Origin of the sequence: Micromonospora sp. NPDC002717, assembly GCF_040295705.1 — a bacterium.
Classification (GTDB): domain Bacteria; phylum Actinomycetota; class Actinomycetes; order Mycobacteriales; family Micromonosporaceae; genus Micromonospora.
The window spans coordinates 57,672-173,014 of sequence record NZ_JBEOVW010000006.1; the positions used below are offsets into that span (position 1 = coordinate 57,672).

The following is a 115,343-nucleotide window of genomic DNA, read 5'->3' on the forward strand; positions in this document are numbered from 1 at the left end:
GTACCGCTTCCCGGTGAGCGGCGGCCAGGTCAGCAAGCGGATCGTGGGTGGGCTGCTCGGCCAGTACGCCGTGTGGACCCGCCGCGCCGTGGAACTGTTCGAGCGGGCCCGTGAGGCGGCACGGACCGGACAGCTCGACGAGGAGCTGCTCACGACGGCCGCGAGGTTGACCGACGCCAACGCGGCCGTCTTCGACGTCGCCAACGGCTTCGCCGGCTGCGTCGCCGGAATCCACGAGGTGCTGCGGCGCCAGGGCCTGCTGGACAACGTACGGCTGCTCGACGAGCAGGAGCGGCTCTCGCCCGGGCAGGCGGCGGAGCTCGACCGGGTGATCCGGGCGTACCCCGACCTGCAGGACGACGCGTTCGTCGCCGCGCAGCTGGACCGCTGGCTCGACACATAGCAGGAGGAGCCATGAACGTCCCCCACGCCGTCCTGGCCGCCGCGCTGGCGGTGGCGTCGGTCCCGCTGGCGGTGACACCGTCCACGGTGCACGCGCCGGCGCGCACCGCCGCGGAGCCCCAGGAGTTCTTCGACGATTTCAGCTACGCCGGTCCCGCGGATCCGGCGTTCGCCGGGTTCGGTTGGACGGTGCGCACCGGCGGTGGCGGGCCCGGGGTGTCGGGTGCCACCTGGAGCGCCGACAACGTCTCCATGGCGGGATCCGGCGCCGACCGGGTGATGCGGCTCGCCGCCACCAGCCAGGGCACCGGCCAGACGACCACCCAGGCGTCGGTCTCCCAGGGGCAACGGTTCTTCGAGGGCACCCACGCGACCCGGATCCGGTTCACCGACGCACCGGAGAGCGGGCCGGACGGCGATCAGGTGGTCCAGACCTTCTACACCATCTCGCAGCTCAACCACCCCCTCGACCCGAACTACAGCGAACTGGACTACGAATACGTCCCCAACGGGGGCCTCGGGTCGGCCGGCACCACGTTGCAGATGGTGACCTGGGAGACGTATCAGGACAGCCCCTGGGATCCCCGCGCGCTGGAAACCGTCCTGTCCCGCAGCCACGACGGATGGCACATGCTCAAACTCGACGTGACCGGCGGCGAGGTGCGGTACTACGTCGACGGCGTGCTGGTCGCCAGTCACGGCGGTGACCACGTCCCCGAGGCGTTCATGTTCCTGAAGTACGCCGTGTGGTTCGCCAACGGTGGCCTGGTCTCCTCGTCGACGTCCCGCAGGTACGTCCTCGACGTCGACTGGGTCTACCACGCCCGGGACGCCTCCCTCACCACCACCGAGGTGGAGTCCGCCATCGCCGGGTTCCGCGCGGGCGGCATCCCGCGCCGGGACACCCTGGTGCCGCGGACCGTGGTCGCCGCCGACGCACACGTGCGCAGCGGCACGTACAGCGACACGAAATTCGGGTCGACGACCCGGCTGGAGGTCAAGGACGCCCCCAACGCCGCAGACCCGAACGTGGATCGGCTGACCTACCTGAAGGCCAACCTTCCCGACACACAGGCCAGTTCCGCCCGGCTCTGGCTGCACGTCAGTTCGGTCCACCCGGGGACCGGTCCGGTCCCGATCGCCGTCCGCGTGCTCACCGCCGACAGCTGGTCGGAGTCGACGATCACGTGGAACAACCGGCCTACCGCGGGAGCGACCCTGCTGGGCACCCTGCAGGTGACGACACCCGGGTGGTACGCGATCGATGTCACCAGTGCCGTGAACAGCAATCTCAACGACGGCCAGATCACCTTCCGACTCGCCGACGAATCGGTCGCCGACCGGCTGGTGGTCATCGATTCCCGCGAGTACGGCGCGGGCACCGAGCCGTACCTCCTCATCTCCTGAACCCCCGAGAGGAGCACCCCCGTGTCCCTGATCCGAAGCACGTCCTGGCGCTCGCGGCTGACGCTGTCTGCCGCCGTGCTGGCCGCTCTGCTGCTGCCGCCCGGGCAGCCCGCCTCCGCCGCCGCGCCCTCGGTCACCATCGATTCGCACACCAGCGGTGACGTGGTGCCGGCCGGGACCATCCGCCTGTCGGGCGGCTACACCGACGCGTACGAACTGACCGTCGTGCTCGACGGCCGCAGCACTCCCCGCGTACACACCGTGGACCCGGACGGCGACGACACCGGCACCTGGTACTACGACCTGGACACGACCGGCGTGGACGGTGAGATCGAGGTCGCGGTGCGCGCCAAGCGAACCGACAACCGTTACGGTGTCTGGTCCCCGTTCGTCACCCTGCGGGTGGACAACCCGGCTGCCAACGTCCCGGTCGTGACGGTGACCAGTCCCGATGACGGCGGTACGGTGCGGCAGCCGACACCGGTCCGCGTCTCGGTCGCCGCGCACAACACCGTGCGTGAGGTGTCGGTACGCGTCAACGGCGGAGCCTGGCTGCGGGCGCTCGGGGAGAAGGGCACCTACACCCATCTGTGGGATCCCCGCGAACTCGGTGACGCCATGGTGAGCATCGAGGCCAGAGCAATCGACGCGCACGGCAACACCGGGTACAGCCCGACCGTCTACGTCGCGGTCGGCGCGGGCGCTGCCGAGCCGGTACGGGTCGGCTCGCAGGACCGGGCGATGTGGATCTGGGAGCGGGCGTCGTACGGTCTGATCCTCAACCCCGGATCCCGCCGACTGCTCGCGACGACGGCGCGCGACGCCGACACCTTCGGCTCGCGGCCGATCACCACGCTCTATGTCGGCGTGGACCGGTACGGCGACCTGGACATGCTCTACGACAAGCGTGCCGAGGTGCGGGACTTCGTGAGCTGGGCACACGCGCAGGGCTTCACGGTGTACGCCACGATCGCCGGCGGCACCCAACCGCCGTTCCTCGGCGGGCTGGAGCGCTACCACCCCCGCGCGGTCCGGGAGATGGAGAAGATCCTCAACTACAACCTCGCCTCACGGCCGGCGGAGCGGTTCGACGGGGTCAACGTGGACATCGAACCCTACATCTATCCCGGGTTCGCGGCCGAGAAGCCGGCGCTGCAACTGCAGTGGCTCGAGATTCTGGAGAAGCTGATCCAGCGCAGGAACGCGGCGGGTTCGCCACTGGCTTTCGGCCCGGCGATCCCGCGCTGGCTGGACGTCAACGCGTGCTGCACCGGCATCACCTGGAAGGGGGCCACCAAACCGCTCAGCGAACACATCCAGGACATGAGCGACTACATCTCGATCATGGACTACCGGGACACCGCGGAGGGGTCGGTCGGCATCATCGCCCAGGCCCAGTCCGAGATCGCGTACGCCGAGGCGATCGGCAAGCCGAACTCGGTGGTGATCGGGGTGGAAACGCTGGACATCGCCTGGAGCGGCGACCCGGAGACCATCACCTTCCGCGAGGAGGGGCGCGCCGTCGCCGAGCGCGAACTGCGGAAGGTGTACGACGCCTTCGCCGGCAGTCCGGCATTCGGCGGCATCGCGATGCACCACTACGACTCCATCCGCTGGCTCCCGTCGGTGTGGGGACCCAACGCCGTGTACGCGCCGCTGCCGGCCGACACCGGCCCGCCCGGCGTGGTGAGCTCGCCGCCGACGGCGAACGCCTTCGACCACCAGAGCATCGATCTCGTCTACGGCCGGGCCTTCGACGACACCGAGGTGGAGCACTACAACATCTACCGGTCCACCGATCCGGGCTTCACGCCCGACCCGGAGAACCTCGCCGGGCAGTCGCGCGGCCTGACCTTCACCGACTCCGGCCTGCTGCCGGACACCACCCACCACTACCGGGTCGCCGCCGTGGACGTACACGGCAACGTCGGGCCGGCCTCGCCGGCTGTCTCCGCCACCACCGCCGGCACCCACCTGCGGCCACTGATCGTCTCCGAGCTGACGGTGACCGCCGCGGGCGGTCCGGCGACCGTGCGGCTCCGGGTGACCGATCTGGTCACCGGGGCGCCGGTGGCGGCGGCCGTACACGGCCGGTTCACCAAGATGGCGGGCCGGTACCTGACGATGAACGCGAACTCGGACGGCCAGGCGTCGGGCGTCTCGGAGACGATCGGCTTCCGGGCCGGTGAGGTGGGCTTCCAACCACTGCGGATCACCGCACCCGGCTACTACTGGGCATCTGCTCACGACCGGGCCCGGAACGTGGAGACCAGGTGGCAGACCACGACGCCGGTGGTCGCCGACGCCTTCGTACGCGCCGGTGCGTACGCGGACACCGCCTACGGCTCAGCGAGCGAGTTGGAGATCGCCGACGTCCCCGACACGCAGAGTCCGGACGGCGACCGGATGGCCTACCTGAAGGCCGGACTCGGCGGCTATCCGGGCACGGCGACTGTCTCCGCCCGGCTGTACTTCCATGTCAGTTCGGTGTCGCCGGGCGTTGGCGCCGTACCGGTGACGGTGCGGGCGCTGGCCGACGACGCATGGTCGGAGAGCGGCGTGAGTTGGAACAGCCGCCCGTCCAGCGCGGGCGGAAGCGTGCTCGGGACCGTCCGGGTGGATCGCCCCGGCTGGTACTCGGTTGACGTCACCGGCGCGGTCAACACCAACCTGGCCGACGGAGCCCTGACGCTTCGACTCTCCGACGACACGACCGCTGGGCGACTTGTCGCTATCGACAGTCGGGAGAGCGACCGGCAGCCGTACCTGATCATCTACTGACACCGGTGGCTCTGGCGCCCATCCTTCCGAGACATCGATGGGCGTCAGAGCCCGGCCATCGCCGTCCTGCTGGCGAGGAAGCAGGACCGCCATCGCTGATGCCGGGCACGATGGTTACCACTCGCCGAATACGTGAGTCAGACGTCCTCTAATTTTGTGCCACCGCGCGGCAGTCGTGCACCTACGCTTCTGGCCAGTCAGCCACGATGACCAAAGGGACTGAGTCCGGCGACCGGTAGTCGTCACCAGGAAAGTACTCGATGTGCAGATGCCGGTGGACTGCCCGGTCATCGGCGGTCTCGGCTTGCTCAGCCACACCATCGAGCGCGTCCCAGATGATGCCGAGATACTCACGCCCGCCGGAGAAATGCAGCGTGGTCCCGCCTTGCAGACCGACAAGCAGCGGGCCTGCGGTCGCCTCCTGACCGACGACCCCGCCGGCGACCGCCACCTCAACGGGCTCAGAATGTTGGCGTAGCAGCCGGCTGAGGGCGCGGAGCGCAGCCGGCGGACCGGCAAGCTCCAGCTCGTCGTCGCTGACGGAGAGACGGCAGCGTCGGTGATCATCCATCGGCGCATTGTCCCTCACTGTGCGCCCTCTTGCGTCGCCCAGCGTGAAGGCCTCCGCGAGCGCCTTGAGGATCATGTCGGGCATCAGGTGAGACGCGAGTGGGCGGGTTCAAGGGGTGTGCGCAAGGAGCTCGGCGAGCTTCTCGGATGGTGTCATGTTGCCGAGGGTCTTGCGGGGCGGGTGTTGAGGCTACGGGCGAAGTCGGTGTGTCAATTCCCTGGAATCGTGGAGGGCGTCGTTATGCGGCCCGGGCCTCCGGTGCGTGGGTGTCTGATCGCTCGTAGTCGATGGGTGACCGCCAGTCGCAGACGGAGTGCCGGCGGCGCTGGTTGTAGAAGTCGGTGATCTAGGTCGCGATCTTCAGTCGGGCCTCGGTGCGGGTACGGAAATGACGACGGTGTACGTATTCGACCTTGATGGTGGAGAAGGTGGCCTCGGCGACGGCGTTGTCGAAGCACGACCCGACCCGCCCCATCGACTGGCGCACCTTCCATCGGGCGCAGGCCGGGGCGAAGTCGGCCGAGGCGTACTCGCTGCCGCGGTCGCTGTGGGCCTTGGCGTCCTCTCAGAGCCGGTCGACGTAGTCGCACATTGCATCTGTTCACTTCTGCAAGTGACCCACCGTAATCGCCGTTAACCTTGACTTCATGGCACCGGAGCACGAAGAGGGTCGAGGGTCCGCGTCACCAGATCAACGGCTCGCATCTCTCCCTTCCTCACCCCGAAGGCCAGGAGACCGCTTCGTCTCACCGTGCCGGAAGGGAATCGGGGTGCCGAGGCGTCGGGTTCATCGCTTCCACTGCCGCGACCAGGGGAGCCAGCTCGGGGTTCTTGGCGGCTTCGTCGAGCGCCTCTCTGAGGGCGGTGTCGTTGGTCGGCCGGGCCTCTTGCAGGAGCTTCAGGCCCGCGTCGCTGACATCGGTGTAGATGCCGCGGCGGTCGGTCGGGCACAGGTAGCGGGAGAGCAGGCCACGGTCCTCCAGGCGGGTGACCAGGCGGGTGGTGGCGCTCTGGCTGAGCACCACCGCGTCGGCAACCTGCTTCATCTGCAGGTGGCCGCCTTCGCCGTCGTGCTGGCGGCTGAGCACGTCGAGCAGCGAGTACTCCCGCACGCTCAGGTCGTGCTCGGACTGCAGGGCGCGCTCGATGTGCGCCTCGATCCTGCCGTACAGGAGGTATAGGGCTGCCCATCCGTTGGCGAGGGCGGTCAGCGCGGGATCCGTGGCGGTCATGGGTCCGGGTCTCCTTCCGGATACGACTGGAGTCCAGGATACGCCCTTCTGAAAATATCAGCCAGAGCCTGCATAAGGCTTTTGCAAGCATCTGTGGGACGGCCGGTGCGGGGTCGGGCGGACCGTCGGCGAGGGTGCGCCCTCCGCCGCCCGACCGCCGAGTCGTTCCGTCTGGTTCCTCATGGAGCCGCCCTGCATTCGCGAGCGTTTCGCCGAGGTGGCAGGGCACACAGAGAAGGGCTGCGTCATGACCGTTTCCACCACTCCGATGAACCTCACCCGGCCGCCCATGTCGGGATCTCGGTCTCGGACCTGGACGCCTCGATCGCGTTCTACACGGCTCTCACCGGGCGGGAGCCCGTCGCGGAGGGGACCATGAGCAGTGTGCCGTTCGGCAAGGCGCAGGGGCTGCCTGCCGCGAAGCTGCGGTACGCCACGATCAACCTGGACGGCCTCGGCATCGACCTCATCCAGTTCCAGGAACCGGTCGGTGAACGCACGAACGGCAAGGCGAACCGCCCCGGCTCCATGCATCTGTGCCTCAGGGTCGACGACTTCGACGCCGTGTACCAGCGGATGAAGGAGGCCGGCTACGACTTCCTCGGCGACGACTACACGTTCATCGCGGGCGAGGTCACCCCTGACGCGGCGCTCGGCACCAGGGTCGCCTACTTCAACGACCCGGACGGCACGAACCTGGAGATCATCCAGCCCAAGGGCGGCTTCGCCAGCTAGCGGTCCAGGGCCTTGCCGCCGGCCCGCCCGGCGGCGTCGGCCGTCACCCATCCGGGGCGCCGACGGCAGGCGAGGCCGGGCCGATCGCGTTCCGGCCCCGCCTTTCGCGTGGGCGGGCACGCTCCCGGCGTTCCGGTTCTTCGGTCCGCCCGGCCGAGCATCCTTGTTCGCGAACTCCGGCGCCGCCAGCGCCCACGGGTCGCCAGGGGCGACCGGGTGCTCGTCGCGGCGGCATCGACGGCGACGCACCACTTCGAGGCGGTGCCCCGCGGGGCGTTCGGCACCTGCCGCAGGTCAGCCATGGGGGTGCCCGGTGTCGGCGAGGAGTGGGCGGCCGCTGCGACGCGGACCGCATCCCACACGCCGTCCCGCCGATGCGGCTCGGGTGCGACCCGGGCCGCTTCTCGCCGGGGCCGGAGCAACGGGCGGCACCTGCGCGCCGCTGAATCCCGAGCGCCACCGGAATCCAAGGCTCAGGCGGAATGCCCGCCCTTGCATTTAGGCGCGTGTGCAACTATTGTTGGCGCGTGTAAGGCGCACTAGCAACCGCACGGAAGGTGGCGCCATGCCTCTCGCACTTCTCGCTCTGGCCATCGGGGCCTTCGGGATCGGTACCACCGAGTTCGTGATCATGGGTCTGCTGCCCGAGATCGCCGGTGACTACGGTGTGTCCATCCCCACCGCCGGCCTGCTGGTCACTGGCTACGCGATCGGCGTTGTCATCGGCGCCCCGCTGATGACGGTGCTCGGCACCAGGATCAGCCGCAAGACGATGCTGATCCTGCTGATGGGCCTGTTCGTGGTCGGCAATCTGCTCTCCGCGCTGGCGCCGAGCTTCGGCGTGATGCTCACCGGCCGCATCGTGGCCTCACTGGCCCACGGCGCGTTCTTCGGCATCGGCTCGGTGGTCGCCGCCGACCTGGTCGCCCCCGACAAGAAGGCGGGTGCAATCGCGACCATGTTCACCGGCCTGACCATCGCGAACATCGTCGGCGTGCCGCTGGGCACGTTCATCGGGCAGGCAGTGGGCTGGCGTACCACGTTCGCCGTCGTCGCCGCGCTCGGCGTGGTCGGCCTGCTCGGCATCGCCAGGCTCGTGCCCGCCATGCCCCGGCCCGAGGGCGCGCGCCTACGCGGGGAGCTGATCGCGTTCCGTAATCCGCAGGTACTGCTCGCGATGGCGATGACGGTGCTCGGCTTCGGCGGTGTCTTCGCCGCGATCACCTACGTCGCGCCGATGATGACCCACGTCGCCGGCTACTCCGACGGCGCGGTCACCTGGTTGCTCATGCTCTTCGGCGTCGGCATGTTCGTCGGCAACCTGCTCGGCGGCCGCTACGCCGACCGCAAGCTGATGCCGATGCTGTACACCACCCTCGGCGGGCTCGCCGTGGTGCTCGCGCTGTTCACCGTGTTCGCGCACAACAAGATCCTCGCCGCGATCGCCATCCTGCTCGTCGGGGCGCTCGGCTTCGCCACCGTGCCGCCGCTGCAGAAGCGTGTCCTCGACCAGGCCCACGGCGCGCCGACGCTGGCCTCGGCGGTCAACATCGGCGCCTTCAACCTGGGCAACGCGCTCGCCGCGTGGCTGGGCGGTCTCGTCATCGCCGCCGGCCTCGGCTACACCGCTCCGAACTGGGTCGGTGCCGTCCTCGCGGCCGCCGCGCTGGTCCTCGCCTTCCGGTCCGCCGCCCTGGAGCGCCGCACCCCCGCGCGTGAGGCCGCGGCCGCCGTCCCCGCCCCCACCCTCGTCCACCGCTGACCTCCCGTTCCTCCACACCGCCTCACCTCAGGAGACGCATCATGAACGCCACCGCCGCCGTCACTCCGCTGACCACCGCCGACGCCGATACCCTGATCACGGCCGCCCGCGCCGCCGCCGAGGCGGCCGGGGTCCCGGTCAGCGTCACCGTTCTCGACGCGGGCGGGCACCTGCTCGCCTTCCACCGCGACGACCGCGCCGTGCTGATCTCCGGCGAGACCAGCACCCGCAAGGCCTACACCGCCCTCCAGCTCAACGCGCCGACCGCCGACCTGGTCGACCTCGTCAAGCCCGACGGGCCGTTCCACTCCCTGCCGACCGCGCTCGACCGGCCGCTGCTGTTCATCGCCGGCGGCATCCCCGTGCAACGCGACGGCCGCCTGATCGGCGCGATCGGCGTCGGCGGCGGCGCCCCCGAGCAGGACCACGCCTTCGCCACCACCGCACGAGAGGAACTCACCCGATGACCGGCACCCCGCAGGAGGTCTTCGCCGACCACAGCAGCCGCCTCGGCACCGGGGACCTCGACCTGATCGCCGGGAACTACACCGAGGACGCCGTCCTGATCACCCCCGAAGGGTCGTTTCACGGACACGACGGGGTGCGGCAGGCCATCGGCCGGCTGCTGGCCGACCTCCCAGACGCCGCCTGGCAGCTGACCCCGCAGTTCGCGGGCGAGGTGCTGTTCCTGCAGTGGAGCGCCACCACCGACGCCCACCGGGTCGCCGACGGCACCGACACCTTCGTCTTCCGCGACGGCCTCATCAGCGCCCAGACCGTCCGCTACACCCTCACCGACCGCGACGCGTAAGGAACCGAACCACCCATGACCATCCCCACCATGACGCTGAACAACGGCGTCGAGATCCCCCAGCTCGGCTTTGGCGTCTTCCAGGTCCCCGACGACCAGACCGCCGCCGCCGTCACCGCCGCGATTCAGGCCGGCTACCGCTCCATCGACACCGCCGCGATCTACGGGAACGAGGCCGGCGTCGGCCGGGCCCTGGCCGCCTCCGGGCTGCCGCGCGAGGAGCGGTTCGTCACCACCAAGCTGTGGAACGCCGACCACGGCTACGACGCCACCCTGCGCGCCTTCGACGCAAGCCTCGCCAAGCTCGGCCTCGACTACGTGGACCTCTACCTGATCCACTGGCCCACCCCCGCCCGCGACCTCTACCTGGACTCCTGGCGCGCCCTCGAACGCCTCGCCGCCGAGGGGCGCATCCGCGCCGCTGGCGTCTCCAACTTCCAGCCCGCCCACCTCAAGCGGCTGCTGGACGGCAGCGCGCTCACCCCGGCGGTCAACCAGATCGAGCTGCACCCCGGCCTGCAGCAGGCCGACCTGCGCGTCTTCCACGCCCAGCACGGCATCGCCACCGAGGCGTGGAGCCCGCTCGCCCAGGGTGCCGTCCTGGACGACCCGGCGATCACCGCGATCGCCACGCGGACCGGCAAGTCCCCGGCCCAGGTGGTGCTGCGCTGGCACCTGCAGCTGGGCAACATCGTCATCCCCAAGTCGGTCACCCCGTCCCGCATCCGCCAGAACCTCGACGTGTTCGACTTCCATCTCACCGACGAGGAGATGGCCTCGATCGCCGCCACCGACCGCGGACTGCGCACCGGCCCACACCCGGACGAGCTCAACTGAGCCACGCGTCCGAGCCGGTACGCCGTCACCGGTAAGGCTCCCGAGGCCGTACGGCTCGGCCCGTACGGCCCATCGCTTCCGCTCCGTTCCGGGCAGACCGCCCGGAACGGAGCGCCGTCTCCCGCCCCTGGAAGTAACCACCGACCCCGACAGCGGGCTGTCCCGACGACTCGACCCCGACGCCGCAGCGCGTCCTCCGATGCTCGATCCACCTGGGTTGTCGAGCCGGGAGGCAACGCTACTTCGAGCCGAGCAAATCCCTGACTTGTCTACTGGAGGCAGATGCACGGGTCTGCAGCCCGTAGCGTCAGGGCGCCGGTCGGCACTGGCTCGCATACCCCTTGCCGCCCTCGGGGTGGCACTTCAAGAGCGTGCCGCCACTGGCCGGTCTTCGTCGCCGAAGGCATGACGGCAATCAAGACTCCGCCCTGCGCCCCGCGGGCGAACTGCTTCATCGAGCGCTGGGCCGCAGCCTCGGCGAGGAGTGCACCTACCACCTGCTCATCTACAACGAGGGGCACGCGCTGGCCGTAGTCGGTGAGTACGTGGACCACTTCGACAACCACCGACCACTTCAAGGACGACAGCAGCGACCACCCCACCATGACCCGGCCGTCGTCATCCCCATGAACATGCCCGTACGGCGCCGACGACGACTCTCCGGCGTGGTCCACGAGCACCACCTGACGCTGCATGGCAAGAGGTTTCATCCCCTGTTCAAACCGGGTTACCTCGCCAAACGATCTTTGTTCTCGCTGCTCACTCGCAATGTCTCTGCATCCAAGATGAAGAACGAGGAGCACGAGACATGCCGAACAGCCCCACCCGGCGCCACCTTCTGCAGGGCATAGGATTGCTGGGAGCCAGCGCGGCCGTGGGGGCGGCCCTGCCCCCAGCCGGCGCACACGCGGCCGATGCCGGGACGCCGGGGTCGGGCGGACGGCCCGATCCGTACGCACCCCGGTTCACCCTCGCGGTGATCCCCGACACGCAGTACCTGTTCGACGCCGACCGGGGCGACCCGGCCCCACTCGGGGCGACGTTCCGGTACCTGGTGACGGCACGCGCCGAAGAGAACATCGTCTTCACCGCACACCTCGGCGACGTGGTGGAGAACGCCGCTGCCGCGGAACTGGCCCAGGCGGGCGAGGTGTTCGAAATCCTCGACCGGCACCGGATGCCGTACAGCGTGCTGGCCGGAAACCACGACATCGACTCCCGCACCGACGACCAGCGCGGTGCCAGCCCTTACCTGGATGTGTTCGGACCCGCCCGGTTCCGCAAGATGTCCACCTTCCGGGGCGCCACACCGGACGGCTACAACACCTTCCACGTCTTCACGGCCGGCGGTCGGGAGTGGTTGCTGCTCGCCCTCGACTGGCGCCCATCGGCGGGCACGCTCGCCTGGGCCCGGGAGGTGCTCCGCACGCACCCGCGACTGCCCGCCATCCTCACCACCCACGACCTCGCATACGCCGACGGCACGGGCGAAGCACGGCTGTCCGGACACGGCCAGCGGCTGTGGGATTCGCTGATCAAGGAACACGACCAGATCTTCCTGACCCTGAACGGCCACTTCTGGCCATCGGGCCGCACGATGCTGCGCAACGCCGCCGGGCACGACGTCCACGTGCACATCAGCAACTACCAGGACCGCTACTACGGCGGCGGCGCCATGGCGCGCCTCTACCACTTCGACCTGGCGCGCAACACCATCGATGTCGAAACCCTATCGCCGTGGATCCTCGACAAGGACCCGACCCGGCGTAACGCCCTGGAGCAGCAGGAGGTGGAGCTGACCGATTCGACCAACCGGTTCAGCGTGGCAATCGACTTCGCCGAGCGGTTCGCCGGCTTCGCGCCGGTCCCGCCCCGGACAGCGAGGCCGGCCAGCCAGATGGTCGTCCCCGGCACCGTCGCCTACTGGCGTTTCGACCTGGGCAGCCCCGACGGGACTCCCGTTCCCGACGGCGCACCGATCCCCGACCTGTCCGGCCGCGGCAACCACCTGACCCGGGTCACCCTCCCGGGCAGCGACGCGTCGGCGCTGCGCAGCAGCAACGAGCACCACCCCGACCAGCCCGCGCACGCCAGCCTCTTCCTCAACGGGGGGAAGCAACCAGCGCGGGGGGCATACCTGCGCACCGCCGACGGCGCACCGATCAACGCCCTGACCTTCCGGTCCGGCTACACCATCGAGGCGTTCGTCAAACTACCGACGGACGTACGGGCCACGAAGCACGCCTGGATGAGCGTGCTGTCCAGGATGGGAAGCGGCCGGGACGCGGGCAAGTCCGGCGGCGATCCCGCCGAGCCGCTCGCCACACTCAGCCTCTCCGACGGCATGGCTCTGCAGTGGGCGGTCTTCCCGCTCAACCAGGAGGGCATCTCGACCAACTGGGGCCACGAGATGCGCGCCGGAGAGTGGTTCCACGTCGCCGTCGTCAACGACGGCCGGACCACGACGATGTACGTGGACGGCGCGAAGCTGCTGCGCAACCCCTCCACCCCGGCGACCGGGCTGGCCAGCAGCAACGAGCCGTGGCTGGTGGGGGCGTACCACTACGACCGCGTCGTGGAGCAGGGCTTCTACGGCTGGCTCGGCGACATCCGGATCGTGGACCGGCCGCTGCCGGTCGGCCAGTTCATGCGCGCCTGACCGCAGGCCGCCCGACGGGCGTCAACAAGAGGCCCTTCCTACCCTGGCGGCATCTAGGGGTCGTCGCAACACGTGGTCTGTTGATCAGGACGCGAGGAGTTTATGCAGGCGCTCGGCTGGGGTTCCCAGCCGAGCGTTTGCGTGGGCGGCGGTTGAGTTGGTCGGCGACGGTGGCCAGGTACTCGGGGTCGTGGGCGGACAGGTAGGTCCTTTGGGGAAGTACTGTCGCCGCCGACATGCCTCGGCGGACGCCGTCGGCGTAGCTGCCACCACAGTCCCGGCACACGATCTGGACGCCGGGATGCTGGCGCAACCAGGCGGCGAGGGTGGCGGCGGTGCCGTCGGACCAGGATGTCGATCGGCCGTCGGGCGTGCATGTCGAGAAGCACGGTGGCGTATCGGTGCCCGCTGCGGCTGACCGGTTTCCGCCATGGCCCGACCACCCGCCGCCTACGGGATGCGCCACCGGCGGCACCCGTGTCCCGCCCCGGTGTCAGTCCAGCCAGTACCAGCCGTCGCCAAGCGACCAGCGCATCCGGCAGGGGTCCGCGAAGCAGTCGAAGCTCGTGTCACCCGGCGTCCCGGTGAGGTACGCGTAGCCGGCCGCGCCGTCTGGCGTGCCGACCCAGACCGGCAGGAGGATGCCCGTCGGCCCGCTGCCCTCGGTGCCGATCCGCACCGCCCGTCCCATGGACGACACCAGGGGCAGCAGTTGGGTGACGTCGTGGCGGTTGCCGCCTGCCCGACTGATCCTCAGGACCGACGAATCACACGATCAACGTGCAAGGACGAGGCACTACGTAGCCAGGTTCTCCAGCGTCTCGAGGAGCACCTGGGACTCGGCGTCCCGCAGAATCGCCTCGCCCAGTACTGCCGCCGCCTGTGCGTACGAAGGGTCCTCCAGCACACGTCGAACCGTCCGGGCGATCTTTTTGGGCGGTGCCGTTCTGGGCAGCCGAAGGCCGGCGCCGCGCTCGGTCACCCGCACGGCGTTGTCCGCTTGATCGCGGCCGTGCGGCAGCACTACCAGTGGCACTCCCGCCGTGAGGGACTTGATGATCGTGCCGTGTCCGCCGTGCGTGACCACGAGGGCTGCGTGTGGCAGCACGGCTCGGTGCGGTGCCGATCGCACCACGGTCACGTTTGCTGGGGCCCGCACGATGGCCGGATCGAGTCCGGGGCCCGTGGTGACCAGGCCGCGTACGGGCTGGTCCGCGAGTGCGTCCACGATCCGTTGCAGGGTTCCGCCCTGATCCTGGAACGTGGATGACAGTGCGACCAGCACCAGGGGGTCGTCCGGAGGGGGTGACCACGTGATGCCGTCGGTTGCGGCCTCGGCCCAGGACGGGTCGTCGAGCACTGGCCCGACGTACCGCACGTTGGGCGGCAGGTCGGCCGGGAAGTCGAACGCCGGGCTGGTCATGAGGAGTTGATGCCGGGCGCGGCCGGGTTGGTCCAGGGCCGTGTTCCAACTCCGTCATCCCCAGGTCCCGGCGCAGGGCGTTGATCCGGGGCAGCACGTAGCGGTCCATTGTGCGCACGCTGACTGCGGCGATCAGCCGGTTCCGCGCCCGGCCCAGTCGTCCCGTGGCTGGCCGGAGGCCCATCCCCATCGGAGGCGCGCCGTCGGCGGGGAACGGGTAGATGTTGGGCAGCAGCACATCGAACGGCAGGTCCACTGACTCGGCGGCAGCCATGGCGCCGAACGCGAACACCGAGGTCAGTACCAGATCGGGGCGCTCATCAGCAATGGCGCCGAGCAGGTCGCGGGCGTATCCGGCGGCCGGGCCGGCGACCAGGTGGTCTGCCATGGCGCGTACCTGGGCGATCGGCCCCAGCTCCCAGTCCTTGTACGGGTTGTTGGCTGGGTCGCGGTCCCGCCGGTTGAGCCCCTCCGTCCATGGCACGAATACCGCGGCTGTGCGAGCGACCTCGGCGGCCATGGAGTCCTCGCCAAGCACGGTAACCCGGTGTCCCCGTTCGACCAGTCGGCGGGCGACGCCGAGTTCAGGCGGCACCGTGCCGCCGCCGTCGGTCAAAGCGAACAAATAGGTGTGCAATTCGCGGCGTACGCCTCGCATGCCGATTTCCTTCCCTTCACTCGGCGCTTTGTGATGTGCTGGTTGATCGGTGGTGTTCGGCCGGCTCCGGCCGGGGTCAGGGTCGGGTGTCGAGCCACTCCTGGAAGGTGGGGCCGGCGAGCTTGGCGTGCGGGCTGGGCAGGAACCCGCCGTTGGCGGCGATCTCGGCATCGGGCATGCCGGAGCCGTCGACGCCGACGACCTTGATGCCTCGGCGGGCACCGAGGAGTTGGGCCGCCTCTGACATGGTCTCCTTGCGGGGTCCGGCAACATCGGGGATCGGTCTTCCTGGGGCGGGTGCGTCGGGGTCGAGGGCAAGGTCGACCAGTGTCTCGGCCACGGTGCGGCAGGCCACGAGCTGGGTGGGCAGGGCCGGGATGTAGGCGACGTCGCTCCGCTGCCAGTCAAGGAGCTGACCGACGAACTCGTGGAACTGTGCGGCCCGCAGGATGCGGACGGGGAGCGGGCCGGACAGGAGGAGTTCCTCGTGTACCTTCTTGGCGGCGACGAAACCGGCGGTGGCCTTGTCGACGCCGATGATGGACGCCATGGCGATCTGGGCGACCCCCGCCTTCTGGCCCGCCTCATGCAGATTGCGGGCCGACGTGCGGAAGAAATCCGTCGCCGCCTCCTGGTCGGAGGAGTGCCACGAGGTGACGTCGATGATGGCCTCGACCCCGGTGAGGGCCTCGGCGAGGCCCTCACCGGTGATGATGTCCACGCCGGTGGCTCGGGACATCGGCACGACCTGGTGTCCTCTCTCAGCCAGGACGTCGACGACGTGGCGGCCCAGCCGCCCGGTCGCTCCCGCCACCGCGAACTTGGTGATGCTCGGTGAAGTAGGTGGCTTCGTGCCGTGGCCACGGCGGTGATGCGCTCCTCTGATTCCCCGATCCTGCGGAGGTTGTCGGTCTCCCGGATGGTGAAGTACGTGCTGCCGAGGATCTGCCCGGCGCGCAGCTGTAGCAGGCTGATGGTCGTCGGGGGAGTCGAACCGTTCTTGAGACCTTTGCAGGCCTGCGCCAACCTCCGCCATCTCGGGGACGAACGGGAGAGGGTTGGGCATGCGCGACCGGAGGTTGGTCGCCGTAGGTGTGGACATGCTGGGAATTCCTTACTCGTGGTGTTGCGTCGTTACGTGCAAGAGATCCCGGCGACCCGCTTTTTGTGACAGCGGGACCTATGTGACATGGCCCACGGGTCGTCGGTGTCACAAAGCGGCGGGGACCGGGATCGCATGGATATGGCACGGTCGCGAACGAACAGGCAGGAACCAGCGATGAGCGAACGAAGTGAGCAACCGACGGCCACAGCTCGTGGCAGTCGCATGGACGCGGCCACCGAGGCGTTCGTCGCTCACCGTAACCTTCTGTTCACTCTCGCCTACGAGATGCTCGGCTCCGCCGTCGACGCCGAGGACGTCGTGCAGGAGACCTGGCTGCTGTGGGTGGGCGTCGACCTCGGCACGGTGCTGGACCAGCGCGCGTCTCGATGGCGATGCTGCTGGTGTTGGAGACGCTCACGCCGACCGAGCGGGGCGGTGTTCGTGCTGCGCGAGGTGTTCGATGTGGACTACGACGAGATTGCCGAAGCCGTTGACAAGACTCCGGCCGCAGTACGCCAGATCGCCCACCGGGCACGGGCACACGTCGCCGCGCGCCGGCCCCGCGGCACCGGCTCCCCTGCCGAGCACCGAGCCGCGCTCCAGGCTTTCCAACGAGCGGTCGAAACCGGCGACCTGCAGAGCCTGCTCGACATCCTGGCGCCGGACGTCGTCGCCCTGAGCGACGGCGGCGGTGTCAAGCATGCCCTGCTGCGGCCCATCGTGGGGGCTGACAACGTTGCTCGCTTGCTGGCCCTCGGCTGGTGGAAACGCGACGCAGAGAGGTCGGTCGAGCTGGTGCAGATCAATGGTGGCCCGGGACTGCTCGTCCGAGTCAACGGCGAAATCGACGGCGTGGTAGCGGTGCGAGTGGAGAACGCCTACGTCACCGGCGCCTACCACGTACGCAATCCGGAAAAGCTGTCGCGCATGGAGCGGGAGACCGCCGTGACCCGCTGAGCCATTTCCAACCTTCCACGTCACAAGCAGCGCTTCCTACCCCCGACGGCTACGGGTGGCAGCCGCCCGCAGGCGTAGGTGTCAGGGCTCGGCTGCGAGCGCGTCCTGGCGCGGCTTGAGCCTGACGTCGACCCGAGAGCGGGTCAGATTCCGGCTCAAGCCGCCGTGCAGGAGCCGAATGTTGCGGGATCGTCAATCGGCCCGGGTGCGGAGGCTCCGCGTCAGGGTGGGGATCATCACCGCCGCAGGGACGAGGTGTAGCCCGAGGAGGGCGGTGATGGTGGCGGTGTCTGCCCCGGAAAGGAGGGGCGGGACCAACGAGATCGCGGTCAGCGCCACTGCCGTCCACACGAATCGCTCGGTGGGGCGAGCGCTCCAACGAAGAAGAGCGACGGCGATGACGATGCCCACGATCGAGAAGAAGCCGGTCACCACGGCGAACCCGGACAGCGGGATCGACTCGCCACCATCGGGCACCTCGAAGTCGACGCCAACGGCCTGGGCGAGCGCAGCGGCGAGGGTGGTGGCCACCATTGCTGCGAGCGTGGCAATGAAGCCGGTGACGGCGAGTCCGCGGAGCCGGTGGGTGTGGCTGGTCTGGCCCGACGCCGGGCCTGCGACGACCCCGGTGTCATTTCTGCTGTTCATGTCGTTCCTCCGTCATTCGGTAACTGGCGTACGGGGTGTGTTGACCGGCATGTGACGGCCGTGGCCCTGCGGGTGACGATGCGCACCCTCGCCGTGCGACGGCCGGGGTTCCGCAGGGCGCGGACGCCGGTGCCGCGGAGCCAGAACCCGGCGTCGCGTCCGAGGACCGGCCCGGGCTCGCCGTCGCGCAACTCCAGCTGCACCCGCCCCCGGGTGACGATGGCGAACGCGTCGCACCACTCCGCCGAGACCACCGTGGCACGCGCGCCACCGCGCAGCGCGAGCGTCCACACCGGGACTACTCCGTGCCGTCCGCCGGCAGGCGCTCCGGCAGCCCGAGCCGCAGGAACTGGTCGTCGTGGAAGATGACGATCTCGGTGATCGCCCCGCCGGTGACGCGCAGGACATCGATCGTCAGCGGCAGGTACGCGCGCTCCCGTTTCCGCCAGTGGTAGAAGGCGACGGCGGGCTGCCGGTTCACGGCGGTGGGGACGGCGCGCAGACCCGTCATGCCCTCGAAGCCGTCGTCGACCCAGTTGTTCACCACCGCGTCGCGGCCGACGTACAGGCCCGGCGTGGGCGGCATCGAGCACCGGACGTCGTCGCGCAGCATTGAGGCGAGCGCCGGGATGTCCGTGGCGACGCTGGCGTCGGTGAAGCGGCGCACCAGCTCGCGGGTCCCGGCGTCCTCCTCGCCGCCGGTCCAGTCCTGCCGCTCGGCAGGCAGATGCTCCCGCATGCCGGCGCGGGCCCGCTGCAACGCGCTGTTCACGGAGTTGACGGAGTCCCCGAGCAGCTCCGCGACGTCCTTCGCCGGCCAGCCGAGCACGTCCCGCAGGATCAGCACGGCCCGCGGGCGCGGCGCGAGGTGCTGGACCGCGACCAGGTACGCCAGCTCGATCGTCTCCCGCGCGACGGCAACCGTCTCCGGCTCGTCCGCGTCGCCCGCGGGCAGTTCGTCGAGCAGCCGGTCCGGGTAGGGCTGCAGCCACAGCACCTCGCCGCCGGTCGCCGGCTCCGGGCGGCACTTGGCGAGCAGGTCCAGGCAGGCGTTGGTGGCGATCCGGTACAGCCAGGCCCGGAACGTCGACCGCCCCTCGAAGGTCTCCCGCCGCCGCCAGGCACGGAGGAAGGTCTCCTGCACGGTGTCCTCGGCGTCCTCGAACGACCCGAGCATCCGGTAGCAGTGCACGTGCAGCTCCCGCCGGTGCCGCTCCGTCAGCCCCGAGAACGCCGGTTCGTCGACCTCGCCCAGACCGCTTCCGCCCAGCTCCTCCAGCCGCGTGTCCGCACTCATCACGTCATCCTTCCGCCTTGTCGTGTTCCGTCGTAGGTGTGACGGGTGCGGGCGCGACAACTCATCACTCGGGTCGGCCGGCATGGCTGACCCGGTGACGGATCCGGTGGCGGAGCACGACGCGCGGTACGGCGAGGAGGACCCGGGGCCCGCCGGAATGGGCGCGGGTGCGCGACCGCCTCGCTCGTGCCGGGGGCGCCTGGTTCACCACGACGCGGCGGACATGGACGCACGGGCACGGCACGAGGTCCACCGAAAGGATGGCCTTGATCGTGGCGCCGAGACCCGGCTCACCTGGGGAGATGCGCGCCCGAAGGGATTCGAAACCTGGTGCTTCCTACCAGCCAGCGTCGGAGGGCTCGCTGCTTCACCGCTGCTTTTCCCGTCCACCTGGACGCGGCCCGCCACCGCCTCGGCACGCCGATCGACCGGGGAACTTCCATCGGGACTTCAAGGCCCGCCGCCGCAAGCCTGGCGTGCGGGAGATCTCGGTGCACACCACCCCACGTACCTGACGGCCGGGACGACCACCCCTTCTCCCGGTAGTGCACGGTGATTGCCAAGCGTCAGTCCCTCGACGTCAGGCATCCACGGAGCAACCAGCAGAGCGAGCCCCACCCACCTCGCACCGGCCGCCAACCATCCAGAGTTTCAGGTCTGCCTTGCCGCCCGGTGCTGGTTGGCCAGGTCGGTGGCGAGCCCGTCAAGCCAGGGTCGAGCGTCGGACTGGGTGATGTCGAACCGGTTCCGAAGACGAAACGCCGCGACGAATGTCTCAGCGACAAGTTCGTCTGCGGCCGGCACACCGAAGCGTCGCGCCAGGTGGCGATGGATGCGCCGCGCGTGCCGGTCGATGATCGTCGAGAAGATTTCGGGATCCTCCTCGGACCAAGCGATGATTTCGGCGTCTGTCAATGCACTGTCGCCGACGTTCTTCCTCCGTCGTCGCAGGAGTCGCATGGTGGGCCTCTCACAGAAGAGCGTCATCCGTTGTCCGCATCCAGTGGCTGGACAGTTCAGGTATGGGGTGCGGCCGGCCGCTGGGACGGATGTCAGGTCCTTTGGCCGACTCGGTCGACGATGGCGAGGGCCAACACCGCCGATCCGCCTGCCGGCCCACCCACTCCGAGGAAGGTGTAGGTCTCGGGGTGGAAGACGAGCACGATCTCGCCCGAGCCGTGCGTCGATGGCCAGGTGATTCCGATGCCCGGTCGGCCCGCGGCGTCCTTGACGGGCTTCACGGCTTGCAGGTCCGGCATCGTCGCCGCGGCCTCGTAGAGCGCGGCCAGGGTCCGGGGGCGTAGGTAGCTGTCGGTGAGGTAGTAGAGGACCTCCTTGCCGACCGCATTGGCGTCGCCCGGTTCCCCCTTGGCACTCTCGGCCAGGAAGGCCCGCATCGCGGCGGCGTCGGTGGGCAGGTCGGCGCGGTAGGCGGGTGCTGGGGTGCACCGCTCCGTCTCGCCCGGTACCACCCGGCCGCCCTTCAGCACCACCGCCCGCCCATTCCGGCAGCCGGGAACGACTGTCTCCGTGCGGCTGCCGGCGGCAGAGGTCTCGATAACCAGACCGTCCCGCGTTCCGTCCACCGACGTCCAGCTCTCCCGCAGATCACGCCCCTGCTGCAGGCGTGTGTAGACGAACTGGCCCGGCCGGGGATCGACGTCGCGCACCCGCAGCGCGGCGGCCGCCGCGTTCTGCAGGATCTGGGTGGCATCGGCCCGTGCGGGTGGCGTGCTGCCACCGAGCTGGTCCGGTACGAGCACCAGTGCGGAAGCGATCGCCCCCGCCAGACCCGCCGCCGCCACCCCGCTGAGCACTAGCCGCCAGGCCGGTCGCCTCGAGCGGGAAGGCGTCGGGCGCGCGGTGGACACCGTGGGCAAGGGCTCAGCAGCCGTCGCCGCCATGGCGGTCTCCAGCCGGCTGCGGGCCAGCTCCAACCGCTCGGCTGCCGGCAGCCCGGTCTCACCGCCGAGCTGCTGAAGCAGTCGCATCTCATCCATTGCTCAGTACCTCCTCGATCGTGCTGGCCGGTGCGCCGCCCAACCGTTCACGGAGCAGCTTGCGGGCCCGGTTGAGTCGTGATCGCACGGTGCCGACCGGAATCGACAGTGCGGCGGCGACCTCGTCGTACCTGAGTTCCTCCCAGGCGATCAGCAGCAACACGTCGCGATCTCCGTCGGAGAGCCTGGCCAGCGCTTCGAGGAGGGGCCGGCGGAGTGATTGCGCCGTCACCGCGGTGGCGACCCGGTTGGCGTGCGATGCCTCGCTCGTCGCGGGGACGTACGCCTGCCGCAGCCGGTACTCGCGCTCCTCGTTTCGCCGGTGCTGGCCAACGATCTTGGTGGCGATCCCGTACAGCCACGGCCGCGCGTTCGGATAGGTGGTGTCGAAGCGGTCGCGGTGGCGGAACGCCGCGAGGAACGTCTCCGCGACCAGGTCGTCCGCAGCCGGCACACCGAGGCGCCGTGCCAGGTAACGGTGGATGTGCGGCGCGTGTCGGTCGAAGATCGTCGAGAAGGTCTCCGGGTCCTGCACGGAGCGCTCGATGATCGCTGCGTCCGTCACCGCGCCGACATCGGCGTCCAACGTTGGTCTGAGTTCTTTCACGCAAGGCCTCTCGCGGAGCAGGGAAGCATCACCTGTTATCCGCACCTCGCGGCAAGAAGGTTCATGGGTGGCGGCCAACGATCACCCTGACCGTCCTGGTGCGGCACACGGCACGCGAACCTCCACATCCTCGGGGATCAAGGTGCCGTCCAGGATCGCGTACGCCAGCTTGAACGCCGCCGCGTCGGCCTTGAACTGCGCAGTCATCGATGCCGTGCCTCTGGGCGAAGACCCGGTGGTGATCGTCCGCGTACCGAGCGTCTCCGGCGGCTCCGGTTGGTGGGGGTCGTACGGCGTCCGGCTTGGCAGATACTGGATCTCCATCTACGATCAGTGCAATTGCACACCTTACTGATGGCGTGCGTGCCCGCAGTAGGTGGTGATCGTGTTCGGTGCCGTAGGGGCGACAGAGGTTCAGCCGGCCGCGGCGGCGAAAGGAGGGTGTCGATGACCGTCACCGCGACCTACACGATCCCTGGCATGCGCATCCGGGACCACGTCAGCGAGGTGCCGCTGGACTGGTCCGACCCGACGCGCGGCGGCATCCAGGTCTTCGCCCGTGAGATCGTCGATCCCACACGGGCCGGGGAGGACCTGCCGTGCCTGGTCTACCTGCAGGGCGGGCCCGGCGGGAAGGGCCCCCGTCTGCTCACCCGGTCCGGCTGGCTTGGCCTGGCACTGCGCGATCACCGCGTGGTCCTGGTCGACCAGCGTGGCACCGGCCGCAGCACCCGCGTCGATGGCCGCCGGATGGGCGCGTTCGCGACGGCGGAGGAGGCCGCCAGCTTCCTCGCGTGCTTCCGGGCTGACTCGATCGTGGCCGACCACGAGCACCTGCGGAAGTCCGTCTTCGGCGGCGAGCGCTGGTCCACCCTCGGGCAGTCGTACGGCGGCTTCGTCACGCTGACGTACCTGTCGAAGGCGCCGGAGGGCTTGAGTGCCTGCTGCGTCACCGGTGGCCTGCCTGGTCTCGACCCGTCGGCGGCGGAGGTCTACCGGCGGACCTACCCGCGGGTGGAGGCGAAGAACAGGGAGTTCTACCGGCGCTACCCGCACCAGGCCGCGCAAGTGGGTCGGATCGCCGATCGGCTGGCTGAAGGCGACGTGTTGCTGCCCGACGGCGATCTGCTAACGGTCCGACGGTTGCAGTCGCTCGGCGTCGACCTCGGCATGAAGCCCGGACACGAGCGCATGCACTGGCTGCTCGATGAGGCGTTCTCCGGGGACGAGCTGTCGGCGACGTTCCTGCACCAGGTGCTGGCCAGGACGGCATACAGTGACAACCCGCTCTTCGCGGCCCTGCACGAGAGCATCTACGGACATGGCGCCGCTGCCACCGGCTGGGCGGCCCAGGCGGAGCGGGAGAGGCATCCGCAGTTCGCCGAGGAGGCCAGGCCGCTGCTGTTCACCGGCGAGATGATCTACCCCTGGATGTTCCAGGAGATCGCCGAGCTGCGTCCGTTCCGCGGCGCCGTGGAAGCGTTGGCGGTCCGGGATGAGTGGCCGCCGCTCTATGACCTCGACCGGCTTGCCGCCAACGAGATTCCGGTGGTGGCCGCTGTCTACTACGACGACATGTACGTGGACGCGGGTCTGCAGATGGACACGGCGTCCCGGGTGGGCAACGTCCGGACCTGGATCACCAACGAGTACGAACACGACGGCGTACGCGAGGACGACCGGGTCTTCGCCCGGCTGACCGAGATGCTCCGCGAGGCGGGCGCAGGAGTCAGAGGTATCGATGGAGCTGACAGGAACCCGTCCGCTCCCCGGCAGGAGGGAATTTCCGTTGCGTGATGGCAGGCCGCCGAAGCTTTCCGACGTCGCGGCGTTCACGGAGTACATGACGACGGGCTGGGACGTGCCCGACCGCACCCCGTCGGTCGTGCCCGGCGCCGCCGAGGCGGCCGCCGCCCACCGGGCCCGCCTGGCCGAGGCCCTCCCGGGCCGCACCGTCGTGCTGGCGGCGGGGGAGGCGCCCGTACGCAGCAACGACACGAGCTACGACTTCCGTCCGGACAGTGACTTCTTCTGGACGACCGGCTGCTCGGTCGAGAACGCCGTCGTGGTGCTGCGCGGCGGCGACGCCACTCTCTACCTGCCGCCGCCGGCCCAGCCCGGTGACTCCGGGTTCTTCGCCGACGCCCGCTATGGCGAGTTGTGGGTGGGCGCGGCGCCAGGGTTGGCCGACTGGGCGCGGGCGCTGGACGTCGAGGTTCGGCCGCGCGCGGAACTCACCGAGGACGTGACCCGGGACGAGGAGGTCGCGCGAACCCTCGCCGAGTTGCGCATGTACAAGGACGAGTGGGAGATCGGGCAGCTCCGGGAGGCGGTGGACCGCACCGTCGAGGGCTTCGCCGCGGTCGTCCGCGAGATCCCCACCGCGATTGCCGGGCCCGGGGAGCGGTGGCTGCAGGGCACCTTCGACCGGTACGCCCGGGCGTACGGCAACGGCCCCGGCTACACCACGATCGTCGGTAGCGGCCGGCACGCGCCCACCCTGCACTGGGTGCGCTGCGACGGCCCGGTGCTGCCGGACGAGGTGCTCCTGCTCGACATGGGGGTCGAGGTCAACAGCTACTACACCGCCGATGTCACCCGGACGTTTCCCGCCTCCGGGCGGTTCTCGCCGGCGCAGCGGCAGGTGCACGACCTGGTGGAACAGGCCCACAGAGCCGGGTTGGCGGCGGTTGGTCCGGGCCGCCGGTTCACCGAGTTCCATCACGCGGCGATGGAGGTGATCGCGCGGGGCCTGGCGGACTGGGGACTGTTGCCGGTCTCCGTGGACGAGGCGCTGTCCGACACCGGGCAACACCACCGGCGCTATCTGGTGTGCGGAGTCGGCCATCACCTGGGGCTGGACGTGCACGACTGCGGCCGAGCTGCGGAGGACGCCTATCAGGGTGCGGTCATGGCGCCCGGCATGGTGCTGACGGTCGAGCCCGGACTGTACTTCCATCCGCACGACCTGACCGTGCCTCCGGAGCTGCGCGGGATCGGTGTGCGTATCGAGGACGACCTGCTGGTCACGCCCGACGGTCAGGAGGTGTTGTCCAGCGCGCTGCCGCTGGAGGCCGACGGTCTGGAGAAGTGGATGGCCGTCAACTTGATGATGTGACATTGCACTGGATGCTTTCCCCATACGATCGATGAGGAGCCAGCAGTGACCACCCCCGCAAGGCCCTGGCGCGGCGTACACGTCGCGACGGCGCTGCCCTTCCACGACGACCTCTCCATCGACTACGACGCGTTCGCCGAGCACGTCGGGTTCCTCGCCGCTGGAGGCTGTGACGGCGTGACGCCCAACGGCTCGCTCGGTGAGTACCAGACGCTGACCCCGCAGGAGCGGGAGCGCGTCGTCGAGACGGCCGTACAGGCCGCCCCCGCCGGATTCGGCGTCATGCCCGGCGTCGCCGCCTACGGCGCGCTCGAGGCCCGCCGCTGGGCCGAGCAGGCCGCCGAGGCCGGAGCCACCTCCGTCCTGCTGCTGCCGCCCAACGCCTACCGCGCCGACCGCCGGGCAGTGGTCGAGCACTACCGCGAGGTCGCGCGTGCCGGACTGCCTGTCGTCGCCTACAACAACCCGATCGACACCAAGGTCGACCTGGCGCCTGCGCTGCTTGCCGAACTGTTCCAGGAGGGCTTGATCGTCGGCGTGAAGGAGTTCACCGGCGACGTGCGCAGGGCGTACGAGATCACCGAACTGGCCCCCGGCCTGGACGTTCTGGTCGGCGCCGACGACGTGCTGCTCGAACTGGGTGTCGCCGGAGCCGTCGGCTGGATCGCCGGCTACCCGAACGCGATCCCGGAGAGCACCGTGGAGCTCTACCGGCTGGTCACCTCAGGCGACCCCGCCGACATCGCCAAGGCCCTGCCGATCTACCGGGACCTGCACGCGCTGCTGCGCTGGGACTCCAGGACCGAGTTCGTCCAGTCGATCAAGCTGTCGATGGACGTCGCCGGCCGCAAGGGCGGCGCCTGCCGTCCGCCACGCCTGCCGCTGCCGTCCGAACTGGCAGTCAGGATCACCGCCGACACCGAAGCGGTGCTCGCCAAGGGCTACCGATGAGATCCCGCCGCACGTTCCACGTCGTCGACTCGCACACCGAGGGGATGCCCACCCGGGTCGTTGTCGGCGGCATGGGCACCATCCCCGGGGCGACCATGGCCGAGCGCAGGCTGTGGTTCATGGAGAACAGCGACGACGTCCGCACGTTGCTGATGTACGAACCGCGCGGCCACGCCGCGATGAGCGGCGCGATCCTGCAGCCGCCGACCCGTCCCGACGCCGACTACGGCGTGCTCTTCATCGAGGTATCCGGACTGCTGCCGATGTGCGGCCACGGCACGATCGGCGTCGCGACGGTCCTCGTCGAGACCGGGATGGTGCCCCTCGTCGAGCCGGTGACCACGGTCAGGCTCGACACTCCCGCCGGCCTGGTCGTCGCCTCCGTGACGGTGCGCGACGGCGCGGCGGAGTCGGTCACCATCCAGAACGTCCCGTCTTTCGCGTACGCGATCGATCGGAAGATCGAGGTGCCGGGCGTCGGCGCGGTCGAGTACGACATGGCCTTCGGCGGGAACTTCTACGCGATCGTCGACCTGGCGGACCTCGGGCTGCCCTTCGACCGCGCCCGCGCCGGGGACCTGCTCGCCGCGGGTCTGGCGATCATGGATGCCGTGAACGAGCAGGACCGGCCGGCGCACCCCGAGCGTGACGACATCAGCGGCTGCCACCACGTCTACCTGAAGGCCCCCGGCTCCACCGCCAAGCTGTCGCGGCACGCCATGGCCATCCACCCCGGCTGGTTCGACCGGTCTCCGTGCGGCACCGGCACGAGCGCCCGGATGGCGCAGTTGTGGGCGCGGGGCGAGCTGGGCATCGGCGAGGACTTCGTCAACGAGTCGTTCATCGGCACCCGCTTCACCGGGCGGCTGCTCGGCGAGACCACGGTCGGGTCGCTCCCTGCCGTGCTGCCGTCGATCACGGGCAGGGCATGGGTCACCGCGACGGCACAGCTCCACCTCGACCCCACCGACCCGTTCCCCGCGGGATTCCTGCTGTGAGCCCGGTGCCGGTCCCGGACCTTCCTGACATCGGTCGCAGAGAGAACCTCCGCGACCGGATCAGGGAGGCCCTGCGTGCGGCGATCATCTCCGGCAAGCTGGAGCCTGGCGTGGTGTACTCGGCTCCGGCGCTCGGCGCGCAGCTCGGCGTGTCGCCCACACCGGTGCGGGAGGCCATGCTCGACCTGGTCAAGAGTGGCCTGGCCGTTCCTCATCCGAACAAGGGCTTCCGCATCACCGAGGTGTCCGAGGAGGACCTCGACAACCTGGCCGCCGTGCGGCTGCTCATCGAGCCGCCGACCGTGCGGAATGTCGTGGCGGTGATCCCGAAGGCGGACTTCCCCGAGCTGAGGGCACTCGCGCAGGCCATCGTCGACGCGGCGGAGCGCGGCGACCTGGTCGGCTACATCGAGGCCGACCACGTCTTCCACCTGACCCTGCTCGGCTACAGCCGCAACCGGTTCCTGGTGGATGTCGTGTCCGACCTGCGCTCGCGGACCCGGTTGCTCGGCCTGACCCCACTGTTGGAGAGCGGCAGACTGGGCCGCTCGGCGGCGGAGCACCACGAGCTCCTGGACTTCATCGAAGCCCGCGATCCGTCCGGGGCCGAACTGCTGATGCACCGCCACATCGGCCACGTTCGCGGTCTGTGGGCAGACAGCGCCAAGGACGCCCCATGAGGCGAAGCGGGGCGGCATGACCGAGCGCAGCGAGCGGACCCTCGGGCACCGCGCGGTCGAGCCGCGTGGTGCCGTCCACCGTGGGGAAACGACGGCGTGAGCGCGGACCTGGTGGTCGTCGGGGCAGGCGTGGTGGGCGCTGCCAGCGCGTACTTCGCGGCACTGGCGGGCCTGCGGGTGGTCGTCGTCGAGCGCGGTGCGATCGCCGGCGGCACCTCCAGCGCCGGCGAGGGGAACGTGCTGGTGTCCGACAAACAGGCCGGTCCCGAGTTGGACCTGGCACTGTACTCGCAGCGGGTCTGGCGCGAGGATCTCGCCGAGCACGGCGATCTGTGGGAGTTCGAAGCCAAGGGCGGGCTGGTCGTAGCGGCATCGGAGCAGAGCCGTGCCGCACTGCGTGAGCTCACCGTCCACCAGCGCCGCTGCGGTGTCGCGGTTCGCGACGTCCCGCCAGCCGAGTTGCGCGACTACGAGCCGCATCTGTCGCCGCGGCTCGTCGGTGGCGCCTACTACCCACAGGATGCCCAGGTCCAGCCGATGCTGGTGGCGGCCCACCTGCTCCGGCTGGCCCGCGAGCGCGGCACGCGCGTGCGTACGCACACCGAGGTGACGGGGTTCCTCCGCGACGGCCCGCGGGTGACGGGCGTACGCACCTCGGGAGGAGACATCCCGGCCAGCGCGGTGCTCAACGCCGCCGGCACGTGGGCCGGCGACCTCGCCGGCCTCGCCGGAGTGCGTGTCCCCGTGCTGCCCCGACGGGGCTTCGTCCTGGTCACCCAGCCGATGCCGCCCCGGACGATCCGCCACAAGGTGTACGCCGCCGAGTACGTCGGTGACGTGGGCAGCTCCGACGCGGCACTGCAAACCTCGCCCGTGGTCGAGGGCACCGTCGCCGGCACGATCCTCATCGGCGCGTCGCGTGAGCGCGTCGGACTCGACCGGACCATGTCCGTCACCGCTGTCGGCACGCTCGCGGCCAAGGCCATCGCGTTGTTCCCGATGCTCCGGCAGATCCGGGTGATGCGCACCTACCTCGGTTTCCGTCCCTACTGCCCGGACCATCTACCCGTCATCGGTCCGGACACCCGCGCACCCGGCCTCTGGCACGCCTGCGGCCACGAGGGTGCAGGCATCGGTCTCTCCGTCGGCACCGGCAAGTTGATCGCCCAGGCGCTCGTGGGGGAGCGGACCGACCTGGATCTCACCCCGTTCGCACCGGACCGCTTCGCGCAGGACGAGGAGGCGTTTCGATGACGCACCGGATGACATTCCGCGGTGCCGCCGTGCCGGCCGAGCCCGGCCAGAGCGTCGCCGCCGCGCTGATCTCCGCCGGAGTCACGAGCTGGCGCACCACCGGCAGGGGCGGCACGCCGCGAGGACTGTTCTGCGGCATCGGCATCTGCTTCGACTGTCTCATCACGGTCGACGGCGTTCCCGACCAGCGCGCCTGTCTCGTCGCCGCCGCCGACGGCATGCGCCTCGGCGATGACGCCGGGCCGGACACACCAGACGCCGGCGACCGGGGGGACAGCGATGCCGCACGTGCCTGACGTCGCCGTGGTCGGCGCGGGACCAGCCGGCCTCGCCGCCGCCGTAGAAGCCGCCGAGGCCGGGCTCGAGGTCACCCTCATCGACACCGCCGCGCAACCCGGTGGGCAGTACTGGCGGCACTACGACGAGGCCCACGCCCGTCCCGACGATCGCGTCGGCCACCACGGCTGGCCGGTCTTCACCCGGCTGCGGGACCGCCTGAACGCCCTCCGCGCAGCTGGCCAGGTCCGCTACCTCCCCGGCCACCAGGTCTGGCTCGTCACCCGCGACGCTGGCGGGACCTTCACGCTCCGGATGACGGCTGCCACGTCCACCGTCACCCCGTTGGACGGCGCGGACCTCACGCTCGTCGCGCGAACGCTGATCCTGTGCCCAGGAGGATACGACCGGCAACTACCCGTGCCCGGCTGGGACCTGCCCGGCGTGATGACCGTGGGGGGAGCGCAGGCCCTGCTCAAGGGGCATCGAACGGCGGCGGGGCGGCGTGCGGTCATCGCCGGCACCGGCCCGTTCCTGCTCCCCGTGGCCACCGGCCTCGCGCGTGCCGGAGTGACCGTCGCAGCCGTCATCGAGGCCAACGCAACGCTGGGCTGGCTACGCGATCCGCTCGGCGCGATGTCCGCGCCGGCCAAGGGCGTCGAGGCGCTCCGGTACGCGATGCTGATGGCCCGACACCGCATCCCGTACCGGCCGAGGACCGTGATCCGTGAGGTGCTCGGGAAGGACCGGGCGGAGGCGGTCCGGGTCGCCCGGGTGGACCGCGACGGCCGCCCGACCGGGCCGGACGAGGAGATCGCCGCCGACCTCGTCGCACTCGGTTGGGGCTTCACCCCCTCGCTCGAACTGCCGCTCATGCTCGATGCCGAAACGGCGAAGGACACCGACGGATCGCTCGTCGTGGCCGTCGACGACCGTCAGCGCAGCAGCGTCGAAGGACTGTACGTCGCTGGTGAGGCGACCGGTGTGGGCGGCGCGGCGCTGGCCGTCCACGAAGGGCGGCTGGCCGCGCTCGCCCTCGCCGACGCGCGCGGCTGCCCGACCGACCGGGCGCTGATGAGGCGGTTGCGACGGGCCGTCCGGCGGGGCCGCAGGTTCGCCGCCGCCATGCACCGCACCTATCCGGTGCCAGGCGCGTGGCCCGAGTGGCTGTCGGAGACGACGCTGGTCTGCCGCTGCGAGGAGGTCTCATACCGCGACCTGCGCCGGGCGCACGACCACCTCGGCGCGGAGGACGCGCGCACGCTGAAGATGCTGGCCCGGCCTGGGATGGGCTGGTGCCAGGGACGGGTGTGCGGCCATGCCACCGCAGGGATCGCGGCCTGGCTGACCGGGCGTGAGACCACGACGGACGACCTGCGCCCGCTGGCCACCCGCAGCCTCGCTGTGCCGGTGCCCCTGGGAGAGCTCGCTGCCCTGGCTGAGGACACGACGCCCGTCGAGAAGGAAGAAGGAGGACGAGACGGTGAATGACGTGTTGAGCGTCGACCCGCGTACCGGCAGGCCGCGCGAGCGCGTGGCGGCCGAGTCGACGGCGCACGATGTGGACCAGGCGGTGCGCACGGCCGCAGCCGCCGGTGCGGCACTGCGGGACCGCGCCGCGCGTACGGACCTGCTTCGCGCAGCCGCCGCGCTCCTGGAGGCGAACGGCGAGGAGATCATCGCGACCGCCGACGCGGAGTCGGCGCTCGGCCCGGTACGGCTCAGCGGCGAACTCGCCCGCACGTGCTACCAGCTGCGCATGTTCGCGGACGTGGTCTCGGCCGGCACCTACCTGGGCGTGATCATCGACCACGCCGACCCGTCGGCGCAGCCCGTACCTCGCCCCGATCTGCGTCGCTACAAGGTGCCGCTGGGCGTGGTCGGGGTCTTCGCGGCGAGCAACTTCCCCCTGGCGTTCAGCGTGCCAGGCGGCGACACCGCGAGCGCTTTGGCCGCGGGGTGCCCGGTGGTGGTCAAGGCACACCCGGACCATCCCGCCACATCCGCCCTCTGCGCCCGGATTCTTCGGTCGGCGGCGGCCGAGGTCGGACTGCCCGAGGACGTTCTCCGCCTGGTCCACGGTTTCGACGCCGGCCTGGAACTCGTACGCCATCCACTCACCGCGGCCGTGGGGTTCACCGGCTCGGTGCGTGGCGGCCGCGCCTTGTTCGACATCGCATCCTCCCGGCCACGGCCGATCCCGTTCCACGGTGAGTTGGGCAGCCTGAACCCGGTGGTGGTGACCGAACGCGCAGCCGAGACCAGGGCGGAGGAGATCGGAGCGGGGCTGGCGGCCTCGTACACGCAGGGCATGGGCCAGTTCTGCGTCAAGCCGGGTCTCGTCCTTCTGCCCGAGGGACCAGCGGGTGACGCCGTCGTCCAGACGGTCGTCGCGGCGGCAGTCCCGTCCGGGCCACTGCTCGACCCGCGCATGCGGGAGGCGTTCCTCGCCGGGGTACGCGCCCGCGCGGCGCTACCAGGGGTGGCGGAACCGCTCGGGGCGGGCGAGGCTGGCGATGACGCGGTGCCGCTGGCCGTACGGCCGGGCGTACTGACCGTCGCGGCGTCGCGGCTCGACGGAGGGGCGTACCGGGAGTTGCTCGAGGAGTGCTTCGGACCGGTCACCGTGCTGGTCCGCTACGGCTCGACGGCCGAACGGGACACGGTGCTCAACGCCTTGCCGGGCAACCTCACGGCGACGGTGCACCTGGCCGCCGACGAGCGGGACGACGCGGCGGCGGACCTGGTCGCCGGGTTGAGCGAGATCGCGGGACGGGTCGTGGTCGACGGCTGGCCCACTGGGGTGACGGTCGCCCCCGCCATGCACCACGGCGGACCGTACCCCGCCTCCACGAGCGGCTCGACCTCGGTGGGAAGCACCTCGATCGAGCGCTGGCTGCGCCCGGTCTGCTACCAGAACGTCCCGGATCCGATGCTTCCACCGGAATTGCGCGAGGCCAACCCGCTCCGCGTCCCCCGGACGGTCGACGGCGTCAGTACGACCTGAACCGGGTCGGGCGCGGGTGGTGCCCCGGCCGGTGGCCGGAGTGGGCCGCGCCCTGATCGTCCCGCCGATCGGGAGCCTGAGGGTGAGTCTGCGTCACCCGCAGCCGAGTATTCCGCGGCAGCCGGAACACCGGCAGCGCACGCGACATCGTCCGCTCATCGGCCCGGGTGTTCGAGCGATGTCACATCCCTGTGGTGGAGTGCTTGCCATGGGCGTGCTGTATGACTACTTCCGGGCAAAGGATGACGCTGCGGCTGTCAGGCTGATGGAGGAGCTCGGTGGCGGGCCGGTCGTTGTCAGCAGCGCCGGCGCGACTGTCGATGCGATTGACCTCAAGGGCATCGAGTATTGCTGGTGCTGCCTGTGACTCACGCAAGCGTGTCGCTCGCCCGATGCCGTCCGGCGCCGAACGAGTCGAACACGCAGCCGTGAATCATGGGAGATTCCTCGCTGACATCGGCTCACGCCGCGGTCGTCGCGTCGGCCGTGCCCGGGCATAGTGGGGCGGCGTGCCGATGACGTGCATTGGCCGAGGTGAGCGTGTGCGTCTGCTTGTTGGGACGAGGGTGGGTGCTGCACGAGGTGCGGCTTGATGTCGCTCCGGTGGCGTTGCCGCAAGCGTTGCAAGCGGTCTGTCGGGCTGAGTTCGGCCGCGGTGTGCTATTCGTACTCCTGCCCGCACCGGGCCAGTTCTGCGAGATCGGCCCAGCCGAGGAAGCCGATGGTGTGCTCGCCCGGCTCCGGATCGTTCACCAACGGCACGACGGGGCCAGGAACTGGTTTCCGTAGGCCGTCGTCTTCGTGCCAGCCGCCCAGTGCTCCGGCCATCCCGCATTCCAGGTACGCCTGCGGATCAAAGTTGTACCAGCGGATGTCCGTGGCTCGCGCACATCCTGCCGTACGGGGGGCGTCAATGCCGAACCGGGCGTACTCGTCCAGCGGTCCCTGATCGGCGAAGTCGGCCAGGTCCGCGATCTGAGACAGCACGATGGCTTCCCAGTCGGCATACGACGTCGGCTCGTCCGTGTAGCGAAACGAGGCGCAGCGCCACGAGGCCTGCAGCGGCGCCGGCTCGACCATGCCCGCCGCCACGACCATCGCGGCAACCGTATCCAGGTCCAGCGAGACCCGATCCGACAGTGGCCGGGCAACCCGCCACCACGAACGCAGGAACACGTCCAAACTACGCGCGGTCGCGTTCATACCTTCGCCTTCCCGGACAAGGCGTCGGTACAGGTCGCGGTTTGTGCGGCAGGCCGGCCCGGGTGGCCCGTCGACCCAGTAGGTCTGCTTGTGCACCACACCAGACTCCAGCGCCAGGACCTTGGCCAGCGCCTCAACCCGGTCAGCGAAGGTGCCCATCCGGACCCGGTTGCCGTTGTCGTCCTGCCGCCAGAGCTCCCACACCGCCACAGCATCACCGTAGTCGTGGCCTCTCTCCGGCGAACAGCCACATCCGCTCGTGTCGACCGTGCGCGCTGTGTCTCAGTGCGCGATGGCCTCAGGGAGTGTCTGCGACATGAGCAAACCATCTAAGAGCGTGTCTCAGGTGGCGGTCGGCTGACCTTGGTGGTAGATCACTTCTACTGTGGACGAGCGGTTGATCTCTGAGTGGGTGCCTGACGAGCTGTGGAGCCTGGCCAGACCGTTGGTTCCGCCGCCGCCTCGACGTCCGCAGGGCGGAGGTACACCGCCGATCGATGCGCGGGCGGTGTTCGCCGCGATCGTGTACGTGTTGACCACTGGCTGCGCGTGGCGGCACCTGCCACCCGGGTTCGGAGTCTCCAAGGCCACCGCGCACCGCCGGTTCGTCGCCTGGACCCGGGCCGGGCTGTGGCGCAGGCTGCACGTCGCCGCCCTGGACCAGCTCGGCGCGAAGGGTTTGATCGACTGGTCGCGCGCCACCGCCGACGCGGCGTCGGTGCGGGCGAAAAGGGGGGCGACCTGACCGGCCCCAGCCCGGTCGACCGAGGCAAACCCGGCAGCAAGATCCACGCCCTGTCCGACCGCGACGGGCTGCCCCTGTCCGTCGGCGTGTCCGCCGCGAACACCCACGACAGCCGCTGCCTGGAATCCCTGATCCAGGCCGTCCCCGCCGTCCGCTCCCGACGCGGACCCCGCCGACGCCGCCCCGACAAGCTGCACGCCGACAAGGGCTACGACTACCCCCACCTGCGTCGCATGCTCCGCGCCCGCGGCATCCGACCCCGCATCGCCCGCCGCGGCATCGAGTGACCGAACCGCCTCGGCCGACACCGCTGGGTGATCGAGAGAACGTTCGCCTGGTTCACCGGCTACCGCCGACTGACCATCCGCTACGAACGCTCGGCCAGCCTCTACTGCGCGTTTGTCACCCTCGCCGCCGCACTCACCTGCCACAAGCGCTACCTCAAACTCACCACCTGAGACACGCTCTAAGGAACAGAAATGTCTGTCGACGTGACACGGGCAATAGAAGGTTCTGAAAGCCACCTACGGCTGGTACTGGGCGGCGGATGTGCTGACCGCGGCCGACGCCCGGGTGCAGCTGGCGCATCCGTTGGGAGTGGAGGGGTTCGCCATGAGCATGCACCGGATCTGCGCATCGCTTTGCCTCATGAACTGGACCGACAGCTCCAAGCACGACAATGCCGCCAGAAAGCTGACTGCACGGTGGTTCAGGCTACGAGCAGGCGGAGACCGAGCTCTGCCGTGTCGAGGGCGACGAGGTCGCGGTTGCGCTCGGCCCAACGGCCTGAGGAAAGGTCTTCGCGGAGCATGCTGACCGCCCGTTGCTCAGCCTGCGGTCCAACTCTGGTCCATACCGAAACCGCGCGGCGTACATGTTCGTCCAGGTACGCCTCAGGCCGGCGCCAGTATGCCTCGAAGAAGCCGTCAGCGCAGTCCCACGGGACGAGCACCGGCTCCGCACGTCCTCCGATGGCGCGGGTCAGATCGGCCAGGGACGGCCAGCCGACGAGGAGGTCTGCGAACTCAGGCAGGTAGTCGCGGGTGAGCCAGAACCGCTGACGCCAGCCGGTGTCATCAGCGTCGTACGTGAACACCACCACGCGGCGGGCCACACGCCGCATCTCACGCAACCCGGCGACCGGGTCCGGCCAATGATGAACGGTGCTGACCGCCATCGCCGCGTCAAAAGACTGGTCCTCGAACGGCAAACTCTCCGCAGCGGCGGCCACGCACGGCGCCGCGCCCACGGGACGCTGCGCCCGCATGACCGCCGACGGTTCCACCGCCGTGACGTCGCGGTCGGGTGGTTCGTATGAGCCGGTGCCAGCCCCGACGTTCAGCACCGTTCGTGCGTCCCCCAGCGCATCCCAGATGCGCGCGGCGATCCGTGGCTCGGTGCGCCGCGTCGCTGGGTACGCGGATCCGATGGCGTCGTACAACTGTGCGCCGAACACTTTCAGTTGCTCCTCCGGCGTCGTCCTGATTCCCATTGCTCGTGCCTCCAGTTCCCTGTCTATGGCCGTCACCATGGCAGCAGCGCGGTCGCGCTGGTCCATCAGCAGACCGCGCAGCCGGCACAGGTGCGCGACTGCGTCGGTCGCCGGATCGTCAACCAGATCCGCGATCTCCCGCAATCCGAAGCCGAGCCGCCGGTAGGCGAGCACCTCCCGGAGCCGCTCCACATCGCCCGCTGAGTAGGCCCGGTGCCCAGCCGCAGTCCGCGTGGACGGCTTCAGCAGGCCGATCTCGTCATAGTGATGCAGTGTGCGGACGCTGACACCGGCCAACTCCGCCACACGCCCCACGGTCAGGTGCTCCTCCACGCCACCGACTATGTGGCATGACGCCGCGTGAGGAGCAAGCGCTTCGCTGCTGGCGTCATCGAGTTCCACGCGTCCCAGGCCCGTTCGGTGCGGATGACCTCGTCGGTGTCGACAGGGCGGCCATGCTCGACGCTGTGGTCGCCGACCCGGCCGGCACAGAAGGCGAGAATGATCTTCCTGACCCCGGCCGCGGACGGCAGGACGGAGGTGGTGCCGGAGCTCTCCGGCGGGATGGGTCGGGGTCCGACCGCACCGCCGGGCAGCGTGCCCGAGGTGGGCGAGCGGCTCTGCTACACCCCCCCTGTCCGACGTGTTCCTGCCGGCCGGGGCGTTCCCGACGCCGGAGGATTCCCCGTGGACGCACGGCGGCCCGCCGGCGCGCGCCGGCGACCGGCCGCCGCGAGCGACGGCGACCGGGCCGAGGAATGGCCCTGAGGTGGCCGGACGGCCCGGGGCGGGGGAGTCGAAGGTCATGGACCGGACAGGTGGTTCGGCCCTGCCAAGGGGCCGCCATGTGATCCAGGATGAAACGCGACACCAACGGACGTTGCCATCCTCACGGGAGTTCCGACATGAAGCGACGCACCCTGGACCTGCTGTTCAGCATGGGCGGGCTGGGCCTGACCGTCCTGCTGCTCATCGCCGGCCTCGTCCTCACCACGAACGCGAACTTCGCCAACGACTACGTACGCGACCAGCTCGGCGCGCAGCACATCACCTTCAAGCCGGCCGACAAGCTGACCGACGAGGAGAAGAAGGCGGACTGCCTGGTCGAGTACGCCGGCCAGAAGATGACCACCGGCAAGCAGGCCGAGTGCTACGCCAACGAGTTCATCGGGCTGCACCTGAAGTCCATGGCCGGTGGGAAGACGTACGCCGACCTCGGCGCGCCGGAGAGCGAGCTGCGGGCCAGGGTCGAGCAGGCCACGCAGACCAACGACCCGGCCCTGGCCGACCTGCAGAAGCAGTTGGCGGAGGTCAGCGGCCAGCGGGAGACCGTGTTCAAGGGCGAGACGCTGCGCGGCATGCTGCTCACCTCGTACGGCTTCAGTGAGTTCGGCCGTAAGGCCGGGCAGGCCGCTCTGGTGACGTTCATCGGGGCGGGGCTGCTCCTGCTGCTGTCGATCGCCGGCCTGGTGCACGCCTTCCGCACCCCGGCCACCGAGGTGTTCGCCGCTCCCGAGCCGACGAAGAACCGCATCACCGCCTGACCGCTGCCGACCCGAGCGCCCCCGGTCTCCTCCACCATCCAGGAGGCCGGGGGTTCACGAGGGTAACGCCAAGCCCTCGGCCCCACGGACCGCCGCCAGGTTGACGAAAACAGGGCCTAGCACGGACCGGTCGGTTCGTGGAAGGGCCGTCCGCCCCGACTACTACAAGCGGTGGTAGATCGCACATTTGTCCTGATGAGAGGCGCTTTACCAGCGGGCCGCGCCTAGCATTCCGGCGTGATCATGAGGGAGAAGGACCACGCGTACGACTACCACGATCTGCTCGGCCTGCACCATTCCATGATGCTGCGCCGAAGAATGCGTGGGGACGGCCCGGCACCGGACGAGCGGGAGGCGTCCGCCGGGGCGCTGCTGGCGGCCTGGCCGCAACGAGTGGACGACCAGCGGCTGCTACGGGAGAGCCTCGCGTTGCTGGAGCCGCTCACCGACACGCTGACGTACCTGTACGCGGCGCTGTTCCGGGACGGACCGCACCTGAGGTCGCTGTTCCCCGACTCGCTCGCGGCCCAACGCGACCAGCTCGCCTGGTCGGTGCGGCAGCTCATCGAAGGGCTGGACCAGCCGGAGATCATCGTGCCGGTCTTCGAGGAGCTTGGCCGGGCGCACCGCAAGCTCGGCGTACGCGCCAGCCACTACCAGCCGTTCGGTGCGGCGCTGATGGAGACGCTGCGGGCTCGCGCCGGCGCCGCCTGGCGTCCCGACCACGACGACGCCTGGTCACGGGCGTACCGGTTTCTGGCCGGCGTGATGAGCAGCGCCGCCACGGGGGAGCTCTCCGCGCCGCCGTACATCGAGGGCACCGTGGTCCACCACGAGCTGCGCGGCCCCGACCTGGCAGTCCTGCGGGTACGCACCGCCGAGGCGTACGACTACCGGGCCGGGCAGTACGCCACGGTCGGATCCGGGCGGCTGCCGCGCACCTGGCGGTCCTACTCCATGGCCAACCCTCCCGGCGGCGACGGAGTGCTGGAGCTCCATGTGCGGGCGACAGGCGCCGGCCGGCTCAGCGACGTCCTGGTGCACAAGACCGCCGTGGGTGATGTGCTTCGGCTCGGCCCGGCGCGCGGCATCACGACCCTCGCAACCGCCTCGGGTAACGGCGTGCTGCTGGTCGCTGGCGGCACCGGTCTGGCCACGATCCAGGCGCTGCTGGGCGGGCTGGCCCGTACGGCCAGCCCGCCGACAACCTGGCTGTTCTTCGGCGCCCGCACCCGGGACGACCTGTACGATCTCGAATCGCTCCGCTCGTCCGCGGACCGCTTCCCGTGGCTCCGCCTGGTGCTGGCGGTCTCCGACGGTGACGCCGGCTCATACGAATCCGGCACGGTGGTGGACGTCGTGACCCGCTACGGCGGCTGGGGCGGACACGACGCCTACCTCGCCGGACCGGCGGCCATGGTCACGGAACTGGCCCACCGCCTGGCCGACCTCGGCGTCGAGCCCGACCACATCCGGTGCGACCGGCAGTAGGCTCAGCCGGAAACCGGCCCGGCAGGCGGCGTCCGCCCGCACCAGGATTGCCGGAGGTCGCGGTCCCTCCAAGATGGCTGTTCGACGGAGGGAGGGACTGACCGCTCGGGCCCGAACGTCGACGATGGAGCGACGGAGCCGCATCTCAGGCTCCGCAGGCACAACCGTTGCGTCGGATCTCTGCGGAACGATCGGTCGTCTTGACAGCAGATCTCGGCCACCTGAACGATCTCAGAACGGGATCACCTAACGCCAGCGTGGCACGGAAGGGGCTCGCATGCCGATCAGGAGCGGCTTCCTTCTATTCCCGTTCTCCGCGGCCGATCAGGGACGGATCAGCGCCCCGTCACTCACTGCCTCCGATGTCGCCTTCGCCGCGGCCCCGATCGCCGGCGGCCCATTTCCGCAGGCGATGCAGTTGGCGTTCCGGCTGACGGCCGGGTTACCACTGCCGCAAGTTCGGCCGTTGTTTCCGGGGCGCCTGCGCTTCATCCCCGATCCGGCGGCGCCGGGGATCACGCCGGAGCCCAGCGCCGTGCAGTTCACCTCCGCCGAGTACGCCAAGTGGCGCACCGTCGGCACGATCCGGGTCGCCGTGGATCTCGAAGCCGCCACCGCGATGAACGACCCCGCCGTGCGTGGCGGTCTGGAGATCCTGCCGGCCGTCGTGTGGTACGGGCCGGTCCGCATCTCCGAGGAATTCCTCTTCAATACGCTACGGACGGCGCTGCACCGGGGCCGAGTCGGAGGCACGCCGTCCATCCCACCGACCCACGCCAACTGGGCGCAGCACGCCGTCGCGCGATTCCTCGAGGGACGCTACGAGCCGATCCTGCGTCCCGGCGCGTCGGCCGCAGCCGACGACCGGATCGCCAACGCGATGCCGACCGTGCATCCCGTCGACGCGCAGTTGAATGTCGCGCTGCGGATCACGATGGCCAGCCGGCCCGCCCCGAAGGACGGCTTGTCGAGTGCGTTCAACGCCCTCACCCCGGGTATCGACCTCGACGACCCCGCCCATGCCGCAAATGGTGCCATCCCCGCCCGCCACGTGCTGCGGGTGCTGCGGCCGCAGCTCACCGACGGCGCCGCGGGCGCGGTCGTGCCGGATGCGGTCCTGGCGACCGGCGGCACCACACCGGTCTATCGTGCCGTTCGCTTTACCCGGGTCTGGAAACCGGTCGCCGACTGCTCGGTCCGCTTCCCCGCCCAACGGGTACGCGTGGCTGACGCCGCCGACACCGAGCTGGCGACCCAGCGGCTGCCGGCGCACGGAATGTTCTTCTGGAGTTACCCCGCTGACGCACCGGTAACTGACGTCCGCGTCTCGATCGTGGGCGGCATGCGGTGGATCGACGGGGCCGCCTCGGACGTGTGGCGGTTGCCGGCGGCGGACGCACCGATCGCCGTGGACTTCGCCGCCACGCCCGCCCCGCATATCCAGCTTCGGCTCCGGATGCGGGAGGCGATGCTGGTCGAGCCGCGCGACCGACCCGGAGGATATCGCTGCACGTTCATGTCGATGCGGCGTTCTGTTCGGGCGCTCGTGGACAACCGAATCTGTGGTGGCCGGCTGAACTTCGGGCGAAGCGCCACCAACGCGGAAACGATCCGGCTGATCAACGACGCCTGGGCCGCTCTGCCCGCTTCGGTGCATGCACGAGCGAGCATTCTGCAGAACAATCAGCCGTTGCCGAACAGCGAACCGGGTGTCGGCGCGACGCGGATGATCCCGGTGCTGCAGGCGTTCTTTCCCAACCCGGTTCCGGCCCAGAACATCGGCGGCAGCACCCACCGGACCACGATCTTCGACGGCGGTCAGCTGGCCCACCACCTGTGGCAGAGCCGAATCGATCTGTTCCACGCCGGTGGCACCAAACGCAACTTCCCCACCGCCCACATCGGACGCGGTGGTGCGGGCGCGTTGGTGGCGAGCGGCCTGGCCGCCAGCTACCACCTCGATCCGACCCGCAACGCGGGCGAGAGCGACGACGCCTACTTCGACCGGATCGCTGGCGGCATGCTGACCGGGCTGGAGCCGGGGGCGGTGCTGCAGTTCTGGTACGACGATGCGGACTTCGAGGGCATCAAGGCCACCCAGACCAGCGCCACCGCTCACGTCATGAACGAATACGGACATTCGCCGGTCTTTCTCGGCTACGTACGCACCGGCGGTGTCGTCACCGCCATCCGGATCATCGATCAGGGTGGCGAGCGGAACTGTGCCATCCAGGGACCTGCCGGTAGCCGGCGCATCGAGTGGCACGGCGCCGAACAGGCCATCTGGACCACCGCGAACTGGACGGAATGAGCATGGCCATAGAGGTGGACGGTCGGGCGCTGTACCCGCTCGGCGAGGCGCTCGCCGCCACGGACTTCCCGCTGGTCTCGATGCTGCCGCCCGACGCCTTCGAAGGGATCTACTACCTCAGCGCCGACGCCGCGTTCGACGACACCGCGCTGGTGGTGGCGTTCGAGCTGGCATTCGAGGGCGAGCTGGCGCTCACCCCGCCGGGCACCGACGCGATCGCCCTGGTCCTGGGCTCGGCCGGAGCAGGCTGGACCGGGGTTCGGGCAACCGTGACCATCGGCGCCGAGCCGTCGATCCTGCTCGAGGAGGTGACCCTGGGGCTGCGGCTGCGCGGCGACATCCTGCGTGACGTGGCCACCGGTGACCCCGCGTCGATCACCATCACCGCCGATGTGCGGGTGTCCGGCGACGGTTTCACTCTGGAGCGGTTCGAGGGCGCCTCGCTGGCACCGGCGTACGTCGCGGACACCGACATCGTGGTCGAAGCCCACGACGTGCGGCCCGTCTTCGGGGGGATCGACCCGCCGGGCTGGCTGAGTGAACGCCCGGATTTCCACGGACTGGCGATCGACCTGCTCTCCGTCACGCTGCCCGACGAGTACCTGCACAGTGACCCGGGGGCGGAGCTGCGGCTCGAGCTGAGCGAGGCCGCCATCGACGCCGAGGGGTTCACGGGCCGGCTGAGCGCCAGCGCCGACGCGCAGCATCCCGTCACCGGAACCTTGTTCGGTTTCCGGTACCGCTTCCGTACCTTCGAGCTCGACATCGACCGCAACACGGTGCGGACCGCGCGGTTCGGCGTCGACCTGCGGCTGACGCCGTTGGAGCAGGCCGGGGAGGAGAAGTGGGTCGCCGTCGATGTGGGGTTCGCCGCCGGCCGGCAGGTGAGCGGTGCGTTGTCCGCGGCCCAGCCGCCCGGCGCCTCCGACGATCCGCAGGACCTCGTCTCCGTCGAGTTGGCTGACGTGGCGAGGCTCGGACTTCGGGCCCTGCGCGTCGAGATCGCGGACGGCGTCGTACGCTTCCTGTTCTCCGGAGTCGTGAGCGTGCGGTTCGGTGCGCCCGCGATCACCTGGCCGACGGTCGAGTTCGACGAGTTCGGCATCGGTTCCGACGGCTCACTGATCCTGCCGGCCGGCGGTGTCCGGGTGCGGGACACACTGGTCGCCAGGCTCGGGCCGGTGACCTTGGGGGCCGGCCGCTTCGGCCTCGGCATGGGCGCCGACGGCGCGCTGGTGTTCATCCCGCCCACCGAGATCGTGGTGGCCATCGAGGCGCCCGCCGTCTCCGGCGGCGGCTTCCTCTTCTTCGACCCGGTCAAAGAGCAGTACGCCGGCGGACTGCACCTGCAGTTCGAGAAGCTCACCCTCAACGCGGTCGGACTGCTCACCACACGCCTGCCGGACGGATCGCGGGGCGTCTCGCTGCTGGTGATCGTCCAGGCGTCCGGGTTCACTCCGATCCAGTTGGGTTTCGGGTTCAGCCTCAACGCGGTGGGTGGCCTGCTGGGCATCAACCGCACCGTGGCCGTCGACGTCCTGCGCGCCGGGGTTCGCAACCGCACCCTGGACGCGATCCTGTTCTCCCCGGACGACCCGACACCGCGCGCCCCCCAGATCGTCAGCGCGCTCCAGTCGGTGTTCCCGCCAGCGGGCGGCCAGCACGTGTTCGGCCCGATGGCGCTGATCGGGTGGGGCGCTCCGGTCACGCTGGTCACCATCGAGCTCGCGCTGATCCTGGAGCTGCCGTCGCCGGTGCGGCTGATCGTTCTCGGCCGGATCCGGGCCGCGCTGCCCGATCCCGATCACCCGATCGTGGCCATCAACCTCGACGTGGTCGGTGTTGTCGACTTCGACCGCGGTGAGCTGTCCGTCGACGCCACCCTGTACGACTCGACGGTCGGGCCGTTCGCGCTGACCGGTGACATGGCCGCGCGGGCGAACTGGGGCGCCAACCCGGACTTCGCCATGGCGCTGGGCGGGTTCCATCCGGCGTACACGCCGCCGCCCGGCTTCCCGGCGCTGCGCCGCCTGACCCTGGCCCTCTCGACGGGGAAGAACCCGCGGCTTCGGATGGAGACGTACTTCGCGTTGACGTCCAACACGGTCCAGGTGGGCGCCCGGCTCGAGTTGGCTGTGGAGGTCGGTGGGTTCAGCCTCGAAGGCAACCTCGGGTTCGACACCCTGATCCAGTTCGCGCCGTTCCGGCTGCTCGCGGAGATCTACGCGCAGCTCGCGCTCAAGCGTGGCGCGACCACCCTGATGGGTCTGAACATCCACGTGTACCTGACCGGACCGTCGCCGTGGGTGATCTGGGGCGAGGCCACGTTCAAGATCTTCTTCGTGAGTTTCTCGCTGCCGTTCCGGGCACAGTTCGGCCGCGTACAGGACGTACCGGCCGTGCAGCGGCAGGAGGTGTGGCCGATCCTGCGCGACAGCCTCACCGCCGACGCCAACTGGAGCGCACAGTTGCCGTCGCAAGGCAGCCGGCTGGTGGTGCTGCGCGACGGTGCGGGGGACGGCGAACTGACCGCGCATCCGTTGGGCACGCTGACGGTCTCCCAGCAACTGGTGCCGCTGCAGCGGACCCTGGGCCTGTTCGGCTCGGTCCCGCCGAAGGACTACGACCGCTTCGCGATCGTGGCCGCCGACGGACTGGACATCGTCGGCGTGGCCACCGAATATTTCGCACCCGCGCAGTTCCGGCAGATGAGTGACGCGGAGAAGCTGGCAAGCCCCGGCTACGAGCGAATGATCTCCGGCGTCCGCCTCGCCCCGGACACCGCGATCGCCGTCGGATACGTCCAGGACATGCCGCTGGACTACGAACAGTCGGTCATCCTCGACGTCGACGAGCCCACCGCCGAACGGCTTGACGAGCACTACACCCCGAGTGGCGGGCAGGTGGCCGCCATGGCCCAGCACGGGCCCGCCGGCATGGCGCCATCCCGGGAGCAGGGGCGGGCGAAGTTCGCGCCGCCCGTGCCGGGGCCGGTCGTGGCCGACCCCACCTACGTGGTGGTCGACCGGGACACGCTCACCCCGGTCCCGCTGGACGGGCTGGACGGCAGCTACACCGCTGCCGCGGAGCAGCTGCGCGGCCGGGCCGACCGGGGCGAGCTGCAAATCGTACGGGCCGAGGAACTGGAGCTGGCATGACGGACCCTGCGGGCAGTTACCGGTTTCTCGCCTGGTCCCGGCAAGGGCTGGCCGCGGCCATTCCCACCCAGGACGCCGCGCCGGCCCATGACGCGGCGGTGCGACTGCCCGTGGCCCTCACCGTCGCGCGAGGACAATCCGGCACCGAAGGCATCAGCCGGACGGTGCGCCTGTACGGCCCGGGTGACGTGGTCGGACTGGACACCAGCCAGATCATCCGCCGGGAACCAAGGCCGGGAACCACCGACTTCGAGCCCAACTACTTCCCGTTGGTGGAGTTCGACGCTCCGGAGCTGCCGTGGTTGCTCAGCCCGCAGCCCGGCGGCGACCGGCTGCGCCCCTGGCTGACGCTGGTGGTGCTGCGGCGGGAGGTCGCGCAGATCGTGGTGGACCCGCGCCGGCCGCTGCCGTCGCTGCGCCTGACCGCAGGCGACGCCCGCGACGAGCTACCGGACCTGACCGAGTCGTGGGCATGGGCCCACGCCCAGATCGCCGGGGGTGCCACCGCGCCACAGCAGGCGCTGGACGGACGGTCACCCGAGTTGACCCTGTCCCGGCTGGTGTGTCCTCGCCGGCTACAGCCGCACACGGCGTACGTGGCGTGCCTCGTGCCGGTGTACCGGGCCGGTGTGCAGGCGGGCCTCGGCCAGCCGGTCGTCCCCGACGCCGAGTTGGCGTGGCCGCCACCGGGCGGCTGGCAGGACGCGACGGGGAACGTCGAACTGCCGGTGTACGACCATTGGGAGTTCACCACGGCCGAGGTCGGGGACTTCGAGACCTTGGTACGGCGGTTGCGTCCCCGTCCGCTCGGCGCGGACGTCGGCGCATTGCCGGTCGACATCTCCGCCGCCGGCCCCGACCTCGCCGACCTGGCGTTGGCCGTACCGACCGTGTTGCCGTTCGAGGGCGCGCTCACCTCACCCGACCTGCCGGCCCGGGAATGGCCGCCTGGCGTGCAGGAACCGGTTGCGCAGCGGCTGGAGGAGCTGATCGAGGCGCCGCCCGGGGTGGACCTCACCGTGCTGCGCCCACCCATCTACGGCGCGTACCAGGCCGGCACGCCGGACGTGCTGCCGGAGACGGGCCGGCCTTGGCTGCGGGAGCTGAACCTGGACCCGGGTTGGCGGGCGGCAGCGGCCCTGGGGGCCCGGGTGGTGCAGGACAATCAGGAACAGCTGATGGCCTCGGCGTGGGAACAGGCCGGCGAACTGGAACGGGCCAACAGCCTGCTGCGCCAGGCGCAGTTGGCCCGGGCGACGGCTGCGGCGGTCCGCGACAAGCACCTGGACGGGCTGCCTCCCGACACGGCCGTGCGGGTCACCGCGCCGGTGCACAGCCGGGTCCGCCTCACGCCCGACGGGTCCCCGCCCGACCCCGGTGCCCGGCACACCCTGCGAGCCAGCGTGAAGGCCAGCGTCTTCCCGCCGGCGGCGCTGTCCGCGCCGTTTCGTCGCGCGGTTCGTCCGGCGGGTCCGCTGGGTCGCCGGCTACCCGGCTCGGCCCGGGACGCCACCGCCGAACTGGCCGCGGGATTGTCCCGGGGCCGACTGCGGGTGCCGATCCGCCCACCGCGGGGCGGCGCCGACTTCGACGAGGTGGGCGACCGGGCCGGTGGCCAGAACCGGCCGCGGATGCTGCACCTGCGCGAGAACGTGCCGCATGCCGGTGGCTGGCGGAAGATCGCGGGAGACGACGCCGATGGCGGCTTCTACGTCGGCGATGACCCCTACCCGCCGCCCCCACCACCCGACGCCGACCCGGCCGAAGGCGCAGGGGACGTCGAGGGGCGGCCTGCTCTCCTGACGGCAGAGGCGGCGAACCGGGTGGCCGGGCTGCTGCTGCCGGCGGACGACCGGTGGCAGATCGACGAGCCGGGACGGCGTGGGGATCGGCTCCTCGGCATCAACAACCGGTTCCAGGCCGCCGCGGAGTTCCTGCTGCAGCACCTGCCCACCACCGTGGCGGCGCTGGCAGCGGCGGGTCCCGAGCTCAGCCTCCCCGCGGTCGCGGCGGCGCTGGTGGACGCGGGCGGACAACTGGAGCCGGACACGAGCGTCGCCCGCGAGGTGGTCGGCCTCGTACCGGCGGCACCCGCCACCGGCGATCCGCTGCGGCCCCGCGCGGCGGCGCCCCGGTTCCCACAGCCGATGAGCGGACCGCTCGCCGCCGTGGACCGCCAGATGATGCTGCCCGGGATCGACGGCATCGCCGACGACAGCGTGGCGGTCCTGGTCGGCAACTCCCGCTTCATCGAGGCGTACATGATCGGGCTCAACCACGAACTCAGCCGGGAACTGCTGTGGCGAGGATTGCCCACCGACCCGGGCGGAACCTTCGCCGACCGGTTCTGGGACGTTCGGGGAAACCCCGACCAGGCCGGCGACCCGCCGTCGCAACTATCACCGATCGAGAGCTGGACCGCGGACCTCGGCGACAACGCCACAGCGGTCGGCGGTCCCGGCATGCTCGTGCTGATGATCAGAGGTCGGCTGCTGCTGCGCTACCCACACACCGTCGTGTACGCCGCCAAGGCGGTGCCGAAAATCGACGCCACCGGCGCGCCGGTCCCCGGCCCTGACGGCAGGCCCATACCCACCCCGGGCCCGATACAGCGCTACCCCCAGTTCCGCGGCACCATCGACCCCGACGTCACCTACCTGGGCTTCGACCTCACCGTCGATGCCGCACGCGGCGGCGACGGCGACCTCGGCTGGTTCTTCGTCATCCAGGAACAGCCCACCGCCCCGCGGTTCGGGCTCGACGAACCACCCGGCCCGTCGCCGACGACACCGAACAGCTGGTCCGACCTGGACTGGTCCCACGTGAGCCCCGCCGGCTCCACCGTCACCCACGCTGCGGTGGCCGGGCCGCTGGCGACCACACCGACGACTCTGCCCGTCCTTTCCGGTCGTGCCCTGCCCACCGCCACCTGGGGCGCCGACGCCGCACAGATGGCCGCCATCACCTACCAGCGGCCGATGCGGGTCGCGATCCACGCCCGTACCGCCCTGCCCAACCCATGATCATCGAGCCTGTCGGGCCGCGTCTGACCGGGGCAGCCAACTCCTGGGAGACCCGGCCCGCCGACGCCCGCCAGCAGAAGCCGAGGACACCGTGACCAGGCCGCCGCAGAAGCCGACGCCGGCAACCAAACCCACACCTCCGCCACCGCCGGCGCTCACCCGGATCAGCGCGCCGGCCCGCCCCACCGACCCCGCACAGGCACTGCCCGGCGACCACCTCGTCGCCACCGGAACCGGATTCGGCTCCGGCACCGACACCGCGGCGGCCGTGCTCGTCAGCACCGACAGCGGTTCGACGATGTCGGCACGGATCATCACCTGGGCCGACGGGCAGATCCGGTTCGCGTTCCCCGACGCCACCGGAGCCCCGGGGCCGAAACAGGTGCGGGTACGCACCGGCAACGGCACGAGCGCCGCGATGAGCGTGACGCTGGAGGACACCCTGCGGCTGTCCGCCGCGCCGGTGTCGCTGCTGCCGCTGGGCGTGCAGACCCGGTTCATGGCCGACGGGCGGGAACTGTGGGTACGGGTCCTGCCCGACGTGGTGCACGTGAACAGCCACGACGAACGGCTCACCGCGGAGGAGGCCCAACTCGGACGCCGCTACCGCGACGCTGGCGGCGACCGCGACGACGTCTGGATGGACCTGACGACCCGGTTCGGCGCGCCGCGCGCCGAATGGATCGTCCGAGCCACCCTGGCCGGGACGGTCGTGGTGCGGGACAGCCCGTGGGGGCGGCCGGCCCGTACCCGACTCCTGCCCCGGCGGCTGTACGCGACCGCCTACGACGACGCGGGGAACGTCATCGCGCAGCAGCACGGCCAGCCGATCCCGTTCGAACTGCCCATCGGTCCGGACCTGACCGCTACCGCCGGCGACCCCAGCCGTGACCCGGGGATGAGCTGGATGGTGGACTTCGACGAGGCACACGCCCGGGGCATGGCGATGAAGCTGCGGCTGCCCGACCCGCCACCGGAGCGGATCGCCCGACTCGTCGTCGTGGGCGCCGAAACGTCACTCACCCCCGACCAGGGCGCCCGTGAACTCGCCGACACCCTCGCCGCGCACCGGTACACCCGAGGGCTCGGCTTCCTCAACGAGGGCACCCCGACGAACCTCACCCCGGACGCCGGCACCGGCCCCGGTGACGTCACCCGCCCACCGGACACCCCGACACCAGTGGCGGAGGCCGGCAACGCCGCCGCCACCGCGTGGACACTCGGACTCGCCGTGGACGACGTCGGGGTGTTCGCCGCGACGCCGTCCGCTGACGACGGCGCCGCCCTGCGCCGCGCCCGACGCGACATGAACACCGCCCTGTGGCCGGCGACCTTCGGGTACTTCCTGGCGCACATGTTCGCGCCGGTCGTCCCGCCCGACGCCGTCGAACCCGTGCGCGAGCACTTCACCGACTGGGTACGTGGCGCCGGCCCCCAGCCGGTGCTGCGCGTCGGCGAGCAGCCGTACGGTCTGCTGCCGGTCCTGCCGCTGGACCAGTGGGCACCGGGCGACGAGCCTGCCCCTGTCGCCACCCTCGCGATGTTCCTGCGCGACTCGTTGCGTCCGGTCTGGAGGGCCTCCGTGGCGTCGGTGCCCCGCATCGGCGACCAGCCCCCCGGCGGAACGTCCAGCGAGAACCCGCTGCTCACGGTGCTGTCGGCGCAGCCCACCTCGGTGAGTTTCCGCGGCCGCAGCGTACTGACCATGTCCTTCGTCGACGCCGCGTGGCGATTCATCGGCAACCGCCTGTCCACCCAGTGGCGCACCGAACAGGCGTCGCTGGCCCGCGCCGCCCTCGACGCGCACGGTCTGCCCGAGGCCCACCCGAACCTCGAGCAGACGGTGTTCGCCGCGAACTACTTCCCGGTGCCGTTCCCGCTGGTGCAATCCGGTGGCGACCGGTCCCAGCCGCCGACCACCGACTGGCTCACCCTGCTCCGCGAGGCCGGCTGGCGGGACCTGCGCGAGGACGCGTTCCCGCTGGACGAGCGGCCTCTGCTGTACCTGCTGCTGCGCCACTCCCTGCTGGTGGCCTACCTGTTCGCCGCCGCGCAGCTCGAACCGGTCGAGCCATGGCACGGCGGCGAACCCAGCATGTACGGCATCGACGAGATCGACGACAATCTCGCCGCGCCCCGTCCCCGGATGGTCTGGGAGCGGCTCACCGCCACCTCCGCGACCGGTGTCGCGAAGGGTGACCTGCTCGACGCCAACCCCCAACCGCCGCTGGCCACCGTCCAGGCGGCGATCGAAGGGCTCGCCGGCGCGCCCGTGCACGTCCTGGAGCAGGTCGCTGCGGAAACCCTCGACCTGTGCGCGTACCGCCTGGACGCGTGGATCACGTCGTTCGCGCAGCGCCGGCTGCACGCCCTCCGGGGCGACCAGGGCGCCGGGGGAGTTCACCTGGGTGCGTACGGCATTGTCGAGGACATCCGCCGCGGCGACGGCGGCACCAGCGCCGGCTACGTCCACACACCCTCACCGGCGCACGCCACCGCAGCGGCGATCCTCGCCAGCGGCTACCGCTCCCACCCCGACGGCAGCGGCCTACGCCACCCCTTCGGGATCGACCTGTCATCCGAACGGGTGCGGGCGGCCCTGTCGCTCCTCGACGGGGTCCGCGCCGGCCAGCAACTCGGCGCCCTGCTCGGCTACCGCTTCGAACGGCTGCTGCAGGAGAGCGGCCTGGCCCGGTTCATCGACGACTTCCGGGCCCTGGCCCCGCTTCCGGTCACCGGCACCGCTCCGCCCGGGACAGCCGCGGAGGCCGTGGCAACCCGCAACGTCGCGGACGGCCTCGACCTGCACCGCCGGTGGGTGGCCGCCGGCCGCGTACCCGCCCCCGGCTGGCCGGCCAGCGATGCCCTGCAGCCGGTGTTCGCGCAAATTGACGACGCCGTGGACGCCCTGGGCGACATCCTCCTCACCGAGGGCGTATTCCAGTTGGGCCGGGGCAACGCCGACCGCTCCGCCGCCGCCCTGCGCGCCGCCGCCCACCCCGATGGTGCACTGCCGGAACTGGAGGCCATCTACACTCCGCACTCGGGCACCGCCGCCACCCACCGGCTCGCGGTGCTGTTGCCCGGTGACCTCCCCGCCGCGCCCGGCTGGGCCCCGGACGCCGGGTACGCCCGTCGGGCGGCCGCGGAACCCCGGCTGGACGCATGGGCCGGCCGGCTGCTCGGCGACCCGAAGCGGGTCCACTACCGCGTGCGTTACCTCGATCCGGCCAGCGGCGACGTGCTCGACGAACAGGAACGCCGACTCGACCAGCTCACGCCGGCGCTGTCCCCGCTGGACCTGGTCTACGCGGCCGTGGCCGCCGAGCAACACCAGCTGTCCGAACTGGAGCAGCGCATCGTCTACCACGCGGCTCGCACGAGACCCACCACCATACCGGCGGACGCCCGCATCCAGGTGACGGCAAGCCGGGAACCCGAACTCCCACACAAGGTCGGCCTGCTCGAACTGATGGAGCTGGCGCAGGCGGTGCGGGAGACCATCGCCGGCGCGCGTCCCATCACCCCGGACGACCTGTCCCTGCCCGAAGGGCCCGGCACCGCCGTCGTCGACCTCGCCGAGCTGCGGGCCCGAGCCGACGGGGCTGTAGCCGCGTTGCACACCGCGGAGACCGCCCTGGCCAGCGCCATGGCCGTGCCCGCCGGCGAGCCGATGCGGGCGGCGCTGCTGGCGGCCAGCGCACTGGGCGTGCCGGGCGCAGTGCCGGTGTCCGCGTCCGGTGACACGCCCTCGGCCCGGACGGATCTGCTGACGCAGGCCGCGGTCGTCGCCACGGAGGTGCGCCGCCGGCTCAACCAGCTCGACGGGCTGCCCGCACCGACACCCGACGACACAGCCGGCAGCGTTGCTGACGCGCTCGCCCGGCTGCGTGCGGTCTTCGGCAGCGACTTTCGGGCCCTGCCCCGCTACACCGCGCCGCCAGCCGGAGACCCGGCCCAGGTCGACGTCGGGTTCCCCACCACCGAGACGCTGCTGGCGGGCGACCCGTTCGCCGCCACCCGCTGGTTCCAGCAACTCGCCAGGGTTCGTGACGGTGCCCAACGTCTGGGTGACCTGATGCTCTACGCCGACGCGCTCGGCGGCGTCGACCCGCTCGCCTTCGCGGTTGCCCAGCTTCCCGCCACGCCGGGAGACCGCTGGCTGGGCCTGCCGTTCGGGACCACACCACCGAAGGGGCAGGTCTCGGTCGTGGCGCTGCTACCCGCCGGCAAGCTGCGCCCGGCCGCGACGCTGACCGGTCTGATGATCGAGCAGTACAGCGAGGTGCTGCCCGCGCGGGCGAAGACCACGGGTCTGGCGCTGCACTACGACCAGCCCAACGCCACGCCACCGCAGGCGATCGTCGTCGCTGTGCCGCCACGGCCGGGCGAGGAGTGGACCTTGCAGACCCTGCGCGCGACGGTCGAGGACACCCTCGACCTGGCGAAGCTGCGGATGGTCGACCTGGATTCGCTGCAGGAGGCGGGCCAGTTCCTGCCGGCGACATACCTGGCCTACAACGGCAAGGGGGTCACCGTTGCCACCGATTTCCTGGCCGGCAGGGGAGTGCCGCTGGCCTGACCACGCGTCGCGCCCCGGCAACCGCCCATCCGCTCACCCGCACGATGCCTGAAAGGGACCACAACATGCCTGACGCGCCGCGGCTGGATACCGTCACCCCGGCGTCGGCACCGGCCGGGACCCCGCTCACCTTGGCCGGGACCGCCTTCGGCGACCGTACGGAAGCCTCAGCCGTACGGTTCCGCGTCCCCGACGGGACAGCCGCGCCGGTGATCGGAACGGTCGACAGTTGGTCCGCCACCGGCATCGTCGTCCGCGTTCCGTCGCTGGTGTCGTTCGGATCCGGCGGACCGCTCGAGGTTGTCGTACACACTGACGCGGGCGACAGCGCTCCAGCGCCGTTTGTCATCGAGGAGGCGGCTCCACCGGCGATCACCACCGTCGACCCGGCACGCGGACTCGAGAACACCACCATCACCGTCACCGGCGAACGCTTCGGCCGGCGCGGCGCCGGCTCGACGGTCCTGTTTCGGGCGCCGGGCCCCCGGGACGTGCCGGCGTTCATCGAGGCGTGGACCCCGACGGCGGTGACCGTGCAGGTCCCCGCCCTCACCGCGCTCGACGGCGCCGGTGACCGCCCTCTGGTGATAACCACCGCGTGGGGGCGTACCGAACCGGCGGCCTTCCTGCTCGGCGAACTGCCCCAGGTGACCGGCGTGGTTCCGTCCATCCCGGCACCTGGCGCCACGATCACCGTGCAGGGTCGGGCGTTCGGAACTGCCGACGCCGGCAGCCTCGACCTGGTCGCCGTCTACGCCACGCCTGATCCTCGGCCGCCACATGCCACCGCCCCGACGATCCTGTCCTGGACCGACACCGAGATCCGGGCGGAACTGCCCGACCTGCACGGTCTGCTCACCACTGGTTCCCGCGACGTCATCGTCACCAGCGAATGGGGACCAAGCCTCCCGAACCAACCCAGCCGCATCCTGATCGAGAGCCGTGCCTCGATCACCTCCTGGACCCGGCTCGAGCCGCACGCCCGAACCTCAGACCTGCAACAGGGGCTGCAGCTCGGGCTGCAAGCGCAGGTGTACGACGCGCTGTGGCTGCTCGGTAGGCAATGGCAGATGAGGGAACTGCGCGGTAGCGACGCCGGCTCTCCGGTCGCGGTGCGGGTGGAGGGCATCTCGACCCCCCTGGCCCGCTGGCGGCCCGCCAACGGCCAGCCCGACGACACACCAACGGGTGTGCCCCTGGAAGCCGTCGTGGAACGGGAGCGGGTCATCCCTCCGACGGGGTCCGCCTCCGCCCCGTTCGACGACCTGCGGCTGGCCGCTGAGGCGGGTCTGCACCTGCTGCGTCTGATCACCGCGAACCTACGCGACGCGCGCAAGAGCGACGACTACCGCGCCCGGTTCCTTCGCGCTTTCCCGCTGCAGCCACCGGCCGATCCGGCAGCGCTGGACACACGCAGCCGCCGCTTTCTCGCCGTCACCGCCGGTCGAGCACCCGACGGTGGACGGATCTATGCCGCCTACCAGGGTGCGCTGGGCGCGAACCCGACCCTGCCGAACCAGCCACCGATCAACGGTAACGACCGCGTCGCCGTCCTCACCGCCGTTCGGAAGTGGTACGCCTGGTGCGCCGAGCTGTTCAGCGAACCCGTGGCGGACACCTCCGCCTGGGACCGGCAGCGCATGGAGTACGCATTCGCTGCGGGCTCCGGCGATCTGCTGCTGGCCGCACCGGAACACGACGGTGGGCACCTCGACTGGTATTCCTTCTCCCGACGAATCCCCACACCCGCGACATCCCTGGGCGCACCTGCGATGGGGCGGGAACCGGAGGAGTTCACCCGCGTAGCCATACCGAATCCGGTCAGCTATCCCGGAATGCCGATGCCCCGGTGGTGGGAGCTGGAGGACGGCCGGGTGGACTTCGGCTCGATTGCGGCCGCGCCGAGCGACCTGCTGACTCTCGTCCTCGTCGAGTTCGCCACCGTGTACGGCAACGACTGGTTCACTGTGCCCCTGGACGCATTGACCGTGGGGGCACTGTGTGAACTGACGTCGGTAACCGTGACCGACGCGTTCGGGGTATCGAGAACGATCAGCCCGTTTGGCGACGGGGCCGGCACCGATTGGCGAATGTTCGAGCTCGCGAGCGACGACGGCGCGGCGGACGCCGGCAATGCCATGCTGCTGCTCGACGCGCTGCCGACAACCCAGGAATCCCGTCCGCTGGAGGATGTCCTGCTGCTGCGCGACGAGATGGCGAACATGGCCTGGGCGGTGGAGAAGACCGTCCAGAGCCGCACCGGCCGCCCGCTGGATCTGCACGAGAACGAGGTGACCCGGCGGGCGGGGCGACAGGGCCCCGACGGCGACGGCCCTCGGCGTTACCTGCTGCAGACGCCGGTACCCCGCAACTGGGTTCCGCTGCTGCCCAGGTTCGACCGCGACGGGACCGGTAGCGTCACCGGGCGATGGCTGGCGCGGGGCGCCATGCGCGAACCAGACGGTGGCGCCGCCATCCCACCGCGCGGAAGACTCCTCGAACCTGGTACGCCGTTGGAAATCTATGACGAGGAGGTGCCACGGACAGGGGTGAGACTGACCCGACTGTGGACGTTGGGTCGGTCTGCGGATGGCCGGAGTCACCTGTGGCGGGCACGCCGCAAGGGCCCGGGCCGCGGCGAAGGCTCCAGCGGCATCCGGTTCGACACCACAACAGGGGCGTAAGAGCGACCAGAATAGGGCGGTCTCAGCGGAATGCTGTGCGACGCCGGGTGGACCGTCCAGGCCTTGCGGCGGTACGGACGATGGCCGGGCACGCCAGCGTGACCACGACCATGAACGTCTACGTGCGCGTGACGCGGCGGCATCACGAGCCGGTACGGCAGATCGTCGGGGGACTTCCCTGGCGTCGACGAGCTGACGGCCGCCGGACGGTAGGGCGGCCCGCACGGCGCAGCGGGCGCGAGCCAGTGGGGTTGGCTCGCCGCTCGCTGTCGGCCCCACCGCGTGAAGGCCTCGGGGCTCCGCCCAGAACCCGGCCCACGTCAAGTGAAACTACGGTGTGCCCGTCGGGACGCTGGAATCGCATCACCGGGGCACCCCGGACGATCCCGTGCAGTACGCGAGCAGCGCCTCGCGGCTGTCCGGCAGCCCGTACTCGTCAACGAGCATGGCGACGTTGCCGAAGTCCTGCCCGTCGATCAGCCAGGGATTCGGTGACCGGCTCAGCACCTCGACGAGCCGTCGTTGTCGCGGCGCCAACGCCGCAGCGGGCGTCGCCGCCGGCAGCGGCCCATCCGGGAACGCGAGGCGCAACGCCACTCCCAGCACTGTCAACGACTGGTCGCCGCTGACGGTGGGCAGCCGGCGGAGCAGCGCGTCGAGGGCGCGGTCCGTGTGCTGGGGGCCGAGCTGCCGCAGGGCGAGTCCGGCGTACCCACCCAGATCTCCATTGAGGAACGGCACCCACCCCGCGTCCGCCGGCGGGTTCACCGTGTCATCGGGCGGGACGGCCGTCCAGGCCAACAGCTCGTCAACGGTCGCCTCGTCGGCCTCCGCACCCAGAACCCGGGCCCGCCCGATCGCGGCGGCCCAGCGGACCAGCGGGTGCGGGTCGGCCAGCAACCGGACGTCTGGCGCGGCGCCAAGCAACCCGGAGGCCACCAGCATGGTGGCCACCGTCGCGGGCTCCGGTACGACCTCCGCCAGGTCGGGCTCCAGTCTGGCCGCGATCGCGTGGGCAAGCGTGGGCAGGCTACCGGTGGCCTCCTCCGGGAACCAGGCGAGGGCGTGCGCCGCCCCGGTTCGCACCCCCGGATCAGGGTGGCCCAGCAGGCTACGGAACAGCGGCACCCCGGCCCGTACCGCGTCGTACACCGCCAGTTCGATGTAGGACCACAGCCGGTTCTGCTCCTTGGCGGTCAGGGACTGGACGTACGCGTACTCGACGTACTCCTTCTTCGCCTCGTCCTCGCCGGTCCAGGGGGGTGGCTTGGCGGCGAGCAGCTCTCGCCCGCCTTCGGCGGCCCGGCGGTAGTCGGTCACCGGGAAGCCGTCCGGCAGGAAGTTCTCGTCGTAGCCGACCGCCAGGGAGGTCAGCAGGGCGAGTATTGCCGCCGGGTCCGGAGTGGCGGGGTCGGCGAGCAGTTCCAGCAGGAACGGCACTGCGTAGGCGCTCGCCTGGTACCGGCTGCCCTGGTGGAAGATGTTGGTGTACAGGGTGCCGAGGGCGTTGTCTCGTTCAGCCGGATCGGGCGATCGCAGGGCGCGGATCTGGCCGGGCACGTCGTCGGCCGCCCCGTAGGCGTGGCCGAGCCGCCGCCACTCGATGTCATCAAGGCATTCGAGCATGCCCTATGTTCCCCGTCGTGCATACCGGCGTGCGGGTGGGGGCGTCGCCCCGGACGCCGGGGCAGGTGGGGACGCTCACGGGCGTCGGCCGGGGCGAGCGAACCGTGTACGGCGATGAGCCCATCCTTTCATCACCACCTGGCGTCGAGGTGTTCAGCGCCTGATCACCCCCCCCTGGAGGAGAGCAACACCGGGTGCTGCTACGCCCTCCAGGACAAGGTCTGGGTACGTGGCCCTGGCAACGAGCCCTGGGAGGTCCACTCCGTCAAGGCCGACTCTCCGCAGTTGGAGAAGACCGCCGAGAGCGACCGCGTTAGTCAGCCCCAGGACGGGGTACGCCCTCGCGACGCGTGTGGAGGCCAGTTGAACCCGGCCGTTTCTTGCCGGCGACCCATCCGAGAGGAACAACGGTGTCACACGAGTATCGCAAGAACCCCGAGGCAATTTCTCGACTGTCGGCGGAGCAGTACCGAGTCACTCAGGAAGGCGGGACGGAGCCAGCCTTCGACAACGCCTATTGGGACAACAAGGAGCAGGGTATCTACGTCGATGTCGTGTCCGGTGAACCCCTGTTCGCTTCTGTTGACAAGTACGACAGCGGTACCGGCTGGCCGACTTTTACCATGCCGATCGAGCCGAGAAACGTGGTCGAGGTCCAGGACTCGAGCCTCGGCGTGGTCCGCACCGAGGTCCGGTCGGCACACGGGGAGAGCCACCTCGGCCATGTGTTTGACGATGGTCCCGCGGAGACTGGCGGGTTGCGTTACTGCATGAACTCAGCCGCACTTCGGTTCATTCGGCGCGACGACCTCGAGCATGAAGGCTATGGCGAGTACCGCAAAGTGTTTGAGCACCCGGACGGCGGAGCGAAGCGGTGACCGACACGGCTGAGAAGGCGATCCTGGCTGGCGGCTGTTTCTGGGGAATGCAGGACCTCATGCGAAAACGCGCCGGCGTGCTCGCCACCAGAGTCGGATCCGCCGGCGGGGACGTGCCGAACGCGACCTATCGGAGAAGGGCCCCGGCCGTGGCCGGGGCCCTTCCGTTCGTCTGGTGGATCAGTAGACGGTCACGCCGTACGCGTTGGCTGCTTCGCGTACAGGCTGGTAGAAGGTGGTGCCGCCGGAGCGGCAGTCACCGCTGCCGCCAGAGGTGATGCCGAGCGCCTTGGTGCCGTCGTAGAGCGGGCCGCCGGAGTCGCCCGGCTCGGCGCAGACGGTCGTCTGGATCATGCCGCTAACGGTGCCGCCGCCCTTGCCGACGTAGCGGACCGAGACGTTCAACGCGGTGACCGTACCCCTGTGGGTGCCGGTGGTCGACCCGGTGCGCGTGACGGACTCACCGACGAAGGCGTCCGCGACGGTGAACCCGCCGGGGTGGGTCAGCGAGGTGTTGTCGTAGCGCACCAGCGCGTAGTCGTTGCCCGGGAAGCTGGAGCCGACGGTCGGGCCGATGAGCGTGGTTTGGCTGGAGTTGGTGTACCAGGTGTCGGCCACGTCCCCGCAGTGCCCGGCGGTCAGGAAGTAGTAGGTGCTGCCGCTGACGACGTTGAAGCCGAGCGAGCAGCGGTACCCGCCGCCGTAGATGGCGTTACCGGCGGACAGCAGGGGGGTGAAGACGCCTGGGGCGCGCTCGATCCGGATCGCACCAGCCTTGTCTCCGGCGCTCTGCTTGATCTTCGCGATCTCGGCACGGGAGACGGTGCTGTCGGCGGTCACGACGACGCGGCCGGACGCCTCGTCCACATGCCAGGCGATGCCTTCGACGCCCGATCGTTGCACCGCGTCGTTCACGGTGGCGAGCTGACTGGCGCTGTAGTCCTGGGGGGAGGCCGCTGCGGCCGTCGCCGGCGCGAAGGCGGCGGTGGCGAGCATACCGACGCTTACGGCGAGCAGCTTGGATCGGAGGATGTGGCGGCGGGATGGCGAGGGTTTGAGGCTCACTGTCTCCTCCTCGGAGGTGATAGGGCCAGATGGGTGTTGGCCCTGTGAGACGCCGTTAGGTGACGCATCGGCTGGTCAGTCGATGTCGTCCTCCTGACACGCTTTCGTCAGTATCGGAGTGCATCAATCAATACGCAAGATGCATCGTCACGAATGAACAAGGTCCAAGGCCGCGCCCGGGCTGACCGTGATCACCGAGCGGCCACCTTCGGTGCCAGGACCAGAATCTGCGGCGCGACCGGGACGAGGACGGTTGGTGATTCCGGCGAGCCCGCCAGCTCCTACTCCGAGCACCGCCTGGGCGTGATGCTGGAACGGCAACTCAGAATCGACAGCTCCAACTTCCGCGGGATCGACGACGTCTCGGTACGTTTCATCCACGACGCCGTGCCGGAGGACCGGGCGGCTGAGACGGTCGCGAAGGTGTTCGTCGAGGCCGACATCGCCCTGAGCGGCTTTCCCCGTGCGGGACTCCCCGTTGGCCGGTGGCCTGCCGAAGCGCTGCGGCTGTCTGGTCGGACTCAGGGTGGTCCGCCACCCTGCGGCAGGACCATCCGCTGTCCGAGATTGCGCGGTGGGACCTGACCCCGCGCTCGCGTAGCGGTACCGCGGGCCCTGGGCCAACTCGCCTTGCCGTCGGTGGACGGATGTCAGGGCGTATGCAACGCGGTCGGCCTCGGCGGAGGGGTCTGCCGAGCTGTCCGGCTGCGGCCATGGCCACATTCGGACAGGCCGGACCAGCGCTCGCGACGACCACGCGTCCCTATCCTGGCACCCGTCCGGCCCAGAGAAGATCACTACCAAGCTGCCCCGGCAGGCGATGATCAAGGAAGCGCGGCATGCCATCGATACACATCACATCCCTGCGGGGGCTGGGTGAGGCGTTCACCAAGCACTCCGACCAACTGGACCGGGACACCAGGCAGGTGCTGCTCGGGCTGGCCCTTCCCTCCGAGGTGTTCCCGGCGTACGCGGTGGGCGCGCCGACGGACTACGAGCAGGTGCGCTCCGGCGTCGAGGACGTCACCGTCGCCATGGGAAAGATCTTCGACACCATCGGCGTCGCGCTCACCCGGGTCGCTGCCCACTACGAGGAGATGGAAGAGCAGCAGGGCAGCGGATTCAGCTACCGCGACGGTTAAGAGTTCGGCGGGGCTTGAGATTCGGACCACGAGTACTTGACAGGGGAGGGGCCCGTGCAAGAGGGCACACAACTGCTGGACGACGACGCTGACGACAGCAAGGCCTGGCAGGCCGTGCTGTTCGACGTCAACGGAGTGTTGGCCGCGTCCTTCCTTCCGGATGCGATCGCCGCGTCGGCGGCGACGTTCACCGTCGGACACGCGTTGGTCCTGCCCAACGTGGTCGATCCCGAAGCGTGGTTCCGCAGTTCGGGCTCGTGGGGCGAGCTCAAGAACGCCTACGACCGCATGCACGGCGACCTGGAGAGCAGGATTGCCGAGGCGAAGAGCCGCTGGCAGGACAGCGCGGCCAACGAGTTCAACGGGTTCGTGACCGGCGAGTTGCAGCCGATCCTGAAGAGACTTTCCGAGACCTGCGCGTTGATGGACTCCGCCTGCTTCCAGATGGGCGCCGGCGTGACGGGCGTCATCGCCTCCTACCTTGTCGCCGCCGCCAGCGCGGCGGTCGCGGCCATGGCGGCGAACGCCTCCGGCCCGGCCTCGCCCGCGGTGAAGATGGCGATATTCGCGGCCTGGGCCGCCTTCGTCGCCGGCCTGATCGGCCTGTTCGTTTCGTTCGTCGCGGTGCTCTGGTCGACTTCCAAGACCGTGAGCGACGCGTACGACGCGCTGGCCAACAAGCTCGGCGAGAAGGACGGGCAGATCGACGCGGGCAGCCTCACCCTGCCCGAACCGGTTCGGATCGTGATCTCGAAGCCGCAGGAGTGGGAGAAGCAGCAGTGACGGATTGGATGGGGACGATCGGCGGCTCGGCGCGGGAGGCTCAGCGGCAGGGCTACACCGGGGAGTCGATGCGGCGCGTCACCGAGACGGTTGACGGCTTCGCCGCCGAGATCGCGGCGCTGACCGACGAGTCGGCCGAGGGCTGCGACAGCCTGGGGCTGGTCGCCGCCCGCGTCACCGGCGACTACCGGGTCGAACACGTCTACATCAGCCCGCAGGCGATGGCCGCGCTCGACGCCACGGAGCTCGGCGCAGCCTGCCAGGAGGCGATCGCCGCAGCCCGTACCAGCATGGGCGAGCGGCTGACCCAGCGCCTGGCCGGGATCTCCGGCGACGCGGACATCCCGCCGCCCATGGACCTGAACGAGGCGTTCGACCAGTTGCGACTCGCCGTCGAGCGAATCCGGTGATGGACGTCGAATCGTTGCGCCGCATCTGCGGCGACATGGTGGCGGCGATGACCCGGGCCGCCGAGTTCGCCGAACGGGCGCCGCATGCCGAGTACGAGGCCACCTCCCCGGACGGCGAGGTCACCGTCCGGGTGTCCGGGGCGAAGGAGCTGCTGGAGATCTGGATCGACAGGCGGGCGAAACGGACCGTCGACAACCTCACGCTCGGCGAACTGGTGACGCAGACGATCCGCGCCGCCGAGCTGCGGGCCGATGACGCGCGGGCGCAACTGCTCGACGGAACGTCCATCGGCGGGTTCGCGGTCGGTGACGTCGTGCGCGACCCCGGCCAACTGCTGTCCCGCTTCCAGCCCGGGCGCTGAGCCGCACCCGTCTGCGGGACGGCGCGGTCCACGAGCATTCAGACGGCCGCCGGATTGCGGCCGCGACGACCGATCGACCATCCCGGCCTCACCGAGCTCGGTCGCCTCCCGATTGCGTTTGACCTGGCTACGGCCTACGTGGCGCCAGACGCCGCCGTCGGAAATCTGGCCGAGCCGCGGAGGTGCGATGAACGCTGCGAAGGAGCGGTTCACCGAGCTGTACGAGCGTCATCACGGTGACGTGTGGCGGTACGTCGCTCGGCGGCTCGTCGCGTCTGACGTCGGCGATGTTGTCGCTGAGGTCTTCCTTGTTGCATGGCGACGTCTGGACAAGGACCGCCAGCCTCCGCGGACGGGGCCGAGGTCGTTCGTCCGGTAGGGAGTGGTGCCAGGTCGACTGCCGGCCCCGAGGACGGTCGCGATGTGGCGCGGTCGGTCAAGTCGTTGGCGCGCACGTCCAAGACTCGACCGGCGTCGGCGAGCAAACTTGTGCCGTCACCCCGCTACACGCGCCAACTGTCTCGGAGGACCGTTATGGGTAAGCTCGTCGTCTCGATGTTCACGACACTGGACGGTGTCATTGAGCGACCGGATCGCTGGGCGTTCCAGTTCGCAAGTGCCGACTCGATGGAGCAGGGCCTGCGCCAGTTGCACGACGCCGAGGCGTTGCTGCTCGGCCGCGTCACGTACGAAGGGTTCGCCGCGTCCTGGCCGAACATGACCGACGAAGCGGGCTACGCCGGCAAGATGAACACGATGCCCAAGTACGTGGTGTCCACCACCCTGGACGAGCCCACCTGGAACAACACGACCGTCATCGCCGACGACCCGGCCGCCCGGATCGGGAAGGTGAAGACCGACCTGAACGGGGATCTGCTCGTCTTCGGCAGCAACGCGCTCGTCACCCGGCTGCTGCCACACGGGTTGATTGACGAGATCCGCCTGGTGACCTACCCGGTCGTGATCGGGGACGGCACGCGCCTGTTCGCCGGCGGTGACGGGATGGCGTCGTTCCGGCTGCTGGATACCGCCACCTTCCAGTCCGGCGTCGTGGTCCTGACCTACGCACCGGTCAACGAGCAGGACGCGGCTGCGGCGGCGGCCTGAACGACGTCGCCGGTGAAGCGAAAGCGTCACCACGTTCGGAGCCGGCCGGCTTGGCCCGGGGCGGCGGAGCGTCACCCACGGGTACGAATGAGCCGGCGGCACGAACGCCTTCGACCGCCTGTGTGCGGCGTCCTGCCGCCGGCTCCGGGCCGACTACCTGCTGGCCCCGATACCCGCATGGACGTGAACCACCCGCAGGCCGACGGTCCGGTAGTGGTCGACGGGCACCTTCCTCATGTCGACGCGTCCACCGAACCGCGGTTCGGCGCGGCGGAGCGAGGAGCGCACCTGCCGGTTGCCGGTGCGGCAGCGAGCACCGCGCCGAGAGTTGACTGGCGGCGACAGGGTTGAGCGACATGCGCCGGTAGTCGCTGGGTGGCACGCCGAAGGCGGCCCGGAACAGCCGGCTGAAGTGCGCTGCGTCGGATAGACCCCACCGGGCCGCGACGGCGCCGACCGCCACGCCGCTCTGTGCCGGATCGGCGAGGTCCTTGCGGCAACGGTCGAGGCGCCGCTGGCGGATCCAGGCACCGACCGAGGTCTGCTCCGGAGCGAACAGCCGGTGCAGTTGGCGCAGCGAGACGTGGTGTGCTGCGGCGATCACCGCGGGCGTGAGGTCGCTGTTCCCCAGGTGCTGCTCGATGAAGGCCTTCACCTGGAACAGCAGTGCCTGCTGTGACGACTCGACCGGGTCGGGATACCCGGTGTACTCGGCGAGCGCGGTGCCCAGCAGGTCGAGCAGGATCGGTGCCAGCCGTGCCGCGGTGGTCGGATCGTACTGGCCGACTTCCCGGGCGATGCGACCCAACATCGGGGCGAGCAGTCCGCCGACCCCGGTTGCGGGCACCGCCGTCGCGGTGAGCCCGGCAACCATGCCCGGCCGGACCGGGAGCAGCCCGCGCGGAAACCCGATCACTGCCAGCTCCACCGCGTCGGTGTAGACCAGATCGTACGGGCGGCTGAAGTCGTAGACGCCGAACGTGTCGGGGGCGAGGACCGTCTCCCGGCCGTCCTGGGTCAGGCGCGGGTGGCCGCTGATCGGCAGTACCACACGGTACAGGTCCGCGTCGCCCTTGCGAATCAGGCCGGGCGTTCGGTGGACACCATGGGGCGTGCTGGTACGGACATTCGCCACGCCCACGTCGCCCAGCTGGCCGGTCGTGATTTCACCGTGCAACGGCACATCCGGGTCGATCCGCATGTCCAGCGGGCCGAGGGTGTCGCAGACGATGGACCGCCACCGTTCGCGCCGCTCGGCTGCCGGTGTGTCCGCGGTTCTGACGACCGTGAGCACTGATAGACCTCCCTGACTCGTGCCGTAACGGTAGCGGCCGGCGGACGAAATCGGCGTCGCAGCGACCACGATCGTCAGCGGGTGTCGCCCGGCTCGGCACCGGTCCGGTCGGTCATGGACTTGGTTTCGACCCAGCAATTCTCACTCTCCCCGGAATGGCGCAGGTTGCCGCCCACCGGGTCATCGACACCCTCGGCCCACTGCTGGCCCTGGCCCCGGTCCGCCCGGCGCCCGGTAGACCAGATCGCGATCGTCGACGGCACCCTCATCCCGACCCGAGACCACCGCCTCGCGGTCCTGCGCGACTACCGCCGCGCCGCCCGAACATTGACCGACACCGCTTCCGGCATCGCCCACCTGCACAACATCGCTCTGACCTGGTGACCACCAACCCGGCTACAGGCAACGCCTTCACCCAGTTACGAGACAGCCTTCAGCCGAGCGAGCTTCCTGAACTGCCGATATGCGCGGGTGAGGCGCAGGCCTCAGGAGGTTGCAGGAGACGTCGGCTTCAGGCGCTTTCGCTCGACAACGCTTGTTGCCGTCACCACACTCAGCGGCGGCACGTCCTTCGCGACAACGGCGCCCGCGCCGACGACCGAGCCGCGACCGATTGTCACTCCAGGGGTGATCGTGGCTGCGGCGCCGATCCACACGTCATCCTCGATGACGATGGGCGCGTGCGTGATGAAGTCGTACCGTTCGTCGAGTTCGACGGGGTGTCCGGCCGTGCTCAGAGTCACTCGGGGACCGATCATGACGCGGTCACCGATGGTGATGCCCCCGTAGTCGAGGAAGAAGCATCCCTGATTGATGAACACGCGCTCTCCGAACGATGCTCCAAGCCCGTAGTCGCAATAGAACGGGGGCAGGATGGACAGAGAGTCTGGGATCGGTTCGCCGAAGATCTCGGTCAGGACCATCCTGCGCGCGTCGAGGTCGTCAAACGGCAGCACGTTGAGGCGCGCGGTCAGGTTCATGACGAGTTGTACGCGCTCCGCGAAGGCTCGTGACTCGGGCGTCCGTGTTCGTAGGCGATGCTCGTTGCGCACGAGGCGATGCTGGCACAGCGAGTCAGAGACCCGGTGACGACCCACCGGCAGGGAACACGGCACTCCTTGATAGCGGGTTCCAATCGAACGCCCGGATCTGCCGCGGAGCAGCCGCTACGCAGCGTCACAGTCGTCTGCGCGACCGGCGCCCGGTCGTGCCGAGAGGCTTGTAGGTTGACGACTAGCACCGCGCTGGTCGAAGATCGCGAAAGTGCCAGTTGGAGGTGGCGGCTTTGGGCTTCTGGGGCGTAGGCCCATTCGACAACGACGACGCCGCCGACTTCGCCGACGACCTGGACGCCGCGACGGTGGACGTACGCATCGAGATGGTCGGCAGCGTGCTCGACCGTGTGGTTACGGCTCACGACGACATCGATATGTGGCATGCACCGAGGGCCGTAGCCGCGGCCGCTCTTGTTGCTGCGCAATGCCCAGGAGGCAGAGCGACCTGCCCCATCTACGGCCCGTCCACGCCGATGCCGCAGTTCCCGAGCTCGCTGAAGCAGCTGGCCATCGACGCCCTCGATAACGTCCTCGCAGCGTCTGCCTGGCGCGCCCCCGAATGGCGCGACGCCTCGAATGGATCGCAGTGGCGCCGGAACATCATCGCGCTACGGAACGTCCTCGACCCGCCGCAGCGTGAGACGCTCTTCGAAATCTGAGCGACGAGACTCAGCGTACGCTTCTGCCAGGACACACGCGACGACTGGGGGCCACACGAGGCACTAGCCAGCGGGGTGTGAGGTCTGGCGAATCGCGGCTGCATCTGTCCGAACCTGACGAGATCGAATGGGCCGGTCAGAGGGCATGTGCACGTTGGGGGTCGGCGGTCTACGCGTGGGCTGCGCGCTGCAAACCGGGCGTCATGCCGCATGTCCGTTTCGAACTGGGACGGTCCGTCGGGCTGTCGGCTTCTGGCAGGGGCGTGGGCGTTCGGTTCGCCGGTCAGCAGGCGTCTGGGTACTGCAGGTGCTCCGGGCCTCTTCGGCGAACGCCAAGTTCGTCAAGGCCGCCGCGAAGATCACTCACGACCTCGACGTTCTGCTGAGCTTCTACGACTACCCGGTCGAGCACTGGGTGCACCCGCGCACCTCGAACCCGATCGAGTCGACGTTCGCCACCGTGCTGCATCGCACCCGCGTGACCAACGGGCCGGGCAGCCGGTGCCGCCGGTTGCGCGATGGCGTCAAGCTCATCGAGGCCGCTCAGGACCGCTGGCGGGCGGTCAACGCCCCACATCTGGTCGCCCTGGTCCGCGCCGGCGCCGTCTTCGTCGACGGCCGACTCGTCGATCGGCCAACGGACGCCATGGCCGCATAACAGCTACTTCATCCACAGGTCTTGACGATTCCTCCCTTGTTGCCCCGCACCCGCTCCCACGTCATGCACAGGAATCATTCCCGACACCCTGGACCGGCACCTTCACGGGCGGTTTCCCAGTTTTGACACCCGACAGGAACGCCTGGTGGCCGATACTGGTGTAATGGCGCTCGACAGCTACGGTGTGCTCGTCGGGACGCTGGAATCGCATCGCCGGGACACCCCGGACGATCAGGGGCGGTGGTTTCACGTCAACCTTGAGGTGACTGCACCGGCGGGCCGGTATCGGTGCGCGGTAGACGTGGACAGCAAGCAGTCGGCGACCGGCGTGCAGTGGCGGGTGCTGACACTCGACCGGGCGCAACTTCCAGCGCTCTTCGATGTCTCTGCCGGCTACCACCCTGTCGCCACGACGCCCACCTCGGGGGCGCTGGACTACATGCGCCATCCCGCTCTGAGGACCCGCGCAGGCTGCTTCTCCGGCTTGCTGTCTCGTGCCGTACAGATTTCTCTGGGGCGGCTCTCGGCTGTCCGAGCCTGGCGCGCCGGGTCGAATCTGGAGGCGGCCACGGCGCTGGAGTCGATCCTCACGATCGGTGCCCGAATCGCGATCTTTGGCGAGCCGTTCACCAGCGGGCTGGGCATGCACAACATTCACCAGAACCAGGGTGACCCATTGGGTAGCCAGTGGTACGCCGAGAACGGCACGTGGCAGGACGGCGGCACGGTGGTGTACCTACCGGACGGGCAGTATTGCTTGTTCCTCTCGAAGTTCACTACGCAGTCGTTCGACACCAACGACGATGGGCACCCCAGGTAGTGGGTCATCCATGACGGAGCGGGCCGCCTCGAGGTGCAGCGAGCCCGCTTCTACATGCAGCACGCCCCCGACTGGTCGCTCTAGCCTCACGGGCCTGCCGTGATTGTGTTTGTCCCTTACCAGGCCGCGGTGCACGACCGCGTGACCGAGGAAAAAGGAGGGTTGTGCGGTGCCGACCAACCGGCTGGAGGCGTTCAGTGACGGCGTCCTTGCCATCATCATCACGATCACGGTGCTGGAGCTCAAAGTCCCGGCAGGTCACGACCTCTCTGACCTTGCCCGTACGACCGGCGTCGGGCTGCTGACGTATCTCCTCACCTTCGTCTATGTCGGCATCTACTGGAACAACCACCACCATATGTTCCATCTGGTACGGCAGGTCAGTGGCGGGGTACTGTGGGCGAACTTGGCGCTACTGTTCTGCCTGTCGCTGTTCCCGTTAACGACTTCTTGGGTCGACGACTCAAGGTTTGAGCCGATCCCAGTCGCCATCTACGGTCTGAACCTGCTCAGCGCGGCCATCGCATATTTCGTGCTCCAGACAGTGATCATTCGGCAGCAGGGGCCGGCGTCGGTGCTGAGGCGGGCCATTGGCACTGACATCAAGGGCAAGACCTCGCCCGTGTTCTACGTCGCGGGGATCCTCAGCGCTCTGCTGATCGACAGGAGCGGACATGTCGGAGTTGGGCTAGCCCTGGCGTGTTTCGTCGTCGTGGCGATCATGTGGGTCGTACCCGACCGCCGCATCGACCGTGCGATCCGCCAGCACGAGACCCCCGACTAGGTCTTGTCCTGCCGATCATGATGGCTGAGTGATCGAATGTCGACGCCGTCGATCGGTCCCGTCTCGCTATCCGGGCACCACCCAGACGGCGGTGTCCGGCGGCAGCCAGCCCTCGTCCAACGGTCCGCTGCCGAGCACGATCGTCCCGGCGACCGGAGACTCGATCGGGCGGCCCGACAGGTTGACCACGCAGGCGAACGCTCGATGCGCCCCTCGGGTGAAGGCGAGGACCCCATCGGGTGCGGGCAGCCACGCGAACGGGCCGTCGCCGAGCGCCGGCTGCCCGCGCCGGCAGGCCAACGCGCGACGGTACAGCGCCAGCATGGAGTCGGGGTCGCCGGTCTGTGCCTCGACGGTACGGTCATGCCACCCGCGCAGTTGCGGCAACCACGGCTCGCGTGCCGCATCGGCCGGACTGAAGCCGAACGGCGGCTCCTGGCCCGACCACGGGAGGGGTACCCGGCACCCGTCCCGGCCGAGGTTCTCGCCGTGGGTGCGGAAGAACATCGGGTCCTGGCGCAGCGCGGCGGGAATGTCCTCCACCTCCTCGAGGCCGAGTTCCTCACCCTGATAGAGGTAGACCGAGCCGGGCAGCGCCAGATTGAGCAGCAGGGCAGCGCGGGCCCGACGCAGACCGAGCGCCCGATCGGTGGGCGCGCCGAGCTGGCGGTATTGAAGGGTGAACGACGTGTCGGCGCGGCCGTAGCGAGTCACGTGCCGAGGCACGTCGTGATTGGACAGCACCCAGGTTGCCGGGGCGTTGACAGGGGCGTGCAGCGCAAGGGTCTCGTCGATGACCTGGCGCAGCGCGCTCGCGTCCCATGGGCAGCCGAGAAAGGCGAAGTTGAACGCGGTGTGCAGTTCGTCCGGGCCAAGGTACGCGGCGAGCCGTTCGGCGTCCGGCAGCCAGAGTTCACCGATCAGCGCGCGCGGCTCCGGGTAGCTGTCGGCGATCGCGCGCCACGCCCGGTACACGTCGTGTACCTCGTCCCGGTCGGTGTACGGGTGCGGGACCGGGAGGTCGTCCGGGTCGAAGTCGGCGAGCTCGCCGTCCTTCATCAGCAGCGCGGCCGAGTCGATCCGGATGCCGTCCACCCCGCGGTCGAGCCAGAACCGCAGCACGTCCTCGAACTCCTCGCGGACCTTCGGATGCTCCCAGTTGAGGTCGGGCTGCTCGGGCGCGAACAGGTGCAGATACCACTCGCCGGGACTGCCGTCCGGGTTGATGGTCCGGGTCCAGGCCGGACCGCCGAAGATGGACTGCCAGTCGTTGGGCGGCAGTTCCCCGTCCGCGCCCCGCCCCTCGCGGAACCAGAACAGGTCGCGCGCGGCCGAACCCGGCCCGCTGTGCAGCGCCTCCACGAACCACGGATGCGCGTTCGAGCAGTGGTTCGGCACCACGTCGACGACGATCCGGATACCGAGCGCGTGCGCCTCGCGGATCAGGTCCTCGGCCTCGGCCAGGGTGCCGAAGACCGGGTCGATGGATCGGTAGTCGGCGACGTCGTAGCCCGCGTCCGCCTGCGGCGAGGCGTACCAGGGGTTGAACCAGATCGCATCGACGCCGAGGCCGGCCAGGTAGCCCAGGTGTGCGCGGACGCCCTCCAGATCTCCGATGCCGTCACCGTTGCCGTCGGCGAAACTACGCGGGTAGATCTGGTAGATGACGGCGGAACGCCACCATTCGGCGGGCACCGGGCGCGCCGCGCTCACCCCGGCCGGACCGGCGGCCGGCTTGTTCGACTCAAGGGTTTCGACATCACTCACAGAGCGACCTGCTTTCTCGTATACCCGCCATCGCGTCAGCCCTTCAGCCCGGAGTGTGCGATGCCCTCGACGAAGTGCCGCTGCGCTGCGACGAAGACGACGAGCATGGGCACCACCGACAACGTGGCTGCCGCGAGCTGGGTGCTCCACATCTCTCCGCCGTAGGCGTCCGTGTAGCGCGGCAGGGCCTGGGGCAGGGTGAACAGCTCCGGTGATGTGAGGTACACCGTGGGTTCGAGGTAGAGGTTCCACGAAGCGAGGAACGTGAGGATGGCGACGGCGGACAGGGCCGGCCGCGCGAGGGGCAGGCTGATGCGCCACCAGATCCCCGCATGCCGTAGGCCGTCGAGGCGGGCGGCCTCCTCGAGCTCGACCGGCAGGGCGATGAAGAACTGCCTCATGATGAAGGTCGCCAGGACGCAGGGCGCCGCCAGGGCGGTCACGAGGATTAGCGGCCAGTGGGTGTTGACGAGGCCGACCTGCTTGAACATCTGGAACAGCGGCACGATGGTGACCTCGCTCGGGACGAGGAGGCCGGTGAGGACGACTATGAACAGGACATTGCGTCCGGCGAACCGGATTCTGGCGAAGGCGTAGCCCGCGAGACTCGAGGCCACAAGCGTGATGAGGGTTACCGCGGCCGCGATGTAAAGGCTGTTGAAATACTGCCTCGCGAAGGGTTGGAAGGTGAAGACCTCCGCGTACGAGGCGGTCGTGGGCGATGCGGTGAACATCGTCGGTGGTGTCTTGAAGATCTCGCTCAATGGCTTTAACGACGACGTGACCATCCACAAGGTGGGGATGACGAACGGGGTGGCGAGCAGGGCGAGCGAGCCGATGAGGACGGCGCGGCGGATCAAGCGGGCGCCGCGGCCGGGTCGGGCGGTGTCAGGCCTCATAGAAGACCCACTTCCGGCGTAGCTGCCACTGGAGCAGCGTGAAGAGCATGACGAAGCTGACGAGCATGAGCGCGAGGGTCGACCCGTAGCCGATGTTGTTGAACTCGAAGGCCTGCTGGAAGACGTAGTAGACGAGCACGGTGGTCGACAGGCCGGGGCCGCCCTCCGTGAGCACCGCGACCTGAGCGAACGCCTGGAGGGCGCCGACGACCGTGATGATCGCGGTGAGCAGGAGGGTCGGTGAGATGAGGGGCAGGGTGATCCGCCGGAAGATCGTCCGGTTCGAGGCTCCGTCGATGCGGGCCGCTTCGTAGAGCTCTGACGGAACCCCTTGGAGCGCGGACAGAAACAGGACCATGTTGACGCCGACGCTGCGGATGACCTGCGTGACGATGACGGATGCCATGGCGGTGTCGCCCTTTTGGAGCCAGTTCGGGCCGTCGATGCCGACGAGCGTGAGCATCCCGTTGACCCCACCGTTGTCCTGGAGGAGGAATCCCCAGACGAGCGTCCAGGCGACGACCGAGACGACGACTGGGGAGAAGAACAGGGTCCGGAAGAGCACAGAGCCGCGGAAGCGCCGGTTGAGCAGGACCGCGAGGAGCAGCCCGAGGGCGATGTTGAGGACAACGACGCCGAGGGAGAAAACGGCGGTCGCGCCGAGCACGCTGGGTAGCTGCGGGTCCCGGAACAGTTGCGCGTAGTTGTCGCCCCCGACGAACGTGAGCTGACCCGTGAAGACGTTCCATTCGTGGACGCTGTAGTACACGGCGAGGACGACGGGAACGATGACGAAGGCGAGTACGCCGAGCAACTGCGGTGCGATGAAGAGGTAGCCGACGAGGCCCTCACCTCGCCGTGTGCGTCCGGGACGCCGACGTGGCGGTGGCCCCGCGGCCGGTGCGGCGTCGTGCGCCGCCCCGGCCGTGCGGAGCGATCCGGTCGTCACTTGGCGAGAACGGGGTCGAGGGCGGAGCAGACTGATCCGAGCACCGCGGGTACGTCGGCGTTCTCGGTCCAGAGGGCGTCGAGAGCAGCCTTGCCCCTCTTGGCGACCTCGGCCGGGTTCGTGTGGTTCGGCAGGGTGACGGCGCCGCGCAGCTGGTCGACGACGACGGATTGCAGTTGGGCGGCCGAGAGCTTCTTGTTGTTCTCCGCGAGCTTGTCGCCGGTGAGCAGTGAGGCGCGCGGCGGCGGGAAGTACTGCGCGAGGAGGCGGGCGTTCTCGGGGTTGGTCAGGTATGCGAGGAAGTTCGTCGCCTCGTCCACGTGACGGCTGGAGGCGAGGACTCCGACGCCGGCCTGCCCGATCACCGAGTAGGCGCCGGCCGGGCCCTTCGGCAGGGGGAGTACGTCGAAGGCGAAGGAACCGTCGAGCAGCGACGCGCGGGAAACCTGAGCGACGGTGAAGGCGGCGTCGCCGGCGAAGAAGTCGACCTTCGTCCCCGGCCCCGGCATCGACTTGTCGACGAAGGCCGCGTCGTGGAGGAAGCGCATGGCGTCGGTCATCTGCGGGCTGTTGAAGGTGCACGAATTTCCGTCTGCCGACCATGCCGAGGCGCCCCAGCCCGTCCAGACGGTCGCCAACATGTTCCACGACGAGTAGTCGAAGTCGCGTACGACGAAGCCCGCCTTGCCGGTCGCCGAATGGACCGCCGCTCCGGTCGCCGAGACCCGATCCCACGTGAGGCCCGCGGGGTCGAGCTTCTGCCCGGCGCGGGCGAGGAGGTCCTTGTTGACGTACAGCGCGAAGGGCGAGTTCGAGAACGGGTAGGCGAAGAGCTGACCGTCGGCCGAGAACTCGGCGGTGACGCTTTCGAGGAGGTCGTCGTAGCCCCACTCCGGTGTTGCCTTGAGGCGGTCGGTGAGCGGGACGAGCGCCTTGGCGGAGATGAGGTCCTTCGACAGGTCACCCATCCAGACAAGGTCCGGGGAGTTGCCGCCGGCGATCTGTGTCGTCAGCGTCGAGTTGTAGTCGGCGAAGGGGAGGCTGTCGAAGGTGATCGACTTGATGGCCGGCCGGGAGGCCTTGTAGGACTGCGCGATCGAGTCGAGCAGCGCCAGCTGGTCCTTGTTCGACGTCCAGACCGTCATACGGAGGTCGACGCTGCCGGGCGCGGCCGACGAGGCCTGCGGCGATGCGGCGGAGCAGCCCGACACGGCGAGCCCGACGGCTGTCGCGAGTGTGAGGGCGGTGAGAAGCTTCCTTCGGGTGAACATGGTCTTTCTCTTCTCTAGTAGCCGGTGATGTGGGGCCAGTGGATCTCGACGCCCGCCTCGACGAGGCGGGCCTGGAACTCGGCGACGAGGGCCTGGTCGGCGAGGACGGCGGCCGGCAGCACGGATCGCTCGATGCAGAAGGCCGCGAGCTCGCCGGCGGCCTCGCCGACGTTCCACTCGACCGGGTGCAGCCGGTACGCGCCGTTGGTGATGTGCGTCGTGCCGATGTTCTTCGCTGCGGGCAGGAGGTTGGTGGTGCGCAGGGGTACGAGCGCCCCGAGGGGGATCTCGAAGGGCGCGCACTCGACGTCGATGTAGTTGTCGCCCCCGGTGGAGGGGTGAAGGTCGATGCGGTACATCCCGACGCCGACGGACGCCTCGAAGCGCGCTGGATCTCCGTGACCGCGGACGGCGACGGAGACGTCCTGCTCGACGATGGTCCGGTGGGCGCGGATCCGTCGTGACTCGCGGATGTACGGGGCCTGGGCGAAGCCGTCGTCGGTGCCCACGACGTCGCCGCGAAGGCGGAGACCCGGCCAGCCACGGCCCCCGTCAGGTCGCGGTGCCTCGGTCTGCAGCCAGTAGAAGTACGCCTGGGACTGGGCCTTCGCGGCGGCGAGGTGCTTTTCCCGGTCGGCGACGTCGATGATCGAGCCGCCGACGTAGTCGAGCTGCGGCCAGTTGGCCAGAACGATGTCGCTCTCGTAGAAGCCGGGTCGGAAGTTGCGCCGACAGGCGATCCTGCGGAACTGCCATAGGTCGCGGTCGCCCGGGTCGACGCGCGGGTCGCCGGTCGGGTCCTGCTCGGGGTTGACGTGGAGCGTACGCGCCTCCGGCTCCAGGGTCCGCGGATTCGGGGCGGTGAACGACAGCATCGGCGCTCCCCAGAAGGGCAGCTCGTGCTGACGCCACTCGTCGTAGTTGGCCGGGCGCTCGATCGTGTGGTCGCCGGGCGCGTGGTCGAACGCGAAGCACCAGGCAATGGCCTGCACGTTGCTCGCATCGGCCAGTTCCGGCGCGCTCGGCTCGCCGGTCTCGGTCCGTGATTCGGCGCCGACGACGTACTCGGTGTTGGTCAGTGGGAGCAGATCGCCGGTCTCCGTTGCGTCGAGCACGAAGGGCGCCGTTACGGTGGTGAGATCTCCGGACCGAACGTCCGCGACCACGACGGAGCGGACCGTGGCGTCGACGACGACCGCGTCGACCGGGCGTGCCTGCTGCACCAGCACGAGTCGTCCGCTGGAGCGATAGGGCGCGAGCAGCTGGTCGATGACCGCGACAGCGACTCTCGGCTCATGGCACAGCGCGCTGACGCGTCCCCGGCCGGGGTTGAGCGTGCGGTCTGTGCGAGCCTCCTCCGACAGGGGGTAGAAGGACCGGTAGTAGGAGCGGATCCCCTCCCGAAGCGAGCGGTAGCGGGCGGTGACGCCGAACTGCTCGACCCACACGTGCTCGTCGGGCGGGACGGCCTGGGACGTCAACTGGCCGCCGAGCCACTCATGTTCCTCGGTCAGCACGACGCGCATGCCGCGCTGGAGGGCGGCGAGGGCGGCCGCGACGCCGCCGAGCCCGCCGCCGATGACCGCGACGTCGGCGGTGAGAGTCCTCATGCCGGCCGCCGTTCGACGACGGTCTCGCCGGCCTCGAGATCCGCGCTGAGGAGGCGCTGGGTGTCGAGGGCGTCCCACTCCTCGGGCGCTGTGGTGATGAGCCGCTGGAGCAGGGCGAGCGCCTCCGCGGCGACCTGCCTGCGCCGCACGTGGAAACCGGTGAGGGCGCGCTCGCCGATGCGGTGCCCTCGTACTTCGGCGAGAGCGGCAACGGAGACAGCGTTCGGCACGTCGAAGCCCTCGGTCTGCAGGACGTGGACGACTTCCTCGGCGAGGAAGGCGTCCTCGGCGAGGACGAGCGTCGCCCCCGCGTCGCGCACGGTCCCGGCCACGGCGGTCAGGTCCTCGTCGGTGATGAGAGTCGTCCGGATCTGGCGCGTGGCGGCGGGGGACTGCACGGCCCCCCGCCGGTCGCGCGCCGTGGCGGTCTCGCGACCGCGGTGGACGTAGACGGCCCGTTCGTGGCCCAGCCCGACCGCCCGGTCAATGAGGTCCACGGTCGGGGCCGCGTAGTCGATCCCGACGTACGGGACCCGAGCGTCCGTCTCGTCCCGGCGTCCCACCGCTACGAAGGGGAAGCGCTCGTCGACGAGTCGATCGAGATCGGCCCCGTCCATCTCCTGGCCGAGGAGGATGCAGCCGTCCGCGAGCCCCAGGCGAGTCCTGCGGTGGAACAGCTTGCGCCTCCCGTCTTGGACCGGGGAGCTGGTGAAGAAGAGGAGGTCGCAACCGAGCGTCTCGGCGCTGCGCTCGATGCCGTTGAGCAGCGGCCCGTAGAAGTCCATGCTCTCCGGGGAGAGGGCGGGCTCGTACGTGAAGACGCCGATGATCTGGTTGTCCAGGCCCGCGAGGCGCCGCGCCGCCGGGTCGGCGACGTAGGCCGATCGCTCGATCGCCTCCATGACCCGCGCGCGTGTCGCCGCAGGGATGCGCGCGGTGGACCCTTCCCGGTCGTTGAGGACTGTCGACACGGTTGTCTGGCTCACGCCGGCGATGCGGGCGATCTCGCGTTGAGTGATCTTGCGGGACTTGGACGTCATGTGGTCTCCACCGTGATAATCCGTATCTGCATCCGGGGATGGTGAAGATAATCCGTATCAGCGGTGTCGCGCAAGAGTCTTGACGGCGCCACCGCCGGCAGTCGACGATGGCGCCGGCTCATCCGCCAATACGCATTATCACCCGGCGTTCGCCGGGGAGAGGAAGGCCACCATGGCGTCACCACGGCCCCAACAGCCCGGCCTGACCCGGCGCGGGTTCCTCGGAGCGACCATCGTCGGGGGAGTGCTCCTCATGGCCGAGCCGAGCCCGGTGAGCGCCGCCGCCAGCGAGGGCGACATCGTGCTGTCGGCGGCGGGGATCAGCGTCGTCGGGAGTGCCGGTGGGCGCCTCGCGATCCGGGACGGGGCTGGCAGCGTCCGATCGCAGGGGTCGCGGTTCCAGGTCAAGGACCGGATCACGGGGATCCACGTGTCGACCGGCGGCCTCCCGAGCCTCGTCGAAGGCGCGGACGGATCGCCGATGATCCGCATGGACTACACCTTCGGCTCGGCGGCGGGCGGGGTCGCCGTCCACGCCCTCGTGTCGGTGTCGACCGACCGCGCACACCTCGAGTGGCACATCTCGGGCCCCGAGACCCTCGTGCCTGAGGGGTTCCTCTTCAGCCGGGCGATCCTCAGCCCGACGGAGCCGGACGACTACGTCGCGGTGACCGAGTGGGTGCGAGACGGCGGGGGCGGCATCCCGTACGAGGTGACCTCGGGCGTCGCGCACGTGTCGACGTGGGCGAACCTCCACGGCATGTTCCTCCTGCAGCGTTCCCGACAGGGCTGGACGAACTCGACGTGGGTCCACGCGCCAGGAGCTTCCCAGGGTGACGGGACGTTCCGGAGCGAGGCGGACTTCTTCTTCAGCACGACCCGACCCTCGGCGACGGCGACCATCGGTCGCGGTCGCGACCTCGGCATCGAGCTGTGGACAAACCGCGACTTCAACATCTGGCAGGCCGGAGGCGAGCCGATGGAGGTGACGGCCCTGGTCGCGAACGGCGGCGCCGGCGACCGGGTCGTCAACCTGACGTGGTGGGTCCGGGACTTCAACGGCGCGCAGCTCGCTGCGGATGTCGCGCAGATCGCCGTCCCCGCGCGGGCGGCACGGGAGCACACGTTCCGCCTCCCGGCCCCGCCCGCAGGCATCTGCGTCTGTGAGGTCACGGCGTCGTCAGGAGGGGACGAGGCCTTCGCCCGCACGAATCTCGCTGTGCTCGAACCGCACACGTACGAGGCGGGTGCATCGAGCATGTTCGGCATGGCCAACTATCCGTGGCTGCAGCGGCCGTCCGCCGACGCGCTGCTCGACCTGTGGCAAGCCGTCGGGGTCAGTGTCGTCCGCATCTCGTATGCCGGGGGACCGGGCCTGCCGCCGAGCGCCTTCGACGAGCGGGGGATGCGCCACAACATCGAACTCCAGCCATCCCTGGAGGTCACCGACGAGCAGGCAGCAGCCTGGGCCGCGGCCAGCCTGGCGACGGCGCTCGATGCGGGGGCAGGCTACTTCGAGGTTGGCAACGAGCTCAATCGCCCGTTCAACACCGGGCTGGCGGCACAGGCCTACATCGACAAGGCGCTGCGCCCGGTGGCGGATCGTGCCGCCGCGATCGGGGCGCCGATCAAAATCATGAACAACGGCCTGGCGGGCATGGACAAGCCGTGGCTCGAGAACTTCTACGCAGGCGGTGGCTGGGACCTCATCGACGCCTTCGCCTACCACCCGGGGCGGGGCAACTTCACCCCCGACTACGTGCCGGACGGTGACGACTGGGACGCGGGAAGCACGGGAACCTACTGGAACTTCCTCGGCGGCCTGCGGCAACTCAAGGCACTCATGGCCGAGTACGGCGAGAAGGAGATCTGGCTGACCGAGGCGTACGCGTGCACCCGGCCGAACGCCTGGTGGAACGACACCTACCGGCACGCGGCGGAGAACGTCTTCCTCACCCTCGCGCTCGCCAAGGCGGAAGGGGTACGCGGGGTCTGCTGGTACCAGTTCCACGACAGCGTCCTCGGCAACCCGCAGGTGGCCGACCCGGGCAACGTCGAGTACCACTTCGGCCTGACGAACCGTGACCTCAGCGCAAAGCCGTCGCTCCTGGCCTACGCGAACGCGGCGCGGCTGCTCGACCGGGCCGACTTCATCGGGTGGCTCACGTTCGCCGACCCGAAGACCAAGGGGCTGCTCTTCGACACCCCGGACGGCGAGGCGGCGGTGCTGTGGAACCGCGCCGACGGCTACCTGCTCAACCCCGATCACGACCCGAGCGGGTGGTACTTCCCGGCCCCGGAGGTCTGGGTCGACCCGTGGCCGACAAAGACCGAGATCATGGCTGTCACGAGGGCTGACTCAGTGCGCCAGATCGACTCCATCGGGCAGGTCACCGAGCTGCCGGCGACCGGCCGCACCGTGTCGCTCGTCCTGGATGGCGCACCGCGCGTCTTCTACGGGCTCGCCCTCGTCGGCGCTCGCGACGACGCGGGCACCTGGGTCGCGCCGGGCGTGCTCCGCGTTCCCGAGGAAAGGGCGCGGCGGCGCCGGCAGTTGCGGCGCCGGCCCGGCTGAGGCTGTCCCGGGCGCGACGCCAGCGACACCCCGTGACACCCCGACGGCCCGGACCGTGAAGGTCCGGGCCGTCGGTCCCTCGGCCAGCGTCCATCCGTTCTTGCTCGCTAGGGCGACAGCAGCCCGACCAGGTGACTCAGCGCCTGCCGGCGCGGCTCCGCACGTCCGAAACGGTGCGCGAACCGCACCAACAGATCATCCAGACCCGCCCACCACCCGACGATCTCATCAACAAACACAAGCGCCACACCCTGCCCGCCCACAACAGACAGTGCGATCACCCCGAACAAGTTCGATGGGGTCCTCGGCGTCGGGCGCCGCTCGGCGTAAGAACTCATCGCCGAGATCGGAGTGACCATGCCCGTGTTCCCCACCACCGCGCACCTGGTGTCCTGCTGTCCGGCGGGGCGCCGAGCCCCTGAACCGGCAGCAGGACCTGCACCGCGGAGAGGTCCAGCGTGCCGACCCAGGCTGTCGTCTTCTGGGGACACCGCAGGAACGGCTGCACGGGCAGCGGTCGGTCGCCGGCCACCTCGCCAGCGTCGACCTGGAACCAGGGGATCAGGGCTTGCTCCGGGAGTGGCCAGGGAGCGGCGCCGCATTCGGCGTCTGCGTGCCGAACAAACGTCACGGCGTGACGGCGTACTCGGTGAATCCGCCGCACGGCTTGAAACCGAGGCGGCGGTAAACGGGTTCACCGTCCGAGGACGCCTGCAGGACCAGCGTGCGATAACCCGCGTCGTAGGCGGTGCGAAGGGTCGCCAGGGTCATGGCGCCGCCGTATCCGCGTCGGCGGTGAGCCGCCAGGGTCGCGATGTTGTAGATCCCGGCGACCTTCCCGTGCAGGAAGACCTCGGCCGAGCTGACCGGGTGGCCGTCAACGTAGCCGACCAGGTAACGGGCGGGGCAGCCGGGGGCGAGTGCCCACTCGGCGGCATCGGCGAAGAAGCGGCGCACAGTGGCGGCTGGCGGATCCCAGTTGGCGGCGAGGACGGTCGCGTAGTCGGCGAGCTGCCTGGGGTTCGTCACAGGATGGATGTCCAGGCCTTGAAGGTGCGGTCGGGGTGGTGCCGCGTTCAGTTCCGTCCACATGCCCGTCTCGGTCTCCGACGCCGCGAGACCGGCTTCCTCGAGCAATGAGGCCAGTTGTGCCGGTGCGGAGACAGGGCCCACCCACCAGGAGAAGGGCCGGCCCGTGGCGGCAAGGGCCTGGACCGTCTCCCTGACCCGGGTGCGGGCGGTGTCCGTACGCAGCCTCGCCGCCGCGACGATGTTGAACGTGTCGTCGGCCAGTCCGCTGTCGGCGATCAGGAGGTCGTCCGTCTCCGTGACGGTCGAGCCCGGCATGTGACGGTGCAGGTGACATGCGTGCTCGGCAAGGTTCCGTTCCATCTCGGCCAGCAGATCGGGAACAGTGCAGTCGGGGTGCTTTGCTTCGTTCATTGAGGTCATCGCATCATGGCGGTAATCGCTGTGCACCGGAATTCTTCCTCGGTAGCCCCGGGGCCGGTTGACAGGCGATGTCGTCGGGCGGAAGGCGCCGTGGAGGGCGGCCGGCGTTCCACCAAGGCTCACCGGCTGTCCTGTCCTACCTGCGCCGGCTGACCCGGCGCGACCGGCAACTGCTGGCCTGGCTCGCCGAGCACTACGTGCTGTCCACCGCTCCCGACTCAACCTCGCGCCGCGCACGCCTTGAGACGTTCGTGCCGCCTGGTTCCCGACCGGCACGGCGTGTCCTCACCGACCACGACCGCGTTTCAGGTGCGGGTCGGGCCGTTCATGGCATCGCACCGCCTCGTGAACCGCGGTCAGAATGTGGCGATCGGGTTGACCGGGCTGCCGGACGTACCGGCGAAGCGGACCGGCGCGACTGCGAGGTGGAAGTCCCACTGGCCGAGCTCGGCAGCCGTTGTCGCGCACACCTCCAGGTCGCAGTTGTCGAGCAGCCACAGACCCATCGCGACGAGACTCACGGCGTGAACCGGCATCAACACGTCTTCGTACCCCGACGGCTGAACGTCCTGGGGGGTGTCAGCGCCGATCAGCGCGACGTCGCGTTCATGCAGCCACGGCAGGCAGGACGCGTGCCAGCCGGCCCGCGTGAAACCGCTGGCCTCACCGGCCTCGTGCCGGACGCGTCCATAGCCGGTCCGCAGGAGTACCGCATCGCCGGATCGCACCCGTACACCCTGGCGACGCTCGGCCTCCTCGAGATCGTCGGGAAACACACCCTGCCCCGGATCCAACCACGGCACATCGCGGACCCTCGCAATGTCCAGCAGGACACCGCGCGTGATGATCCCGTTGGCCGCCGCCGTGACGGCCGCCCACGCCGATCCCGTTGCGGCGTCGACCAACGAGTGCGACCGCCCGTTGTACATCGTGCCGTCCCAGAAGATGTGGCACGGCGAGTCGACGTGGGTGATGGTGTTGCCGTGGAACGTGATGCCGAGCCGCTCGGACGAAAAGCCCCAGCGCCGATCGGCGTGGAAGGCGGGAACCGGCATGTTCTCGGCACCCGGCATGTCGGCGGCGCACGGGCACGTCGTCGTCGACCGCTCCATGTCTTCCGGTACGACAACCTCCCATGCGCAGGACACGCTCCTGCCGTGGCGCACGGCCCGCGCCGCCGCCAGCCGGACGTCGTCGGTGATGTGGTTCAGGGTTCCGAGCTCGTCCTCGTCGCCCCACCGTCCCCAGTTCGACAGCGTGTTGAAGTATCCGAGCACGTCGTCCTGTGTGGGCATCGGTCGCCCTGCCGTCATCCCAGCATCGACTCCTCCGGTCATGCGGTTCGAGGCCACCGCAGGTGGGTGCCACAGCCCGGGTAACCCCTACCCGGGCTGTGAGATCGACTCACGGTTGATGTAGGCGACCTGGGCGGCGAAGGCCAGCAGAGCCAACGCGGTGCCGACGCCGATCGCGAGCCCGGTCGACAGCCCCGCGAGCCCGGCCAGCAGCGTGACCGCGAGCCCCACCAGCAACGCGTTCACCGCGCCCACCATCGCCGCCGTAGTCAGCAGCAGCTGCGCCCGGCGGGGCGCGCTACCGACCGCCGCCCAGGTCGCCCGCATGATGCCCTCGCCCTGCACCGCGTCGGCGAAGAAGTCGTGCTCGCCGGCCAGCCGGCGATGGTAGTACGCCCGGATTCGCTGGATCCGCGCGAGATCCAGCTCGTTCTCCACCATGTTCTGCACCAGCCGCAGAAATGTGAGCAGCCCGGTGATCACCAGCGTCGGCAGCACCGCCCCGAGGTACGGCCGGACGAGCGCGGCGTTGCTGGCGACGAAACCGAGCCCGATCAGCGCGGCGGAGAGCATCGACAGGAAGACGGTCGCCCGGCCCACCGACTCGGTGACGGTCGCGCTGCGCGAGGTCTGAAGCACGAAATGCTCGGTGGTCAGGGCGGTGAGCAGCGCCTGCTCGCGTTCTCCGTCGTCCATGCACCTCACCGTCCGTGGGTCGACCAGGGGTCATCCGTGGCTCAACTCGCCAGCCTCCCGCTCGGTCACGCGGCCCACCCGAGGAACCGGGGAGCCGCCGCGACTCGCTGCCCTGGCCCTGCCGCCGGGTGGTTGACGTCGCGGACGGTGACATGATGTGCTCACTCTGCAACGGTAACGACAATCATGACCGTTAACGTGTCTGAGGAGGAGCATGTCTCTCACCGTGCCGCCGAGCCTGCTGCAGGCCGCCGAGTCAGGACCCGTGGACGACGAGGCGTTCGTGGCCTGCGTACGCGACTCGCTGCCCTACGCCTGGCAAACCGTCAGCCAGGTGGCGGCGGATCTGAAGTCGTCCGAAGCCGAGTTCGCCGACAACGTCGTTCCTCCGCCGAGTGAGGCGGAGCGGGGCCAACTGCTGCGCGCCCTGGCCAGCGATGCCATCAGGTCCAGCCTGGAACGCCACTTCGGCGTCAAGCTCGCCTTCCAGAACTGCCACCGCGTGGCGGCGTTCCGCCCGTCCGCCGTCGACTCCGACACCTACCGCCGCTTCATCTCCACCCGCGGCCAACTGCTCAACCAGTCACCCGAGCTGCGTGACTGCTGACCCGATCGTGACCCGGCGGGCAGGACGGGGCGTACGCACGCACCTGTTTCTGCTCGCCGGGCACCGACTCGGCGGCACCCACGCCCAAGCCCTCACCGACGCCCATCACTACGGTCGCGCGGCGGAGGCCGCCGGATACGACGGCGTCTGGATCGCCGAGCACCACTTCATCTCCTACGGCGTGTGCCCCTCGGCGATCACCTTCGCCGCGCACCTGCTGGGCGCCACCCGCACCATCGACGTCGGCACCGCGGCCTGCATCCTGTCGAACCGCCACCCGGTCGCCCTCGGCGAGGAAGCGGTGCTGCTCGACGAACTGTCCGGCGGCCGGTTCCGGTTGGGCGTCGGTAGGGGAGGCCCCTGGGTGGACCTCGAGGTCTTCGGCATCGGTCCGGACCGGTTCGACAACGGTTTCGGCGATTCGTTGGAGATCCTGACGCGGTGGCTGTCGGGGGAGCCGACGGTGGGCGGCAACCTGCGGTTCCCGTTCCGGCCGGTGCCGGTGGTGCCCCGCCCCCGCCGTCGGATGACCGTCTGGATCGCCGCGACCTCGCCCACCACCGTTGAGTTGGCCGCACGGCACGGCCTGCCGCTCCTGCTCGGCCTGCACGCCGACCTGGCCGAGAAGCGGAATCTGCTCGACCGCTACGCGCGGGAGGCCGCCGCCCACGGCCACGACCCCGACGCCGTCGCCCACGCCAGCGCCCACCTGGCCCACGTCGAGGACGGCGACGAACAGGCAGCGCAGGCCGTGCGCGCCGGCCTTCCCGCATTGCTGGCCGGAACCCGGGAGTACGTCCGTCTGGACGGCGCCCCCGCGGGGCAACGGGACCTGAACGCCTACGTGGAGCGCCTGATCGACATCCATCCGGTGGGCTCCCCCCGCCGATGCCGGGAGGCGCTCACCCTGGCCGCCGCCCTACCCGGCGTGCGGCACCTGCTGTTCATGGTGGAGGCGGCGGGAGGGCGTGACCACACTCTGAAGACGATCGCCCGTCTGGCCGCTGATGTCCTCGACCTGCCCGCCCGGACATCTGCCCGAGGAGCGCAGCCCGCCGAGGGGGCGTGACGCGCGCGCGGCGCCGATATCTCCCGCTTCATCGTGATAGTGCCCGGGCTCGGCGAGTGGACCTCCGGACGCCGGCGCGAGCGACTACAGTATCGCTCATGATAACGATTTTCGTTAGCCTCTGCGAGGGGCAGGAGCGATGAAGGTTGCGTTCGTCGGCAAGGGCGGCAGCGGAAAGACCACGCTCGCCGCGCTGTACGCCCGCCACCTCGGGGCGGAGGGACGGCCCGTGCTGGCCATCGACGCCGACATCAACCAGCACCTCGCGGTGGCCCTCGGCGAACCCGCCCACGTCGCCATGACGATGACCCCGCTGGGCGAGCACCTACCCGCGATCAAGGAATACCTTCGCGGCGACAATCCCCGCATCGCCTCCGCCGCCGAGATGGTGAAGACGACTCCTCCAGGCTCCGGCTCTCGGCTGCTGCGAGTGGTGGAGGACAACCCGATCTACCATGCCTGCGTCCGCACCGTCGGTGGGGTGCGCATGGCGGTGACCGGCGAGTTCACCGCCGACGACCTCGGCGTGGCCTGCTACCACTCGAAGGTCGGCGCCGTCGAGCTGTTGCTCAACCACATGCTCGACGGGCCCGGCGAGTACGTGGTGGTGGACATGACCGCCGGCGCCGACTCCTTCGCCTCGGGGCTGTTCACCCGCTTCGACCGCACCTTCCTGATCTGCGAACCGACCGTGCGCAGCGTCAGCGTCTACCGCCAGTACGCCGGCTACGCCCGCGACTACGGCGTCGCCCTGTCCGTGATCGGCAACAAGGTGGAGGACACCACGGATGTGGAGTTCCTACGCGAACACGTCGGTGCCGACCTGCTGACCTGGGTGAGCCGCTCCGCGTACGTCCGCCGCGCCGAACGCGGCACGGTCAGGCCGCTGGACGAGCTGGAGGCAGCCAACCGGGCCGTGCTCGGACACGTGAGCGACACTGTTGACGGCACGCTCCAGGACTGGGCGGCTTTCACCCGTTGGGCCCACGAGTTCCACCGGCGCAACGCCGCGGCCTGGGCCAACAACCGCGCTGGTGTCGACCTGACCACGCAGATCGATCCCGAATTCCGGATGGGGCCGCAGGCGCTCAGCGCACCAATCGCTGTCATCTCCTAACTCTCGCGGCCTGACCGGCGGAAGCGCGCTCACCCTCCGAACAGGACCGGATCGCGGGGCGGATGGGCGTCCTCTAGGCTACGCACGTCCATCCCGGCCTCTTCGAGGGAGTCGACCGTGACGCGTCACGCCGGAAGCCGTACTGAGGAGATTCCGCCCACCGGTGTGGACGTCTCCGTACCGCACTCGGCCCGGGTCTACGATTGGTGGCTCGGGGGAAAGGACAATTTCGCCGTCGACCGGGCGGTGGGCGGCGCGTTGATCGAGGCGATCCCCAACCTGCGGATGATGGCCGCCGAGAACCGGCGGTTCGTCCACCGGGTGGCCCGCTACCTGGTGACCGAGGCCGGAATCCGCCAGTTTCTCGACATCGGCACCGGCATCCCCACCCGGCCGAACCTGCACGAGGTCGCCCAGGCGCTGGCGCCCGAGACCCGGGTGGTGTACGTAGACAACGATCCGATCGTGCTGGCGCACGCCCGGGCGCTGATGATTAGCAGCGAGGAGGGGCGCAGTGAGTACATCCACGCCGACCTGCGCCGGCCGGAGACGATCCTCGCCGACCGCCTCACCGACACGCTGGACCTGAGCCGGCCCGTGGCACTCACGCTCATCGCGGTGCTCATGCTGTTGCGCGACGAGGACGAGCCGGGGGAGAAGCTGCGTACCATCATGCGGGCCTTGCCCTCCGGCAGCTACCTGGCCATCACCCACCCGACCCAGGACTTCAACCCCTCGGAGATGGGCGCGGCGGTGGCCGCCGCCAATCAGGGCCACATGACGCTGGTGCCGCGCACCCGCGCCGAGGTGGAGCGGTTCTTCGACGGGTGGGAGTTGATCGAGCCGGGCATCGTGCCCGTCATGGCGTGGCGGCCCGATGACGCCGGCTCGGACGACCCGCACGCGGCCTACTATTGGGCCGGCGTCGCCCGCAAGCCCTGACCTTCAACGTCGGTCACCTCGGCTGTCAGGCGTTCCCCTCGCTGCCTTCCCTGTTCATGATTGGGCCGCAGGTCGAAACGCTCCCCGGTACGTGATGGCCGCCCCGCGTGGTGATGGCCCGTGCGGGCCATCACCACGCGGTTGTTCGCGGCCCGGCCGGCTCAGGCCGGTGGCCCGCCGTACGCCACCGTCGTCTTGGCTGAGCAGATCGAACTGTCCGCCCGGCACACCTGGTACGTAGCGGTGCCGCGGCCTTGGACGTCGATGGGATCGGTGTGGGCGCCATCGTTCGGCACCGTGCCGACGAGTGTGCCGTCGCGGTAGATGTCGACGTCGACGGAGGTTGCCCCCTGCCAGGTCAGATCCACCAGGAGTTGGCCCCTGTCCCGGCGTACCGAGGTGCCGACGGTGATGGTGTCGCGGTCGAGGTTGGTCGCGTAGCTTCCCTTCGCGGTCGCCAGCAGCAGGCGGGACGCGCCGGCGAAGGTCAGCGTCCGAGGTTGCCGCACCCCTTGGATGCCGCTGTCGAACGGGGAGAACGTGGTGCCGGCGTCCGTGGAGCGGACGACCCGGGGGTCGGTGTTCAGCGACACGTACAGCGTCCGTCCGTCGGCCGGGTCACAGGCCAGGTCGGCAACAGCGGCGTTGCTCGTCCAGCCGGTGGATTCCCACGTGACGCCGCCGTCCAGGCTGCGGTATACGCCAGTGGAACTGGAGGTCGTCCAGGCCGCCAGGTAGACGACGTGCGGGTTGTGGGACGACGCGCACAGGTATGGGTTCATGTACCTTCCGGACAGGCCGATCATCGACGTGAACCACGACGTGCCGCCGTCCTCCGAGCGCAGAATACTGCTGGCGTAGGCGCCGCTCCGGTCGTTGATCGACGCGATCATTTCCTGGTCGGTGTTGTCCACGATCTCGACGTCGAGTGCCGCCTGGCCGGACGGTCCCTCGTGGACCTTGGCCCAGGTCTGGCCGCGGTCCAGCGTGCGCCAGATCGTGGCTTCGGTGCCGGCGTACCCGAAGTCGGCGCCGGCGAGGACGATCAGGTCCGGGTTGGTGCGGCTGAACCGGATCGTCGTGAGGTCAGACTCGTAGTAGGCCCCCTGGTCGGGGCCGAGTACGGTCCAGCTCCCGTCACCTCCGCGCCGGTAGAGCCCCTCCTGGGCCACTGTCGTGGGGCCGTTGGAGAGGGCGTGGAGCGTGCCGTCCGGGGCGAATCGGACGGCGCCGTACCGGGTCGGCGGCACCGGCTCCCGCTTCCAGGTGGCGCCGCCGTCGATGGTGGAGTAGACACCGCCGGTGTTCTGTCCCTGGAAGGCGATCGCCATCTCGTTCGGGTCACGCGGGTTGACGTGGATGGAGCGGAGGTCGATCTCGGCGATGCCGTTCGACGACTGGGCGAACGACGTGCCGCCGTCGGTGGAGCGGAAGACGGCCTGCGTGTCGGTGCCGAGGATGACCTGCCGCGAGTTGCCGGGGGCGAAGCGGATCGACCGCCCGGTCAGGGTGTCGGTACCGCCGACGCTGATCTCCCAGGTCGCGCCGCCGTTGGTGGTGCGGTGGACACCGGTACCGGCCGTGGTCACCAGGATCGTGTCCCGGTCGTGCGGATCCACGGCGATGCCGTGGACCACCGGAGTCGGCCAGCTGCTGTTGTGCAGTGGGGTCCAGGTCACACCGAGGTCGGTCGACTGGTAGAGGCCGAGGTACTGGTTCGAGAAGAGCTGGCCGCCACCGACCAGCAGTCGCGTTCCGTCGTACCCGATGTCGAACAACGGGCTGTTGGGAAGGCCGGCGGAGCGTTTCGTCCAGGTGACCCCGCTGTCCCGGGTGACCCACACCTGGCCGGCGTCGAACGCGACGATCACCGTGTTCGGGTCGTTCGGGTCGATCGCGATCGCCCTGCCGGACAGCGCGGCACCCATCGCCGGGGTCCGGTTGGTCCAGGTCACGCCGCCGTCGGCTGACCGCATCAGGTTGACCTTCTGGGCCCCCAGGCCGCTGGCGATCCCGGCCCACAGCACCGACGGGTTGACGGGGTCGACCGCGACGCTCAGGACCTGGTCGTTGAGGCCGATGTTGAGGTTGCCGGCGACCCAGGTCAGGCCACCGTCGTTGCTGCGCCACACGCCGTCCTGGGTGCCGACGTAGGCCGTTCCGCCAGCGGTGAACTCGATGGCGAAGACGCTCCTGCCGCGCAGCGCCGGCGCCTCGGACCAGGTGGCGCCGCCATCGCCGGAGCGGTACAGACCTCCGTTGAATCCCCCGCCCGGTGCGTAGCCGGCCAGCACGATTTTCGGATCGGCAGTGGACACGGCGGTGTCGTAGATGTCGCCACCGGGCGGCCCGAGCAGCGACCAGGCCGCCGCCGTGGACGTCACCGCGGAAGCGGTCTCGCCCGCCGTGGGCGTCACGGCAACGCCGTCCGGGTGGTGTCCGTGCGCGTCCGCGGTCAGACCCGAGCTGTCCGTCCACTGGTTGTCGCTGGCTGCCGTATCGGCGGCGGCCGTGCTGGCTGCCAGCACCGTGCCGCCGGTGAGGCCGAGCGCCAGCAGGGCACCCAGAGCACGTCGCAGTCGACTCGTACTCATGACTCGTTGTCTCCTTCGTTGGGGGTGGGCGCCGATGTGACGGGTCATCCCTGCTGGCCTGCGAACCGCACGGTGCTCTTGTTCGAGCACTTCAGGGTGCCGGCGTGGCACACCCGGTAGGTGTACGTGACGGCGCCTGAGCCGTCGACGGCGTCGGCGTACGTGCCGTTGTTGGGCACCGTGGCGACCAGCGTGCCGTCGCGGAAGACGTCGACGTTGGTCGAGGTGGCGCCGTCCCAGGCCAGATTCACGAAGGCGTTCCCCCGCACCCGATGTGTTGCGGCGCTGAGCTGGATCGCCGAGTCGACCTTCACCTTCACCACCCGACCCGGCGAGCTCAACGTGCCGAGATAGACGAAGCCCCCCTGCGGGTCGATCACCGCGGACAGCAGCGAGTTCTCGCCGTCGGCCAGCGTGGCCGCACCGACCCGCTGGAAGCCGCCGAGCTCGATCTTCACGACCCCGCCGGGTGCGGTGCCGGTGCCGAAGTAGGCGTACCGACCGGCCGGGTCGATCGCCGCCGTCAGCAGCGAGTTCTCGCCGGTCGCGAGTTCGATCGCCTCGACCCGCTGGAAGCCGGCCAGGTCGATCTTCACGATGCGTCCCGGTGACGTGCCGGTGCCGAAGTAGGCGTACCTGCCCGCCGGATCGATCACCGCCGAGTAGAAGAGACTCTCGCTCACCATCGCGATCACCCCGACCTCAGCCATCGTCGTCAGGTCGACCTTCACCACGAGCCCGGGCGCGGTGCCGGTGCCGAAGTAGGCGTACCCACCCGCCGGATCGATCACGGCGGAGCGCAGGTTGTCCACGCCGCTGCTCAGCGTGGCCGCGTCCACCCGCTGGAAGGTGTTCAGGTCGATCTTGACCACCCGTCCCGGCGCGGTGCCGGTGCCGAAGTAGGCGTATGCCCCCGCCGGGTCGATCACCGCCGACCGCAGGTAGTTCTCGCCGCTGTCCAGCGTGATCGTGCCGACCCGCTGGAAGGTGGCCAGGTCGATCTTCACGATGCGGCCGGGTGCGGTGCCGGTGCCGAGGTAGGCGTACCTGCCGGCCGGGTCGATCACCGCCGAGTTGAGGTAGTTCTCGCCCTCGGCCAGCGTGATCGCACCCACCCGCTGGAAGGTGCCCAGGTCGACCTTCACCACCCGACCCGGGGACGTCTGCGTACCGAAGTACACGTACCGGCCGGCGGGATCGACCAACCCGGAGAAGAGTACGTTCTCACCGGCCGCCAGCGTCGCGGCGTCGACCCGCTGCGGGACCCGGATGGCGACGCCCTCCAGCGTGATCGCGTGCGGACCGTCGACCGCGTCGCTGGTCACGGTCACCGGCGCCGTCGCCGGCTCTTCGACGGTGGGCGTGAACGTGTACGCCACGGTGCAGCTCTGCAGGTGCGAGAGCGTGACCGGTAGCGCGCCACACGTGCCGCCGGACTGCGCGAACCCGCCGCCCGGCCCGGTGATCGCGCTGACCGTCACCGGTTCGGTGCCGGTGCCGGTCAGCGTCGCCGTCAACGGCCCGGCCGTGTCGCCGATCTTCGTCACGCCGAAGTCCAGCGAGCGGGGCGCCACGCTCAGTCGTCGTCCGTCCAGGGGTACCAGGGCGAAGTCCGCGGCGGTGCCGCCCTCGACGACGGTCGCCGGGCCGCTCGCCGCCTGGTACCCGAACGCCGAGGCGGTCACGGTGTAGCTGCCGGCGGGCAGGGTGATCGCGTACCGGCCGTCCGGCCCCGTGGTACGGGTCCGGTTCACCGAGCCGGCGATGGTGATGGTGGCACCGGCGATCGGCGTGTTGGTGGGGGCGGCGAGCACCGTGCCGGTTAGCTGCCCCTTCGCCGGACGCGGCGCCTGGGTGACGGCGGCGAGGGCGTCCAGCTTGCCCTGGCCCCACACGTTGTTGTTGCCGCTGGTACCGCCGCAGGTGAGATCCGCGGTGTCCACGGCGGAGCCGTCCAGGATGGCCCGGGTGGCCGCGATGTCGCGCTCCAACGCGGGCGCGGCGGACCAGAGCAGCGCGACCACCCCCGCCACGTGCGGGGAAGCCATCGACGTGCCGGTGAGCGCGCCGTAACCGCCATTTGCGAATGACGAGCGCACCGCGACACCCGGGGCGGCGATGTTCGGTTTCACCTGGTCTGCGCCCCAAGCCGAGGGGCCGCGGCCGGAGTTGACGTACAGGGCGCCGTTGACGTCGAACGCACCGGCCGCGTACGCCTCGGGCAGGTTGCCGGGGTTGCCCGCCTGTCCACACGTCGACCCCGGGTTGCCGCTGGAGAACTGGGGGAAGATCCCGGCCGCCACCCAGGCCTGGACGGTGGGCTGGTACCAGGGGGAGGTGGTGGCGCCGCCACCCCAGGAGTTGTTGATGATGTGCGGGCGGAGCGCGGGGTTCGGGTTCTTTCCACGCAGGTCGGTGGGGGCGAGCATGAACTGCCCGCTGGACAGCAGCGCGGAGGACGTGCAGGAGTTGGACTCGCAGCCCTTCGCGGCCATCCACTTCGCCCCGGGCGCCACCCCGATCTGGTTGGCCCCGCCGTCGTTGCCGACCATGGTGCCCACGGTGTGGGTGCCGTGGTTGTTGTTGTCGCACGGCACCAACGACGGGGCGCCGCACACGCTCGACGGGTCCCACCAGTTGTAGTTGTGGTCGAACGTGCCGTTGCCCAGGTTGCCCCGGTACTGCTTGACCAGCGCCGGGTGGTTGTACCGCACCCCGGTGTCGATGCTGCCGATCACGATGTCCTCACCGGTCACCGCGTACTGCTGCCACACCTGGGGGGCGTTGACCCGGCTGATGTTCCACTCGACGGCCATGATCTGCGATTCCTCGCCGGCTGCTTCCGGCGTGGGGATCTGGTAGGTCTGGTCGGCGGTGATCTGGGTGACCTCTGGGCGGGCGGCGATCCGCTTCAGCAGCGCCGCGTCGCCGGTCACCCGGACCGTGTTGGCGATCCAGTACGGCTGGTGGCTCGCTCCCGCGGCCTTCAGCATCGCCACCAGACCAGCCTGGCTGGCCCTGGCGGTGCCGGTCAGCCTGTCGTACACGAACCGGCCCTGCGCGGCCCGATCAGTGATCCTGGCCGCTCCGGAGAGGTCGGCCCGGTCCCGCAGATACACCCAGAAGGTGGCGGTACCGTCCGCGGCAAGTGTGGTGTGCAGCGCCGGCTCGACAGATGCCGTCCGGGTGGGTGCGGCTACCGCCGTTCCTGGCATCCCCAGGACGAGCAGCATGGCCGTGACCAGGACGGCACCCAGTCGGAGCCTTCGCCGCCGAGGGGCGCTCACGAGCGTCGGGGAACCCGTCGCCAATCCTTTCAAGGAACTCTCCTCTGTCCTCGCGCGGTGCGGTCTCGCCCGCTGTCCCTTGTCGGGCCTGAGTCCGTAGCGGCGGAAGGGCTCATACCGACCGCCATCCGCCCTCGTGCCGGGTCCCCTCCGCCGTCTCGCCCGCCGGTGCGTTCTCGTCCTCGGCCGGGCTCGGCGGTGCGCCCGCAGCCGGCCGTACCGCACCGGCAGGTGACGCTGGTTCGTTGGGAGATCCGGACGGTCCAGGGGTCTCGTCGGGCTCAGGATGATGCATGGCAGCAGCCTGGCCGCGAGGCAGCACGGGGAACAATCCCGGAAACCCGGCAACTAACGGCTTGCCACTCAGCTCAACCGGCTCGCGATGGCCGCTCGGGAACGGATGTGCAGCTTCCGCAGGACGGACGTGATGTGCTGCTCGACGGTGTATACGGAGAGGAACAGCTCTGCGGCGATCTCCTTGTTCGTGCGACCCGCGGCGGCCAACTCGGCCACCTCCCGCTCCCGCGGTGACAGCTCGTTGCCGTAGCTGGGCCGCCCGGTCCGGCGGCGACCGGGCAGCGACAGGCCCCGTTGCCGAGCCGCGCCGATCGCGCGGGCGTGGTCCCAGGTGGCGCCCAGGCGCTGATACGTGGCCAGGGCCGCCGACAGCTCGGCGGCACCGGCCTCCTGGTCACCCGCACCGAGCAGCGCCAACGCCGCCTGCTCCCGTGCCTGGGCCGCCTGGTAGGGGTAGGGCAGCCGGTCGTAGTGGTGAGCCGCCTCGACGAGGTGGCGGGCCGCCCGTGACGGGTTGCCGGCAGCCGTCTCCAGCAGGCCCCGGGCGTGTTGGAGAGCGGCCGGGGCGATGGAGACGTCCAGGTCACCCAGCCGGTGTTCGTAGTCGGTCAGCAGGACGTCGGCGTCGGTCAGCTGGCCCGCGGCGACCAGTGCCTCCGTGGCGGACGGTAGCACCGGCGCCGCGGCCGCCCACGCCTCCTTGCCGGTCAACACCGTGAGACATCGTTGCGTCGCGGTCAACGCGGCGTCGACGTCCCCCCGGGCTAGCGCGATGCGGGCCAAACCACTCGCCGGGAACGCCAGCGACTCCACCAGGCCCAGATCCTCGGCCAGTTGCCGGGCACTGGCGAGCCGGTGTCGGGCGTCGTCGAGGTGGCCGTGACCGAGGGCCAGGCCACCCAGCGCCAGCTCGGCTTCGATCCGGCCGAGCGGGTAGTCGGACAGGGCGTCGAGCAGGGCGTCGGTGCCGTCGGTCAGCGCGTCCCAGGTGCCCCGGAGATAGTGCAGCAGGACCAGCGCCGACCGGGTGAGCAGCTCCAGCCGGCGGCTGCCGCACCTGACCGCTCCCGTCAGGGCAGTCGTCAGCAGCCGCTGCCCGACCTCGTGGTGCCCGAAGTAGCAACACTGGGTGCCGACCGAAAAGTACGCGTTGACCTCGGCCAGCGACTGGGGTGAGCTCCCGGTGGCCGCTTCGATGCGGTCGAGCACCTGTCGCCAGCGGGGGTCGCCGAGGGTCACCAGCCCCATTCCGACCTTGCCCAGCACGAACACCCCGACCATCGGGTCGTGGACCTCCGCGAGGAGCTCCAGCGCGCGGTAGAGCCAGCCTCGACCCCGGGTGACCGTGCCGATGGACGCGGTCAGCAACCCGACCGCGACCGTCGCTCGCACCCGCAGGTCTGGCCGGCGCGGCAGCTGTTCGATGGCGGTGGCGAACAACGTGCGCTGCATCGATGGATCCTCGCCAGCCACGTTGAGCGCCGAGGCCAGCAGGAAACGCAGCTCCCCCTGCATCGCCGGCGCCCCGTTCTCGTTGAGCACCGCCCAGAGCAGGTCGACGACCTCGTGCGTACGCACCATTTCAAGAGCGGCCCAGCCCAGCTTCACCGCCAGCCGCGCACGCTCCTGCGAGGACAGCGGCCCATGGCGTACGACGTCTTCGAGCAGCCGGACCGCCTCCGCGTCGTGCCGCAGCGCCGCCGCCTGGTCCGCCGCCTGCTCGGCCGCGCGTACCCACTCGTCCAGCAGGCGGGCGTGGCGAAGGTGGTGTGCCCGCTGCCCCAGCGGTACCGGATCGAGCGCGCCGAGCGCGGCCGCCGCCCGGCCGTGCAGCTGCTGCCGGCGCGGGCCGGGCAACGCCCCCTCCACCGCCTGCGCGGCCAGCACGTGCCGGAACCCCACCAACTCGCCATGCTCGACGAGCAGGCCCGACTCCAGCGCCTCCTCCAGGCCCGGCAACGCCCGCGCCGCCGGTATCCGGCAGGTCGCCACCACCACCGACATCGGTACGGACGTGTGCAACACGGCCGCCGCCTCGACAACCGCTCTGGCCTCGTCGGACAGGTGCGCCACGCGTTCGAGCACCTGGTCACGGACTCCGGTGGGCACGTTGAGCTCACCCAGCTCGCGGCGTGCCCAGCCGCCGTTCCGGCGGACCAGTTGGCCGTTCGCCTGCAGCAACGCCAGCAGCTCCTCGATCGCGAACGGCAGCCCGGAGGCCCACTCGCACAGGTAGTCGGCGAACTCCTCGGAGACCCGGGCCAGCCCGAGGATGGCCGCAGCCAGCGCACCGGTCTGCCCCGCGTCCAGCGGGGCCAGCACGACCTGCGCGTGCCTCGTCGACGCCGGCAACCGTGCCGTCAACGCCCGTACGCCCGGGGCCGCCTCCTCGCTGCGGAACGTCAGGAGTACCGACAGCTGTGCTGGCAGATCACCCAGCAGGTAGCTCGTGAAGTCGAGGGTCTGCTCGTCGGCCCAGTGCAGGTCCTCCAGGACCAGCACCACCGGCCCCACCGACCCCAGCACCTCCGCCAGCGCACGGAACACCCGATGGCGCTCGGCAGCCGGGTCGTCCAGTGGGTCGGGCGCCGGTGGCAGTGCCTCGGCGAGCTCGGGCAGCAACGGCCGGAGCGCGCCGGCCAGCGGCGACAGCCGGGTTTCCGCCAGCTCCGTGCCGAGCCCGCGGACCGCGTCGATGATGGGGCCCAACGGGAACGGCTCGCGGATCCGCCGGCTCGCCCCGAGCACGAACCTCAGCCCCGCAAGCTCAGGCCGGGCTCGTACCTCGGTGATCAGCCGGGTCTTGCCGGCTCCCGCCTCTCCCTCCAACACCACGGCGGCGGGCGGCGTCGCCAGGGTCGACACCAGCAGATCGAGCTCCCGGGCGCGCCCGATGAGCCTGGGGGAGGAGATCCGCTGCTGGACAGGTACCGGCCCACGCCGCACGACCGAGTTCCCCGTCACCGGATCACGCTCACCCGTCAGCGCCTGGCGTACCGGAGCTAGGCGCGCGGCCGTCGGGCCGCCCGGCACGGGGGACCCGAGCTCCCGGGGACCTGCCGGCGGGCGGAGTGGCGATGGTGCGGCATGGTCGTCCTCCCCGAGGGATCGGGCGGCTGGGGGCGGCCGGAGCTGTCCGCCCGGCCTGCGCCGCCGGAGCCGCCTGCCTGGCATTCTGCCGCAGCCGGCCGGCGATCGGTACGGCGTATTCAGCGGACGAGGCGCCGCGCCGCCGTACGGTCTCCTGCTCGGAGCAGGGCGATCGGCCAGGGCCGGTGCATGGGGGGATGCTGGAGTCCACTGAGGAACGCCGAACAGCCGTCGATCCCACCAAGGCCGACGTGCACGCTGAGCAGCCGATGGGAGCGCGTCGCTTGACCGGCAGCCTCGCGATCAAAGCAGCTCGCCGGCGCAGCATTCATGATCGCCGCAGCCGTAGCAGGTGTGTCGCATGCAGCCGGTGCAGATCCCGAGGTTTTCCAGTCGGTATCGGTCATGGCAGGTGGAACAGATCTCGCGGCGGGAGAGCATGGCGTTCCAGCCGACGGACCCGCCATTGAGTTCGTACGAGGCGGCGACGAACTCGGCCAGCTCGGCATCGTACGCCGGAGCCGCCGGGTCGCTGATCTTGTAGTTCAGGCTCCAGCAGTACACCGCGAAGAACGCCGTGCCGGTGACCAGGAAAGCACGACCGCGTCGGTCCCGGACCCAGGCATCGCGGAGGTGCCGGACGCGTTCCTGGAAAGGCCGCGAGCCGTCCAACATCACGCGATCGCCACTCATCCCGGCATTATGCGGGCAGGGTCAAGTGGCCATCGCGATGAGCGGCTGTCTGGCGTGCCGCCGCACCGGCAGCACCGGTCCCGCCCGGACGACTGGACGACTACGCCGTTGTGGCTGCGGCACCGGCAGTGTGCTGCTGGTGTGCTGCGGTGCGCCGAACGACCTGGATACCGGCGGCCGTGGTGATCACGAGTGCCACGGATGCGGCGACCAGCAGCAGGGTGGTCTCTGCCTGGACGGTGCGCATGTACTCACCCCCGTTCGCGGTGGCGGACAGGAACTGCACGGCTGCGATCAGGTTGAGGGGTACGGCGACGATGGCGCTCATCCACCACCGGGCCACCGGCGCTGTGGGGGCGACCGGTAACCTGGTGCGCCGGGTCCGGACGAACCAGTTGGCGACGCCGACGCCGGCGGCAAGCAGCGTGAGAAGCAGCAGCCAGAACATCGCCGACGACAGCTCACGAAGCGGCACGACGGTGTCAAGCATGTCCACCGCGCCGGACCCGTCGTGGGTCACTACGCCGATCCGGTGCTCGTACACTGCGAGGGCGACGATGGTGTGGAAGACGTCGACGACCGTGAGGGCGACAAGGGCGGCCATGGCGGTGCGAGCAGCGGGCACCTGACGACGATAGCCGAAGGCAGAGACATCGCTGGGGCGCGCTGCGATGGTCCGGGCGTGCCGCAGGCGCGTCTGGGTAGTAGTTGTTCGAGGTGCCCTGCCAGCAGCTTCTCGACGTGTTCCTTGTGTCGGCGTACGGTCTCGCGGCAGTCTGGGCGAAGCCTCGCCTAACCTGGCGGAATGGCTTTGGACGAGGTGCCCACGGGCGACCGTCACAATGGCGGAGAGCCCTTCTGGCTCGCGCCGGACCAGCCGGCGGCAGTATCCGACTGCATGCTGCCGGCGCGTCGGGTCGCCACCAGACGGGCTCGGTCCGCCGTCAATCGGCCAGTGCGGTTCAAAGGCGTTCACATCTCATGGCAAGACCCCGCCGCCGAGGCTGTCCTGTCCGAGGACGACCGACCATGACGCAACGAGGATCCCGGACAGGCCTGCTTCAGGTCTGCGCCGCCGGAGTGCTGTGGGGAACCGGTGGCCTGGCGGTCACCGTGCTCCACGAACGTGACGGACTCGGTGCGATGACCGTCAGCGCTTGGAGGATGCTGCTCGCGGCGGTCGCGCTGATCGGGTTCGCCGTCGTGACACGCCGCGCCTCAGTGGTGCGAACAACGGTGCGCGATCACCCGGGTATGGCCGTGCTGGTGGGCTGCGGCACCGCCGCCTACCAGGGCCTCTACTTCGTCTCGGTGCTGATGGTCGGGGTCAGCGTGGCCACCGTGGTCTCCTTGGGCCTTGCTCCGATCCTGGCCGCGGTCTGGGAACATCTGCATGCCCGCACCCGGCCCTCAGCTCGGGAGGCAGGGGTGCTGGCCGCCGCGCTGACCGGGCTCGTACTCATCAGCGCGACGGCGGGCCACGGATCAGCAGGGCCGGGTGACTCGCCGTACCTTGGTCTCCTTCTTGCCGTGACCGCCGGGGCGACATACGCGGCGACGACGGTTCTGGGACACACCATCGCGCAGCGAACCGATCCCGTGGCGTTGACCACCTGCACCACAACCGTCGGCGCCGTCGCGCTCGCTCCTTTCCTGCTGGTCGCCGCAATGGGTAACGACCCCCTGATCGGGACGAGCGCAGCGTCTCTGGGCCTGCTGGCCTACCTCGGCATCGCCACCATGGCCTTGGCCTACGGCCTGCTCTACGCCGGCCTGCGCACCACCTCCGGTTCCGTGGCAACCGTGGCGACACTGCTCGAACCGGTATCCGCGGCCCTGCTCGCCGCCGCTCTTCTCGGCGAGCGCCTGCCCTGGCCCGCCCTTCTGGGAGGAGCCCTGATCCTCATCGCAGTCGCCGCTCTCCGCTCCACCGAGAAACATCCCATCCCGGCCTGAAGCGATTGTCCATCCGCTGGATCGTCAGGCGGGGTCTCCCTTGCCTTTGCGGCCACGGTGACCGCATCCATCTCTGAGACGGAGCCGCCACGCCGTTCTGGACAGACTGTGCACCAACTTCTGCGGGAACTGCCGGGCTGGCCGGTCAGGCGGGGGCAGACGAATCGACCACCCAATGGTTGGTTTGGAACGTGCGCCCGGCGAAGGTCGTTTCCTCCTCGCCGGCAAGCGAGAAGCCGGCCGAGCGGCAGACTGCGTTAGATGCTGCGTTCGTCCTGCTCGGAAACGCGTGGATCAGTCCCCAACGGCCGTCCGCTCGGGCAAGGCCAAGTACGACACGAACGGCTTCACTCGCCAAGCCTCTGCCCCGAACTCCGGTAGGACCATCCAGCCGATCTCGGAGATGCCGTCGTGGACGTATAGCGTCACCGTTCCCGCCACCTGCACCGAGTCATCGGGAATGACCATCTTGATCCAGGCACTGCCCTCGGAAACCGTTTCAAGGTCACGCTGGAGCTGACCTGGAATGCGTTCACGCGGCTGTCGGCCGCCGAGTTCCGTCATCATGACCGGATCGCAACGCATACGGACGTAGGCCGCGAGATCGGCAGGTGGCCTACCGGCATAATGCCCACGTGTCGCACGTCGATCTCACGTTGTCTGCTTGGTTGGACCTGTCCGACGAGGCCGCCGGCCGTACCGCCGCTGCCATCGCGCGTAGCACCGAGGTCCGTCTCGCCGGCATAGGTCCGCATGCGTACGCTGGCCGGACCGGGCGGGTCGCATTTTTCGATCGCGACGGCATCCGCTACGCCTTGGTGCCAGGCGGCACCGTACAGCTCGGCCATGACGCCGACCGCTTCGTTCCCAGCGCCCGGCAGCTCACCGACTTCACTACGGCCACCGCACAGTACGACCTCACCAGCCCGCTCGACCGTTTCATAGCGGAGGCCACCTCGCCGCCGCGCCACGTGTTTCTACCAGCCCGGCTCGTCGCGGTTCGCTCCGAGGAAACCGACGCGCTGCTGGCAGCCGACGACGAGGCCGACCTCGACGACAGCGACGAGGAGTACGACCACGCCTGGCTGATGGCCGGACTCGACCGCCGCGGCCTGCGGCCGCCGACTCCCGACGAATGGGAGTACGCCTGCGCAGCCGGGGCCACCACCCTGTTCCGCTGGGGCGACGAGTATCCCGAGGGCGAACCATACGGCGACGTACCCCTCATCCAAGAACCGAACCTGTTCGGCCTGGTCATCGGAGACGACCCGTACCGGGCCGAGTTCACCACCGACCCAGCGGTCCTGTGCGGCGGGGACGGCGGCGCGGCACTGTGCGGTGGCTACGGCAGCTTTCTGACCTGGCTCACCCTCGCCACCGCCTATCGCGACCCAGACCTGGCGGAGGCCCTCTACGACGGCGGCCTCACCGGGGAGACTCCGGTGCGGCCCGTCCTGCAGATTCCTTGATCAGATATCCGCACCTGGCACCGCGAAGCGAGCGTTCGCAACCCGGGACTGTAGCCACTGCACTTTCTGCGTAACGGAGGGTGTCACCATGAGTATGGTCGATCTCATGGTGGGGCCAGTCATGGCCGTCCCGGCGGAGCCGACCATGTCTGTCACGGCCACGTAGACGCGACCGGGTGGGTGGGGCCTGGCAGGCCGAGCTGACGGGCCTGGCAGGAGGTCGTTGAGTTGGGGTGCCCAGGGCGGTTGAGTATCCGTGACCAGGTGAGGGACTTGCGGAGACTCCTATCGTGGACGCGTGGTGATGACCTTCCTGCGCCAGGGGACGCTGCGGTTCACGAGCTTCGCATTGACCTGGCTCTACACGCTGCACCAGATTCATCCGGCGGTGTGGCGGCTCATGGCGCGGAACTACCGTCCGTACATGGGTCGCTTCGCTCGGCTGCACGCGTGGATGACCTGTCAGTTCGCCGCGATCGACGTGCCCGCGTACGGCGACTTCCTGCGCCGCAACCAATGGCGGTTTCGCTGGTTCGACCTGTCGTCGTACCCGCCGACAGACAAGCAGTCGTACGTGAAGGCATACCCGGAGGCCCAGCGCTGCTGGCACGGTGAGATCGAGATCGCCGGCAGCGTCGTCGACGAGTCCTCGGGATCGTCCGGTCAGCCGTTCAACTGGATCCGCAGCCGCCGCGAACTGCGCTCGGTCCACAAGAACCTGGCCGGCTACGCGACCATGGTGTTTCCGTCGAAACGGCGGTTCGTCATCAACGCTTACTCCATGGGCGCCTGGGCCACGGGCACCAACACCGGCATCGCCATGTCCAAGATCGCGATGGTGAAGAACACGGGCCCGGACCTGCAGAAGATCGCGGACACGCTGCGGTACTTCGGGCCCGGGTTCGAGTACATCGTCACCGCGTACCCGCCGTTCCTCAAGCATCTGCGTGACAAGCTCGACGCCGAGGGCTTCCCATGGGGGGAGTACCGCATCAGCGGTCTGGTCGGCGGGGAGGGGATGACCGAGGCGCTGCGTGACTATCTGGAGGAGCGCTTCCTCAAGGTACGCTCCGGCTACGGCGCCAGCGACCTCACCATCGGTATCGCCGGGGAGACCGACTTCACCGTCTGGGTCCGCCGCCGGCTACGCACCGACGTCGCCCTGCGGACCGCCCTGCTCGGCCCCGACGAGCACCGACTGCCAATGATCTTCCAGTACAACCCGCTCGAGACGTATCTGGAGACCAACGCCGACCACGAGGTGCTCTGCACGATCAACTCGACGGCGGTGCTCAACCCGAAGGTCCGCTACAACATCGGCGACGAGGGCCGGCTGATCGCGTACCCGGATGTGCTGGCCGCGATCGGGGACCCGGCCGCGCGTTCGGACGCCGAACGCGCCGGACGGACCGACCGGATGCAACTGCCGCTGCTGTTCCTGTTCGGCCGCAAGGACAGCACGGTCTCCTACATGGGTGCCAACATCTACCCCCAGGACGTCGAGTACGGGCTCTACGCCGGCAATCCCCTCGCTCACCTGCTGCACAGCTTCTGCCTGGAGCTGGAGGAGCATGCGGACCTGGAGAGCCGGCCGGTCATCAACCTGCAGCTGCGCGAGGATCTCGCGCTCGGCCCCGACGAGCGGCTGGCCCTCGTCGAAACCTGCCGCGGCGGGGTGCTGCGCTACCTCGCCGAGGTCAGCCGGGACTTCGCCGAGTCCCTCGTCGAGGACCCGTCCGCAGCCGACCTGCGGGTACGGGTTCATGACTACGGCACCGGCCCGTTCGCCGGCGCAACCTCCAAGATCAAGAACGTGTACCTGGTGAAGGGTGCGACGACGTGAGGACCTCCGACTTTTCCGCCGCGCCGCCGGTTGGTCAAGCGACCGCCATGTTCGTCGGCGCCACCCGATACCGTGGGCCGCGCTCGATCCTCACCCTCACCCGCACCTGGTTCAAGATGGTCAAGCAGATGAAACGGATGAACGGATACCGGTGGCATACCGTGTACTACCAGTTTCCGTTCACGCTCGGCACCATCGCGTTCTTCAGCGACCGCGACGCGCTGCTGAAGTTCGCGCGCAGCCGCCACCACCGCGACCTCATGTGCTGGGTGACCGACCACGGCACGCAGAACGCGACCGGCGGCTACATCCGGCTGTACAACGCCGAGCCCGAGGGCTACACCAACGGCGTCTGGCGTGCCGAGGCCGACGGCATGGCGCACATCCAGACGTTCACCCCGCTGTCCACCGAGACGGCCGGCCCGCCGGTGCACCGCGCATGAGAGTGTCCACCGTGAAAACGCGGGCCGACCTGCGTGCGTTCATCGACCTCCCGCTTCGGCTGCACCCGACCAACCGGTACGTTCCCCTGCTGTCGTCGGTGATCGCCGCACACCGCCGTACCGCCGAACTGTTCCTGATCCGCGACGGACGCGGCGCGGTGGTCGGGCGGACCAGCGTGCACCGCAGCACCGCCTTCGACGCAAAGGTCGGCCCGCGGCAACTGTTCGGGCACACCGAGTTCGTCGACGACGACGCCGTCTTCGCCGCCATCATGGACACGGTCGAGGCCAGGGCCGACGGCCGGCCGCTGTTCGGGCCGGTCGCGCTGCTGCCCAACCAGACCGGCGGGGTGATCACCTCCGGCTTCGCCGAGCGTGGCTTCGTGGACTCACCCTGGAACCCCGCCTACTACCCGGCGATGTATGAGCGGCACGGCTTCCAGCGCCGCTTCGAGGCCGACACCTGGCTGGTCGACCTTGGCGGCCGGGACTCCGGGGCCGGCTCGACTCCCGCTGGCGCTCCGGTCAGCGCCGACCGTGACCACGGGTTCACCTTTGACGACACCCGAATCCCCGCGGAGCGGCTCATCATCCGGCACGGCTCGCGGCGGCACTTCCGCGAGCAACTGCCGATCCTGCGGCAGCTGCTCAACGCCAGCTTCGCGCAGCTCGGCTACTACACCGAGATCTCCTCCGAACAACTGGCCGAGCAGACTCACGGCCTCGCCTACCTGCTCGACGAGGCGTTGCTGCTCTGGCTGGAGAAGGCCGGCCGGCCAATCGCGTTCGTGGTGACCGTCCCGGACATCTCCGAGTTCCTCATGAAGGTCGGTGGCCGGCTCGGCGTGCTCAATCAGCTTCGCCTGCTGGCGACCCGCGCCCGGTACCGGCGCGACGCAGTGCTCATCATCAAGGGGACCGTGCCCGAGGAACAGGGCAAGGGGTACCTGACGCTGCTGTCTCGGGAGTTGCACCGCAACCTCGCTGCCGGCGGGTACCGGACACTGCGCAGCACCTTCGTCGAGCGGGAGAACACCGCCTCGGCCGCCCAGTACCGGCGGGCCGGCGGGCGACCGCTGCACGGGTACACATTCTACGAAAAGCGGTCAGGATGACGTGGGTCGAGCAGTTGCGGGCGTACGAGGCGACCTGCCGCAGGGCGCCGAGCGCACACAACACACAGCCATGGCTGCCGGAGTACCACGCCGACGAGATCGTCATCAACGTCGATCAGTCCCGCTCCTTGCCGGAGTCTGACCCGACCGGACGCGACCTCGGCCTCGGAATCGGCGCGTTCGTCGAGACGTGCCTCATCGTCGCCGCCGACCTCGGCCTCAACGTCGCCGCGGCGCCCGGCCCCCGCCTGGTCGCCGCACCGCACAGGTACGCAACCCCGTTCACGATCGTGGACATCGAGTCCCGCCGGGTCGCCCGTGGGCGGTACGCGACCGGGCCCGTCGACCCGGCCGTGCTCGCCGACCTCGAACCCGGCCTCGTCCACCTTCCCGCCCAGGATCTCGCGCGCGAATTGGTGGTCGCCGACCGCTGGCTGTTCGGCACCCCGGCCGTCGCGGCCGAGCTACGCGACTGGCTGCGCCTCGACCCACGCCATCCGCGCTACCACCTCGACGGACTCACCGATCGGGCTCTCGTCCTGTCCCGGTTCGAGGCGCGGTTCCTGGCCGCCTCGCTGCGCGCGTACCCCGTCACCCGCCGGTTTGGCCTCGCGGCGCTGCTGGCCGTCAGCGGCCGGAGCCTGCTGCGGTACGACGGCAGCATCCTGGTCATGCTGGCGGACGGCGACGATCACATCGCTGCGGGACGTCGTCTCCTGCGTACGTGGCTGGCCCTCGCCAGGCACGGCCTGGCGGTCCATCCGCTCAGCCAGCTCATCGACTGTCCGGTGACCGCCGCCCGGCTCGCGGAACGGGTGGGTGGCCAGCCGCTCGCGGTGTTCCGGGTCGGTCGGCCCCTCGCCGAGCCGATCCGCTCGGCCCGGCTCTGACGACGCGCCCATCCGCCCGCCGGAACCGCCTGCCGCGGCCAGGATGCTGCCCTGCGGACGTTGCCGAAGGCCAGGGCGAAGACGGGCCCGGCGACGGCCAGGCTGGCCGCCGCCGGGCCTTTCCCACAGCCGGCACGTTTCAGTTTCTGACGTTTTCGGCTCTGGACGGTCGTTGCCGGGGCAGGCGGAAGCCCGCGGCGATCAGCCAGACGAGGCCGGTGAAACGGGCGATCGGTAGGAGGACGGCCGCGTTGTCGACGAGCAGGCTCAGGGTGGCGATTTCGGCGACGGCGGCGATGATCAGGCCTGACCAGGCAAGCCAGCGTGGCAGTAGCCGGGCGAGGAGGCCGGGCACGGCCACGCCGGCGATCAGCAGACCCAGCGGCACCACGTGCCCGACGCCGCCGGTGGCGAAGGTGAGGTAGTGCAGACCGCGCACGAGGGCCGGTTCGTCGAGCACCTCGGGTTGGGAGGTGACCCAGCCGAGCAGGCCGCAGAGGGCGAGGAATCCGGCGGAGAGAGTCCCGCCGACGAGCGCGATGGTCGCGCCGGGTGCCCGGACGCCGAGTTGGTGCAGGCGCGCGGACGCGGTCGCGGCGTAGATGGCCAGCGGGATGGCAGCGGCGAACTGCAGCGCCGCGCCGACCTGCACCGCGGGCTGATGATCGCGGAAGTACGCCAGGATGTCGGCTGCGGGGCCGTACGGCGACGGGTAGGGCTTGCCGCCGGCGAGCAGCGTGCCGAGGACGAGGCTGGCCATGAACAGGGCCGTGAACACGACGGCGAGGACACCGAGCGGTGGCCCGCCTTGGTGGCGGCGGCGCGGGGTTGCGTTTGTGGTGGTCATGCGATCACCCGCCCGCCGGTCAGGTCGAGGGTGACGCCGGTGATCCAGGACGAAGCGTCGGATGCCAGGAACAGCACTGCCTCGGCGACGTCGTCGGGCTCGCCGATGCGCCCCAGCGGGAAGTGCCGGGCCAGTTCTTCGAGCTGCTGAATGCTCATTGCTTGCTCCATACGGTCGTTGCGGACAGCGGACGGGGCCAGGCAGTTGACCCGGACGGCATGCTGGGCGACCTCGTTGGCGAGGTGTCGGGTGAACATGACGACACCGGCCTTCGCGGCCGCGTACGCGGCGTTGGCAGGGCTTGGTTGGCGTCCAGCGCTGGAGGCCATGGTGATGATCGCGCCGCGTCGGTGGCGGACCATGCCGGGCAGCACCTCGTGCACGGCGAGAAACGTCGAGGTCAGTTCCGACTCCACCGTCGCGCGCCACCGCTGGGCGTCGAGGGCGACGGTAGGTACGGGTCGGCCCTGCCCGCCGGCGACGGTGGCGAGGATGTCGACCGGACCGAAGGCGGCCTCCACCTGCTCGCGGATGCGGCGCACGGTGGTGGCGTCGGTGACGTCACCGGGCACGGCGATGGCCTGCCCGCCGTCGGCGGCGATGCGGGCCACGACGCCGGCGAGCGCCGCCTCGTCCCGGCCGTTGACGGCGACCCGCACGCCGTTGGCGGCCAAGGCGCGGCAGGTTGCCGCGCCGATGCCGCGTGAACCGCCGGTGACGAGCGCAACCCTGCCGGCCAGATCGGGATAACGGGTGGCTGGCATTCCAGATCTCCCTTCTCGCGGGTGAACAGTTCAGCCGGGTGAACCATTCACTGGGTGTAACATATCCGGGTGACCTCACGACGGCAAGCCGGCCCCACCGGAGCGGCGTTCCTGCTGGCTCAGCTCGGCGCACACGCAGCCGAGCGCTTCGCCCAGCGGGTGAAGGAACTCGGGTTGACCCCGGCCGACGTCGGGCTGCTGCGCATGATCGCCAGCCAGCCCGGGCGAAGCCAGCGGTCGCTCGCGACGGACCTCGGCGTCGTACCGAGCCGGGTGGTCGCACTCGTCGACAGCCTCGAGCGCAAGGGGCTTGTCGAGCGGCGGTCCGCCGAGACCGACCGCCGCCACCACGCGCTGCACCTCACCACCGATGGCGAGCAGGTGCTGATGCGGATGCGGTCCATCGCCACCGCCCACGAAGACGACCTCTGCGCCGCCCTGAGCACCGACGAGCGCTCCCAACTCGCCAGCCTGCTGCAGCGGATCGCCGACCAGCAGGGACTCGTCCCACACGTGCACCCCGGATACCGGAACCTGAGCGCCCCACGGTGACGACCACCCCAAGCCGTCGGTCCCCAACCACCGGTGATCGGCATCCTGTGGCCTGACACCAGCCGCTCCAGCAGGGAGCCCAGGAGAGTCACGCCGACTAGCGTGCCGCGCCGGGGCGGCGTCGCCGGTCCTCCCGGCGCCCGCTGCGGGTCCTCCGGGTGGCCGGCCGTCTCCCTTAGGGTCCCCCCGCACCCGGCACGGGCTTGAAGTCGTCGTCGACCAGGCCGAGCCGGTGCGCCAGCACCGCCGCCTGCACCCGGTTGCGCAGCACCAGCTTTCCCATCGCCGCGGACACGTGCGTCTTGACGGTGGTCACCCCCAGGTGCAGCCGCGCGCCGATCTCCGCGTTCGACAGCCCAGCGCCGACCAGGGCCAGGACCTCCCGCTCCCGGGCGCTGAGCAGCCGCAGCGCCGCCGCCGACCGGTCGGGCTCGCGTTCCCGGTCGTGGGCGACGAGCGCCCGGCGCAGGACCCGGGCCAGCACCGGCGGCGCCAGCAGCGCCTCCCCCCGCGCCGCCCGGCGTACCGCGTCCACCAGTTCCTCCGGGGCGCCGTCCTTCACCAGGTAGCCGATCGCGCCCGCGCCGAGCACGCCGTACACGTTGACGTCGTCGGCGAACGTGGTCAGCGCCACCACCCGGGCGGACGGCTGCCGGTCCAGGATCCGCCGGGTCGCCTCGATGCCGTCCATCCGGGGCATCCGCAGGTCCATGAGGATCACGTCCGGCCGCAGCCGTTCGGCGAGGCGGACCGCCTCGTGGCCGTCCCCCGCCTCACCCACCACCTCGAAGCCACCGGCCGTCCGCAGCAGCAGACCGACCCCGGCCCGGACGAGCGTCTGGTCGTCCACCACGAGCACCCTGATCACGTGTTCTCCCTGATCGGTAGCCGGGCCCGCACCCGCCAGCCACCGCCGTCCGTGGCCGTCGCGGCGAGCGTGCCGCGGAGCAGGCCGACGCGCTCCCGCATCCCGTTCAACCCGTACCCGGACGCCGGCAGCACGGGACGCCGCCTCACCGGCCCGCTGTCCAGCACCTCCAGCAGCAGCGCACCGTCGACCACCCGGACGTCCACCGAGGCGATCGCCCCGGGCCCGGCATGTTTGAGGGTGTTGGTCAGCGCCTCCCGCACCACCCGCGCGGCCGTCGTCCCCACCACCAGAGGCACCCGGTCCAGCGCGGCCGGGTCGCCCACCTGGACCGTGACGCCCGCCTCCCGTAGCCGTCGAGCGGCGTCCCGGATCACCTGCGCCGGCTCCACCTGCGGGTCGGCCGGCTCGACCGCCTCCGGGTCCCGGAGCACCTCCAGCAGCTCCCGCAGCTCGTCCAGCACCAGCCCGGCCGTGTCGCGCAGCTCGCCGAGGGCGGAGACCGCCTCCTCGGTCCGGCCCGTGTGCTGCACGGCGTACCGCGCCGCGCCGGCGCGCAGGGCGATCGCCGCGATGTGGTGGGCCACGATGTCATGTAGGTCCCGGGCGATGGCCCCCCGCTCGGCGAGCCGGGCCGCCCGCGTCTCCGCCGCCCGGCGCTCCTCCACCTCCCGGGCACGCTCCTCGGCCGCCACCGCGGCGTGCCGCACCCCGCGCAGGTACCGACCGAACGCCACCGGCGCGGCAACGACCCCGGCCAGCATGATCAGGCGGATCACCCCCGTACCGCCGGAGAGGACCCCGGCGTCGCCCTGCTGCAGGACGTCAACCAGCGTCACCCCGAGGAAGAGGACGTACGCCGCCGCCGTCGCGGCCCGGCCGCACCAGTACGCGACGTAGCCCAGCGCGACCGCCGCGGCGAGCTGCGCGGTGCCCGCCCCGGCCGGCGCCACCGCGTCGGCGACGAGCAGCAGCGCCGACTCCGCGAACAGCACCGGCCAGGGCCACCGCCGTACGGCCACCAGGGCGAACCCGGCGAGAACCGCGACGACCCCCGCCCACTCCTCGCGGGCCACCCCGGGCCGGGCGAGCCAGGTGCTGGCCAGCCCGAGGCCAGCCGTGACCAGCCCGAGCAGCAGCTCCCGCCACCAGCCGCGTCGCCCACCCATCACCTGGCCAACCATACGGAGGGCCGGCGCCCCCGCCGGCCCTCCCATCGGCCGCCATGCCTCCTCCAGGTGGCCGATACGTCGACCGCCGGCACGAGCCCCGCCCCGCCGTCCCGCACCTAGCGTCAACCGGCGTGACCAGCGACGCGCCGACCTTCCTCGCCCAGTTCATCCGACACCCGCTCACCACCGGCGCGGTGTTGCCCAGCGGGCCCACGCTCGCCCGGGACATCACCGCCGCGGTACCGCGGGTGGGGCATCCCCTGGTGGTCGAACTCGGGCCGGGGACCGGGGCATTCACCCGGACCATCCAGGAACGGCTGGCCGGCCGCGGCCACCACCTGGCGGTCGAACTCAATCCGACGTTCGCCACCGGCCTGACCCGTCGGCACCCCACCATCGAGGTGGTACGCGCCGACGCCGCCACCCTCGGGGAGTTGCTGGCGGAACGCCAGATGGTGTCCGCCGACGTGGTGATCAGCGGGCTGCCGTGGGCCGCCTTTCCCGCCGGGCGGCAGCGGGCGATCCTCGACGCCGTCGTCGGGTCGCTCGGCGCTGGCGGAGTGTTCACCACCTTCGCGTACCGGCACGCGCTGCCGACCCGCCCGGCGCGCCGCTTCCACTCGCTGCTGACCAGGGCATTCGACGAGGTGACCGTGGGCCGGACCGTCTGGACCAACCTGCCGCCGGCCCTGGTCTACCACTGCCGCCGCCCGCTCCACCTCGACCCCTGGCAGGCGGGCCGTCCGTCAGCAAGTAGCCAGCCAGCCTGATTGTCGAGCGGGACAGATTCCCAGTCGCCGTCGGGCCACTTCACCCGTCCCTCAGGGCGGTCCTGTCGTGTGAGGAGCGAGCCGTGCGACGAGCATTCAAGTGGTTCAATCTCGGGTCAGGCGCTCAGCGTGGTCAGTTTCCTTCGTTGAGACGTCGCTGTGTCGACTGCTGCACAGCCGCCACCGAGTGGTGGTGTCGTCCGGGCCCCGCAGCACGCCGCTGGACAGCGCCAGGTCGATGCGTTGGCGGACGACATGTTCCCTGTCGGGCTCGACAGCGAACAAGATTCGCAAACGCAACTCGCCATCGACCCAGTCCGCGTGACTGTGGTGCGGCGCCAGCGGGCACGGCGGCTCATGATCCCAGCTTCCGCACAACGCCGCCGTGATCGCTGCCCCCGGGGCCCGCAGATCTGCCCCCGGCTCCATGACGAGGACTGCCTCATGAGCGAACGCCTGTCGCACACGCTCAGTGTCCCAGGAGGCTTCGCGCCGCAGGCTGAGAACCCCCGGAACGTGCCTGAGCAGCACGTCTGCCAGTGAGCTGTTCAATCCTGACTCGGAGCTGGCGTGACGGTTCACCACAGGGGCCGGGACACCATGCCGGGACACCATGCCGGGAACGCGGACCCAGGCCAGTGGCCAGCGCCGGGGGATCGACTCGTGATGCGTAGATCACGGCAGGGGCCTGCGCCCGACGTCGCCGAAACAGTTCCTTCAGAACCTGCGCTGCGCAGGTCGCCACACTCGGCCTGCCGGCGGCTCCGGCCGGCACGGCGGACCTGGGGGTCGATGTCGATGGTCTAATCACCGAGGAAGCGGAGGCACAGGGCCTCGCTGTCCCGACATGTTTCGGCCATGCGGCGTACGGCACTCAGGATCTGCTCCTCGCCCGCACCTTCTGCCTGCTCGGCAACGAGATCCAACTCGCTGAGGAACTGAGGCATCTCGACCGAGGTGAGTTCCAGCAGGCCGTATGGGTCTATCCGGTCCAGCATCGGCGTCCTCCCGCGATGCTGGACCCGCTCCAGCGCCGATGCGAGGCGAAACTGAACGTCGCCGACCACTGCTACCCGCGACTCGCGACGTCTCCGCGGGCTCGTGCCCTGCTGCTCGACTCGGATCAGTTCAACATCGACACCCACCTGCGGAGTCTAAGGCCGGCGGCGGGATTGCCGGAACGATGGCGAGCCGTTCGGCGTCCGTCGAAACCGGGCCGATCGCTGCCACGCCGCCCTCGCCGAATCTGCGCTGGTAGTAGGCGCGTCCGAGGTCTGAGTAGTGGGCTTGGACGACGGCGATGAAGTGCAGGGCGGAGTTGAGCTGGCGGTTGCCGTCGGTGTTGGGTCGGTGGCGTTTGCAGGATCCGCTGGACGCGTCCGTGTGCCGGTGCCGGCTGTGCCGTCCGGTCGTTGCCATAGAGGAGGTGGCGTCATGACTGAGGGTGCCGAGTCCAACCAGCCCGACCTGGAGCGTGGCCGCTACCGGTACTGGAAAGGGCAGGAGTTGGAACGCGGTGGCGGACGCGCCGAGGCGTTCAGTGATGCGGTCATCGCGATCGTCCTGACTCTGATGGCTGTCGAGCTGCTCCGCCTACAGTCAGAAGGTGGCGAGGAGCTCGGCACGTCGCTGTTGCGTGGATGGCCCGCCTACCTTGCCTACGCGATCACCTTCGCGATCGTCGGGCAGGTCTGGCTCACCCACCACAACATGTGGCGCTACGTCGCACGGGTCGACCAACCACTTCTGCTCTTCAACCTGCTGTTGTTGCTGTTCGTCGCGACGATCCCGTTCACCGCCAGTCAGCTGGCCACGCACCTGCGCGGTAGCACCGCAGATCAGCGTGTGTCCGCCGCCCTCTACGTCGGTGCCGTCCTCGGCGAGGCGCTGTTCTTCAACCTCAGCTGGTGGTGGGCCCGCCGCCGTAGGCTGCTGCGCGATGACGTCGACCCCGGCCTTTATCGAGCCGTCGCCCGCAGGTTCCTGATCGGGCCCGTGCTGTATCTGGTGGCGTTCAGCTTCGTGTTCGTCAACGCGGTGCTCAGCCTGTGTCTGTACCTGCTGCTTGTGGGCCTGTACCTGGTACCTGGTCCCGGTGACGTCCGACGCGCTTCCACCTGCGGTCGGTAGACGGTATCCCGGCAGCAGTCGGCGGTAGGCCGTTCGATCCGGGCGAGCAGCGACTGATCGGGTCCGTCGCCTGCGGCGAGGTGCTCGATCTGGCCGGTGACGGGCCGGTCGACGAGGCAGCGATGCGGTCCTGGGGCGATGAGCGGACGGTCTCGGCTTCGGTCATCCGTGAGCTCGTCCGCGGCCGTCTGGTCAGCGAGCCCGACCCACACGGCCTGCGGCTACGCGGAGCCCGGATCGCCGGTCAGATCGATCTGGAGAACATCACCGGTGACCTGGCGCCGGAGCTGCGCGACTGTCTCCTGCCCAGCGGCCTGAATCTCCGCAACGCCCAACTGTCGGCGCGCTACTCGCCACCACCCTCGCCGCCCGCGCCTCCGCACGCATCGCCCTCAGGCCCGGATCGGGCCGGCCGTGTCCCGGTTCGGATGGACTGGTCCTGGTGTCACGTGGTCGTCGTCGCGGTTGCCCGGCGGACGTGTTGCGGGAATGGTTCAGCCGCCGGTGGTGGTCGCCGCGAACGCGACCACCGCCTTCGTGGCCGTCGGCTCATGGCCGCCGCAGTCGACGTAACTGATCACGATGGCGCCGATCGTGACCCGGTAGTTGAACCCGTCCCGGCACCGGCTGTCGCCGGGCGTGGGCCTGGCCTCCCGGGGCAGTCGGGGGTCGTTGACGAGGCGGCCCAGTTCGCGTTGCTGCTCGGCGGTCAGCCGGCCCGAGCGTTGTTCGCCGTGCTGGCTGGTGCGGGTCCAGCCACCGTCGGGCTCGACGATCGTGGTGTCGTGTACGCCGGCGAAGCCGCCGGTGCGCTCCACGGTGACCTTCGGGGCGTTCATGCCGGTCGGGGTGGCCGCAGGTGTGGGGGAGTCGGATCCCTGCCCGCAGCCGGCCGTCACGACGAGGGCGGCGATGGCTGCCATCAGTGGATACCGATATCGCCTCATGGTGCTAATGACGCTACCGCAGGTGGGATGGTTCCACGCCTCGGCGGCGAGTCGAGGTGACCTTAATAAACGTTAAGTCGCTTCTGCCGAAGGTCTTTCATCTTTATCGATCTTTCTATATACGTGGATGCACGTGACTACCGTCACATGCCACCTCTGTGTTGGAGGACTCGTGAGAAGACCCATCGCAGTGGCCAGCGTCGCCCTACTCGTGGGTGCCCTGCTGACCAACGCCGCCACGTCAGCGTCGGCGGCACCGCCCGCGGAGCCGGGTCCGGCCGGGGCGGTGGCCCGGGCCGATCAGGCGCTTGGCCAGCACCTGGGAGTCGTCCGGGCTTCGGGCGCGGACCGGTTTGCCGTCTACAGTTCGAAGGTCGACGCCGACGGCGCCGCGCACGTGCGGTACACCCGTACCTATCAGGGTCTGCGCGTCCGTGGCGGCGACATCGTCATCCACACCGCGCCCGACGGCGGCTACGCGGGCAGTTCGGTCGGACTGGTCGCCCCGTTGACGCTCGGCACCACGCCCAAGGTGTCGGCAGCGGCGGCGGCCAAGGCGGCCAAGGCCCAGTTCCGCGGATCCCTGACCGCGGTCGGCGCGGCCGAGCTGTTTGTGGAGGCCTCCAGCGGCTACGGCCGGCTCGCGTGGGAGACGGTGCTCGCCGGTTGGGCGCCGGACGGGCAGACCCCGTCCCGGCTGCACGTGATCAGTGACGCGGTGACCGGGGCGTTCATCGGCTCCTATGACGAGATCGAGATGGTGGACGGCACGGGCAACTCGGTCTACGCGGGCACCGTGACGGTCTCGACGACCCAGTCGGGCAGCTCGTACCAGATGGTCGACCCGACGCACGGCAACGGCAACACGTGCGACATGAACAACGGCACGTCGTCGTGCACGACCTTCACGGACGCGGACAACGTGTGGGGCAACGGGTCCCCGTCGAACGACCAGTCCGCCGCGGTGGATGCGCACTACGGCGCGGCGTTGACCTTCGACTACTTCAAGAACGTGCACGGGCGCAACGGCATCTTCGGTAACGGTCAGGGCGTCCCGTCGCGGGTGCACTACGGCAGCAACTACGTCAACGCGTTCTGGGACGGCTCCCAGATGACGTACGGCGACGGTGACGGTAACGCCAACCCGCTGGTCTCGATCGACGTGGCCGGGCACGAGATGAGCCACGGCGTCACGGAGAACGTCGTTCCCGGCGACCTCACCTACTCGGGCGAGTCGGGCGGCCTGAACGAGGCTACCAGCGACATCTTCGGCAACATGGTCGAGTTCTCCGCGGGCAACAGCAGCGACCCCGGCGACTACGACGTCGGTGAAGAGATCGACATCAACGGCGACGGGACCCCGTTGCGGTACATGTACAACCCGTCGCTGGACGGAGCCTCGCACTCCTGCTGGTCGACAACCACCAAGAACGTCGACGTCCACTACTCGTCCGGTGTGGCCAACCACTTCTACTTCATGCTGGCCGAAGGGAGCGGCGCCACGCCGTACGGCACCTCCCCGGTCTGCGGCACCGCGCCGGCGGTCACCGGCATCGGCCGGGCCAAGGCGGAGAAGATCTGGTTCCGCGCCCTGGACACCTACTTCACCTCCAACACCTCGTACGTCAACACCACCAACCCGGCCAACACCGCCCGCGCCTACACCCTGAGCGCGACGACCGACCTGTACGGCCTGTGCTCCACCGAGTACAAGACCGTCCAGGCCGCCTGGACCGCCGTCAACGTGGCCGGCAACGACCCGAGCTGTGCGGCCAACGACTTCACCGTGGCGGTCTCGCCGGCGGCGGCGTCGGTGGACCCGGGCAACTCGACCGCGACGACCGTGTCGACCACTCTGATCCGGGGCTCGGCCCAGACGGTGAACCTGTCCGCCGCCGGCCTGCCGTCCGGTGCCACCGCCGCGTTCAGCCCGTCCTCGATCGCCTCGGACGGTGGCTCCTCGACGATGACGATCAGCACCTCGGCGTCGACCCCCAGTGGCGTCTACACCGTGACCGTCACCGGTACCGGCACCGAAGCCACCCGCACCACCTCGTTCACGCTGACCGTCAACGGCCTGCCCGGCTGCTCCGGCAGCAACAACACCGACGTGGCGATCCCGGACAACTCCACGGTGGAGAGCACGATCGTGATCTCCGGTTGTGCGGGCAACGCTTCGGCCACGAGCACGGTCGAGGTGCACATCGTCCACACCTACATCGGTGACCTTGTGGTCAACCTGGTTGCTCCGGATGGCACCACCTATCTGTTGCACAACCGGACCGGTAGTGGCACCGACAACATTGACCAGACGTACACCGTGAACGTCGCTGGTGAGGCTGCCAACGGGGCCTGGAAGCTGCGGGTGCAGGATGCTGCCAGCGTTGACAGTGGCCACATCAACTCCTGGGCGTTGGACCTGGGTGGTGGCACCGCGCCTCCGGACTGTGGAGCAACGAACGGCACGGACGTGGCGATCCCTGATCTCTCCACGGTGGAGAGCAACGTGACGGTGTCGGGTTGTACGGGTAATGCCTCCGCGGCCAGCACTGTCGAGGTGCACATCGTGCACACGTTCCGGGGTGATCTGGTTGTGCACCTGGTTGCTCCGGACGGCTCGGCGTACCTGCTGCGCAATGGCGGTGGTGGCAGTGCCGACAACCTCGATGAGACGTACACCGTCGACCTGTCGAGCGAGGCGCGCAACGGGGCCTGGAAGTTGCGGGTGCAGGACACCGGCCGCCGCGACACCGGCTACATCAACTCCTGGACGCTGACCCTGTAGCACAGCCGAGAACCGTAACCGGATCTGAAGGGTGTTCCGGTGCGCTGATCAGCGCACCGGAACACCCTCGCCTCCAGGCGCACAACGCAGAAGCCGTCCAGGCCGGGCGGCTGCCTGCGCGTGTTCCCTGACCACTCATGAAGGAAGGCGTCATGAGACGAAGCAATGCCATCCGACGTGGTGTGCTGGCAGCGGTCGCCGTGTCAGCGCTGGTAATTTCTGGCGCGCCGTCCCCTGCGGTCGCACAGACCGGAGTTCCCGCGCCGGCCACGCTCTCGTCACCGGACCTCTCACTGTCGAACGTGAAGGCGCACCTCGACCAGTTCCAGACGATCGCCAACAACAACGGCGGCAACCGCAGTTCCCGGAGCACCGGCTACACCGGCTCGGTGAACTACGTCTACGACCGGCTTACCGCAGCCGGGTTCACCGTGGTCAAGCAACCGTGCACGTCGGGATGTACCAGCGGCGCCGGTCCGAACGTGATCGCCGACTGGCCCGGCGGCGACCCCGACCAGGTCATCATGCTGGGCGCCCACCTCGATGGCGTCTCGGCCGGACCGGGCATCAACGACAACGCCTCCGGCTCGGCCACCATCCTCGAGATCGCGCTCACCCTGGCTGCGCAGAACCCCACCATGCTCAAACACGTCCGGTTCGGCTGGTGGACCGACGAGGAGCAGGGCCTCAACGGGTCCGACTTCTACGTGGACCAGCTGCCCGCGGCGGAACGCGCGAAGATCCAGGCCTACTACAACTTCGACATGGTCGGCTCGATAAACGGCGGTTACTTCATCAACCGGATCAGCAGCGAAGCCGGGCAGGTCCTGAAGGCCTACTACGACTCGATCGGTGTGGAAACCGAGGAGAACTACGAAGGCGCGGGCCGTTCCGACGACGCGTCGTTCAACGCGGCCGGCATCGAAACCAGTGGGGTGGCGGCGGGCGCCAGCTACCGGAAGACCGCGGGGCAGGTGGCGAAGTGGGGTGGCACCCAGTCCGCCTTCGACCCGTGCTACCACGCCTCCTGCGACACCATCGGCAACATCAGCGACACCATCCTGGACCGGGCTGGCGACGCGGCGACGTACGCGCTGTGGGCCACCGCCGTTGCCGGTGACCCGGCTGACGTGGTGGTCGCCGACCCGGGCGACCAGTCGTCGGCGGTGGGTGTCGCGGTGTCCCTCGACACCTCTGCTTCCGGTGGTACGGCGCCGTACTCATGGTCGGCGACCGGATTGCCGGCCGGGTTGTCCATCGACGCGTCGACAGGCCGGATCACCGGTACCCCGACGACAGCTGGCGCATCGACGGTGACGGTGACCGCGATCGACTCGGCAAGTCCACCCCGGTCGGGGAGTGCCATGTTCACGTGGGCGGTGTACCCCACCAGCGGCGGCTGCTCCGGCAGCAACAACACCGACGTGGCGATCCCGGACAACTCCACGGTGGAGAGCACGATCGTGATCTCCGGTTGTGCGGGCAACGCTTCGGCCACGAGCACGGTCGAGGTGCACATCGTCCACACCTACATCGGTGACCTTGTGGTCAACCTGGTTGCTCCGGATGGCACCACCTATCTGTTGCACAACCGGACCGGTAGTGGCACCGACAACATTGACCAGACGTACACCGTGAACGTCGCTGGTGAGGCTGCCAACGGGGCCTGGAAGCTGCGGGTGCAGGATGCTGCCAGCGTTGACAGTGGCCACATCAACTCCTGGGCGTTGGACCTGGGTGGTGGCACCGTGCCGCCGGACTGCGGAGCAACGAACGGCACGGACGTGGCTATTCCCGATCTCTCCACGGTGGAGAGCGGCGTGACGGTGTCGGGTTGTACGGGTAATGCCTCCGCGGCCAGTACTGTCGAGGTGCACATCGTGCACACGTTCCGGGGTGATCTGGTCGTGCACCTGGTCGCCCCGGACGGCTCGGCGTACCTGCTGCGTAACGGCGGTGGTGGCAGTGCCGACAATCTCGATGAGACGTACACCGTTGATCTGTCGAGCGAGGCGCGCAACGGGGCCTGGACGTTGCGGGTGCAGGACACCGGTCGCCGCGACACCGGCCACATCAACTCCTGGACGCTGACCCTGTAAACGCCACCGCCGCGGAGTGCGGTGAGGGCCTGCCAGGCTTCGCGGCGCCAGATGTCCCAGGCCGTCAAAACCGGCGAAGCGCAGTTGCTCTGACGCGGGCTGGCCGTCGTTGTACGCGCATCCAGCGCACCAACTCGCGGTTGGCCGCACCTGCCGAGTGCTCGACGGTGTGGGATTCGAGGTTGGCCTCGAATCCCACACCGGGACGCGCGGGTCAGCCCTGGTGACCGCGCGGACGTGGGTCAGGCGCGCTGGGCGAGTGCGTCGACCAGACGGCGCGCCGAGCCGGCCAGGTTCCACTCGCCGGCCAGCTCCAGCAGCCGGTCGGGGTCGGCCGGGGCGCTGGGCAGCGCGGTGGTCAGCTCGGGCAGCGGCACGTCGAGGGCGACCC

The 115,343-nt window shown here is 69.9% G+C and carries 98 protein-coding genes and 3 pseudogenes (2 of these 101 cut by a window edge); 58 read left to right on the forward strand and 43 right to left on the reverse strand.

Annotation, left to right across the window (positions count from 1 at the left end; translation table 11 throughout):
• The 3 genes in view from ABT006_RS11190 to ABT006_RS11200 are tightly spaced (at most 21 nt apart) and all read left to right on the forward strand, a layout consistent with a single transcriptional unit that may run on beyond the window.
• Positions 1–403, forward strand: the 3' portion of a protein-coding gene (locus ABT006_RS11190) for a dihydrodipicolinate synthase family protein (protein WP_350705231.1). Its footprint begins 656 nt before the window's first position; the window shows 403 of its 1,059 coding nt (coding positions 657–1,059); its start codon lies off the left edge, out of view; it ends in the stop codon at positions 401–403.
• Between the two features lie 11 nt (positions 404–414).
• Positions 415–1,809 carry a CBM96 family carbohydrate-binding protein gene (locus ABT006_RS11195; RefSeq protein ID WP_350705233.1) on the forward strand — a complete coding sequence of 465 codons (1,395 nt, stop codon included), beginning with the start codon at positions 415–417 and terminating at the stop codon, positions 1,807–1,809.
• A 21-nt stretch (positions 1,810–1,830) separates the two neighbouring features.
• Positions 1,831–4,590, forward strand: a complete 2,760-nt coding sequence (locus tag ABT006_RS11200; RefSeq protein ID WP_350705235.1) for a CBM96 family carbohydrate-binding protein — start codon at positions 1,831–1,833, stop codon at positions 4,588–4,590.
• A gap of 181 nt (positions 4,591–4,771) precedes the next feature.
• Here the strand turns inward: ABT006_RS11200 and ABT006_RS11205 are convergent, their stop codons facing one another.
• The gene (locus ABT006_RS11205; RefSeq protein WP_350705237.1) at positions 4,772–5,245 is read right to left on the reverse strand and encodes an Imm32 family immunity protein; all 474 of its coding nucleotides are present in this window, start codon (positions 5,243–5,245) and stop codon (positions 4,772–4,774) included.
• A 332-nt stretch (positions 5,246–5,577) separates the two neighbouring features.
• On the opposite strand from ABT006_RS11205, the gene ABT006_RS11210 reads away from it, so the two are divergent.
• Complete coding sequence (locus ABT006_RS11210; protein WP_350705239.1) at positions 5,578–5,745, forward strand: hypothetical protein; 168 nt, start codon at positions 5,578–5,580, stop codon at positions 5,743–5,745.
• A gap of 162 nt (positions 5,746–5,907) precedes the next feature.
• Here ABT006_RS11210 and ABT006_RS11215 read toward each other — a convergent pair whose 3' ends face one another.
• Positions 5,908–6,393, reverse strand: coding sequence for a MarR family winged helix-turn-helix transcriptional regulator (locus ABT006_RS11215; RefSeq protein WP_350705241.1), 486 nt, complete (start codon positions 6,391–6,393; stop codon positions 5,908–5,910).
• 105 nt (positions 6,394–6,498) lie between these two features.
• On the opposite strand from ABT006_RS11215, the gene ABT006_RS11220 reads away from it, so the two are divergent.
• The 5 genes from ABT006_RS11220 to ABT006_RS11240 all read left to right on the forward strand — a co-directional run bounded on the left by ABT006_RS11220 (position 6,499) and on the right by ABT006_RS11240 (position 10,538).
• Entirely contained in the window at positions 6,499–7,128 is a 630-nt protein-coding gene (locus ABT006_RS11220) for a VOC family protein (RefSeq protein ID WP_350705243.1), read from the forward strand.
• A 565-nt stretch (positions 7,129–7,693) separates the two neighbouring features.
• Positions 7,694–8,890 carry an MFS transporter gene (locus ABT006_RS11225; protein WP_350705245.1) on the forward strand — a complete coding sequence of 399 codons (1,197 nt, stop codon included), beginning with the start codon at positions 7,694–7,696 and terminating at the stop codon, positions 8,888–8,890.
• 41 nt (positions 8,891–8,931) lie between these two features.
• On the forward strand, positions 8,932–9,357 hold the full coding sequence (locus ABT006_RS11230; protein WP_350705247.1) for a GlcG/HbpS family heme-binding protein: 426 nt from the start codon (positions 8,932–8,934) through the stop codon (positions 9,355–9,357).
• Positions 9,354–9,701 (forward strand): nuclear transport factor 2 family protein, encoded by a 348-nt coding sequence (locus tag ABT006_RS11235; protein ID WP_350705249.1) that lies wholly within the window; start codon positions 9,354–9,356, stop codon positions 9,699–9,701. The genes ABT006_RS11230 and ABT006_RS11235 overlap by 4 nt, the downstream gene beginning before the upstream one ends.
• A gap of 15 nt (positions 9,702–9,716) precedes the next feature.
• Complete coding sequence (locus ABT006_RS11240) at positions 9,717–10,538, forward strand: aldo/keto reductase (RefSeq protein ID WP_350705251.1); 822 nt, start codon at positions 9,717–9,719, stop codon at positions 10,536–10,538.
• A 269-nt stretch (positions 10,539–10,807) separates the two neighbouring features.
• On the opposite strand, the gene ABT006_RS11245 is transcribed toward ABT006_RS11240, so the two are convergent.
• Entirely contained in the window at positions 10,808–11,233 is a 426-nt protein-coding gene (locus ABT006_RS11245) for a hypothetical protein (RefSeq protein WP_350705252.1), read from the reverse strand.
• Positions 11,234–11,514: 281 nt separating this feature from the next.
• Here ABT006_RS11245 and ABT006_RS11250 point away from each other — a divergent pair, with 281 nt between their 5' ends.
• Positions 11,515–13,197, forward strand: coding sequence for a LamG-like jellyroll fold domain-containing protein (locus ABT006_RS11250; protein ID WP_350705254.1), 1,683 nt, complete (start codon positions 11,515–11,517; stop codon positions 13,195–13,197).
• A gap of 493 nt (positions 13,198–13,690) precedes the next feature.
• Here the strand turns inward: ABT006_RS11250 and ABT006_RS11255 are convergent, their stop codons facing one another.
• The 3 genes from ABT006_RS11255 to ABT006_RS11265 form a co-directional block, all read right to left on the reverse strand.
• Positions 13,691–13,888, reverse strand: a complete 198-nt coding sequence (locus ABT006_RS11255) for a hypothetical protein (RefSeq protein WP_350705256.1) — start codon at positions 13,886–13,888, stop codon at positions 13,691–13,693.
• 105 nt (positions 13,889–13,993) lie between these two features.
• Positions 13,994–14,656, reverse strand: a complete 663-nt coding sequence (locus tag ABT006_RS11260) for a glycosyltransferase (protein ID WP_350705673.1) — start codon at positions 14,654–14,656, stop codon at positions 13,994–13,996.
• A 698-nt stretch (positions 14,657–15,354) separates the two neighbouring features.
• On the reverse strand, positions 15,355–16,092 hold the full coding sequence (locus tag ABT006_RS11265; protein ID WP_350705258.1) for an SDR family oxidoreductase: 738 nt from the start codon (positions 16,090–16,092) through the stop codon (positions 15,355–15,357).
• Positions 16,093–16,557: 465 nt separating this feature from the next.
• Between ABT006_RS11265 and ABT006_RS11270 the strand changes: the two genes are divergently transcribed.
• Positions 16,558–17,340 carry a sigma factor-like helix-turn-helix DNA-binding protein gene (locus ABT006_RS11270; RefSeq protein WP_350705260.1) on the forward strand — a complete coding sequence of 261 codons (783 nt, stop codon included), beginning with the start codon at positions 16,558–16,560 and terminating at the stop codon, positions 17,338–17,340.
• A gap of 192 nt (positions 17,341–17,532) precedes the next feature.
• On the opposite strand, the gene ABT006_RS11275 is transcribed toward ABT006_RS11270, so the two are convergent.
• The 6 genes from ABT006_RS11275 to ABT006_RS11300 form a co-directional block, all read right to left on the reverse strand.
• A complete protein-coding gene (locus tag ABT006_RS11275) occupies positions 17,533–17,874 on the reverse strand; it encodes a DUF6069 family protein (RefSeq protein ID WP_350705262.1) in 342 nt (113 codons plus the stop codon).
• Positions 17,875–18,286: 412 nt separating this feature from the next.
• Complete coding sequence (locus ABT006_RS11280; protein WP_350705264.1) at positions 18,287–19,285, reverse strand: RNA polymerase subunit sigma-70; 999 nt, start codon at positions 19,283–19,285, stop codon at positions 18,287–18,289.
• A gap of 651 nt (positions 19,286–19,936) precedes the next feature.
• Positions 19,937–20,245 (reverse strand): RNA polymerase sigma factor, encoded by a 309-nt coding sequence (locus ABT006_RS11285; protein WP_350705265.1) that lies wholly within the window; start codon positions 20,243–20,245, stop codon positions 19,937–19,939.
• A gap of 92 nt (positions 20,246–20,337) precedes the next feature.
• Entirely contained in the window at positions 20,338–21,285 is a 948-nt protein-coding gene (locus ABT006_RS11290; protein ID WP_350705267.1) for a CU044_5270 family protein, read from the reverse strand.
• A complete protein-coding gene (locus ABT006_RS11295; RefSeq protein WP_350705675.1) occupies positions 21,278–21,892 on the reverse strand; it encodes an RNA polymerase sigma factor in 615 nt (204 codons plus the stop codon). Before ABT006_RS11295 ends, ABT006_RS11290 begins: the two co-directional genes overlap by 8 nt.
• A gap of 81 nt (positions 21,893–21,973) precedes the next feature.
• Positions 21,974–22,216: a hypothetical protein gene (locus ABT006_RS11300; protein ID WP_350705269.1), complete on the reverse strand. Its 243-nt coding sequence runs from the start codon at positions 22,214–22,216 to the stop codon at positions 21,974–21,976.
• A gap of 123 nt (positions 22,217–22,339) precedes the next feature.
• On the opposite strand from ABT006_RS11300, the gene ABT006_RS11305 reads away from it, so the two are divergent.
• The 10 genes from ABT006_RS11305 (at position 22,340) to ABT006_RS11350 (ending at position 32,543) form a co-directional block, all read left to right on the forward strand.
• Positions 22,340–23,689, forward strand: coding sequence for an alpha/beta fold hydrolase (locus ABT006_RS11305; protein WP_350705271.1), 1,350 nt, complete (start codon positions 22,340–22,342; stop codon positions 23,687–23,689).
• Entirely contained in the window at positions 23,682–25,010 is a 1,329-nt protein-coding gene (locus ABT006_RS11310; RefSeq protein WP_350705273.1) for an aminopeptidase P family protein, read from the forward strand. The genes ABT006_RS11305 and ABT006_RS11310 overlap by 8 nt, the downstream gene beginning before the upstream one ends.
• 45 nt (positions 25,011–25,055) lie before the next feature.
• Positions 25,056–25,961: a dihydrodipicolinate synthase family protein gene (locus ABT006_RS11315; RefSeq protein WP_350705275.1), complete on the forward strand. Its 906-nt coding sequence runs from the start codon at positions 25,056–25,058 to the stop codon at positions 25,959–25,961.
• Complete coding sequence (locus ABT006_RS11320) at positions 25,958–26,959, forward strand: proline racemase family protein (RefSeq protein WP_350705276.1); 1,002 nt, start codon at positions 25,958–25,960, stop codon at positions 26,957–26,959. The genes ABT006_RS11315 and ABT006_RS11320 overlap by 4 nt, the downstream gene beginning before the upstream one ends.
• Entirely contained in the window at positions 26,956–27,639 is a 684-nt protein-coding gene (locus ABT006_RS11325) for a GntR family transcriptional regulator (RefSeq protein ID WP_350705278.1), read from the forward strand. The genes ABT006_RS11320 and ABT006_RS11325 overlap by 4 nt, the downstream gene beginning before the upstream one ends.
• Before the next feature lie 96 nt (positions 27,640–27,735).
• The gene (locus ABT006_RS11330) at positions 27,736–28,893 is read left to right on the forward strand and encodes an NAD(P)/FAD-dependent oxidoreductase (RefSeq protein ID WP_350705280.1); all 1,158 of its coding nucleotides are present in this window, start codon (positions 27,736–27,738) and stop codon (positions 28,891–28,893) included.
• Positions 28,890–29,189 carry a (2Fe-2S)-binding protein gene (locus ABT006_RS11335; protein WP_350705282.1) on the forward strand — a complete coding sequence of 100 codons (300 nt, stop codon included), beginning with the start codon at positions 28,890–28,892 and terminating at the stop codon, positions 29,187–29,189. The genes ABT006_RS11330 and ABT006_RS11335 overlap by 4 nt, the downstream gene beginning before the upstream one ends.
• Positions 29,173–30,660 carry an FAD/NAD(P)-dependent oxidoreductase gene (locus ABT006_RS11340; RefSeq protein WP_350705284.1) on the forward strand — a complete coding sequence of 496 codons (1,488 nt, stop codon included), beginning with the start codon at positions 29,173–29,175 and terminating at the stop codon, positions 30,658–30,660. The genes ABT006_RS11335 and ABT006_RS11340 overlap by 17 nt, the downstream gene beginning before the upstream one ends.
• Positions 30,653–32,176, forward strand: a complete 1,524-nt coding sequence (locus ABT006_RS11345; RefSeq protein WP_350705286.1) for an aldehyde dehydrogenase (NADP(+)) — start codon at positions 30,653–30,655, stop codon at positions 32,174–32,176. The genes ABT006_RS11340 and ABT006_RS11345 overlap by 8 nt, the downstream gene beginning before the upstream one ends.
• 208 nt (positions 32,177–32,384) lie before the next feature.
• The gene (locus tag ABT006_RS11350; RefSeq protein ID WP_350705288.1) at positions 32,385–32,543 is read left to right on the forward strand and encodes a hypothetical protein; all 159 of its coding nucleotides are present in this window, start codon (positions 32,385–32,387) and stop codon (positions 32,541–32,543) included.
• A gap of 293 nt (positions 32,544–32,836) precedes the next feature.
• Here ABT006_RS11350 and ABT006_RS11355 read toward each other — a convergent pair whose 3' ends face one another.
• The gene (locus ABT006_RS11355; RefSeq protein ID WP_350705290.1) at positions 32,837–33,589 is read right to left on the reverse strand and encodes a hypothetical protein; all 753 of its coding nucleotides are present in this window, start codon (positions 33,587–33,589) and stop codon (positions 32,837–32,839) included.
• A 187-nt stretch (positions 33,590–33,776) separates the two neighbouring features.
• Here ABT006_RS11355 and ABT006_RS11360 point away from each other — a divergent pair.
• Positions 33,777–34,582 (forward strand): annotated as a pseudogene (locus ABT006_RS11360) (IS5 family transposase).
• A gap of 251 nt (positions 34,583–34,833) precedes the next feature.
• On the opposite strand, the gene ABT006_RS11365 reads toward ABT006_RS11360, so the two are convergent.
• The gene (locus ABT006_RS11365; protein WP_350705292.1) at positions 34,834–35,949 is read right to left on the reverse strand and encodes a MerR family transcriptional regulator; all 1,116 of its coding nucleotides are present in this window, start codon (positions 35,947–35,949) and stop codon (positions 34,834–34,836) included.
• Positions 35,950–36,521: 572 nt separating this feature from the next.
• On the opposite strand from ABT006_RS11365, the gene ABT006_RS11370 reads away from it, so the two are divergent.
• From ABT006_RS11370 to ABT006_RS11400, 7 genes are all read left to right on the forward strand, one after another.
• Entirely contained in the window at positions 36,522–37,160 is a 639-nt protein-coding gene (locus tag ABT006_RS11370; RefSeq protein WP_350705294.1) for a hypothetical protein, read from the forward strand.
• Between the two features lie 243 nt (positions 37,161–37,403).
• Entirely contained in the window at positions 37,404–38,651 is a 1,248-nt protein-coding gene (locus ABT006_RS11375; RefSeq protein ID WP_350705677.1) for a globin domain-containing protein, read from the forward strand.
• 277 nt (positions 38,652–38,928) lie between these two features.
• Positions 38,929–40,962: a hypothetical protein gene (locus ABT006_RS11380; protein WP_350705295.1), complete on the forward strand. Its 2,034-nt coding sequence runs from the start codon at positions 38,929–38,931 to the stop codon at positions 40,960–40,962.
• Between the two features lie 2 nt (positions 40,963–40,964).
• Positions 40,965–44,120 carry a DUF6603 domain-containing protein gene (locus tag ABT006_RS11385; RefSeq protein ID WP_350705296.1) on the forward strand — a complete coding sequence of 1,052 codons (3,156 nt, stop codon included), beginning with the start codon at positions 40,965–40,967 and terminating at the stop codon, positions 44,118–44,120.
• A complete protein-coding gene (locus ABT006_RS11390; protein WP_350705298.1) occupies positions 44,117–47,143 on the forward strand; it encodes a hypothetical protein in 3,027 nt (1,008 codons plus the stop codon). The genes ABT006_RS11385 and ABT006_RS11390 overlap by 4 nt, the downstream gene beginning before the upstream one ends.
• A gap of 91 nt (positions 47,144–47,234) precedes the next feature.
• Complete coding sequence (locus ABT006_RS11395; RefSeq protein ID WP_350705300.1) at positions 47,235–51,725, forward strand: hypothetical protein; 4,491 nt, start codon at positions 47,235–47,237, stop codon at positions 51,723–51,725.
• Positions 51,726–51,790: 65 nt separating this feature from the next.
• Positions 51,791–54,409, forward strand: a complete 2,619-nt coding sequence (locus tag ABT006_RS11400) for an IPT/TIG domain-containing protein (RefSeq protein ID WP_350705678.1) — start codon at positions 51,791–51,793, stop codon at positions 54,407–54,409.
• A gap of 363 nt (positions 54,410–54,772) precedes the next feature.
• Here ABT006_RS11400 and ABT006_RS11405 read toward each other — a convergent pair whose 3' ends face one another.
• Entirely contained in the window at positions 54,773–56,035 is a 1,263-nt protein-coding gene (locus ABT006_RS11405; RefSeq protein WP_350705302.1) for a hypothetical protein, read from the reverse strand.
• Between the two features lie 410 nt (positions 56,036–56,445).
• Between ABT006_RS11405 and msrB the strand changes: the two genes are divergently transcribed.
• Both msrB and ABT006_RS35085 read left to right on the forward strand, forming a co-directional pair.
• On the forward strand, positions 56,446–56,913 hold the full coding sequence (gene msrB, locus ABT006_RS11415; protein ID WP_350705304.1) for a peptide-methionine (R)-S-oxide reductase MsrB: 468 nt from the start codon (positions 56,446–56,448) through the stop codon (positions 56,911–56,913).
• Complete coding sequence (locus tag ABT006_RS35085; RefSeq protein ID WP_502890909.1) at positions 56,910–57,191, forward strand: peptide-methionine (S)-S-oxide reductase; 282 nt, start codon at positions 56,910–56,912, stop codon at positions 57,189–57,191. The genes msrB and ABT006_RS35085 overlap by 4 nt, the downstream gene beginning before the upstream one ends.
• Here the strand turns inward: ABT006_RS35085 and ABT006_RS11425 are convergent.
• The gene (locus tag ABT006_RS11425) at positions 57,094–57,978 is read right to left on the reverse strand and encodes a S1 family peptidase (RefSeq protein ID WP_350705306.1); all 885 of its coding nucleotides are present in this window, start codon (positions 57,976–57,978) and stop codon (positions 57,094–57,096) included. The genes ABT006_RS35085 and ABT006_RS11425 overlap by 98 nt on opposite strands.
• Before the next feature lie 153 nt (positions 57,979–58,131).
• Here ABT006_RS11425 and ABT006_RS11430 point away from each other — a divergent pair, with 153 nt between their 5' ends.
• From ABT006_RS11430 to ABT006_RS11455, 6 genes are all read left to right on the forward strand, one after another.
• Positions 58,132–58,563, forward strand: coding sequence for a hypothetical protein (locus ABT006_RS11430; RefSeq protein WP_350705308.1), 432 nt, complete (start codon positions 58,132–58,134; stop codon positions 58,561–58,563).
• A gap of 254 nt (positions 58,564–58,817) precedes the next feature.
• Entirely contained in the window at positions 58,818–59,120 is a 303-nt protein-coding gene (locus ABT006_RS11435) for a hypothetical protein (protein WP_350705310.1), read from the forward strand.
• 114 nt (positions 59,121–59,234) lie between these two features.
• Positions 59,235–59,903 (forward strand): hypothetical protein, encoded by a 669-nt coding sequence (locus ABT006_RS11440; RefSeq protein ID WP_350705311.1) that lies wholly within the window; start codon positions 59,235–59,237, stop codon positions 59,901–59,903.
• On the forward strand, positions 59,900–60,313 hold the full coding sequence (locus ABT006_RS11445; protein ID WP_350705313.1) for a YbaB/EbfC family nucleoid-associated protein: 414 nt from the start codon (positions 59,900–59,902) through the stop codon (positions 60,311–60,313). The genes ABT006_RS11440 and ABT006_RS11445 overlap by 4 nt, the downstream gene beginning before the upstream one ends.
• The gene (locus ABT006_RS11450; protein WP_350705315.1) at positions 60,313–60,675 is read left to right on the forward strand and encodes a YbaB/EbfC family nucleoid-associated protein; all 363 of its coding nucleotides are present in this window, start codon (positions 60,313–60,315) and stop codon (positions 60,673–60,675) included. Before ABT006_RS11445 ends, ABT006_RS11450 begins: the two co-directional genes overlap by 1 nt.
• Positions 60,676–61,098: 423 nt before the next feature.
• Positions 61,099–61,782 (forward strand): dihydrofolate reductase family protein, encoded by a 684-nt coding sequence (locus tag ABT006_RS11455; RefSeq protein ID WP_350705317.1) that lies wholly within the window; start codon positions 61,099–61,101, stop codon positions 61,780–61,782.
• On the opposite strand, the gene ABT006_RS11460 is transcribed toward ABT006_RS11455, so the two are convergent.
• Positions 61,748–63,076 carry an AraC-like ligand-binding domain-containing protein gene (locus ABT006_RS11460; protein ID WP_350705319.1) on the reverse strand — a complete coding sequence of 443 codons (1,329 nt, stop codon included), beginning with the start codon at positions 63,074–63,076 and terminating at the stop codon, positions 61,748–61,750. The two genes, ABT006_RS11455 and ABT006_RS11460, sit on opposite strands and share 35 nt — an antisense overlap.
• 152 nt (positions 63,077–63,228) lie before the next feature.
• On the opposite strand from ABT006_RS11460, the pseudogene ABT006_RS11465 reads away from it, so the two are divergent.
• Positions 63,229–63,388, forward strand: a pseudogene (locus ABT006_RS11465) (IS5/IS1182 family transposase); the annotation flags it as partial.
• A 173-nt stretch (positions 63,389–63,561) separates the two neighbouring features.
• On the opposite strand, the gene ABT006_RS11470 reads toward ABT006_RS11465, so the two are convergent.
• Positions 63,562–64,128 (reverse strand): sugar O-acetyltransferase, encoded by a 567-nt coding sequence (locus ABT006_RS11470; protein WP_350705320.1) that lies wholly within the window; start codon positions 64,126–64,128, stop codon positions 63,562–63,564.
• A 233-nt stretch (positions 64,129–64,361) separates the two neighbouring features.
• Here ABT006_RS11470 and ABT006_RS11475 point away from each other — a divergent pair, with 233 nt between their 5' ends.
• From ABT006_RS11475 to ABT006_RS11490, 4 genes and pseudogenes are all read left to right on the forward strand, one after another.
• The gene (locus ABT006_RS11475; protein ID WP_350705322.1) at positions 64,362–64,790 is read left to right on the forward strand and encodes a DUF4259 domain-containing protein; all 429 of its coding nucleotides are present in this window, start codon (positions 64,362–64,364) and stop codon (positions 64,788–64,790) included.
• A 331-nt stretch (positions 64,791–65,121) separates the two neighbouring features.
• Positions 65,122–65,448, forward strand: a pseudogene (locus ABT006_RS11480) (hypothetical protein); the annotation flags it as partial.
• Between the two features lie 163 nt (positions 65,449–65,611).
• A complete protein-coding gene (locus ABT006_RS11485) occupies positions 65,612–66,268 on the forward strand; it encodes a DUF2278 family protein (RefSeq protein WP_350705324.1) in 657 nt (218 codons plus the stop codon).
• Between the two features lie 169 nt (positions 66,269–66,437).
• Complete coding sequence (locus tag ABT006_RS11490) at positions 66,438–67,052, forward strand: TMEM175 family protein (protein ID WP_350705326.1); 615 nt, start codon at positions 66,438–66,440, stop codon at positions 67,050–67,052.
• A 66-nt stretch (positions 67,053–67,118) separates the two neighbouring features.
• Here the strand turns inward: ABT006_RS11490 and ABT006_RS11495 are convergent, their stop codons facing one another.
• The 6 genes from ABT006_RS11495 to ABT006_RS11520 all read right to left on the reverse strand — a co-directional run bounded on the left by ABT006_RS11495 (position 67,119) and on the right by ABT006_RS11520 (position 74,588).
• Positions 67,119–68,747: a glycoside hydrolase family 13 protein gene (locus ABT006_RS11495; protein ID WP_502890922.1), complete on the reverse strand. Its 1,629-nt coding sequence runs from the start codon at positions 68,745–68,747 to the stop codon at positions 67,119–67,121.
• Positions 68,748–68,854: 107 nt separating this feature from the next.
• Positions 68,855–69,718 (reverse strand): carbohydrate ABC transporter permease, encoded by an 864-nt coding sequence (locus ABT006_RS11500; protein WP_350705328.1) that lies wholly within the window; start codon positions 69,716–69,718, stop codon positions 68,855–68,857.
• The gene (locus ABT006_RS11505) at positions 69,708–70,667 is read right to left on the reverse strand and encodes a carbohydrate ABC transporter permease (protein ID WP_350705329.1); all 960 of its coding nucleotides are present in this window, start codon (positions 70,665–70,667) and stop codon (positions 69,708–69,710) included. Before ABT006_RS11505 ends, ABT006_RS11500 begins: the two co-directional genes overlap by 11 nt.
• On the reverse strand, positions 70,664–71,938 hold the full coding sequence (locus ABT006_RS11510; protein ID WP_350705331.1) for an ABC transporter substrate-binding protein: 1,275 nt from the start codon (positions 71,936–71,938) through the stop codon (positions 70,664–70,666). Before ABT006_RS11510 ends, ABT006_RS11505 begins: the two co-directional genes overlap by 4 nt.
• Positions 71,939–71,952: 14 nt before the next feature.
• Entirely contained in the window at positions 71,953–73,548 is a 1,596-nt protein-coding gene (locus tag ABT006_RS11515; RefSeq protein ID WP_350705333.1) for an FAD-dependent oxidoreductase, read from the reverse strand.
• Complete coding sequence (locus ABT006_RS11520) at positions 73,545–74,588, reverse strand: LacI family DNA-binding transcriptional regulator (RefSeq protein ID WP_350705335.1); 1,044 nt, start codon at positions 74,586–74,588, stop codon at positions 73,545–73,547. Before ABT006_RS11520 ends, ABT006_RS11515 begins: the two co-directional genes overlap by 4 nt.
• Positions 74,589–74,760: 172 nt before the next feature.
• On the opposite strand from ABT006_RS11520, the gene ABT006_RS11525 reads away from it, so the two are divergent.
• Entirely contained in the window at positions 74,761–77,163 is a 2,403-nt protein-coding gene (locus tag ABT006_RS11525) for a hypothetical protein (RefSeq protein WP_350705337.1), read from the forward strand.
• 107 nt (positions 77,164–77,270) lie between these two features.
• Here the strand turns inward: ABT006_RS11525 and ABT006_RS35090 are convergent, their stop codons facing one another.
• The 4 genes from ABT006_RS35090 to ABT006_RS11545 all read right to left on the reverse strand — a co-directional run bounded on the left by ABT006_RS35090 (position 77,271) and on the right by ABT006_RS11545 (position 80,606).
• A complete protein-coding gene (locus ABT006_RS35090) occupies positions 77,271–77,522 on the reverse strand; it encodes a hypothetical protein (protein ID WP_502890910.1) in 252 nt (83 codons plus the stop codon).
• Positions 77,523–77,790: 268 nt separating this feature from the next.
• The gene (locus ABT006_RS11535; RefSeq protein ID WP_350705339.1) at positions 77,791–78,642 is read right to left on the reverse strand and encodes a GNAT family N-acetyltransferase; all 852 of its coding nucleotides are present in this window, start codon (positions 78,640–78,642) and stop codon (positions 77,791–77,793) included.
• Positions 78,643–78,971: 329 nt separating this feature from the next.
• Positions 78,972–79,892 carry a cyclase family protein gene (locus ABT006_RS11540; protein ID WP_350705341.1) on the reverse strand — a complete coding sequence of 307 codons (921 nt, stop codon included), beginning with the start codon at positions 79,890–79,892 and terminating at the stop codon, positions 78,972–78,974.
• A gap of 105 nt (positions 79,893–79,997) precedes the next feature.
• Positions 79,998–80,606, reverse strand: a complete 609-nt coding sequence (locus ABT006_RS11545; RefSeq protein WP_350705343.1) for a hypothetical protein — start codon at positions 80,604–80,606, stop codon at positions 79,998–80,000.
• 214 nt (positions 80,607–80,820) lie between these two features.
• Here ABT006_RS11545 and ABT006_RS11550 point away from each other — a divergent pair, with 214 nt between their 5' ends.
• From ABT006_RS11550 to ABT006_RS11565, 4 genes are all read left to right on the forward strand, one after another.
• A complete protein-coding gene (locus ABT006_RS11550) occupies positions 80,821–81,213 on the forward strand; it encodes an SCO5389 family protein (RefSeq protein WP_350705345.1) in 393 nt (130 codons plus the stop codon).
• The gene (locus ABT006_RS11555) at positions 81,203–82,282 is read left to right on the forward strand and encodes an LLM class flavin-dependent oxidoreductase (RefSeq protein WP_350705347.1); all 1,080 of its coding nucleotides are present in this window, start codon (positions 81,203–81,205) and stop codon (positions 82,280–82,282) included. The genes ABT006_RS11550 and ABT006_RS11555 overlap by 11 nt, the downstream gene beginning before the upstream one ends.
• Positions 82,283–82,421: 139 nt before the next feature.
• The gene (locus ABT006_RS11560) at positions 82,422–83,399 is read left to right on the forward strand and encodes an ATP-binding protein (protein WP_350705349.1); all 978 of its coding nucleotides are present in this window, start codon (positions 82,422–82,424) and stop codon (positions 83,397–83,399) included.
• 117 nt (positions 83,400–83,516) lie between these two features.
• Positions 83,517–84,341, forward strand: a complete 825-nt coding sequence (locus tag ABT006_RS11565) for an SAM-dependent methyltransferase (protein ID WP_350705351.1) — start codon at positions 83,517–83,519, stop codon at positions 84,339–84,341.
• 161 nt (positions 84,342–84,502) lie between these two features.
• Here the strand turns inward: ABT006_RS11565 and ABT006_RS11570 are convergent, their stop codons facing one another.
• From ABT006_RS11570 to ABT006_RS11590, 5 genes are all read right to left on the reverse strand, one after another.
• Positions 84,503–86,935 carry a hypothetical protein gene (locus tag ABT006_RS11570; RefSeq protein WP_350705353.1) on the reverse strand — a complete coding sequence of 811 codons (2,433 nt, stop codon included), beginning with the start codon at positions 86,933–86,935 and terminating at the stop codon, positions 84,503–84,505.
• Positions 86,936–86,979: 44 nt separating this feature from the next.
• On the reverse strand, positions 86,980–90,168 hold the full coding sequence (locus tag ABT006_RS11575; protein WP_350705355.1) for a S8 family serine peptidase: 3,189 nt from the start codon (positions 90,166–90,168) through the stop codon (positions 86,980–86,982).
• Between the two features lie 417 nt (positions 90,169–90,585).
• Positions 90,586–93,483, reverse strand: coding sequence for a helix-turn-helix transcriptional regulator (locus tag ABT006_RS11580; RefSeq protein WP_350705357.1), 2,898 nt, complete (start codon positions 93,481–93,483; stop codon positions 90,586–90,588).
• Positions 93,484–93,912: 429 nt separating this feature from the next.
• On the reverse strand, positions 93,913–94,302 hold the full coding sequence (locus tag ABT006_RS11585; RefSeq protein ID WP_350705359.1) for a hypothetical protein: 390 nt from the start codon (positions 94,300–94,302) through the stop codon (positions 93,913–93,915).
• Positions 94,303–94,402: 100 nt separating this feature from the next.
• Positions 94,403–94,927, reverse strand: coding sequence for a hypothetical protein (locus ABT006_RS11590; protein WP_350705361.1), 525 nt, complete (start codon positions 94,925–94,927; stop codon positions 94,403–94,405).
• Positions 94,928–95,331: 404 nt separating this feature from the next.
• Between ABT006_RS11590 and ABT006_RS11595 the strand changes: the two genes are divergently transcribed.
• Positions 95,332–96,258: a DMT family transporter gene (locus tag ABT006_RS11595; protein ID WP_350705363.1), complete on the forward strand. Its 927-nt coding sequence runs from the start codon at positions 95,332–95,334 to the stop codon at positions 96,256–96,258.
• A 145-nt stretch (positions 96,259–96,403) separates the two neighbouring features.
• Here the strand turns inward: ABT006_RS11595 and ABT006_RS11600 are convergent, their stop codons facing one another.
• Both ABT006_RS11600 and ABT006_RS11605 read right to left on the reverse strand, forming a co-directional pair.
• A complete protein-coding gene (locus ABT006_RS11600; RefSeq protein ID WP_350705365.1) occupies positions 96,404–96,616 on the reverse strand; it encodes a GNAT family N-acetyltransferase in 213 nt (70 codons plus the stop codon).
• On the reverse strand, positions 96,553–96,825 hold the full coding sequence (locus tag ABT006_RS11605) for a hypothetical protein (RefSeq protein WP_350705699.1): 273 nt from the start codon (positions 96,823–96,825) through the stop codon (positions 96,553–96,555). Before ABT006_RS11605 ends, ABT006_RS11600 begins: the two co-directional genes overlap by 64 nt.
• A gap of 68 nt (positions 96,826–96,893) precedes the next feature.
• On the opposite strand from ABT006_RS11605, the gene ABT006_RS11610 reads away from it, so the two are divergent.
• The 5 genes from ABT006_RS11610 to ABT006_RS11630 all read left to right on the forward strand — a co-directional run bounded on the left by ABT006_RS11610 (position 96,894) and on the right by ABT006_RS11630 (position 102,018).
• Positions 96,894–97,727 carry a hypothetical protein gene (locus ABT006_RS11610; protein WP_350705367.1) on the forward strand — a complete coding sequence of 278 codons (834 nt, stop codon included), beginning with the start codon at positions 96,894–96,896 and terminating at the stop codon, positions 97,725–97,727.
• Between the two features lie 304 nt (positions 97,728–98,031).
• On the forward strand, positions 98,032–99,570 hold the full coding sequence (locus tag ABT006_RS11615) for a phenylacetate--CoA ligase family protein (RefSeq protein WP_350705681.1): 1,539 nt from the start codon (positions 98,032–98,034) through the stop codon (positions 99,568–99,570).
• A complete protein-coding gene (locus ABT006_RS11620; protein ID WP_350705369.1) occupies positions 99,567–100,013 on the forward strand; it encodes a DUF4188 domain-containing protein in 447 nt (148 codons plus the stop codon). The genes ABT006_RS11615 and ABT006_RS11620 overlap by 4 nt, the downstream gene beginning before the upstream one ends.
• 11 nt (positions 100,014–100,024) lie before the next feature.
• Positions 100,025–101,128: a hypothetical protein gene (locus tag ABT006_RS11625; protein WP_350705370.1), complete on the forward strand. Its 1,104-nt coding sequence runs from the start codon at positions 100,025–100,027 to the stop codon at positions 101,126–101,128.
• Positions 101,125–102,018 (forward strand): nitroreductase family protein, encoded by an 894-nt coding sequence (locus ABT006_RS11630; protein WP_350705372.1) that lies wholly within the window; start codon positions 101,125–101,127, stop codon positions 102,016–102,018. Before ABT006_RS11625 ends, ABT006_RS11630 begins: the two co-directional genes overlap by 4 nt.
• A 139-nt stretch (positions 102,019–102,157) precedes the next feature.
• Here the strand turns inward: ABT006_RS11630 and ABT006_RS11635 are convergent, their stop codons facing one another.
• Both ABT006_RS11635 and ABT006_RS11640 read right to left on the reverse strand, forming a co-directional pair.
• Entirely contained in the window at positions 102,158–102,865 is a 708-nt protein-coding gene (locus ABT006_RS11635; protein ID WP_350705374.1) for a DUF4386 domain-containing protein, read from the reverse strand.
• A complete protein-coding gene (locus ABT006_RS11640) occupies positions 102,862–103,629 on the reverse strand; it encodes an SDR family NAD(P)-dependent oxidoreductase (protein ID WP_350705376.1) in 768 nt (255 codons plus the stop codon). The genes ABT006_RS11635 and ABT006_RS11640 overlap by 4 nt, the downstream gene beginning before the upstream one ends.
• A 69-nt stretch (positions 103,630–103,698) precedes the next feature.
• Here ABT006_RS11640 and ABT006_RS11645 point away from each other — a divergent pair, with 69 nt between their 5' ends.
• Positions 103,699–104,181, forward strand: a complete 483-nt coding sequence (locus ABT006_RS11645; RefSeq protein WP_350705378.1) for a MarR family winged helix-turn-helix transcriptional regulator — start codon at positions 103,699–103,701, stop codon at positions 104,179–104,181.
• Positions 104,182–104,356: 175 nt separating this feature from the next.
• Here the strand turns inward: ABT006_RS11645 and ABT006_RS11650 are convergent, their stop codons facing one another.
• Positions 104,357–105,049: a response regulator gene (locus tag ABT006_RS11650; protein WP_350705379.1), complete on the reverse strand. Its 693-nt coding sequence runs from the start codon at positions 105,047–105,049 to the stop codon at positions 104,357–104,359.
• Complete coding sequence (locus tag ABT006_RS11655) at positions 105,046–106,218, reverse strand: sensor histidine kinase (RefSeq protein WP_350705381.1); 1,173 nt, start codon at positions 106,216–106,218, stop codon at positions 105,046–105,048. Before ABT006_RS11655 ends, ABT006_RS11650 begins: the two co-directional genes overlap by 4 nt.
• Before the next feature lie 134 nt (positions 106,219–106,352).
• Between ABT006_RS11655 and ABT006_RS11660 the strand changes: the two genes are divergently transcribed.
• Positions 106,353–106,991, forward strand: a complete 639-nt coding sequence (locus ABT006_RS11660) for a class I SAM-dependent methyltransferase (protein ID WP_350705383.1) — start codon at positions 106,353–106,355, stop codon at positions 106,989–106,991.
• Positions 106,992–107,794: 803 nt separating this feature from the next.
• On the opposite strand, the gene ABT006_RS11665 is transcribed toward ABT006_RS11660, so the two are convergent.
• Together ABT006_RS11665 and ABT006_RS11670 are read right to left on the reverse strand one after the other, a co-directional pair.
• On the reverse strand, positions 107,795–108,136 hold the full coding sequence (locus ABT006_RS11665; protein WP_350705385.1) for a hypothetical protein: 342 nt from the start codon (positions 108,134–108,136) through the stop codon (positions 107,795–107,797).
• Entirely contained in the window at positions 108,120–108,410 is a 291-nt protein-coding gene (locus ABT006_RS11670) for a transposase (RefSeq protein ID WP_350705387.1), read from the reverse strand. Before ABT006_RS11670 ends, ABT006_RS11665 begins: the two co-directional genes overlap by 17 nt.
• 87 nt (positions 108,411–108,497) lie before the next feature.
• On the opposite strand from ABT006_RS11670, the gene ABT006_RS11675 reads away from it, so the two are divergent.
• Complete coding sequence (locus tag ABT006_RS11675; protein ID WP_502890923.1) at positions 108,498–109,121, forward strand: TMEM175 family protein; 624 nt, start codon at positions 108,498–108,500, stop codon at positions 109,119–109,121.
• 494 nt (positions 109,122–109,615) lie between these two features.
• Here ABT006_RS11675 and ABT006_RS11680 read toward each other — a convergent pair whose 3' ends face one another.
• Positions 109,616–110,044, reverse strand: coding sequence for a hypothetical protein (locus ABT006_RS11680; protein ID WP_350705390.1), 429 nt, complete (start codon positions 110,042–110,044; stop codon positions 109,616–109,618).
• 196 nt (positions 110,045–110,240) lie between these two features.
• Between ABT006_RS11680 and ABT006_RS11685 the strand changes: the two genes are divergently transcribed.
• Positions 110,241–112,853 (forward strand): proprotein convertase P-domain-containing protein, encoded by a 2,613-nt coding sequence (locus ABT006_RS11685; protein WP_350705392.1) that lies wholly within the window; start codon positions 110,241–110,243, stop codon positions 112,851–112,853.
• Between the two features lie 152 nt (positions 112,854–113,005).
• Positions 113,006–114,952, forward strand: coding sequence for a M28 family peptidase (locus ABT006_RS11690; protein ID WP_350705394.1), 1,947 nt, complete (start codon positions 113,006–113,008; stop codon positions 114,950–114,952).
• 242 nt (positions 114,953–115,194) lie between these two features.
• Here the strand turns inward: ABT006_RS11690 and ABT006_RS11695 are convergent, their stop codons facing one another.
• A protein-coding gene (locus ABT006_RS11695; protein ID WP_350705683.1) for a 5'-3' exonuclease crosses the window boundary here: on the reverse strand, positions 115,195–115,343 show its 3' end. 751 nt of this gene lie beyond the right edge of the window; 149 of the gene's 900 nt are visible here — the last part of the coding sequence; its start codon lies beyond the right edge, outside the window; it ends in the stop codon at positions 115,195–115,197.

Excerpts from the sequence above, each read along its gene's own strand:
- ABT006_RS11195 (WP_350705233.1), top strand. The coding sequence starts at position 415 with ATGAACGTCCCCCACGCCGTCCTGGCCGCCGCGCTGGCGGTGGCGTCG.
- ABT006_RS11205 (WP_350705237.1), bottom strand. The coding sequence starts at position 5,245 with ATGCCCGACATGATCCTCAAGGCGCTCGCGGAGGCCTTCACGCTGGGC.
- ABT006_RS11210 (WP_350705239.1), top strand. The coding sequence starts at position 5,578 with ATGGTGGAGAAGGTGGCCTCGGCGACGGCGTTGTCGAAGCACGACCCG.
- ABT006_RS11215 (WP_350705241.1), bottom strand. The coding sequence starts at position 6,393 with ATGACCGCCACGGATCCCGCGCTGACCGCCCTCGCCAACGGATGGGCA.
- ABT006_RS11225 (WP_350705245.1), top strand. The coding sequence starts at position 7,694 with ATGCCTCTCGCACTTCTCGCTCTGGCCATCGGGGCCTTCGGGATCGGT.
- ABT006_RS11230 (WP_350705247.1), top strand. The coding sequence starts at position 8,932 with ATGAACGCCACCGCCGCCGTCACTCCGCTGACCACCGCCGACGCCGAT.
- ABT006_RS11235 (WP_350705249.1), top strand. The coding sequence starts at position 9,354 with ATGACCGGCACCCCGCAGGAGGTCTTCGCCGACCACAGCAGCCGCCTC.
- ABT006_RS11240 (WP_350705251.1), top strand. The coding sequence starts at position 9,717 with ATGACCATCCCCACCATGACGCTGAACAACGGCGTCGAGATCCCCCAG.
- ABT006_RS11245 (WP_350705252.1), bottom strand. The coding sequence starts at position 11,233 with ATGCAGCGTCAGGTGGTGCTCGTGGACCACGCCGGAGAGTCGTCGTCG.
- ABT006_RS11255 (WP_350705256.1), bottom strand. The coding sequence starts at position 13,888 with ATGGGACGGGCGGTGCGGATCGGCACCGAGGGCAGCGGGCCGACGGGC.
- ABT006_RS11270 (WP_350705260.1), top strand. The coding sequence starts at position 16,558 with ATGAGCGAACGAAGTGAGCAACCGACGGCCACAGCTCGTGGCAGTCGC.
- ABT006_RS11275 (WP_350705262.1), bottom strand. The coding sequence starts at position 17,874 with ATGGTGGCCACCACCCTCGCCGCTGCGCTCGCCCAGGCCGTTGGCGTC.
- ABT006_RS11280 (WP_350705264.1), bottom strand. The coding sequence starts at position 19,285 with ATGAGTGCGGACACGCGGCTGGAGGAGCTGGGCGGAAGCGGTCTGGGC.
- ABT006_RS11285 (WP_350705265.1), bottom strand. The coding sequence starts at position 20,245 with ATGCGACTCCTGCGACGACGGAGGAAGAACGTCGGCGACAGTGCATTG.
- ABT006_RS11290 (WP_350705267.1), bottom strand. The coding sequence starts at position 21,285 with ATGGATGAGATGCGACTGCTTCAGCAGCTCGGCGGTGAGACCGGGCTG.
- ABT006_RS11300 (WP_350705269.1), bottom strand. The coding sequence starts at position 22,216 with ATGGAGATCCAGTATCTGCCAAGCCGGACGCCGTACGACCCCCACCAA.
- ABT006_RS11305 (WP_350705271.1), top strand. The coding sequence starts at position 22,340 with ATGACCGTCACCGCGACCTACACGATCCCTGGCATGCGCATCCGGGAC.
- ABT006_RS11320 (WP_350705276.1), top strand. The coding sequence starts at position 25,958 with ATGAGATCCCGCCGCACGTTCCACGTCGTCGACTCGCACACCGAGGGG.
- ABT006_RS11335 (WP_350705282.1), top strand. The coding sequence starts at position 28,890 with ATGACGCACCGGATGACATTCCGCGGTGCCGCCGTGCCGGCCGAGCCC.
- ABT006_RS11340 (WP_350705284.1), top strand. The coding sequence starts at position 29,173 with ATGCCGCACGTGCCTGACGTCGCCGTGGTCGGCGCGGGACCAGCCGGC.
- ABT006_RS11350 (WP_350705288.1), top strand. The coding sequence starts at position 32,385 with ATGGGCGTGCTGTATGACTACTTCCGGGCAAAGGATGACGCTGCGGCT.
- ABT006_RS11370 (WP_350705294.1), top strand. The coding sequence starts at position 36,522 with ATGAAGCGACGCACCCTGGACCTGCTGTTCAGCATGGGCGGGCTGGGC.
- ABT006_RS11375 (WP_350705677.1), top strand. The coding sequence starts at position 37,404 with ATGAGGGAGAAGGACCACGCGTACGACTACCACGATCTGCTCGGCCTG.
- ABT006_RS11380 (WP_350705295.1), top strand. The coding sequence starts at position 38,929 with ATGCCGATCAGGAGCGGCTTCCTTCTATTCCCGTTCTCCGCGGCCGAT.
- ABT006_RS11385 (WP_350705296.1), top strand. The coding sequence starts at position 40,965 with ATGGCCATAGAGGTGGACGGTCGGGCGCTGTACCCGCTCGGCGAGGCG.
- ABT006_RS11390 (WP_350705298.1), top strand. The coding sequence starts at position 44,117 with ATGACGGACCCTGCGGGCAGTTACCGGTTTCTCGCCTGGTCCCGGCAA.
- ABT006_RS11400 (WP_350705678.1), top strand. The coding sequence starts at position 51,791 with ATGCCTGACGCGCCGCGGCTGGATACCGTCACCCCGGCGTCGGCACCG.
- ABT006_RS11405 (WP_350705302.1), bottom strand. The coding sequence starts at position 56,035 with ATGCTCGAATGCCTTGATGACATCGAGTGGCGGCGGCTCGGCCACGCC.
- ABT006_RS11430 (WP_350705308.1), top strand. The coding sequence starts at position 58,132 with ATGAACAAGGTCCAAGGCCGCGCCCGGGCTGACCGTGATCACCGAGCG.
- ABT006_RS11435 (WP_350705310.1), top strand. The coding sequence starts at position 58,818 with ATGCCATCGATACACATCACATCCCTGCGGGGGCTGGGTGAGGCGTTC.
- ABT006_RS11450 (WP_350705315.1), top strand. The coding sequence starts at position 60,313 with ATGGACGTCGAATCGTTGCGCCGCATCTGCGGCGACATGGTGGCGGCG.
- ABT006_RS11485 (WP_350705324.1), top strand. The coding sequence starts at position 65,612 with ATGGCGCTCGACAGCTACGGTGTGCTCGTCGGGACGCTGGAATCGCAT.
- ABT006_RS11500 (WP_350705328.1), bottom strand. The coding sequence starts at position 69,718 with ATGAGGCCTGACACCGCCCGACCCGGCCGCGGCGCCCGCTTGATCCGC.
- ABT006_RS11510 (WP_350705331.1), bottom strand. The coding sequence starts at position 71,938 with ATGTTCACCCGAAGGAAGCTTCTCACCGCCCTCACACTCGCGACAGCC.
- ABT006_RS11515 (WP_350705333.1), bottom strand. The coding sequence starts at position 73,548 with ATGAGGACTCTCACCGCCGACGTCGCGGTCATCGGCGGCGGGCTCGGC.
- ABT006_RS11520 (WP_350705335.1), bottom strand. The coding sequence starts at position 74,588 with ATGACGTCCAAGTCCCGCAAGATCACTCAACGCGAGATCGCCCGCATC.
- ABT006_RS11525 (WP_350705337.1), top strand. The coding sequence starts at position 74,761 with ATGGCGTCACCACGGCCCCAACAGCCCGGCCTGACCCGGCGCGGGTTC.
- ABT006_RS35090 (WP_502890910.1), bottom strand. The coding sequence starts at position 77,522 with ATGGTCACTCCGATCTCGGCGATGAGTTCTTACGCCGAGCGGCGCCCG.
- ABT006_RS11545 (WP_350705343.1), bottom strand. The coding sequence starts at position 80,606 with ATGGACGACGGAGAACGCGAGCAGGCGCTGCTCACCGCCCTGACCACC.
- ABT006_RS11550 (WP_350705345.1), top strand. The coding sequence starts at position 80,821 with ATGTCTCTCACCGTGCCGCCGAGCCTGCTGCAGGCCGCCGAGTCAGGA.
- ABT006_RS11560 (WP_350705349.1), top strand. The coding sequence starts at position 82,422 with ATGAAGGTTGCGTTCGTCGGCAAGGGCGGCAGCGGAAAGACCACGCTC.
- ABT006_RS11570 (WP_350705353.1), bottom strand. The coding sequence starts at position 86,935 with ATGAGTACGAGTCGACTGCGACGTGCTCTGGGTGCCCTGCTGGCGCTC.
- ABT006_RS11575 (WP_350705355.1), bottom strand. The coding sequence starts at position 90,168 with ATGCTGCTCGTCCTGGGGATGCCAGGAACGGCGGTAGCCGCACCCACC.
- ABT006_RS11585 (WP_350705359.1), bottom strand. The coding sequence starts at position 94,302 with ATGAGTGGCGATCGCGTGATGTTGGACGGCTCGCGGCCTTTCCAGGAA.
- ABT006_RS11595 (WP_350705363.1), top strand. The coding sequence starts at position 95,332 with ATGACGCAACGAGGATCCCGGACAGGCCTGCTTCAGGTCTGCGCCGCC.
- ABT006_RS11605 (WP_350705699.1), bottom strand. The coding sequence starts at position 96,825 with ATGATGACGGAACTCGGCGGCCGACAGCCGCGTGAACGCATTCCAGGT.
- ABT006_RS11615 (WP_350705681.1), top strand. The coding sequence starts at position 98,032 with ATGACCTTCCTGCGCCAGGGGACGCTGCGGTTCACGAGCTTCGCATTG.
- ABT006_RS11630 (WP_350705372.1), top strand. The coding sequence starts at position 101,125 with ATGACGTGGGTCGAGCAGTTGCGGGCGTACGAGGCGACCTGCCGCAGG.
- ABT006_RS11635 (WP_350705374.1), bottom strand. The coding sequence starts at position 102,865 with ATGACCACCACAAACGCAACCCCGCGCCGCCGCCACCAAGGCGGGCCA.
- ABT006_RS11640 (WP_350705376.1), bottom strand. The coding sequence starts at position 103,629 with ATGCCAGCCACCCGTTATCCCGATCTGGCCGGCAGGGTTGCGCTCGTC.
- ABT006_RS11655 (WP_350705381.1), bottom strand. The coding sequence starts at position 106,218 with ATGGGTGGGCGACGCGGCTGGTGGCGGGAGCTGCTGCTCGGGCTGGTC.
- ABT006_RS11670 (WP_350705387.1), bottom strand. The coding sequence starts at position 108,410 with ATGGCAACGACCGGACGGCACAGCCGGCACCGGCACACGGACGCGTCC.
- ABT006_RS11680 (WP_350705390.1), bottom strand. The coding sequence starts at position 110,044 with ATGGCAGCCATCGCCGCCCTCGTCGTGACGGCCGGCTGCGGGCAGGGA.
- ABT006_RS11690 (WP_350705394.1), top strand. The coding sequence starts at position 113,006 with ATGAGACGAAGCAATGCCATCCGACGTGGTGTGCTGGCAGCGGTCGCC.